At 42.1% G+C, this 85,355-nt stretch carries 72 protein-coding genes, 2 tRNA genes, 2 rRNA genes, 1 pseudogene and 1 riboswitch (1 of these 78 only partly in view); of the genes and pseudogenes, 32 read left to right on the top strand and 45 right to left on the bottom strand.

Annotation, left to right across the window (positions count from 1 at the left end; translation table 11 throughout):
* The 3 genes from rrf (C9J12_RS13950) to rrf (C9J12_RS13940) all read left to right on the top strand — a co-directional run bounded on the left by rrf (C9J12_RS13950) (position 1) and on the right by rrf (C9J12_RS13940) (position 358).
* Positions 1–116: ribosomal RNA gene (gene rrf / locus C9J12_RS13950) — 5S ribosomal RNA — on the top strand.
* Positions 117–159: 43 nt separating this feature from the next.
* Positions 160–235, top strand: a tRNA-Thr gene (locus C9J12_RS13945).
* A 7-nt stretch (positions 236–242) separates the two neighbouring features.
* Positions 243–358: ribosomal RNA gene (gene rrf / locus C9J12_RS13940) — 5S ribosomal RNA — on the top strand.
* Positions 359–615: 257 nt separating this feature from the next.
* Here rrf (C9J12_RS13940) and C9J12_RS13935 read toward each other — a convergent pair.
* Positions 616–1,589, bottom strand: a pseudogene (locus C9J12_RS13935) (IS630 family transposase).
* 169 nt (positions 1,590–1,758) lie between these two features.
* On the opposite strand from C9J12_RS13935, the gene metA reads away from it, so the two are divergent.
* Positions 1,759–2,703 (top strand): homoserine O-acetyltransferase MetA, encoded by a 945-nt coding sequence (metA, locus tag C9J12_RS13930; protein ID WP_107243268.1) that lies wholly within the window; start codon positions 1,759–1,761, stop codon positions 2,701–2,703.
* A gap of 35 nt (positions 2,704–2,738) precedes the next feature.
* Here metA and C9J12_RS13925 read toward each other — a convergent pair whose 3' ends face one another.
* From C9J12_RS13925 to C9J12_RS13895, 7 genes are all read right to left on the bottom strand, one after another.
* The gene (locus C9J12_RS13925; RefSeq protein WP_107243267.1) at positions 2,739–3,605 is read right to left on the bottom strand and encodes a TIGR03899 family protein; all 867 of its coding nucleotides are present in this window, start codon (positions 3,603–3,605) and stop codon (positions 2,739–2,741) included.
* A 261-nt stretch (positions 3,606–3,866) separates the two neighbouring features.
* On the bottom strand, positions 3,867–4,352 hold the full coding sequence (locus C9J12_RS13920) for a DUF3299 domain-containing protein (RefSeq protein ID WP_107243266.1): 486 nt from the start codon (positions 4,350–4,352) through the stop codon (positions 3,867–3,869).
* 11 nt (positions 4,353–4,363) lie between these two features.
* Positions 4,364–5,623: an ABC transporter permease gene (locus tag C9J12_RS13915; RefSeq protein ID WP_107243265.1), complete on the bottom strand. Its 1,260-nt coding sequence runs from the start codon at positions 5,621–5,623 to the stop codon at positions 4,364–4,366.
* Positions 5,620–6,315: an ATP-binding cassette domain-containing protein gene (locus C9J12_RS13910; protein WP_107243264.1), complete on the bottom strand. Its 696-nt coding sequence runs from the start codon at positions 6,313–6,315 to the stop codon at positions 5,620–5,622. The genes C9J12_RS13915 and C9J12_RS13910 overlap by 4 nt, the downstream gene beginning before the upstream one ends.
* Positions 6,316–6,358: 43 nt before the next feature.
* The gene (gene zrgA / locus C9J12_RS13905; RefSeq protein WP_107243263.1) at positions 6,359–7,129 is read right to left on the bottom strand and encodes a zinc uptake protein ZrgA; all 771 of its coding nucleotides are present in this window, start codon (positions 7,127–7,129) and stop codon (positions 6,359–6,361) included.
* 39 nt (positions 7,130–7,168) lie between these two features.
* Entirely contained in the window at positions 7,169–7,459 is a 291-nt protein-coding gene (locus C9J12_RS13900; protein WP_227876363.1) for a hypothetical protein, read from the bottom strand.
* Between the two features lie 95 nt (positions 7,460–7,554).
* The gene (locus tag C9J12_RS13895) at positions 7,555–8,109 is read right to left on the bottom strand and encodes a YtfJ family protein (protein ID WP_107243261.1); all 555 of its coding nucleotides are present in this window, start codon (positions 8,107–8,109) and stop codon (positions 7,555–7,557) included.
* 305 nt (positions 8,110–8,414) lie between these two features.
* Between C9J12_RS13895 and C9J12_RS13890 the strand changes: the two genes are divergently transcribed.
* Entirely contained in the window at positions 8,415–8,627 is a 213-nt protein-coding gene (locus C9J12_RS13890) for a DUF1107 domain-containing protein (protein ID WP_107243260.1), read from the top strand.
* Between the two features lie 43 nt (positions 8,628–8,670).
* Here C9J12_RS13890 and msrA read toward each other — a convergent pair whose 3' ends face one another.
* Entirely contained in the window at positions 8,671–9,306 is a 636-nt protein-coding gene (gene msrA / locus C9J12_RS13885) for a peptide-methionine (S)-S-oxide reductase MsrA (protein WP_107243259.1), read from the bottom strand.
* A 168-nt stretch (positions 9,307–9,474) separates the two neighbouring features.
* Here msrA and tamA point away from each other — a divergent pair, with 168 nt between their 5' ends.
* The 3 genes from tamA to C9J12_RS13870 are packed head-to-tail and all read left to right on the top strand — an operon-like array spanning position 9,475 to position 15,367.
* Positions 9,475–11,211: an autotransporter assembly complex protein TamA gene (gene tamA, locus C9J12_RS13880; RefSeq protein ID WP_107243258.1), complete on the top strand. Its 1,737-nt coding sequence runs from the start codon at positions 9,475–9,477 to the stop codon at positions 11,209–11,211.
* Positions 11,208–14,963, top strand: coding sequence for an autotransporter assembly complex protein TamB (gene tamB, locus C9J12_RS13875; protein WP_107243257.1), 3,756 nt, complete (start codon positions 11,208–11,210; stop codon positions 14,961–14,963). The genes tamA and tamB overlap by 4 nt, the downstream gene beginning before the upstream one ends.
* Before the next feature lie 35 nt (positions 14,964–14,998).
* Entirely contained in the window at positions 14,999–15,367 is a 369-nt protein-coding gene (locus tag C9J12_RS13870; RefSeq protein WP_107243256.1) for a gamma-glutamylcyclotransferase family protein, read from the top strand.
* Between the two features lie 73 nt (positions 15,368–15,440).
* Here the strand turns inward: C9J12_RS13870 and C9J12_RS13865 are convergent, their stop codons facing one another.
* The 3 genes from C9J12_RS13865 to fbp all read right to left on the bottom strand — a co-directional run bounded on the left by C9J12_RS13865 (position 15,441) and on the right by fbp (position 17,677).
* Positions 15,441–15,830, bottom strand: coding sequence for a rhodanese-like domain-containing protein (locus C9J12_RS13865; protein WP_107243255.1), 390 nt, complete (start codon positions 15,828–15,830; stop codon positions 15,441–15,443).
* Positions 15,831–15,910: 80 nt separating this feature from the next.
* Positions 15,911–16,441 (bottom strand): inorganic diphosphatase, encoded by a 531-nt coding sequence (gene ppa / locus C9J12_RS13860; RefSeq protein WP_107243254.1) that lies wholly within the window; start codon positions 16,439–16,441, stop codon positions 15,911–15,913.
* Between the two features lie 219 nt (positions 16,442–16,660).
* Positions 16,661–17,677 carry a class 1 fructose-bisphosphatase gene (fbp, locus tag C9J12_RS13855; RefSeq protein ID WP_107243253.1) on the bottom strand — a complete coding sequence of 339 codons (1,017 nt, stop codon included), beginning with the start codon at positions 17,675–17,677 and terminating at the stop codon, positions 16,661–16,663.
* A gap of 194 nt (positions 17,678–17,871) precedes the next feature.
* Here fbp and mpl point away from each other — a divergent pair, with 194 nt between their 5' ends.
* Together mpl and C9J12_RS13845 are read left to right on the top strand one after the other, a co-directional pair.
* The gene (gene mpl, locus C9J12_RS13850; RefSeq protein ID WP_107243252.1) at positions 17,872–19,230 is read left to right on the top strand and encodes a UDP-N-acetylmuramate:L-alanyl-gamma-D-glutamyl-meso-diaminopimelate ligase; all 1,359 of its coding nucleotides are present in this window, start codon (positions 17,872–17,874) and stop codon (positions 19,228–19,230) included.
* A gap of 21 nt (positions 19,231–19,251) precedes the next feature.
* Entirely contained in the window at positions 19,252–19,872 is a 621-nt protein-coding gene (locus C9J12_RS13845) for a flavin prenyltransferase UbiX (protein ID WP_107243251.1), read from the top strand.
* A 55-nt stretch (positions 19,873–19,927) separates the two neighbouring features.
* Here the strand turns inward: C9J12_RS13845 and C9J12_RS13840 are convergent, their stop codons facing one another.
* The 4 genes from C9J12_RS13840 to argR all read right to left on the bottom strand — a co-directional run bounded on the left by C9J12_RS13840 (position 19,928) and on the right by argR (position 24,868).
* Complete coding sequence (locus C9J12_RS13840) at positions 19,928–20,374, bottom strand: universal stress protein (RefSeq protein ID WP_107243250.1); 447 nt, start codon at positions 20,372–20,374, stop codon at positions 19,928–19,930.
* Positions 20,375–20,449: 75 nt separating this feature from the next.
* A complete protein-coding gene (locus tag C9J12_RS13835) occupies positions 20,450–23,026 on the bottom strand; it encodes a TRAP transporter permease (RefSeq protein WP_107243249.1) in 2,577 nt (858 codons plus the stop codon).
* A gap of 106 nt (positions 23,027–23,132) precedes the next feature.
* A complete protein-coding gene (locus C9J12_RS13830; protein WP_107243248.1) occupies positions 23,133–24,104 on the bottom strand; it encodes a TAXI family TRAP transporter solute-binding subunit in 972 nt (323 codons plus the stop codon).
* A 293-nt stretch (positions 24,105–24,397) separates the two neighbouring features.
* Positions 24,398–24,868 (bottom strand): transcriptional regulator ArgR, encoded by a 471-nt coding sequence (argR, locus tag C9J12_RS13825; RefSeq protein WP_006228397.1) that lies wholly within the window; start codon positions 24,866–24,868, stop codon positions 24,398–24,400.
* A 352-nt stretch (positions 24,869–25,220) separates the two neighbouring features.
* Between argR and mdh the strand changes: the two genes are divergently transcribed.
* Positions 25,221–26,159, top strand: a complete 939-nt coding sequence (gene mdh / locus C9J12_RS13820; protein ID WP_107243247.1) for a malate dehydrogenase — start codon at positions 25,221–25,223, stop codon at positions 26,157–26,159.
* Between the two features lie 97 nt (positions 26,160–26,256).
* On the opposite strand, the gene C9J12_RS13815 is transcribed toward mdh, so the two are convergent.
* Both C9J12_RS13815 and ispB read right to left on the bottom strand, forming a co-directional pair.
* Positions 26,257–26,448, bottom strand: coding sequence for a hypothetical protein (locus tag C9J12_RS13815; protein WP_041393854.1), 192 nt, complete (start codon positions 26,446–26,448; stop codon positions 26,257–26,259).
* Between the two features lie 144 nt (positions 26,449–26,592).
* On the bottom strand, positions 26,593–27,564 hold the full coding sequence (ispB, locus tag C9J12_RS13810; RefSeq protein ID WP_107243246.1) for an octaprenyl diphosphate synthase: 972 nt from the start codon (positions 27,562–27,564) through the stop codon (positions 26,593–26,595).
* Positions 27,565–27,842: 278 nt separating this feature from the next.
* On the opposite strand from ispB, the gene rplU reads away from it, so the two are divergent.
* The 7 genes from rplU (at position 27,843) to folA (ending at position 32,696) form a co-directional block, all read left to right on the top strand.
* Entirely contained in the window at positions 27,843–28,154 is a 312-nt protein-coding gene (gene rplU, locus C9J12_RS13805) for a 50S ribosomal protein L21 (protein ID WP_006228393.1), read from the top strand.
* A 19-nt stretch (positions 28,155–28,173) separates the two neighbouring features.
* The gene (rpmA, locus tag C9J12_RS13800; RefSeq protein ID WP_006228392.1) at positions 28,174–28,431 is read left to right on the top strand and encodes a 50S ribosomal protein L27; all 258 of its coding nucleotides are present in this window, start codon (positions 28,174–28,176) and stop codon (positions 28,429–28,431) included.
* Between the two features lie 64 nt (positions 28,432–28,495).
* A complete protein-coding gene (locus C9J12_RS13795) occupies positions 28,496–29,422 on the top strand; it encodes a DMT family transporter (protein WP_107243245.1) in 927 nt (308 codons plus the stop codon).
* A gap of 104 nt (positions 29,423–29,526) precedes the next feature.
* The gene (gene cgtA, locus C9J12_RS13790; protein WP_107243244.1) at positions 29,527–30,699 is read left to right on the top strand and encodes an Obg family GTPase CgtA; all 1,173 of its coding nucleotides are present in this window, start codon (positions 29,527–29,529) and stop codon (positions 30,697–30,699) included.
* 185 nt (positions 30,700–30,884) lie between these two features.
* The gene (locus tag C9J12_RS13785) at positions 30,885–31,676 is read left to right on the top strand and encodes a threonine/serine exporter family protein (protein WP_107243243.1); all 792 of its coding nucleotides are present in this window, start codon (positions 30,885–30,887) and stop codon (positions 31,674–31,676) included.
* Positions 31,673–32,146, top strand: a complete 474-nt coding sequence (locus C9J12_RS13780) for a threonine/serine exporter family protein (protein WP_193944668.1) — start codon at positions 31,673–31,675, stop codon at positions 32,144–32,146. The genes C9J12_RS13785 and C9J12_RS13780 overlap by 4 nt, the downstream gene beginning before the upstream one ends.
* A 55-nt stretch (positions 32,147–32,201) precedes the next feature.
* Positions 32,202–32,696 carry a type 3 dihydrofolate reductase gene (gene folA / locus C9J12_RS13775; protein ID WP_107243241.1) on the top strand — a complete coding sequence of 165 codons (495 nt, stop codon included), beginning with the start codon at positions 32,202–32,204 and terminating at the stop codon, positions 32,694–32,696.
* A 95-nt stretch (positions 32,697–32,791) separates the two neighbouring features.
* Here the strand turns inward: folA and C9J12_RS13770 are convergent, their stop codons facing one another.
* The 6 genes from C9J12_RS13770 to lptD all read right to left on the bottom strand — a co-directional run bounded on the left by C9J12_RS13770 (position 32,792) and on the right by lptD (position 39,670).
* Positions 32,792–33,613 (bottom strand): symmetrical bis(5'-nucleosyl)-tetraphosphatase, encoded by an 822-nt coding sequence (locus tag C9J12_RS13770; protein WP_107243240.1) that lies wholly within the window; start codon positions 33,611–33,613, stop codon positions 32,792–32,794.
* A gap of 8 nt (positions 33,614–33,621) precedes the next feature.
* Positions 33,622–34,005: a Co2+/Mg2+ efflux protein ApaG gene (gene apaG / locus C9J12_RS13765; RefSeq protein WP_107243239.1), complete on the bottom strand. Its 384-nt coding sequence runs from the start codon at positions 34,003–34,005 to the stop codon at positions 33,622–33,624.
* Positions 34,006–34,155: 150 nt separating this feature from the next.
* Positions 34,156–34,971 (bottom strand): 16S rRNA (adenine(1518)-N(6)/adenine(1519)-N(6))-dimethyltransferase RsmA, encoded by an 816-nt coding sequence (gene rsmA / locus C9J12_RS13760; protein WP_107243238.1) that lies wholly within the window; start codon positions 34,969–34,971, stop codon positions 34,156–34,158.
* Positions 34,968–35,960, bottom strand: coding sequence for a 4-hydroxythreonine-4-phosphate dehydrogenase PdxA (pdxA, locus tag C9J12_RS13755; protein WP_107243237.1), 993 nt, complete (start codon positions 35,958–35,960; stop codon positions 34,968–34,970). The genes rsmA and pdxA overlap by 4 nt, the downstream gene beginning before the upstream one ends.
* Entirely contained in the window at positions 35,947–37,251 is a 1,305-nt protein-coding gene (gene surA / locus C9J12_RS13750) for a peptidylprolyl isomerase SurA (RefSeq protein WP_107243236.1), read from the bottom strand. Before surA ends, pdxA begins: the two co-directional genes overlap by 14 nt.
* Positions 37,252–37,297: 46 nt before the next feature.
* Positions 37,298–39,670, bottom strand: coding sequence for an LPS assembly protein LptD (gene lptD, locus C9J12_RS13745; RefSeq protein ID WP_107243235.1), 2,373 nt, complete (start codon positions 39,668–39,670; stop codon positions 37,298–37,300).
* Between the two features lie 173 nt (positions 39,671–39,843).
* Here lptD and djlA point away from each other — a divergent pair, with 173 nt between their 5' ends.
* Positions 39,844–40,683: a co-chaperone DjlA gene (gene djlA, locus C9J12_RS13740; protein WP_011217195.1), complete on the top strand. Its 840-nt coding sequence runs from the start codon at positions 39,844–39,846 to the stop codon at positions 40,681–40,683.
* 116 nt (positions 40,684–40,799) lie between these two features.
* Here the strand turns inward: djlA and C9J12_RS13735 are convergent, their stop codons facing one another.
* From C9J12_RS13735 to rapA, 3 genes are all read right to left on the bottom strand, one after another.
* Entirely contained in the window at positions 40,800–41,804 is a 1,005-nt protein-coding gene (locus tag C9J12_RS13735; RefSeq protein ID WP_107243234.1) for a D-2-hydroxyacid dehydrogenase, read from the bottom strand.
* An 82-nt stretch (positions 41,805–41,886) separates the two neighbouring features.
* Positions 41,887–42,606 carry a bifunctional tRNA pseudouridine(32) synthase/23S rRNA pseudouridine(746) synthase RluA gene (gene rluA / locus C9J12_RS13730; RefSeq protein WP_107243233.1) on the bottom strand — a complete coding sequence of 240 codons (720 nt, stop codon included), beginning with the start codon at positions 42,604–42,606 and terminating at the stop codon, positions 41,887–41,889.
* 91 nt (positions 42,607–42,697) lie between these two features.
* The gene (rapA, locus tag C9J12_RS13725; protein WP_107243232.1) at positions 42,698–45,616 is read right to left on the bottom strand and encodes an RNA polymerase-associated protein RapA; all 2,919 of its coding nucleotides are present in this window, start codon (positions 45,614–45,616) and stop codon (positions 42,698–42,700) included.
* A gap of 318 nt (positions 45,617–45,934) precedes the next feature.
* Here rapA and C9J12_RS13720 point away from each other — a divergent pair, with 318 nt between their 5' ends.
* Positions 45,935–47,311: a PhoH family protein gene (locus tag C9J12_RS13720; protein ID WP_107243231.1), complete on the top strand. Its 1,377-nt coding sequence runs from the start codon at positions 45,935–45,937 to the stop codon at positions 47,309–47,311.
* A 19-nt stretch (positions 47,312–47,330) separates the two neighbouring features.
* On the opposite strand, the gene thiQ is transcribed toward C9J12_RS13720, so the two are convergent.
* The 8 genes from thiQ to leuA form a co-directional block, all read right to left on the bottom strand.
* Positions 47,331–48,056 (bottom strand): thiamine ABC transporter ATP-binding protein, encoded by a 726-nt coding sequence (thiQ, locus tag C9J12_RS13715; protein WP_193944669.1) that lies wholly within the window; start codon positions 48,054–48,056, stop codon positions 47,331–47,333.
* Positions 48,057–48,068: 12 nt separating this feature from the next.
* Positions 48,069–49,736 carry a thiamine/thiamine pyrophosphate ABC transporter permease ThiP gene (gene thiP / locus C9J12_RS13710; protein ID WP_407675680.1) on the bottom strand — a complete coding sequence of 556 codons (1,668 nt, stop codon included), beginning with the start codon at positions 49,734–49,736 and terminating at the stop codon, positions 48,069–48,071.
* Complete coding sequence (gene thiB, locus C9J12_RS13705) at positions 49,712–50,656, bottom strand: thiamine ABC transporter substrate binding subunit (RefSeq protein ID WP_407675681.1); 945 nt, start codon at positions 50,654–50,656, stop codon at positions 49,712–49,714. The genes thiP and thiB overlap by 25 nt, the downstream gene beginning before the upstream one ends.
* A 197-nt stretch (positions 50,657–50,853) precedes the next feature.
* Positions 50,854–50,983: riboswitch (TPP riboswitch) on the bottom strand.
* A 155-nt stretch (positions 50,984–51,138) separates the two neighbouring features.
* On the bottom strand, positions 51,139–51,921 hold the full coding sequence (locus tag C9J12_RS13700; RefSeq protein WP_107243228.1) for a DUF547 domain-containing protein: 783 nt from the start codon (positions 51,919–51,921) through the stop codon (positions 51,139–51,141).
* Positions 51,922–52,108: 187 nt separating this feature from the next.
* A complete protein-coding gene (leuD, locus tag C9J12_RS13695) occupies positions 52,109–52,711 on the bottom strand; it encodes a 3-isopropylmalate dehydratase small subunit (protein WP_011217205.1) in 603 nt (200 codons plus the stop codon).
* A gap of 17 nt (positions 52,712–52,728) precedes the next feature.
* The gene (gene leuC / locus C9J12_RS13690) at positions 52,729–54,159 is read right to left on the bottom strand and encodes a 3-isopropylmalate dehydratase large subunit (protein WP_107243227.1); all 1,431 of its coding nucleotides are present in this window, start codon (positions 54,157–54,159) and stop codon (positions 52,729–52,731) included.
* A gap of 96 nt (positions 54,160–54,255) precedes the next feature.
* Positions 54,256–55,344: a 3-isopropylmalate dehydrogenase gene (gene leuB / locus C9J12_RS13685; RefSeq protein ID WP_011217207.1), complete on the bottom strand. Its 1,089-nt coding sequence runs from the start codon at positions 55,342–55,344 to the stop codon at positions 54,256–54,258.
* Between the two features lie 2 nt (positions 55,345–55,346).
* Positions 55,347–56,897: a 2-isopropylmalate synthase gene (gene leuA, locus C9J12_RS13680; RefSeq protein WP_107243226.1), complete on the bottom strand. Its 1,551-nt coding sequence runs from the start codon at positions 56,895–56,897 to the stop codon at positions 55,347–55,349.
* Between the two features lie 651 nt (positions 56,898–57,548).
* Here leuA and C9J12_RS13675 point away from each other — a divergent pair.
* From C9J12_RS13675 to ilvN, 7 genes are all read left to right on the top strand, one after another.
* Positions 57,549–58,193: a TetR/AcrR family transcriptional regulator gene (locus C9J12_RS13675; protein ID WP_107243225.1), complete on the top strand. Its 645-nt coding sequence runs from the start codon at positions 57,549–57,551 to the stop codon at positions 58,191–58,193.
* The gene (locus tag C9J12_RS13670; protein WP_107243224.1) at positions 58,190–59,533 is read left to right on the top strand and encodes an efflux RND transporter periplasmic adaptor subunit; all 1,344 of its coding nucleotides are present in this window, start codon (positions 58,190–58,192) and stop codon (positions 59,531–59,533) included. The genes C9J12_RS13675 and C9J12_RS13670 overlap by 4 nt, the downstream gene beginning before the upstream one ends.
* Positions 59,530–62,640 (top strand): efflux RND transporter permease subunit, encoded by a 3,111-nt coding sequence (locus C9J12_RS13665; RefSeq protein WP_107243223.1) that lies wholly within the window; start codon positions 59,530–59,532, stop codon positions 62,638–62,640. The genes C9J12_RS13670 and C9J12_RS13665 overlap by 4 nt, the downstream gene beginning before the upstream one ends.
* 570 nt (positions 62,641–63,210) lie before the next feature.
* On the top strand, positions 63,211–64,167 hold the full coding sequence (leuO, locus tag C9J12_RS13660; protein ID WP_107243222.1) for a transcriptional regulator LeuO: 957 nt from the start codon (positions 63,211–63,213) through the stop codon (positions 64,165–64,167).
* Between the two features lie 352 nt (positions 64,168–64,519).
* Entirely contained in the window at positions 64,520–66,334 is a 1,815-nt protein-coding gene (locus C9J12_RS13655; protein ID WP_107243221.1) for an AMP-dependent synthetase/ligase, read from the top strand.
* A 551-nt stretch (positions 66,335–66,885) separates the two neighbouring features.
* Positions 66,886–68,604, top strand: coding sequence for an acetolactate synthase 3 large subunit (locus C9J12_RS13650; protein ID WP_107243220.1), 1,719 nt, complete (start codon positions 66,886–66,888; stop codon positions 68,602–68,604).
* A complete protein-coding gene (gene ilvN, locus C9J12_RS13645) occupies positions 68,604–69,101 on the top strand; it encodes an acetolactate synthase small subunit (protein ID WP_011217215.1) in 498 nt (165 codons plus the stop codon). The genes C9J12_RS13650 and ilvN overlap by 1 nt, the downstream gene beginning before the upstream one ends.
* A 496-nt stretch (positions 69,102–69,597) precedes the next feature.
* On the opposite strand, the gene C9J12_RS13640 is transcribed toward ilvN, so the two are convergent.
* From C9J12_RS13640 to rpsU, 8 genes are all read right to left on the bottom strand, one after another.
* The gene (locus tag C9J12_RS13640; RefSeq protein WP_081470316.1) at positions 69,598–70,221 is read right to left on the bottom strand and encodes an FCD domain-containing protein; all 624 of its coding nucleotides are present in this window, start codon (positions 70,219–70,221) and stop codon (positions 69,598–69,600) included.
* Between the two features lie 369 nt (positions 70,222–70,590).
* Complete coding sequence (pykF, locus tag C9J12_RS13635; protein WP_107243219.1) at positions 70,591–72,003, bottom strand: pyruvate kinase PykF; 1,413 nt, start codon at positions 72,001–72,003, stop codon at positions 70,591–70,593.
* An 834-nt stretch (positions 72,004–72,837) separates the two neighbouring features.
* On the bottom strand, positions 72,838–73,773 hold the full coding sequence (locus C9J12_RS13630; protein ID WP_107243218.1) for a chemotaxis protein CheV: 936 nt from the start codon (positions 73,771–73,773) through the stop codon (positions 72,838–72,840).
* A gap of 402 nt (positions 73,774–74,175) precedes the next feature.
* Positions 74,176–74,251 (bottom strand) — tRNA-Ile (locus C9J12_RS13625).
* Positions 74,252–74,436: 185 nt separating this feature from the next.
* Positions 74,437–76,275, bottom strand: coding sequence for an RNA polymerase sigma factor RpoD (rpoD, locus tag C9J12_RS13620; protein ID WP_107243217.1), 1,839 nt, complete (start codon positions 76,273–76,275; stop codon positions 74,437–74,439).
* A gap of 92 nt (positions 76,276–76,367) precedes the next feature.
* Positions 76,368–78,119, bottom strand: coding sequence for a DNA primase (dnaG, locus tag C9J12_RS13615; RefSeq protein ID WP_107243216.1), 1,752 nt, complete (start codon positions 78,117–78,119; stop codon positions 76,368–76,370).
* Between the two features lie 130 nt (positions 78,120–78,249).
* Positions 78,250–78,693, bottom strand: coding sequence for a GatB/YqeY domain-containing protein (locus C9J12_RS13610; protein ID WP_107243215.1), 444 nt, complete (start codon positions 78,691–78,693; stop codon positions 78,250–78,252).
* 26 nt (positions 78,694–78,719) lie between these two features.
* Complete coding sequence (gene rpsU / locus C9J12_RS13605; protein WP_005301411.1) at positions 78,720–78,935, bottom strand: 30S ribosomal protein S21; 216 nt, start codon at positions 78,933–78,935, stop codon at positions 78,720–78,722.
* A 248-nt stretch (positions 78,936–79,183) separates the two neighbouring features.
* Here rpsU and tsaD point away from each other — a divergent pair, with 248 nt between their 5' ends.
* Positions 79,184–80,203, top strand: coding sequence for a tRNA (adenosine(37)-N6)-threonylcarbamoyltransferase complex transferase subunit TsaD (tsaD, locus tag C9J12_RS13600; RefSeq protein ID WP_107243214.1), 1,020 nt, complete (start codon positions 79,184–79,186; stop codon positions 80,201–80,203).
* An 80-nt stretch (positions 80,204–80,283) separates the two neighbouring features.
* On the opposite strand, the gene plsY is transcribed toward tsaD, so the two are convergent.
* Positions 80,284–80,895 (bottom strand): glycerol-3-phosphate 1-O-acyltransferase PlsY, encoded by a 612-nt coding sequence (plsY, locus tag C9J12_RS13595; RefSeq protein WP_107243213.1) that lies wholly within the window; start codon positions 80,893–80,895, stop codon positions 80,284–80,286.
* A gap of 234 nt (positions 80,896–81,129) precedes the next feature.
* On the opposite strand from plsY, the gene folB reads away from it, so the two are divergent.
* Genes folB through C9J12_RS13580 form a run of 3 tightly spaced genes read left to right on the top strand, consistent with a single transcriptional unit; the run spans position 81,130 to position 82,789 of the window.
* Entirely contained in the window at positions 81,130–81,483 is a 354-nt protein-coding gene (gene folB / locus C9J12_RS13590) for a dihydroneopterin aldolase (RefSeq protein WP_107243212.1), read from the top strand.
* A complete protein-coding gene (gene folK, locus C9J12_RS13585) occupies positions 81,480–81,968 on the top strand; it encodes a 2-amino-4-hydroxy-6-hydroxymethyldihydropteridine diphosphokinase (protein ID WP_107243211.1) in 489 nt (162 codons plus the stop codon). Before folB ends, folK begins: the two co-directional genes overlap by 4 nt.
* Before the next feature lie 17 nt (positions 81,969–81,985).
* Positions 81,986–82,789 (top strand): undecaprenyl-diphosphate phosphatase, encoded by an 804-nt coding sequence (locus C9J12_RS13580; protein ID WP_107243210.1) that lies wholly within the window; start codon positions 81,986–81,988, stop codon positions 82,787–82,789.
* A 131-nt stretch (positions 82,790–82,920) separates the two neighbouring features.
* Here C9J12_RS13580 and C9J12_RS13575 read toward each other — a convergent pair whose 3' ends face one another.
* Positions 82,921–84,156, bottom strand: a complete 1,236-nt coding sequence (locus C9J12_RS13575; RefSeq protein ID WP_107243209.1) for a multifunctional CCA addition/repair protein — start codon at positions 84,154–84,156, stop codon at positions 82,921–82,923.
* 585 nt (positions 84,157–84,741) lie between these two features.
* On the opposite strand from C9J12_RS13575, the gene C9J12_RS13570 reads away from it, so the two are divergent.
* Positions 84,742–85,355 carry the start of an ExeA family protein gene (locus C9J12_RS13570; RefSeq protein ID WP_107243208.1) on the top strand. It continues 1,054 nt past the right edge of the window, so the window shows 614 of its 1,668 coding nt (coding positions 1–614); the start codon lies at positions 84,742–84,744; the stop codon falls past the right edge of the window.

The following is an 85,355-nucleotide window of genomic DNA, read 5'->3' as shown; positions in this document are numbered from 1 at the left end:
TCTGGCGACCATAGCGCTGTGGCTCCACCTGATCCCATGCCGAACTCAGAAGTGAAACGCAGTTGCGCCGATGGTAGTGTGGGGTCTCCCCATGTGAGAGTAGGGCATCGCCAGGCGCCCAATTTAAAAATTCGTGAATACGAATTTTACCAATGATTTGCTGGTATGGCTCAGTTGGTAGAGCGCACCCTTGGTAAGGGTGAGGTCCCCAGTTCGAATCTGGGTACTAGCACCATTATTTTTTCAGCGACAATAGCACAATGGTACCACCTGATCCCATGCCGAACTCAGTAGTGAAACGTTGTAGCGCCGATGGTAGTGTGGGGTCTCCCCATGTGAGAGTAGGTCATTGCTGAATACCTATTTAAAACCCAGCCTTTGGCTGGTTTTTTCGTTTATAAACCATAAATTTTAAACGGCACTAATTTCGTAAAGTATTGTTCTCTTTATTTTCAATATTCTAAATATATCTTCTTACCTTTCTTCCTTCCTATCAACCACAGTAGACTCTATTCTTATAAAACTCTGCTTCTTAATTTATCGAAAACGTCTGGTTATCATCAGATTGTATAAATTAGCCTGTACGAATCTTGTATGCATTACCATTCTAGCTAATTAACTGGTCAGGCTAATCCAGCTTCTCGTGCACATCTTTGTTACCCTTTTCGTGTTACTGAGAAAGCTGTTCCAAGCACTGCACACCTTATTAACAATCTCATCATAATTTTCAAAAGCTTGATTGGCTAAATGGTGTTGCCTCATCCAGCTCCAAACTTGTTCTATTGAATTGAGCTCTGGTGAATAGGGAGGAAGCTTTACGATACTGATATTATGAAAACTGTGTGCCGTGTCTTCGGTATGCCATCCTGCACCATCCATTATCACAACGGCATGTCTGCCTTTTTCTGTAACATTTGATACTTGCTGAAGATGTAGTTTCATCGCATCTTTATTGCTCCAAGGAACAACGATTGCTTCTCCAATGCCTCGGCTAGGACAAACAGAACCAAAGAGGTATGCATATTCAAACTGCTGCTGTTTGATGACGCGCGGACGCGTTCCTGTCTTTGCCCAAACCCTTGTTGTGGTGTTCTGTTGGCCGAATCGTACTTCATCTTGAAACCAAACATCAACACTCTCAAGCCCTATGTGACCAGGGATCTTAAGGATCGTTTCCATTTTGAATTTTTTAAATCTTCTTGGATTTTATCGCATTGCTTAGGGTGCTTTGAACGAGAGGTTATCCATGAAAAGCCCATTTTTTTGAGCAATATATAGATGTAGTCTGGGTGGTATGCTTTGCCAAATGTCTGCGTGATGTAGTTATGAATATCATGACCTGTGAGTCTGCCACCATCAGGTTTAGCCGCGCTCTCTTCAATGTACTTGGTTAGCTGTTGCTTTTCTTGATGAGAGAGAAAAGAAGGACGGCCGGTACGCGGTTTTTCCTTTAGTCCGTCGAGTCCCTCTTCAAGAAAAACCTGAATCCATTTGCTCACATTGATGCGCCCAATGTTTAGGAGCTTAGCTATCTGAGTACCTTAATGACAAACTTGGCAGTGAGCTAGTGCTAAAAAGTGAATCTTCATCTAGATCGATGTTTGTTTGCTAGGAATTAATTTAAAGTGGATGATAACAATTCAATTCAAACTTATTCACTAGTTTATGCACTCTTAGACTTGCACCTTATCTTTATATTATATATCTTTAATTAGATATCTAGACGTCTAAACATCTTAAAGGTAAGGAACAACCAAGATGCCAATCAAAATTCCTGATCGTTTACCTGCTACAGATATTCTGCGTAGTGAAAATATTTTTGTTATGTCAGAAGCACGTGCTGCGACGCAAGGGATTCGTCCATTAAAAGTATTATTGCTTAATTTGATGCCCAAAAAGATAGAAACTGAAACACAGTTTTTACGCTTGTTATCAAATAGTCCGTTACAGGTTGATGTTGAATTATTACGGATCGACAATCGTCCAACAAAAAATACTCCAACAGAGCATTTAGACACATTTTATCGTCAATTTGAGATGGTCAAAGATCGTAACTTTGATGGTTTAATTGTTACTGGTGCACCTTTAGGATTAGTTCAATTTGAGGATGTTCTTTATTGGGAAGAAATTCAGATAATTATGAATTGGGCAAAAGAGCATGTTACATCGACGATGTTTGTATGCTGGGCTGCTCAGGCAGGTTTAAAGTTACTTTATGATCTGCCAAAGAGAACAAGGAAAGAAAAAATATCTGGGGTTTATGAACATAAAATTCATGATCGCCACCATCCTGTTTTGCGTGGCTTTGATGACTTATTTAAGGCGCCCCATTCTCGTTATGCTGACTTTTCCCCTAGTTATCTTGCGGAACATACTGATTTAGATATTTTAGCTACCTCTGAAGTAGCTGGCGTTTATTTAGCGTCGACAAAAGATAAGCGGAACGTATTTGTGACTGGTCATCCAGAGTATGAAGTTGATACGTTGCATCATGAATACATTCGTGACTGTGAGCAAGGTATAGAGCCTAATATGCCTGTGAATTATTACCCTGATGATAATGCTAGTAATACACCAGTAGCGAGTTGGCGTAGCCATGGACACTTGCTGTTTTCCAATTGGTTAAATTATTGTGTCTACCAACAGACGCCTTATGATCTTGACGACTTCTCTGAAGCCAATTTCACCAAAGATGACGAATGAATATTCTTAGGTAATACGTAACTGATATGTTTTGTTTATTCTTTATTGCTTTGCACTATGAAGTGTTGGCTTAATAAGTTTGAAAGCATATCTTTATATTGTTGATTTATGCTACTTCCAAATAGGTTAGTAAGCTCCTCTCCTACTGGAGAGAGTCGATAGTATGTGAATGTAATCCCTTTTCTTATTGGCTGTAGGGTGTAATCATTACTCTTATAGCCAAAAGGTAGGTCGATATGTTTTGCTATTTCTCCTGACTCTAGTTCGGTTTTCAACAGTAAGCTTAGATCGATTAAAATCAGTAAATTTGAATATGATAATTGATAAGCACCATATTGAATTCTATGGTTTTTGATTTGTTTAAATAAAGATAGCTTCCCTTTGTGTACTTTTATTCCGGTTAACAGTTTCTGGCTTTTATCATTTCCAAAATTACATGTTAGTGAAGTTGCTTGCTGGAAGATTTGAGCCTCACGCTGTGTCATATCTTGTAACGTTTTGAGTGATTTTAAAGAGACTGAGCCTGGGAATAAGATTTCATGCTTTAATATTTTCCCCCACAATATCTGCATTGATGGACTGTAAATTTTTTTTGCCATAGAAAAGAACCGGGCTAACCAATCTGGATCGGGATCTCCTGCCGTTTCATCCCTACACGCCTCATAGGTAACCTTAACAACCCTTTCAAGATTTCGTTGCTCATTTTTCTGTTCGAGTAAAATTCTATTTGAGGTTCGTTGCTGAATATCATGTTCTGTTTGTTTTATTTGGGCACTTATTGCATGTTTTTGTGCGATTTCTTCTGCTTTATTTTGCGCACTTTTTAGTTGGCGCTTCTTATCATTAACTACTGATGTCTTTGTTTCTAAAGTTATTAGTTCTGTTTGCTTTCCTGCTTTCATAGTGAATCCAATTCGAATTTGCCCTGTATAGTTTTACCAGTTAATTGTGGTTTAGATCAAGATGCGTGACATTGGTGTTAATTAATGGTTAAATTTGTTAACTTGGTTGTGTTGAGGTACTTAGGGAGAGGAGATGATGAATAAATTTACTAAACGGATGACTGATGTTTTTCTCATACTTGGCTATGTCTCTATGTTGGCTTACCTTGCTACGCACGTATGATTAGCAAGGTAAGTCATAACTAGTTTAGAATTTTGATACTACATATCATCGTACTCTTCTAATGCAGTCCCTTCTAATAAGTAGCCAACTTCAGCCATATCATGGCTTATATGTTGTGTTTTTAAGCGTCCCACGACATAGATAACATCCCATAATTGTTGAATAGGTGCACCTTTAGCGAACTTAACATAGATGATTTGGTTAGGCGGTGGCGGTGGAACATGTACACAAGCTCCGAAGTAAGGAACAAGTAAAAATTCAGTTACAACCTTATTGTCTCCTTCTAAAGGTATAACAAACCCTGGTATTCTCACTTCACTACCGTTTAATTCTTCTCTTACTGCGCCGATCATTGTTTGTTTTGCTGCCTCTCCATCATGATTTAATAAAGGCATCATATTTTTTTGATCTAACAGCTTTCTCTCTTGTTGTGGAACAAGATCAATCCAATCTAATGTTAATACATCTTCGGCGTTACTTAGTGTTGGTAAACAGAAGATAATTGCGATGAGCCATCTTTTCATTATTGAATCCTTTATATTTTAATAGTCATACCATCTGCTAATGAATGCTTATAAGCTCTTACTGCCGGAATAATGCCCACGATGATTCCGGCTGTTTGTACTAAGGCGAGTAAAGTTAGTTCGTAAGTACTCAATAATGTTACCTCTATAAAAAAGCCAAACTGCTGTTGTATCATTGGCTGAAGTGTAAACAACCCTACGTAAAGTAGTATTGTGCCAAGGACTATCCCTGCAGATGTTAAAACAGTCGCTTCACTTATTAATAGAAAGAATATGTGGCTTGGGCGAGCTCCCATTGCTCTTAGAATGGCCATTTCACGACGCCTTTCATTCAGGCTTGTCAGCAAACTGGTTAACATACCAAGTAGCCCTGCAATGACTACAAACCCTGACACAACTAATAGTGCTTGCTCTGCAATCGACATCATCCCCCATAGCTCATGTAATGCTATACCAGGCATAATGGCACTGAGCGGTTCTTTTTTATAAGTATTAATGGATCTCTGTAAAGCAAAGGTCTGTATTTTAGAATTTAACCCCAACATGAAGGCGGTTATTTGCTTAGGTTCGAATTGATGCTCAGCAAGTTGTGCGGCATCGGGTGTTTGCCCAATTCTTGCCCCTGACTCCCAACCCACATGAATAGCTTCTATGGCTCCGAGAGAGACATGCACACTTCTATCTACTGGTGTGCCTGTTGGTTTTAATATTCCAACAACTTTGAAGGGTAAGTTATCGTGACGATTAAATTTTTTGTCACTTATACCGTGGGCAATAACAATTTCATCATTGATCTTATAGTTTAATTTTTTGGCAACTTCAGCACCTACTACAGTTTCAAATAAGGTGTTAAATGGTCGTCCGTCACTAAAAGTTAGGTGTTGCTTTTGTCCATACTGATAGTGCTTGAAGTAACTATCATTAGTACCTATTACACGAAAGCCGCGGTGAGAATCTCCTAGAGATATAGGGATTGCCCATTTTACAGCACGTTGCTGACTTATTTCTTGGTAGCTTTGCCAGTCTATATTGTTGGTCGCGTTGCCTATGCGGAAGACTGAATAAAGTAGTAAGTTAACCTGTCCTGAGCGGGAGCCGACAATTAAATCAGTATTGGATATCGTATTTGCAAAGCTTGCTTTAGCTTGTGTTCTGACTCTCTCTACACCGAGTAATAGAGTGACTGATATTGCTACGGTTAGTAACGTTAACAAGGCAGTGGTTCTTCTATTCACTAGACTTTGCCATGCTAATCTTAAAATAGCCTTCATTGAACACCTGCTTGAGTTGCTAGATTAATATCGTTTAGAGCGATGCTACGACTAAAAAGAGGTTCTAGGGTGGTGTCATGGCTTACAAATAAGAGCGTTATACCCGCATCGTTACATTCATTCATGAGCAATTTAATAAAAGCCTCTCTATTATCATGATCTAATGCTGAAGTTGGTTCATCTGCAATGAGTAACTCAGGCTTGCCAATCAAAGCTCTTGCTGCAGCAACCCGTTGTTGTTGACCAATACTAAGTTCTGATATAGGTCTATGTAAGCAATCATCAGGTAAGTGAAGTTGTTGTAAAAGGCGTTTAGCTTCGTTCTCAAGGTGTCCTTGGATTTTTTGTTTTCTTTGATTCGAGAATCGGCAAGGTAGTAATACATTATCTATAACGGATAGGTAAGGGAGCAGATTGAACATTTGGAATATATACCCAATGTTATCTGCGCGAAATTTGTCGCGTTGCGTCGGTTTCAATTTACTGAATTGTTGTCCTAATAAGTCCACACGGCCTGAAGTCGGTTGTGTGATCCCTGCAAGTAAGCTTAGAAGGCTCGATTTACCGCTTCCACTGGGACCTTTTAAGAAGACCTTTTCACCTTTATTAATTTTTAAATTAGCGATGCTAAGTAAGTCAGTTTGTTGCTCTGGCCAGCGAAACGTCAATTTATTAAGTTCAATAATTACCATCATATCTCCCAAGAATAGGGGGGTATGTTACCCCCTATTATGACTAAAATTTTAAAGTAGCGTTATTTTTACTTAGTTGATTAGCTTGCTGACTTTTATCGGTAATAGCTTGAACTGATATTTTTTCTGTCGATGGGAAGTGATTGAACCAGTTTAGTTTTATTTCATTTAATTGAGCTATATTTTTACAGCTGAAACTGTACTGCGCTGTAAATTCACCATGCTTATTAGCATGATCGCTGTGGTCGTGGTCATCATGATTGCTGTGGTCGTGGTCATCATGATTGCTGTGGTCGTGGTCATCATGATCGCTGTGGTCGTGGTCATCATGATTGCTGTGGTCGTGGTCATCATGATTGCTGTGGTCGTGGTCATCATGATTGCTGTGGTCGTGGTCATCATGATTGCTGTGGTCGTGGTCATCATGATTGCTGTGGTCGTGGTCATCATGATCGCTGTGGTCATGGTCATCATTCTGCTTGGATAGAGACTGATTGACATAGCTATCCGTTAATTCGCAATTTGCATCGGAGTTAATTTCAAAAAGAGACGACGTTTTTTTCAGAGTTAACATTGCTTGCTGTATGGATTGAGTTTGTTCTTGGGTTTGAGGTGCATGCTCGAATCCGACAATATCGGAGCCTGGTGCTGTGATCTCTAAAAGAAGGTCATTACCATCTTGGGCAATATTGAGTTCTACTACACCATGGATATGAGCATCGTGTTGACGAAAGCTATCATCAGCAAAAGCTACAGTTGAAACTAAAGTACTAACGGCGATCGCAAGGGCTGAAATGTTTGATGGAAAAGTCATTATGATTCCTAAGTTTAAAATTAAAGAGGTTCTTTTTGATTAGGAATTCAACGGCGGTGCTCTTGCTTGTTGTACTGTTGGCGTATAGAAGCCTTGCTGAGGAGGCGGGATAAATGGTGAGATAGGAGAGGGATATCTCTCAATTAGGTCATTTGTTTCCGTCGGTGTCGCAATATGCGCGAGGTGACAGATATTACAATCTTGAATCTGATGCTCGGCGCTTAGTGCTTCTAATTTATGTAAAGCCGAAAGCGGTCCAATCACTGAGATTAGAACAATCAATACACTTATTGTAGTACGCAAAAAGCGAAGGTATCGATGTTTAATCACGTATGAAATCGCCATGAACAAAAGTAATGTAATAATATAACATTACTTTCTGTGCTGTTCATGACTTAGTTAAATAAAAGTGGAATCGTATGTAATTATATATTTTCTTTTACTAACGTTATTGCTTGCTTCACTTCAGTTGAAGTTAGCTTTCCTTCCTTAATAAACAAGACATTACCTTGTTTATCTAACACTATAATTGCAGAGCTTTCTTTCTGTAAATCCCAAGCGGACTGCACTGAACCTGAAGCATCTAGCACCATCGATGACCATGAAAAATCTCGCTTGCTGTCTTCAGCTGATGACTTTACAAATCCACCAGTGCCCCACATCGAATCATCTTGATTAATTATTGTGGTTGTTTGATAGTTTTCGTCAGGCAATTGAGCAACCTTTATTGCTTCAATAAATTCTGCGTTCATTTCTTTGGCTGCGCTGCGGCCAGCTATTGCTTGAATTACACGTACCTTTCCGACTAGAGCCGAGTTATCCCATTCTTGATACGCGATTTCATCGTTGCTTAGTACAATCTCACCTTTATCTGCTACCGAGACGCTAGGTGTTTTTTTTCCTAATTGAATGTTATGAGCACTTACCATTGCAGGTAATAAGGCGGCAGCGAATAGCACAATCATTGGCTTCTTATTCATTGTATTAAATCCATTTTTGTTAGATACCTCATTATCTTAGTTAACTTATCGTGATCTGGTTAAACCAGTGCAGAATAATCGACCTTTATCACTAAAAGGTATGAATTCTATTCAAATAACGAAGAGCTGACACATGAAGAACAACGTTTAGCTATTGTATCAATGAGTTTTTGCTTATTGATATGCTCAGCTCGTAGCCGCCCCTAAAATGCAAACTGGCGAAAAAAATGCATAAGTCATTACATTGGTTGAAACAAAAGTGATGATCCAAGGTCTACTATTATGATCATTATAGAGAGGGATTTATGCTTAGAATATTTAAACAATACAGGCCGAATCAAATTGCCCGTTATGTGAAAAGCTACTTCCGAGGACGTTTATTTATTGTCGGCATTGGAGCTTTTGAATTTGATTATGGTCGATTATTACCGTCGAAAAAACACGATTTGAAAGCATTGAGTACACTTTCAGAAGTAAATCGTGAGATTCAGTGCTTGGCGTTAGAAGGCACTATGTAGCCAGAGCTTATAGGGTCTCTGGCTGCAAATATGGTTACTGTGCTTATAGAGGTATGAAGCACACCCCTGTTCCTCCTAATCCACAATAGCCGTTAGGGTTTTTTACTAGATATTGTTGATGATAATCTTCTGCAAAATAGAATGTACCGGCAGGCTCTATTTCCGTTGTAATAGGGCTTTCTAATTGTTGTTGTTCAAGAGATTGTTGATAACATTGCTTGCTGTGCTGAGCATATGTGAGCTGATTAGGTGTTGTTGTATAAATGACTGAGCGATATTGAGTGCCAATATCATTACCTTGTTGCATACCTTGAGTTGGATTATGACTTTCCCAAAATAAAGTTAAAATCTGTTCTAAAGAGGTAATTAAAGGATCATAAATAATTCTGACAACTTCTGAATGCCCTGTTTTACCCGAGCAAACTTCCTCATAGGTAGGGTTAGGAGTGAAACCACCACTATAACCAACAGCTGTACTATAGATGCCTGGTAGATTCCAAAATAAGCGTTCAGCCCCCCAGAAACAGCCCATGCCGATGATGATTTCGCTGTAATTACTAGGCTTTTCATCATTTAATATTGTGCCATTCACCGCATGTGGTAATGATGGGGTAATGGATGTTGCTCGCCCAATTAAAGCTGTTTCTGGTGCGATTAAATTATGTTTGTTTGGTGACATTGTTATATCCTTTTTACACTGTCTTTTAGATAGAAAATAGAGGATTGTTTACCAATAATCAATATTCAATGCTTTTCAGGGATGAGAGATTGGCAGTAGTCTTTTGCTTTGTCACAATAATTTCGGCATCTGATTGAGATGAAACTTTACCAATGAAGCAAAATAATAATGAATGATGTTTTAAAGCGGTTTGGTTTGACCGTTGTTGCGATGGTTTTCGCTACGCCAGTGTTAGCAAATACGTCGCTAACCATAAAGGGATTAAAAGGGAATCTTCAGGATAATGTGGATGCTTATGTTTCTGCGATCCCTAAAGATGATTACAGTACAACGCTGCGTTTTCGAGAGCAATTGGAAGATGAAATTGAAAACGCATTAAAAGCGTTAGGATACTATCAACCAATATTTACCTATGAGATTAAAGACGACGATAAGAAGTCATCCATTGCCGTTACGGTTGAGAAAGGGCCTATTACACATATTGCGAAAAGTCATATTGTACTTTTAGGTATGGCAGAAAGTGATCCTGATTTTATTGGATTGGTGAAAGGTAGCGGCTTAGGATTAGGCGAATCGTTGAATCACGGTAAATATGAATCCCTCAAATCATCACTTTCAAGTTTAGCTTTGCGTAAAGGTTACTTTGATGCCTCTTTAACTAAGAGCGTAATTGAAGTAGCCCCCTCTCGTAATGAAGCTTTCATTACCATCGAATTTTCCAGTGGACGACGATATAACTTTGGTGACACGACGTTTACTGGTAGCCAAATTGATGAAGACCGATTGCAATCGTTGATCCCATTTGAAAAAGATGACCCGTATTTAGCATCTAAATTGGGTGAATTTAATCAGCGTTTATCCACCGTCGGTTGGTTTTCTTCGATATTTGTTGGTGGAGATGTACAGCATTTAGATGATGGAACTGTGCCTATTGCTGTAAATTTAGCTCCTCAAGTTCGTAATCAAATTGAAACGGGTATCGGTTATTCAACAGATGTCGGTACGCGTTTAAAGCTTAACTGGAAGAAGCCTTGGCTAAATAGTGCCGGGCATAGTCTGAGTATTAAAACAGAACTATCAAAGGTGCAGCCTAAAATTGAGGCCGCGTATAAAATTCCACTTGATGATGTTCTGAATGATTATTATCAGGTCATTGGTGGTATTCGTTATGTTGATAATCACGATACGCAAAGTATCGAGTATAACATTGGTCTCGAAAGACACTGGCGGCTCGAATCAGATTGGAAGCGTGTTGCTTCCTTACGTTGGTTATATGAAGACTATAAGCAAGGCGTTGATAAGGAAGGGAATGGCGAGAAAGGCATTCTGAGCATGATCATTCCTGGCATTACTTATAGCAAGACCCGCGCCAGAGGTGGTGCTATGCCAACGTGGGGTGATAAGCAGTTAATATCAATTGAATATGCCGATCCTGCTTTAGGTTCTGATACGCGTTTAGCCCGATTTCGTGGTCGTAGCGCTTGGATTCGCAGTGCTGGTGAAAATCATCGAGGTATCTTACGCCTTGACGGTGGTGCCGTGATAGCCGAGAAAATTGAAGATGTGCCACCGTCTATGCGTTTCTTTGCTGGTGGTGATAACAGTATTCGCGGGTATGGTTATGAGTCTATTGCTCCGCGAAATGATGGTGGTCTGTTAGTCGGTGGGCAATACATGGCAACCTCAACGCTAGAGTATCAATACCGCGTTTATGGGGATTGGTGGGGGGCGGTATTCTACGATTATGGTTCGGCATGGATCAGTAATCCTGAATGGTATAGCGGTACAGGTGTTGGCGTACGTTGGGCATCCCCTGTGGGCCCTATTCGTCTTGATTTTGCTTGGGGGCTTGAGAAAGAAAAAGACAAGTTCCAGCTCCACTTTACTCTGGGACCTGAATTATGATCTGGCTGAAGCGTGTATCATTGGGATTATTAGCTCTTATCCTCTTACTTATCATTGCTATAGCGTCCCTGTTTTATACTCCTGCAGGGGTAAAAATAGCGGTATGGGGGGCAATGAAAGCGTTACCTGCATTATCTGTTGAAAGTAGCAGTGGGGCATTACTTAAGGGTTTCCAGTTAAATAAAATTCAATATAAAGACGACATCGTCGACCTGTCGGCTGATAACATGAATTTGACGTTAGATGATAGTTGCCTACTAATGCCTGAAATCTGTGTGACAGATTTAGGGCTAACAGGTGTACGTTTTTCGATGCCAGAGCTGCCTGCTTCTCAGCCAGACACTGATGTTGAACCAGAAACAGATCCAATTACTGAAATAGTAATGCCATTACCGATCCGTATTGATCGAGTTCGACTCGATGATATTGAGCTAGATATTCTAGGCAATAAAGTTGCTTGGAAGCAATTTTCAACAGCTGCTGAGCTTGAAGGTAGTCATGTCATCTTGAAGCCAACAGACTGGCAAGGGATAGACCTCACATTAGCATCACCACCTGAAGCTGAAGGTAGCGAATCGGCTGAGAGTGTTGCAGATTCCCCCTCTCAACCAATTGTATTGCCGGAAGTCGTACTACCAATGTCTTTTGATATTGAGCGCTTTACAATAAAAGACTTCAAACTCAATGGTGATACCCCACAAACGGTTAATTTATTGGAATTGGTAGCAACCGCAAAAGGCAGTGATATTGATGTAAGTAAGCTTGCGTTAGTGGTGTCTCAAGCAAAGTTAGATGCAACCGCAAATGTCACGTTAACCGGCGATTATCCATTATTGCTTGATGCTGTAACCGATATCGCGTTACAGCCCTTACAAGGGCATAACCTTACTCTAAAAGCATCGGGTTCATTAGCCAAACTGACATTAAATGCCAGCTTAAAAGGCACGCTTGATGCGATTGTTGCTGGCGATTTATCACCATTAGACCCTAAATTACCGTTTGATTTGAAAGTGTCGAGTAAACACATTCAATGGCCCATTGATACGAAAGCTGAATTTGAAGTAGCAAATACCACGCTTAATGCTGAAGGTAGTTTGGATGGCTTTACATTTAATGTGGAAAGTAAAATCAATGGAGATCCAATGCCAGCGGTTGCTGTAAACCTTAAAGGTGACGGTGACTTAAATAAGGTGGCATTGAAAAGCTTGAAGGTCGATACATTAGGTGGCTCTATTACGGGCAGTGCGAATGCAAGCTGGAAAGATGCTGTAAAATGGCAAGGGCAATTAGATTTTAGTCATATTCAGCCAGGTATTGAATGGCCAGATGCTCAGGGGGACTTGAGTGGAACATTTCGCACCTCGGGTGGTTTAACTAAACAAGGTGGTTGGTTTGTTTCACTGCCTGAGTTAGCCATTGATGGTGTCGTTATGGATCAATCTTTTACTTTAAACGGTCAGCTTGATGCCGACGACAGAAGTGGTAAGGGTAATGTTCAATTAGAAACCGATGGGCTGAATTTAAAGCATGGACCAAATGGCTTAATGGCAAAAGGCAAGCTAACCAAAGAGTGGGCGATGTCGGCACAAATAGATGCGCCAGATTTAGCACAATCATTACCAGGGCTTCGTGGTCGAGTGCAAGGTCACGTTAATTTATCTGGAAAAATGGCGGAACCTAAAATTGATTTAGCTTTAAGCGGAAAGACATTAGGTTGGCAAGAACAAGCGGCTTTAGAGTCTTTTGAGTTGGCTGGTGAAGTGACTCCCGTTCCCCAATTAAAAGCGGATATTCGTTTAAATGCCAAAAATGGAACATTTGATACTTTTAAGCTTAATGATTTAAATCTTACATTTCGGGGAACAGAGGATGACCATAAGCTGTTGCTTGATTTAAATGCTGATCCTGTGAGTGCTGATTTAGCATTAATCGGTAAGCTTGATCGTAGTACTGGTTGGCAAGGGCTACTCAATCAAGCCCAAATCGAGACGCCTGTCGGCCCTTGGAAACTGAATAAGCCAACAGCATTGGGGTATAACTTAAAAACAGCATTAGCAAATGTTGCTGCACATTGTTGGCAACAAGATAAATCATCATTGTGCTTAGTTGAAAACCTAGAGGCAGGAGCGTCCGGTCATGCAAAAGTCGCAGTCAATGATTTTGATTTTGATTTAATAAAGCCATTTATACCCGAAGAAACAACGTTAACAGGTAAAGTGGGTGCTAACTTAGAAGCAACATGGGCACCTAAATCATCACCGTATGTAAAGGCTCAAATTAAGCTTCCTTCTGGCTCTGTTTTACAACAAATGGCCCGTGATGAAGATCCTCTTATTGTTGGCTGGGATAGCATTTCATTAAATGCTGAAGTTAAAAATGATGTACTGAATGCGGATTGGTTAGTCGCTGTAAAAAATAACGGTGATTTAAGTGGCAAAGCAACTGTTACACAGCTCACAAGTGATCAACAGTTAAATGCGAACATTAAGATAGATCGTTTTACGCTTGATTTTCTTGAACCTGTAATTAAGGATTATCATAAATTTGGTGGGCAGGTTGATACGAGCTTAACGGTAACCGGTCCCATCAAACACCCCGCAATTAATGGTCTATTCAAGGTGACGAAGGTAGCGGCTACTGGGCTAAAAGTCCCTTTAGATGTTACCAATGCCGATATAACAGCGTCGTTTGCTGGGTATAACGCAACCTTACAAGGTAATGTTGATACGCCTGATGGTAAGTTGCTTATCCGAGGTTCGGGTGATTGGCAAGATATGGCGGCATGGAAAACGCAATTACATGTCAATGGTAAGGAACTTCAAGTGAGTGTTCCCCCCATGGTTGCATTAAAAGTATCGCCAGATTTGACGATTTCAGTATCGCCTCGACGCGCTGAAATTACTGGTAATATAGGTATTCCTTGGGGACGTATTAATGTTAAGCAATTACCGCAGTCAGCTGTTTCAGTGTCTGATGATGAAATCATTCTTGGTGATAACCTTAAACCTGTGAAAGAAGAAGAAAGCATTCCCTTTGATATTAAAACCAATGTTTTAGTTAATATCGGTAATGATGTGAAGTTATCTGCTTTTGGACTTAAAGCGGGCCTTATTGGTAAGCTGAGCGTTAGACAAGAAGGAAAAGGCCCACTGATTTATGGTGAAGTCAATATCACACAAGGGTCGTCTTATCGTTCTTTTGGTCAAGAGTTAGTGATTCGTAAAGGGCAAATACTATTTAATGGTCCTGCTGATCAGCCTTATCTATCTATTGAAGCCATTCGTGACCCCGATAATATTGAAGATGATGTTATTGCTGGTCTTCGAGTAACGGGTCCAGCCGATGCACCGAAAGTTGATATTTTTTCAGACCCAGCAATGCCTCAACAAAATGCACTGTCATATATCCTTCAAGGTAAAGATATCGATAGTGAAGGTGGAGACAATAATAATGCCATGACAACCGCTTTGATTGGCATGGGGTTAGCGCGAAGTGGTCAGCTGGTGGGTGATGTAGGCAAAGCGGTAGGAGTTCAAGATCTGAGTGTCTCGACTGCAGGATCCGGTGATGATTCACAAGTCACTATTGGGGGGTATATTGCCCCTGGTCTTCAAGTGAAATACGGTGTCGGGATCTTTGACTCTATTGGTGAGTTTACCGTTCGTTATCGCTTAATGACTGATTTATATGTTGAGGCAGTATCGGGGTTAGACAGTGCTGTTGATTTACTATATCAGTTTGAATTTGATTAATCGTATTAATTCATGTCGCGAGTGTGGTAACGATAATGTCGTGTAACGTACTGGTTTATGGCACGTTAAGAGCGGGTCAAAGTAATCATCATTGGTTGAAAAAGGCGGGTTTTCTTGGTGCCTGTAAACTGGATAATGGTTACGCCCTTTATGATTTAGGGCTATATCCGGCTTTAATTAAAAATCATGACAGCACCTTACCTTTATATGGCGAGGTGTATAAAGTTGATGGTTTGACGTTACAGGCATTGGACCGTTTAGAGGAATATCCTACTTTATACGATCGCCACCTCGTATCGACGGTATGGGGTAAAGCGTGGGTATATGTGTACCAATTATCTATTCAAGGTTGCCCACAGATTATGACGGGTGATTGGAATGTGTATGTAAAGCATCGTCAGTAAGCTTGTGCAGAATTAACGGATAAATAATCAGTAATGAATAAAGAAAAGGCATGAACATGCGAATTATCGTGTCTTATTTTTTACCGTTACTGATAGATTCAGGCATTGCGACAAGAAGCTTTTGGTAATTTTCGCCATTATAAATATGGTTATACCCCAATTCTTTCAATGTTTGCTCCGCTATCTCGGCTCGTCGACCTGATCTGCAATATAATAAAATTATTTGAGATTTATCATCAGAGAAAGACGTAATTGATTCTATTTTATCGAAGGGGATATTAATAGATTGAGGGAGGTGACCTGCCATAAACTCGTCATTAGAACGGACATCAATCAATATTGGGTTGCCTGTATTGTAATGCTGCCAAAATTCTTCAGCTGTAACAACTTCTGCCTGCACGCTTGTTATCGTGAGGCTGGTTAACAACAATAATGCCGATATAAAAGAGGAATATATTCTCACGGGGAATGCTCTTTCTGTAATGCTAAGGATGAATATAAACGCCTCTAAATAGAAGCGTTTACTTGAAAACGATATGAGTATTATTTTTCTTGAGCACGTTTAAAAGATGTCATTATCTCTTCTTTGGCAGCTGCGGCATCTTCCCATCCGTCGACCTTTACCCATTTACCGACTTCGAGCTCTTTGTAACGTTCAAAGAAGTGGCTGATTTGTGCTTTAAGCAGCTCAGGTAGATCATTTACATCTTGGATATGATCATACTCTTTGCTTAATTTACTGTGTGGAACAGCCACTATTTTTGCATCTTCACCTGATTCATCTGACATTTTTAGCACGCCAACAGGACGGCAACGAATAACAGCGCCTGGCACTAATGGATAAGGTGTTGGCACTAATACATCAACAGGATCACCGTCTAACGATAGCGTGTCATTAACATAACCATAGTTACATGGATAGAACATTGGGGATGACATAAAGCGATCGACAAAAATGGCACCAGTATCTTTATCTACTTCATATTTGATTGGATCAGCATTGGCTGGGATTTCAATAACAACATAAATGTCTTCAGGAATATCCTTTCCTGCTGGTACCTGATTCAGGCTCATGATTAACTTCCTTATATTACGTTAATAAAATGTTGTAGATATAAGGATTATAACCAGTGAATCTGAAAAAAAAAGAAAATTGGTGGTTAACGATTAGCTTTAGAAAGAAACAAGTAAAAAGACTGACCTATCTCTATATTATTCAATGAACAGGCTTTCATTGAACATGTATCTGGATGAAGTACAGCAGGTTGTAATGCACAACCTGCTGTTATTTTATTAGTGTTGCTCTGGGTATTCTTCTATAAATGATTCAACTTGCTTAACCATATTGGTTGAGCCAACGAAGAAGGGAACACGCTGATGCAACTCGGTTGGTATGATGTCCAAGATGCGATTTTTGCCATCTGAAGCAACACCACCGGCTTGTTCCATCAAAAATGCCATAGGGTTACATTCATACAATAAGCGGAGCTTTCCGTTTGGATACATTGCCGTACTTGGGTACATATAAATACCACCCTTTAGCAGATTACGATGAAAATCTGAGACTAAAGAGCCAATATAACGAGAAGTGTAAGGGCGGTTATCTGCTGGTACATCTTCTTGGCAGAACTTGATGTACTTTTTAACCCCTTGTGGGAAACGAATGTAGTTGCCTTCGTTTATTGAGTATATTTGTCCATCTTCAGGGATCTGCATATTTTCATGCGATAAGCAGAACACACCTAATGATGGATCATATGTAAAGCCATGAATGCCATTACCCGTGGTGTAAACCAACATGGTTGATGAACCATAGATCACATAACCTGCAGCAACTTGTTGATTACCTGGCTGTAAGAAATCTTCTTGGGTGGGTGTAGTGCCAATCGGTGAAACACGACGATAAATGGAAAAAATAGTACCGACAGATACATTAACGTCAATATTTGAAGAACCATCAAGTGGGTCCATTAAGATGACATATTTAGCATTGCGATTTAGCTCTTTATTGAACGTAACCGCTTCATCTTCTTCTTCACTCGCCACACCACATACTTGGTCACGAGCTTCCATTGCCGCCTTGAATTTATCGTTGGCATACAGGTCAAGCTTTTGCTGTTCTTCACCCTGAACATTTTCGCTGCCTACGGCACCGGTGATGTCAACTAATCCAGCTTTGTTGATTTCACGGTTGACGATCTTTGCTGCAAGTTTTATCGAGCCTAACAGTGATGATAGATCACCGCTAGCATGGGGGAAGTCATTTTGTTTCTCTACGATGAACTCACCAAGAGTTTTCATATTGGGCATGTACAATCCTTGCATCAAGTTGTCACTGGGGCGTTTATGTCAGGTACAATGTCTCGAATGGACAATTTTGCGTACCTGTTTTATAAAGTGTTACCTGTTTGTATATGACAAATTGTATAGAAAGATCTTTTTTATGGTAACGAAGTAATACAAAAGCGTGAAATGACCTTAATTTAGCCAGTGAGCCAGACGTTATGCACATTCATATTTTAGGTATATGCGGCACATTTATGGGGGGGGCTGCAACCCTAGCCAGACAATTAGGCCATAAAGTGACTGGCAGTGATGCCAATGTTTATCCCCCGATGAGTACGTTACTTGAATCTCAGGGGATTGATATTATTCAGGGGTACGATCCTGCGCAATTAAGCCCTGCGCCTGATTTAGTGGTTATCGGCAATGCAATGAGCCGTGGTAACCCGTGTGTTGAACATGTACTGAATACTAATATGCGTTATACCTCTGGCCCCCAGTGGCTACAAGAGTTTCTATTACATGATCGTTGGGTTCTGGCTGTTGCAGGCACACACGGTAAGACAACAACGGCCAGCATGTTAGCGTGGATCCTTGAAGATTGTGGGTATGAACCGGGCTTCCTTGTCGGGGGAGTACTTGGCAACTTTGGTATTTCTGCCCGTTTAGGTGAAAGCATGTTTTTCGTTGTCGAAGCGGACGAATACGATAGTGCTTTTTTCGACAAACGTTCTAAGTTTGTTCATTATCACCCACGAACGCTTGTTATGAATAATTTGGAGTTCGATCACGCTGATATTTTTGATGATTTGAAAGCCATTCAACGTCAGTTTCATCACTTAGTGAGAACCGTGCCAAGTAATGGACGTATTTTGGCACCCAAAGGTGTAGAGAGTATTCAGCAGACCCTTGATATGGGGTGCTGGAGTGAGCTTGAATTTACCGGAGGCGATGGTCATTGGATTGCGAAAAAGCAAGTGGCTGATGGCAGTGTATTTGATGTATACCTTGATGGTTTAATGACTGGCACAGTAAGTTGGGACTTGGTCGGTGATCATAATGTTAGCAATGCATTAATGGCGATCGCAGCGGCGCGTCATGTTGGTGTTACGCCAGATCTGGGCTGTGAAGCATTAGCAACATTTATTAATACCAAGCGTCGCTTAGAGTTAAAAGGCGAAGTGAAAGGCGTTAAAGTCTATGATGATTTTGCCCATCATCCAACAGCGATTGAGCTAACCTTAGGTGGTTTACGCGCTAAAATCGGCGATGAACAACGTATTCTTGCAGTGCTAGAACCTCGTTCAAATACGATGAAACTTGGGGTGCATAAAGGGGATATTGCCCCTGCATTAAATGCCGCTGATTATGTATTTATCTATCAACCAGACACTATCCCATGGTCAGTTAATGAAATTGCCGATGGCTGTTCTCAGCCTGCTACAACGGACGCTGATCTCGATAAGCTGGTGGATAAAATTGTCACTGAAGCTAAAGATGGCGACACTATTTTAGTGATGAGTAATGGTGGTTTTGGTGGTATTCATGACAAGTTACTTGCTGCTTTAGCGGCTAAATAACGGTGATTAAGGATTTGAATAATGAAAGATAAACGCATCACCTTAGCGTGGACTGGCGCTTCTGGTGCTCCTTATGGCTTGCGTTTATTAGAGTGCTTGCTTGGTGCTGAATATCATGTGTATTTGTTGATCTCATCGGCTGCGAGGGTGGTACTAGCCACTGAGCATGGCTTGAAGTTACCTGCTGGCCCTGATGCTGCAAAAGCGATTTTAGTTGAGCATTTACAGTGCGATGCCAGTCAATTATCAGTGTGTGGTAAAGACGATTGGTTCTCGCCAGTAGCTTCAGGCTCTGCGGCACCGAAGAAAATGGTTATATGCCCTTGCTCTGCTGGCACGCTAGCATCTGTCGCACACGGTATGTCTGACAATCTGTTAGAACGTGCAGCCGATGTTGTTATGAAGGAGCGTGGTCAGTTATTAATGGTGGTACGAGAAACACCATTTTCCACTCTTCATCTTGAGAATATGCTGAAGCTATCAAAAATGGGCGTGACAATAATGCCCGCGGCTCCGGGGTTTTATCATCAGCCTGAATCCATCGATGATCTTGTTGATTTTATGGTCGCAAGAATGCTGGATCATTTAGGCGTTGAGCAAGGTCTTGTTCCTCGCTGGGGGTATGATCAGCGAAAAAAATAGCGCTTATTATTGAAAAAAGCCCAGGTTGTGGGCTTTTTATTTGTCTTGTTTCCACTTATTTAAGGTGAGCCTGCGGCTTTAATACCAAGACATTAATTGGTGAATTTTCGACGACTTTTGAAGCGACAGAGCCGAGCATTACGCGATCGATTTTCGAGCGTTTATGGCTTGGCATGATGATGAGGTCGGCACCAATTTTCTCTGAATACTCAAGAATCGTTGTCCAGGTTTTGCCTTCACAAACATGCTGATGATGTAATACTTCAGCAGGGATATATTGTTCTGCAAATACTTTGAGTTGATTTTGAGTATCTTGCATCATTTTACGAGCAGCATCTTTGGGGAAGTAGCTCGATACCAACGACATGTGAATACCGGGTAATACATTCAATAAATGAATCGTCGCGTTAGATTGTTTTGCATGCCAAACCGCCAACTCAACCGCCTTGTCTGCAAAACCTTTTTCATTTAGATCAACAGGAACCAAAATTTGCTTATACATATTATTCTCTATAATTGTATGGGCTCTAAAGGAAATGGATACTCCCTTTAGAGCTTAGACTGTTATGCTGAGTCGTTATTTTGTCAATTCAGCTTTTGCTCGTCGGCGTTGGTTCCATCCTAAAGCACCTAAGAGAAGTAAAGTGGGAACAAAAACCCATTCTTTCATTGGTCTGACTGCTGGAAGGCTCACTTTTGTGATTTCCCAATCAAAGTCGATACCTGCAGCTTCTGCAGGGCTACCAAATTCGATCATATCAACAATCATTTTTTCACCGTCTTGACGCAGCATCAGCCCAGTTGATGCAATGCGATCATTGGGATCAATAGCATCTTCATCAAATGGTAGCAGTACATGCTTAGTAATATATTTACCTTCTAGGTTCTCACCACTGACTTGTAATTCAAGGGGCTGGCCAACCGCTAACTTATCTGCAGCGTCTACGATCAATGTACCTGGCATTTCATGCTTGGCATCGTAGACCATATCCCACCAATAACCAGGGCGGAATAATGAGAAGGTAATTAAGAGGAGTAATGCGACTTCCCACCATTTTGTTTTGGTAAACCACCAACCTTGTGTCGCAGCTGAGAAGGTTAACATTGCTATAACGGCTGATACGATAGTAAGGGTTAAGTGCCACCAGGAATCAATGTCGATCAACAATAATTGCGTGTTGAAGATAAACATAAAGGGCAAAATTGCCGTTCGAATATCGTAGGTAAAGCCTTGAATACCCGTTCTTATGGGGTCAGATTTTGCAATTGCTGCTGCAGCAAAGGCGGCAAGACCTACAGGTGGCGTATCGTCGGCAAGAATACCAAAATAGAATACGAATAGGTGCACTGCAATTAACGGGATAATGAGCCCGCTTTGTGCCCCAAGCGTCACAATAACGGGTGCCATTAGCGTTGATACCACAATGTAGTTCGCGGTTGTTGGCAGTCCCATCCCTAATATTAAGCTAATAATTGCCGTAAATAGCAGCATTAGCATGATGTTTCCGCCTGAAATGAACTCGACAAAATCAGTCATTACCAAGCCGATACCCGTTAGTGTTACTACGCCTACCACGACACCAGCAGCTGCTGTTGCGACACCGATACCGATCATGTTTCTACCACCAGAAACAAGGCTTTCGATGAGATCATTAGCCCCTTCGCGTGCGGCATCGGTGAGTGTTTTCTCTTTATTAAACAGTGCCAATAATGGGCGCTGTGTTAATAAAATGAAAACCATAAAGATGGTTGCCCAAAATGCCGAAAGACCAGGAGAAAAGCGTTCAACGGTTAAGCACCAAACCAGTACCACGATAGGCAATAAGAAATACAAACCAGACTTGATGGTGGGACCTGGTTCCGGTACCTCTGTCAGTTCTTCATCTGGGTTTTCCATCGTATGATCTTGATAGCTAGCAGAGACTTTTATCAAAGCAATATAGGCAACTAAAATAGCCACAGCAATCATTGGGGTTGCAGCCGCACCGAACACATCTTTTGTCCAGCCGATACCGTAATAAACTGCCCCGCTGATCACAATCAGACCCAGTATCGTGACCACAAAGGATAGTAAGCTTTGCGCCATGGTTGGCTTATAACGACGTGGTAGCCCTGTCATACCTGCTTTACAGGCTTCAAGGTGAACAATGTATAGCAAAGCAATATACGAAATTAATGCAGGTAAAATTGCAGCTTTAATAACTTCTACATAAGAAATACCGACATACTCAACCATTAAGAATGCCGCTGCACCCATGATTGGTGGAGTAAGCTGACCATTAGTCGACGCTGCTACTTCAACGGCACCGGCTTTTTCGCCAGAGAATCCGACGCGCTTCATCAATGGGATTGTAAAGGTACCGGTGGTAACAACGTTCGCGATCGATGAGCCTGATACTAATCCTGATAAACCTGATGCAACAACGGCGGCTTTTGCTGGGCCACCACGCATATGGCCTAATAAAGAAAACGCGACTTTAATGAAATAAGCGCCAGCCCCTGCTCGCTCTAGCATTGCACCAAATAATACAAATAAGAAAACGAAAGAGGTTGATACGCCAAGTGCAACACCAAATACCCCTTCTGTAGTTAGCCACAAATGAGACATTGCCTTATTTAGACTAGCCCCTTTATGTGCAATAACATCTGGCATATGTGGACCACCAAAGGTGTACAGCAAGAAGACTGCTGCGACAACCATCAGAGGTGGGCCTAGCGCACGGCGAGTAGCTTCAAGTAACAGGATCATACCCATTACTGCAACCACAATATCTATTTGAGTAGGAGCGCCTGAACGTTCAGCGAGGCTGGTATAGAAAATGTAGATATAACCAGCGGCAAAACTGCCCGCTAACGCCAGGATCCAATCAACGACTGGAATATGATCGCGTGGCGAGTTTTTTAGAGCAGGGTAAGCAGTAAACGCAAGAAAAATAGCAAAAGAGAGGTGTACTGAACGCGCTTCGGTATCGTTAAGGATGCCAAAGTTAAAAATAAATGGGAGCGGTGATGCGTACCATAATTGGAATAGTGACCAACACAGTGGAACTAACCATAAAATACGCCCAGCAATACCAGCGGGGTTTCGTGCACCAGTATCTGCTTGTGCCACCATGTCTTGAACATCTGGTGACGTGTCTGTTGTTTTCGTCATGCAGCATCCTGTTTTTTATGATTTTTTATGGGCATGTTAAATAACATGCGCCGCAATCGCGGCGCATGGGGGCAACGAAGTGCCTCTTAAATGTAGTCAATCTTGATTATTTTGTAAGAAGACCAGCTTCTTTGTAGTAGCGGATTGCACCAGGATGAAGAGGGATAGATAGACCATTTTTGATCATGTCTTCTTTCTTCAAGTTAGCAAATGCTGGGTGTAGACGTTTGAAGGTGCTGAAATTTTCAAATACGGCTTTTACTACTTCGTAAACGATTTCATCAGAAACATCTGTTGTAGAAACCATAGTAGCTGCCACACCGAAGCTGTTTACATCTTCGTTTGAGCCTTTATACATGCCACCAGGTACTGTTGTTGCTGTGTAGTACGGGTTATCAGCAACAATTTTTTCAATTTTGGCGCCAGTTGCAGGTATTAGCTTCGCATCACAAGATGTTGTTGCTTCTTTGATTGAACCGTTTGGGTGACCAACAACATAGACGAAGGCGTCAATTTTATTGTCACAAAGTGCTTGTGAGCGTTCAGAACCTTTTAATTCTGACGTGAGTTTAAAGTCAGCGTTAGTCCAACCTAGAGCGTCCATTACAACCCCCATTGTTGCACGGTCACCTGAACCTGGATTACCAATATTTACGCGTTTACCTTTCAAATCTTCAACGCTATTAATACTGGCATCAGTACGAGCGATGATGTTAAAAGGTTCTGTATGTAATGAGAATACAGCACGTAACTTTTTGTACGGACCTTGCTTTTCAAATTTACTTGTACCGTTATAGCCGTGGTACTGCCAATCTGATTGAACAATACCAAAATCTAATTCGCCAGCACGCATAGTATTGACGTTATAGATAGAACCACCAGTTGATTCTACAGAACAACGAACATTGTGCTCTTTGCTGCTTTTATTGACGAGTTTACAAATCGCACCGCCTGTTGGGTAATAAACACCCGTAACAGAACCAGTACCAATGGTTACAAATTCTTGAGCGTTCGCCATGCCTGCTGTCATTACAACGCCTGCTAGTGCACTCATTTGTAGTAATTTTTTAAATGCCATGCTTGTCCCTTATTGATTGTAGTTATCTCCATTTAGGAAATGTTTTCCATCGATGGAAAGGCATCCTTGCGGAAGTAAATCAACCAGATAATAGCAAAATTGATGGAAGTATTTAAAACTGTGTTAACAAAGATGTACCAAATGTTTGATAAAAAGGTGAGGGATAGTTGACTGTTTATTGTTATTTGTCTTTTTTATCAATTGGTTGGTGAGGTTTTTAGCTAGGGGGGATAAGTTTTCTTGATTGTGAGCTTTATCTCATTTAATGGGGGCCGAAAGCCCCCAATTTTTGATTAGATGCTGTAATCGAAAAGGTCACACACAGAATTAAAGAGCTCTTCTGTTGTTGTTGTGTTGGTTGGGGTAATGAAAATTGTATCATCACCAGCAACAACACCAAGGATACCTTCTGCTTTACCTAATGAATCCAGTAAGCGAGCGATAACTTGTGCGGCACCAGGACCGGTATGAATGACAACTAGGGCGCTATTATGACCCACTTCCATTACGAGTTCCTTTAAAGGACTTGTAGTAGTCGGCACACCTAGTTCAATTGGTAAACAATAGACCATCTCCATTTTTGCATTACGAGTACGGACAGCACCGAACTTGGTCAGCATGCGGGAGACCTTGGATTGGTTGATGTTGTCGAACCCCTGAGCTTTCAAGGCATCAACAATTTCACCTTGGGAGCTGAACTTTTCTTCTTTTAGAATAGATTTGAATGCTTTAATTAAGCGTTCTTGTTTATCTGAATTTCGCATAAGTAAATTTTATGTACAGGGACGAGGTGACGTATTTTTGCATAACCTATTGGTTAGTAGCAAACAGTGTTCATTGAAACTGACGTTTCAATCACTGTTATAGGCTCGGTCAATGTCTTTTCATACAACTTATTTGATCTGTTATGCAGTATTGTTGTTTGTTGCGATGAATCAATTTTGTGGTGTAAGTGCCATCCATTCATTCTTTTCCTTGTCGCACGCAGTAAGCTCACTTTATGATGAGGATGCGTCACTTCGCAAAGCTGATTGTGTTCGATTGTATTTAACAATTGCTTGCTATAACGTCTTTAGCAGGTCTGAAATTATACTTCTATCGTAAAGGAGAACGAAAATGAAAGTTGCTGTAATTGGTGCTGCAGGTGGTATTGGCCAGGCATTGGCTTTACTGTTGAAAAACGGCTTACCTGCAGGTTCTGATCTTGCGCTATATGATATTGCTCCAGTAACTCCTGGTGTTGCGGCTGATCTTAGCCATATCCCAACTCCTGTTTCTATTAAGGGTTATGGTGGTGTCGATCCAACGCCTGCACTGGAAGGTGCTGATGTTGTATTAATCTCTGCTGGTGTTGCACGTAAACCTGGAATGGATCGCTCTGATCTTTTCAATGTAAACGCTGGTATCATTAAATCTTTAGCTGAAAAAATTGCTGTTGTATGCCCTAAAGCATGCGTAGGTATTATTACGAACCCTGTAAATACGACGGTGGCGATTGCTGCTGATGTATTGAAAAAAGCAGGTGTATACGACAAGCGTCGTTTATTTGGTATCACAACACTTGATATTATTCGTTCAGAAACATTTGTTGCTGAATTAAAAGGCAAAACCCCAAGTGACATTCAAGTGCCAGTCATCGGTGGTCACTCAGGTGTGACTATTCTACCTTTATTGTCTCAAGTTGAAGGTGTTGAGTTTTCTGACGAAGAAATTAAAGCATTAACGCCACGCATTCAAAATGCAGGTACTGAAGTAGTAGAAGCTAAAGCGGGTGGTGGTTCTGCAACACTGTCTATGGGTCAAGCGGCTTATCGCTTTGGTCTTTCACTTGTTCGCGCCCTACAAGGCGAGCAAGGTATTGTTGAGTGTGCTTATGTTGAAGGTGACGGTAAGCATGCACGTTTCTTTGCACAGCCAGTTATTTTAGGCAAAGAAGGTATAGAAGAAGTGATGGATTACGGCAAGTTAAGTACTTTTGAACAAGAAGCACTAAATAACATGCTAGATACCCTGACTTCAGATATTACACTAGGTGAAGAGTTTGCTGCTAAATAGTAGCGACATATAACGTTCATCAAAAAGCGGCATTATGTATGCCGCTTTTTTTATGCATTAAGATTTGTAATGTACATTTATTTAATGACTAGCTTCATTAATAGTAACTGTCACAACCAGTATGAAGTTGCGGTTGATCGGTAATGTCATCGCATTTTATGGTATTGCGAGTATGATCGTCTCTGTTTTCAATGATCACTGAGTTATGCGCTTGATCAATTGAAATGATTTCAGCCACCCCCTGCTGGCATTCGATCCACATTCCCTGCTTTAGATCTTTAATTTGCATAACGCCTCCTGTTACTTTGCATGCTAAAGCGGCCTTCGTTCATTCAAGTATAGGTACGATCCGCTGTAGGCATATAGATCACGGTAAAGATCATCGAGACATAAAAAAGCCTGCACGAGGCAGGCTTTTATCTAAATATCTATTTTACTTTGTACGTTTAACCGCTAAATGAGCAAGTTGGATCAACGCTTCTTTGTAATCAGACTCAGCAATGGGGACTAGTGCTGCGATTGCTTTTTCTGCTTCTTCTTCCGCGCGTTGCTGAGTGTAGTCCAAAGAGCCAGCTTCGCGCATGGCGGCCAGAATATCGTTTAGTTTGTCCATACCGTTGGATTTTTCAATCGCTTCACGAATCATGGCTGACTGCGCTTCATTACCATTATGCATAGCATGTAGCAGTGGAAGTGTCGGTTTACCTTCGGAAAGGTCATCACCCACGTTTTTACCCATTTCCTTGCCATCTGCGACATAATCCAACACATCATCAATGAGCTGAAAAGCAGTGCCGAGGTAACGGCCATAGTCTTGTAGCGCAACTTCAACTTCAGTCGAGGATTCTGTGATAATCGCAGAAATCTGAGTTGCAGCTTCAAAAAGGCGAGCCGTTTTAGAGTAGATAACCTGCATATAGTTATCTTCAGTCGTATTAGGATCATTGCAGTTCATTAGCTGCTGAACTTCGCCTTCAGCGATCACATTTGTTGCTTCACTCATGACGTCGAGGATCTTTAATGATCTTAGGCTCGTCATCATCTGAAATGAACGGGTATAAATGTAATCCCCGACAAGAACACTAGCTGCATTGCCAAATGCAGCATTGGCTGTATCTTTACCACGGCGCATGTCAGATTCATCAACAACGTCGTCATGTAACAATGTTGCAGTATGAATAAATTCTACAAATGCAGCAGCCGTTATGTGTTTGTCTCCCTGGTAGCCCAAAGCACGAGCGGCAAGAACGACAAGCATCGGACGTAAGCGTTTGCCACCACCGCTTACAATGTAAAAGCCTAGTTGATTAATAAGAGCTACATCTGAGTTCAGTTGTGCTTGTATCTTCGCGTCAACTCCCGCCATATCGTTGGCGGTGAGCGCTTGGATAGCTTTAAAATCCATTATACATCCAGCAAAATTGTTGGCCGCTTAAGGCGGAGAATTATTCAAAACAGTTATGGAATCTTACACTAAATTATATCTTTATTCATAACCCCGATTAATCAGAATGAGACTGCTTAAATTATTGAACACCTTTCCACCAATTTTCTTTCTTTAATGGGTTGCCAGAAGCGTCATTTTCACGTAACATTCGCGCCCTATTGATGACAAGATTAAGCGCATACCCATTGCCCAAAATTTACGTGGCAAATGGCCTATGCGGAGAAGCGGAGTAAGACATGTACGCTGTTTTCCAAAGTGGTGGTAAGCAACACCGAGTAAGCGAAGGTCAAACCTTGCGCTTGGAAAAACTAGAAGCTGAAACTGGCGCAAACGTTGAGTTTGATTGCGTTCTTTTAGTTGCTAACGGTGAAGAAGTAACAGTTGGTGCACCATTCGTAACTGGTGGTAAAGTAACTGCTGAAGTTGTAACGCACGGTCGTGGCGATAAGATTAAAGTCGTTAAGTTCCGTCGTCGTAAGCATTCTCGTAAGCAAATGGGCCACCGTCAGTGGTTCACTGAAGTCAAAATCACTGGCATCAGCGCTTAATAACTAGGAGAATTTAAAGATGGCACACAAAAAAGCTGGCGGTTCTACTAATAACGGCCGCGATTCAGAAAGTAAACGTCTAGGTGTTAAGCGCTTCGGTGGTGAATCTGTTCTTGCAGGTAACATCATCGTTCGTCAACGTGGTACTAAGTTCCACGCAGGCACTAACGTTGGTTTGGGTAAAGACCACACACTATTCGCACTTACTGACGGTAAAGTTAAGTTCGAAGTTAAAGGTCCTAAAAACCGCAAATTCGTAACTATCGAAGCTGCTTAATTTAGCCTCGTAACGAATCTTAAAGCCCTGCCTACTGGCGGGGCTTTTTATTTATGGAGGGTTTATGTCTACTCATAACCCTGCAGCTGGTATGGCTTTAGCACTGACAACGGCTGTTTTTTGGGGGGCTTTGCCCATCGCCATGAAACAAGCTGTAGAAGTGATGGATCCTTTTACCATCGTTTGGTATCGCTTTGTAACTGCTTCTATTGGTTTAGGTGCTTGGTTATTTTGGCGAAAGCAATTACCTCAAGTTAAATCTGCTAGGCTTCCAGACATAGGTCTGTTATTGCTGGGTAGTATTGGTCTTGCTGGTAACTTTGTACTGTATAACAGTGCATTAAAATTCCTAGACCCTTCAGTGGTTCAGGTCATTATTCAGTTGGCTCCCGTCATTTTGTTATTGTCGAGTGTATGGCTGTTTAAAGAAAAGTTAGGCCTACACCAAATAATTGGTGTGTCATGCCTGGTGTTCGGTTTGCTCCTGTTTTTTAATGAGAAGCTAGTTGATTTATTAACGAGTTTTACAGGATATACGCTTGGCGTATTATTAGCTGTCGTCGCCGCTTTAGTTTGGGTTGTTTATGCGCTGGCACAAAAGTGCTTGCTTAAGCAGTTCAGTTCACCTCAGATCTTACTAATGATCTATGTGATCTGCGCATTAATGCTTACGCCGATGGCTCAACCAGAGCAGCTTTTATTAATGGATTCGAGACAGTTGGGCATGTTGATGTTCTGCTGTATTAATACGCTTGTAGGATACGGTGCATTTGCTGAAGCAATGGCACGTTGGCAAGCCTCACAAGTGAGCGCGGTTATTACCCTTGCTCCCTTGTTTACGATATTATTTGTAGACCTTGCTAGTTTGATTTGGCCACAATTTTTTGTCGCGGCAGACCTTAATACTTTAGGGTATCTCGGTGCAATGGTTGTGGTGAGCAGTGCCATGTTTTGTGCAATTGGCCATAAAATTATTCGCCAGCACAAATAGCCAAGGTCCATTACAATGATTAATACAATCTGATTAATTTAATGTGCGTAAAGCATGTAAATAAGTCAGACTCGTATGTTAAACGCCACAGTGCGGAGAAAAAGATGAAGTTTGTAGATGAAGCGGTAATTCGAGCTGATGCTGGCGACGGTGGTAACGGTACCGTTAGTTTCCGTACTGAAAAGTATGTGCCTCGAGGCGGTCCTGACGGCGGTGATGGCGGTGATGGTGGTGACGTTTACCTACTCGCAGATGAAAACGTTAATACATTGATTGATTTCCGTTTTGAGCGATTCCATGCTGCTGAACGTGGCGAAAATGGTCGTGGTGGTAATTGTACGGGTCATCGTGGTGAAGATAAGATCTTGACTGTTCCTGTTGGTACTCGCGCGATCGATGAAGAGACAGGTGAAGTCATTGCTGACTTAACGGATCACGGCGTTAAAGTGATGGTTTCTAAAGGCGGTTTCCACGGTCTTGGTAACACACGTTTTAAGTCATCAGTGAACCGTGCTCCTCGTCAAAAATCAATGGGCAGTAAAGGTGAAATTCGTCATTTACGTCTTGAACTACTGTTACTTGCTGATGTAGGAATGCTTGGTTTACCTAATGCTGGTAAATCTACCTTCATTCGCTCTGTATCTGCCGCTAAGCCGAAAGTTGCTGATTATCCATTCACCACCTTGATTCCTAGCTTAGGTGTTGTACGTGTTGATGCTGAGCGTAGTTTCGTTATTGCAGATATTCCTGGTTTGATTGAAGGTGCTGCTGATGGCGCAGGTCTAGGTATTCGTTTCCTTAAGCACCTAGAGCGTTGTCGTGTACTGCTGCACATGATTGATTTGCTACCTGCTGATGGTTCAGACCCAGTTGAGAATGCATTTACAATTATTAACGAGCTGGACAAATACAGTGATAAGTTAACAAATAAACCGCGTTGGCTTATCTTCAACAAAGTTGATTTGTTGTCAGAAGAAGATAAACAAGCGAAAATTAGCGAAGTCTTAGAAGCGTTAGCGTGGGAAGGAGATTACTACTGTATCTCTGCACTTACTCGTGACGGTACTAAAGAGCTAACTTACGACCTAATGACCACTATCGAATCACTTCCTCAGAATAAGTATGATGAAGTTGAAGAGAAAGTTGAGAAGGTTGAATTCAAGTGGGACGATTATCACGCTGAGCAAATTAAAAAAGCTGAAGAAGATGATGACGATGACGATTGGGATGACTGGAATGAAGATGATTACGACGTAGAGATCATCTACAAGCCGTAATCATTCGCTATCAAAATAGCTTATACTGATTATCGTAATGAAAGCCGCTCTTATGAGCGGTTTTTTTGTGTCTAATCAACAAGGCAATAATCGATTTGTCTGATAATTATTCTTAATGGTACTTTAAGTAGAATGTGATTGATGAGTCACTATAGCTGCTGTAATGAATGAACTAAGGGAATAGCATGACAACGGGATTGAGACGGTTATCAGAGCCTGAACAAAGAGAAGTATCACGGTTGGCTGTGGCTGCAGGACAGAAGCTGCTCCAGCACGGTGCTGAAAGCACGCTAGTCACTGATGTAACCTGTCGCTTAGGTGTCGCCTTAGGCGTTGAGAGTGTTGAGGTGTCGCTGTCTGCAAGCTCTATGGTCATCACGACCTTGAATCACGGACGTTGTATTACAACGACACGTCGCTGCCAAGATCGTGGGATAAATATGCAAGTCGTGACTGATATTCAGCGAGTTTGCATTATGGCTGAACGGGGATTGTTAGATATATACAGCGTGCATCATCGTTTAGAGAAGATCAAACCTCTGCGGTACAACCGTTTCCTCGTTATTGTAATGATCGGCTTGTCTTGTGCTGCGTTTAGTCGATTAGCGGGTGGTGATTGGCCAGTATTTCTTCTGACGTTTATTGCTTCTTCTGTGGGCATGTTTGTGCGACAAGAGATTGCCCATTGTCACTTCAATCCGCTCGTTAATTTTGGTGTTACAGCCTTTGTTACGACATTGATTTCGGGCTTAGGTCAAGTATACCAAATTGGTGAAACACCCTTTTTAGCTATGGCGTCATCAGTATTAATGCTCGTTCCTGGGTTCCCTTTAATTAATGCCATTTCTGATATGGTGAAGGGATATTTGAATATGGGGATTGCTCGTTGGACCATGGCGACCTTGTTAACATTATCGACCAGTATGGGGATTGTTGCTGCGATGAATGTGCTTGGTGTATGGGGGTGGTTGTCATGATCTATCTTGATTTTTTTATGGCATTACTCAACGATATGTTTTTCTCTATGATCCCAGCCGTTGGTTTTGCGTTGGTATTTAATGTTCCTCAAAAAGCTTTAAAGTATTGTGCGATTGGTGGGGCGTTAGGCCATGGCTGTCGCTTTGTATTATTGCACTGGGGTGTACCGATTGAATGGGCAACCTTAGGTGCCGCAACGTTAGTCGGTATGATTGGTGTACATTGGTCACATCGTTTTCTTGCCCACCCTAAAGTCTTTACTGTTGCAGCTATGATTCCGATGGTACCCGGTGTGTTTGCGTTTAAAGCGATGATTGCATTGGTTGAAATTAATCATAGTGGTTATAGCGTCGAATTATGGGGCTTGATGATAGAAAATGTTCTGAAGGCTGTATTTATTGTGGCAGCTTTGGCTATTGGACTGGCAATGCCAGGGCTATTGTTTTATCGTCGCCGGTCAGTGGTGTAAATGATCTATACCCAAGTTACCTTGGGTATATGGGTATTACTTAAGGAGATATGAAGTGAAGATCAGTATGATCGCAGCTATGGCTAAAGATCGCGTTATTGGTAAAGATAATGCGATGCCATGGCATTTACCTGCAGATTTTGCATGGTTTAAGAAATCTACCTTGGGTAAGCCAATTGTGATGGGGCGTAAAACGTTTGAATCAATTGGTCGCCCTTTACCTGGTCGACTTAATATTGTGATTAGTCGCAATCCAGCATTTAGCGTCGAAGGTGTTACGGTTGTTGCCGATATAGAAGCGGCAAAGCATGCAGCTGGGGATATTGAAGAGTTAATGGTCATTGGTGGTGGCAGTATTTATGAGGCGTGCTTACCAAGCGCTGATCGTCTTTATTTAACGTTTATCGATCTTGATGTTGATGGGGATACCTGCTTCCCTGATTGGGGAGAAGGTTGGATTAAAAGTTATACTGAGCACTATTCTGCTGATGAAAAGAACGCGCATGATATGCAATTTGTGATTTTAGATCGTAACGTCGATCTTACTTAAGGTTTTATACTAATCCAGGATGGTATTTGCTGTCAGTGTTATTTATATGAAACTGACAGCTAGTTATCTCATGGGCTATATCTTTATTTCATGAATTAACCCGCATGGGCTGGGCACGCTTTTTCAAAGCGAGCATTATCTTCCCAACGTAACAATGTCATGCTATTTCCCCAGACACACCCCGTATCGAGCCCAATGACTTTCTCATCTTCATGGCCACATAGTGCAGCCCAATGACCAAAGATTATTTTTTTAGCTAATACTTGGTGACGTGGAAGATCAAACCAAGGCACCAGTTCGCCCACGTCAGGATCGTTAGGGGATAACTTACATGCCATATCTAATCGCCCATCAGGGTAGCAAAAACGCATCCGAGTAAGGGCATTAATCGTAAAACGGTATCGTTCAATACCAATGAGTTCGTTGGACCAAAAATCTGGACCACTGCCATACATTTTTTTTAGAAGCCATAGGTAGTCATCTGACTGTAAGCAAACTTCGACTTCACGGGCGTATTGTTGCGTTTGCAATAAGTTCCATTGAGGTGGAATACCTGCGTGTGACATGGCAAAAGGTAATGTTGGGTGGTTAGCAAAAAGGGGTTGTTTACGCAGCCACTCTAGCAACTCTTCTGAGTCTGGCGCGTCTAAAATGGCTTGAATTTTATCTTTCTTTTTAGGTTTGGTAATACCGTTAGCTGTCGCTAATAAATGCAGATCATGATTGCCTAAAACAATGGTAGCGGAGCGACCTAAACCTTTCACAAAACGTAATGTTTCGAGTGACTTTGGTCCTCTCGCGACGAGGTCTCCAGCCAACCACAGTTCATCATGTTTAGGGTTAAATTTAGCTTGTTCAAGAAGATAAAGAAGATCGTCTAAACAACCTTGGATATCACCGACAAGGTAGGTTGCCATACAATTCCTTAATGGAGAATATTGGGTATTGCTAACCTAAACGGAGATACTTCTGCTTTAAAGGTTTCACCATCTTCAATGCCCATGACGTAGTGACCTTGCATTACACCAAGTGGTGTTTCAATGATCGTACCGCTGGTATAAGTATATTCTTCGTTCATCTTTATTTCTGGTTGTTCGCCAACCACACCTTCACCTTCAATCACGAGCCGTTTCCCATTTGCATCGGTTATTAGCCAATAACGACTTAGTAATTTGGCAGAACCTTTTCCTAGGTTTCTAATCGTAATGGTATATGAGAAAACATAACGCTGACTATCAGGTTCAGACTGTTCCTCAATATAATGAGTAACGACGTTGCATTTAATTGTTGGGGGGGAATTCGCGCTCAAGATAATGCTTCCTTTCTTCTGGCGGAGGTGACGATTTATCTCATAGCTACTTAGATCAGTATCTGTAAAGACAGAAAACTGAGCTAAATAGCGTAGAGTTGAGGAATCGTAAAATGTATCGTTGAGTGCATGATACTTTCCCTCGTTGTTTTATGCGTTTTGGTGGTTCGCATCTAACCAGTTTGCCATCTTAACAAACTGTTGAAGAGTAATATTCTCTGGACGTAGTCCAGGGTTTACGCCTAAGTGCTCTAACTGTTCAACGGTTAATAGTGCTTTGTAGCAGTTACGAATCGTTTTACGACGCTGATTAAAGCCTTCACGACAAACACGGTCTAGCCACTTAAGGTTAGTACATGGATGTGGTAATACTTCATATGGCGTTAAACGAACAACGGCAGAATCCACTTTTGGTGCTGGTGTAAATGATTCTGGCGGCACTTCTAATACAGGTGTTACTCGGCTGTAGTACTGTGCCATTACCGTTAAGCGTCCATAGGCTTTACAGCCTGGGCCCGCAGCCAGACGGTTCACCACTTCTTTTTGCAACATAAAGTGCATATCTTCCACATGTTCGTGGAAAGTGAAAAGGTGGAACATCAACGGTGTTGAGATGTTGTAAGGTAAATTACCAAAAATACGCAATTTATTATTTGGTTTAATAAGTTGCGTGAAGTCGAAGCGCATTGCATCGCCTTCATAAATCGTTAACTTATCAGCCAAGTCTGGATGATGACGTAAACGCTTAGCAAGGTCGCGATCGAGCTCAATAACTGAGAACTTATCTACAAGCTTACCAACAGGTTCAGTAAGAGCACCAAGGCCTGGGCCAATTTCTACCAGGTTTTGACCTGGTAGCGGGTTGATCGACGATACAATACCGTCAATGATGTATGGGTCATTCAAAAAATTCTGGCCAAAGCGCTTACGGGCGCGGTGACCTAGGTGGACTTGATCGCTGCTCATGCTTGTTTTTCTACCAATTCGAGGGCGTGCGATAGCGCTGTCCAAAGGCTACCGATATCCGCCTGTCCAGTACCTGCGAGTTCCAGTGCGGTACCATGATCTACTGACGTTCTGATGAAGGGCAGACCTAGCGTAATGTTGACCGCTTTACCAAAGCCTTTATATTTCAGCACTGGTAGCCCTTGATCGTGATACATAGCTAATACAGCATCTGCATCGGCTAAATATTTTTCATTGAAGATTGTATCTGCAGGCAATGGACCTACTAGATTCATGCCTTCTTGTTGACGAAGTTTATCGAGAGCCGGAGTTATCACTTCGATTTCTTCCCGCCCTAAACATCCATCTTCACCCGCATGTGGATTTAAGCCACAAACATAAATTTTTGGATTCTCGATCCCAAACTTACTGACTAAATCGGCATGCAATATTCGGATTACTTGTTGTAAACGGTCTTCAGTTACCGCTTGAGATACATACGCCAAAGGAATATGTGTTGTCACTAATGCGACGCGTAATCCTTCTGTTGCCAACATCATAACAACTTGCGCAGTATTCGCTTGTTGAGCGAAAAATTCAGTGTGACCACTAAAAGATACGCCAGCGCGGTTAATTACACCTTTATGAACAGGCCCTGTTACTAGTGCTGCAAATTCACCACTTAAACAACCTTGTGCGGCATGCTCTAATGTTTGCAGTACGTAGTGACCATTTTGTTCATTTAACTCACCAGTAATAACGGGTGCGTTTAATTCGTGATTAGCTACAACCAAAGTACCAGCCTGATGTGGCTGCGCTGGAAGTGTGGCATCGTAATGCTTCACTTCTAACGGTAATCCCAATTGGGCTGCACGTTCTACCATAAGCTGAGCGTTAGCACAAATAACAAGCTCGTGTGACCAAGCATGTTGGGCTAATGCGATGATTAAATCTGGACCAATTCCAGCAGGTTCGCCAGGGGTAATAACAATGCGTTTAACCTTGGTCATCATTCGTTCCTAGTTGTTCGATGTAAGCACCCGCACGTAATTCTTGTAACCATGCTTGCGCTTCTTCATTAAATTTACGGCTAAAGAGAATGCGATAAGCGCGGTTTTTCATTGCAGCATCGGTGCGATCGACATTACGGCGATCAAGTACTTCCACGATGTGCCAACCATGAACCGTTTTGAATGGTTCGCTTATAGTACCTTTTGGTAGTGTTTCAATTTTATCTTTAAACTCAGGTACGTATAGGTCCGGTGTTTGCCAACCTAGTTCGCCACCATTCGCGGCAGAGCCTGGGTCGGAACTTAATTTCTGTGCTTCGTCAGCGAAAGTTTGTCGACCCGCTAAGATGTCTTGGCGGGCTTTTTCTAACTGACGTTTTGCCCCGTCATCACTTAAAATCACCGACGTTTTGATTAGGATATGACGAGCATTAACTTCAGTCACAGAAACCGTTTCTAATCCTTTCACATCATTCACTTTAATAATGTGATAACCAACACCGCTGCGGAATGGACCAATAATCGCGCCTTTGCCATTTGATTTTATTTGGTCAGCAAAAATGGTTGGCATTTCTTCCTGACGCATCCAGCCCCATTCACCACCTTGTAGTGCTTTAGGACCCTTAGAATAACTGTAAGCGAGGTTGGCGAAGTCGGCGCCATTTTTCAATTCATCAACAATTTGTTGGGCTTGTTGTTGAGTTTCTTCACGTTGCTCTTTTGTTGCCCCTTCTTCAACTCGTAATTGGATATGACTAATATTGAATTGAACGGTTTGTAATGTTTGCTTGTTGAGTTGTTCAGCGAGCATTTCAACTTCTTGCGGTAAAATATTGATACGACGGCGCACTTGAATAGTACGTGCTTCACTTGCGGTCATATCACGACGCATTTGCTCGCGAAAGATAGAGTAAGATATTCCACTTTTCTCTAGCTCTTGCTGAAGTTGAGGAATAGTAAGTTTACGTTCTTTGGCAATTTCAGCGACAGCTTGATCAAGCCGAGTATCGTCAATACGAATACCAAATTGCTCTGCTTGCTGCAGTTGCAGTGTTTCAATGATCAGCTTTTCCATGACCTGCTCAGTCAATAAAGCATTATCGGGTAGCGGTTGATTCTGCTCTGCTGCATTGATGCGCACCGTTTGCAGCATCGCATTGACATCACTTTGTAAGATCACACTGTCATTGACTAGTGTCACGACTTTATCAAGCTCCTTGGGTGCAGCTATACTGCTTGCAGCTAAGCTCCAGATTGCTATACCTAGCAAAGATGTTTTCCACTTTTTCATCTACGTTCCATCTATTTTTGCAATTACGAATCAGTTCGTAATTGAATTAATTATTTAAAGAGAATGAATTACCGTACGTCATCGCATTACCCGTATCACTTGATGCCCCAAATGGTTTCGCACCTTGTAAACCAAGCAGGCTGAAGGTGAGTGATACGTTATTTTCGTATTCGGTATTACTCGAACCTAATGAGCTAGAGGCATACTTGTTATACGTTAAACCGATTAACCAACAAGCAGAACGATAAGTGAGGCCAACCTGACCTTCGACCATTTTGTTTACATTCAAATCATGGAAGTAATCAGCACGTACACTGATCCCGCCATGTAATGGGAACCCGGTCGAAAGCCCCAACTGAGATATGCCATCTTTATCGCCATCATCATTCACTGAGTTGGGGTTAGTAACGTATTTATCCAAATAGCTACTCGAGACATAACGGTAGTTGGGTTGGATGTACACCCCATTTTCTCGGTACTCAATCGCCCCGTTGGCTATTTGCACTTCTTTATCACTGGCATCATATTGCATCGAGCCTTTCAAGAAGAGCCAGTCGGCATAATTAAACTCAGTTTCAAGGGCGGTAGCTGAATAGCTTTCTACTTCGTCATCCACTGTTGGTTTATCGATATAGAATATCTGACCTAAGGAAAGGGTAAATCGTTCCTTAAAGTTATTATCAAAATAGCGCGTTGATGCACCAAGAGTGAATTGATTCGCAGGGGCAACATAATCGACGCTGCTATAGGTTTTATCACTAAATAGACCATAGTAATCTTGTTGTAAGCGGGTACTATCGTAGCCTCCACCGTCATCATTAACAGGATTGTAAATGCCACTTTGGTCTTTATCTTGTACATAAAGGTATTGAATTTGAGGCTCTAAGCTTTGGGTGTAATCCTGCCCCCAAATCGATGTGTCACGCTCTAGGTATAAACCGCTGTGAATGCGCGCCGTAGGAATAGTACGTGATACCGTTTCTTCTATTCCGTCACGAGAGTAGCTTTTAAGATCTTGATTATAATAAGTATAAAGTAACTTTGCTTCTGAGGTTAACGACCACCAAGGTGTTGCAAATGGCAGGGTTAATGTCGGTTCAAGGTGAACACGGGTCGCGTCTGGTTTATTCGAAGCATCGTTGGCAAAACTACTGATGCTGCTGGCCATCGAGAAATCTAACTCGTAAGGCAGGTTGGGGCGATAATAGTTAAATTCTAGCTGCGGCATTAAACGGTATTGTGAGCCTTGGCCTGTTTCGGTCAGTGGCTGGAAGTCACGCACCCGTAAGGTTGAATCCCAATATTGTTCGCGGTAAGACACTTCAGCGGTTTGTAACAAGTTATTGTCTTCACGGTTACCGATACTAGAATCAATATCAGTAAAATAGCTGAAATCACTGGTTTTACTGTAATCAACCTCAAACAACCAGTTGCTTTTGTATGTACCATTGTGCGAATAGTTAAATGCCCATCGAGAGCCATCATTACCTGCATCTGCGGCTTTATCGCTGGCGAGGTACTCGCCTTTTAATGCACCTTGGCCAAATTCGGTTAGATAACGGAAATCAGAGTTTAGCTGCAGTCCACGATTACTCATGTACTTTGGCGTTAAGGTTAAATCGTAATTTGGTGCGATATTCCAATAGAATGGGGTTTCAAACTCGAAACCATCACGCGAACCATAACTGACTGACGGGTATAAGAACCCTGTTAAACGCTCTTTACCGACCGGTACTCGAAGGTACGGTAAATAGAAAACGGGTACATCAAGCACTTCAAAACGGGCATTGTAAAGATTAGCAAAAGGTGAATCGCCTTCTCGCTCCAATGTGGTCGCAGAGAAGCGCCAACTTTTATCTTCAGCAGGGCAAGTGGTATAAGTACCATCTTTCATGCGATAAAACTGTGTGCCTTGAGCGTGTGTTTTGGTGATTCTTCGTGCTTCGCCGCGTCCAGGTTCACAGGTTAGGTTATACACCGCGTGATCCATTTCGGAATCTTCGGTATCGAGATCGCTTTGTAAGCGTTCAGAGTCGACTTCTATCGTACCGTCATGAAAATAGACGTTGCCTTCAGCGACTACAATATTTTCAGGCTGGCGAAGAGATGCCTGATCGGCCGCGATGGTACGATTTCCTTGCTGTACAACGACATCACCCGTGTAGGTGACTTTTGTTTTGTCGAGAGCTTCAGCGTGATCAGCGGTGACTTTTATGGGGTCATTGTTGGGATCTGTCGAGCGATCTTGAGGCGCAATACAAACACCACGCACTAACTCGATCTCATCCACGTTGTCACTGGTTAGAGCAAGCTCATCATTGACATCTTCGCTTAATTTATTATTTTCATTTGCCATAGCCGGACCATACAGCGCGAGGCTGATCATGGTGGCTAGTAAGCTGCGGGAGATTAATGACATCTGGTTAACATTCCTGTCTCAGTTTATGGCGCATAGCTATTTGGTTGCGCTTTTTACAAGCATTCCCGATAAATGACAGCTATCATAATGCAAATTTATCTCGACGGCATCTTTTCAAGCCACAGTGTCGAGTAAACCTTGAATAAATTTAATAAATTACCAGAGAGTATAGAATGCAGGTGTGGGGCAAAATTCTAGGCGCATTTTTTGGTTTCCTTCTTGGTGGTCCATTTGGATTGCTATTAGGTCTGTTTTTAGGGCATAAGTTCGATAAGGCACGAAGAAATGTTTATCGTGGCGGCGGCTTTGGTGGTTTTGGCACCAACCGAGCGAACAGTGAGGAACGTCAAGCCGAATTCTTTTATGCTGGCTTTGCTGTGATGGGTCATATGGCAAAAGCCAAAGGACACGTAACAGAAGAAGAAATTCGTGTTGCAAGTGCCATTATGGATCGGATGAATTTGCATGGAGAAGCTCGTCGTCAGGCGCAAAATGCATTTCGTGAAGGCAAAGAAGATGGATTCCCTCTAGAGGAAACTTTAGCAAAGGTCCGTCAAAATTGTGCAGGGCGAGCCGATTTACTGCAGTTCTTCTTAGAGTTGCAAATTCAAGCGGCATTTGCTGATGGCTCGTTGCACCAGAATGAACGCCAGCTATTACATGTTATTGCGCGTAGTTTAGGTTTCTCTGAGCGTCAGTTAGAGCAACGTTTACATATGCAAGAAGCGGCATTTCGTTTTCAGCAAGGTGGGTTTAATCAGCAGCATGGTGGTGGGTTTAACCAAGCACCAACCCGTGATCAACTCGCTGATGCCTATGAAGTTCTGGGTGTAACGGAAAGTGCAACGTCGCAAGAAGTAAAACGTGCCTACCGTAAACAAATGAATGAACATCATCCTGATAAGCTTGCAGCAAAAGGGTTACCACCAGAAATGATGGAAATCGCTAATCAAAAAGCGCAAGAGCTTCAAGCGGCTTACGATATGATCCGTAAAGAAAAAGGCTTTAAGTAATACGCAGTAATCAACGGCGTAGCGAATCAATAGTATGGTTACTATCGAATGTAACCTAAAAAATGAGAGCCTTGGCTCTCGTTTTTTTTCGACCATCGAACCTTTAAGTATAAAGGTTAGACAAGGTTTTGAGGCTTGCCTGCGACATAGGCATTCATGTTGTCAATTAATTGATTGGCCAGTGTTTGAATGGCTGAGTCCGATCCCCAAGCGACATGCGGGGTTAGAATAAGATTGGGTAAATCAGCGTTGGCAATTAAAGGGTTGCTCATATCTGCAGGCTCTTGTGTAAATACATCGACTCCAGCCCCCGCAATATCACCATTCTTTAATGCATCCACTAATGCATCTTCATCGACTAATCCACCACGACCCGCGTTAATCAAAATACTATTGGTTTTCATACGATTGAACTCATTGCTGCCTATCAGGTTTTGGGTGTGTGCACTTAATGGGCAATGCAAGGTCACAACATCTGCACAAGCTATTACTTCATCAAAAGGCCTGTAACCGTCTCTACAGGTTTCTTTTCCTTTATGCTCCGCATAGAGCACCTCCATACCTAACGCTTTAGCTAGCTTTGCTACAGCTTGCCCTAAGCTACCATTACCAATAATACCTAGAGTAGATCCCGAAATATCAGAAATAGGGTGGGAAAAAAAACAAAACTGCTTCTTCTGTTGCCAAACACCAGCTTGGATGTCTTGGTGATACCCCATCAGGTTTCTTTTTAAGGCAAACATCATGGCGATCACATGCTCTGGCACTGAATCTGTTGCGTACCCTCGAATGTTTGCCACCGTAATCTTGTGCTGGTGGCAGTATGCTAAATCGACATTGTTTGTGCCTGTTGCCGAGATCGCGATCATTTTCAGTTGGGGTAATTGGCTTAACACGTCTGCATCAAGAATGACTTTATTAGCGATCGCGATAGTCGCATGTTGCAAACGTTTGATGACTTGCTCGGGTTTTGTCGTTGCATATTCTTGCCACTCATGAGGAAAATTAGGCGATGGTAGTTGAATATGCTTGGGGATGGTCGCGCGATCGAGAAAGACTATTTTTTGAGTGAGGGGTGTTTCAGTAATTGACGGTTGTTCAATGGAAGAATGGTTTTTCATGGGAGCAAATCCGATTTGATCGTAATGAATAGTGAATCATTCATATTAAGACCAAATCTGGATGAACTCTCAAGGCTTGATATTATTTTTCTTGATTTGCTGAGGGGAATTCGATGGTTTTCATCGGCACATCAGGAAATAACTCACAGGGTGCAAAAAAGTGGATGGGCTCTTTGGTACCTGGATGCGTAAAAGCAATTTCGGCGGCATGCAAATGAAGACGGTCAGCAATCGCATTTGCTTCGTCATTGGCATAAAACTCATCACCAATTATAGGATGACCTAAAGCTTGCATATGAACTCGAAGCTGGTGTGAGCGACCTGTGATAGGGTGCAAACGAACCAATGTGGTCTGTGCTTCACGAGCAACCACTTCATAATGCGTTACTGATGGTTTCCCGTCTTCGTAACATACTTTTTGTTTGGGTCTATTCGGCCAGTCACAAATCAAGGGTAAATCAACCGTCCCCGTGTCTTGGTCTGGATGTCCCCATATGCGGGCATAATAGACTTTTTGGGTTGCGCGTTCGCGAAACTGTGCATGCAAATGACGCTCAGCATCTTTGTTTACCGCTAACATAATCAAACCAGAGGTCGACATATCAAGGCGATGAACAATGTGTGCTTCTGGGTAGTCACGTAACACTCGGCTATACACACTATCGTAATGTTCTGGGTTCCGACCAGGATTAGATAGCAAGCCAGACGGTTTATTTAACATGATAATGTCTTCATCATGATGAAGAATATCTAACCAAGGGTCAGTGGGTGGGTGGTAGTCTAAATGCGGTAACGGTTTCATTATTTACTCTGAAAATAGAGGTAATTAAAGACAAAAGCCGCGTCAGAATAGACTGGTACACGGCTTTTGAACCTAGATTAAAAGGGTTGAATTAGTTATGGCTAACAACAATGAGACGTAATGAATCCAGTTGTATTTGTGCTTTACCAATGTAACCCGTGAGATCTTGAATTTGGCTTTCAATTAGCTCTAATTCATCATCTCGAATATTAGGGTTCACCGCTTTTAATGCCTGAAGACGGGTTAATTCAGCTTGTAGGCTGTTTTCCATTTCAGTCTGTGCAGATTCGCGAACGGTCACTAATTCTTTAGCGACTTCTTGTTCTGCTTGAGCAATTAAAACGTGAATCTCTTTCTGTACTGAATTAACTAGCTTGCTTGCAAGGTGACGATTTACTGGGCTTAACTGGCGGTTGAAACCTTCAAATGCGACTTTGTTTGAGAGGTTGCTACCTTTCGCATCCAGCAAAATTCGGATCGGTGTTTTTGGTAAGAATCGACCAATACCGGATGATTTCGGTGCTTGTGCATCAACCACGTAAACCATTTCGAGCAATAGTGTACCAGCAGGCAATGCTTTGTTTTTCAATAATGAAACGGCTGTAGCACCAACGCCTTCAGATAGTAGTAAATCAATACCACCTTGAATCATTGGGTGTTCCCAGCTAATAAAGTGCAAGTCTTCACGTGATAGTGCCGTTTCACGATCAAAGGTGATAGTACAACCGTCGTAAGGTAAACCAGGGTAGCTTGCCACCATCATGTGCTCGGAAGGGGTCACGACAATGGCGTTTTCACCTTTATCATCTTGATTCAAACCAATGGTATCAAATAAGCCCAGAGAGAAAGCGATAAGATTGGTATCGCCATCCTTTGATGAAATCTGAGTAACGAGATCATTGGCTGCATTACCACCGTTTGAGTGGATTTCTAACAGACGGTCACGGCCTTGATCCAATTTCGCTTTCAACTCGTGGTGCATTGCTGTACTTTTTTCAATCAAGTTTTCTAGGGCTTCCGGCTCATGTTTTTCACATGCTAATAGCGCTATTAGATCGTCACTAACGGCTTCATAGACAGCACGGCCAGTAGGACAAGTTTCTTCAAAAGAGTTTAAGCCTTCGTTGTACCAGTGCGCTAGCAAGGCTTGAGACGTACCTTCTAGGTGCGGTACATGAATTTCAATATCACGCTGCTGACCAATACGATCAAGGCGACCAATACGCTGCTCAAGTAAGTCAGGGTTATTCGGTAAATCGAACATCACTAACTGATTTGCGAATTGGAAGTTACGCCCTTCAGAGCCGATCTCTGAACATAACAATACCTGAGCACCGTCATCTTCTTGTGCGAAGTAAGCTGCTGCTTTATCACGCTCGATAATCGACATGCCTTCATGGAACACCGTCGCACGAATACCTTCACGCTCACGTAATGCTTGCTCTAGGGTTAAGGCTGTTTGTGCGCGAGAACAAATAACCAATACTTTCTCGTTACGGTTTGCTTTTAGCATATCCAGCAACCAGTTTACACGCGGGTCAAAGTTCCACCATGTTGCTGACTCACCTTCGAATTCTTGATAAATATCTTCAGGGTAAAGCAGTTTAATGGCTTTTTGTTCAGCCGATATAGAGCCAGACATCATGCTGGAAACACGCATCGCTGTTTTATACTGCGAAGGCAATTCTAGCGGGTACATGTTGAGATGACGTTCAGGGAACCCTTTAATCGCAGCACGTGTATTTCGGAACAATACGCGACCCGTACCATGACGATCCATCAAACTATCAATTAATTCATGACGCACGGTTTGCGCGTGTTCATCATCAACGTCGCTAGATTCGATAAGACGAAGTTTGGGTTCAATATCCTGTTCTGACAGTAAATCGACTAACGTTTTTCTAGCGTCATCATCGATTATCTCTCCAGAAAGCAAGCGAGTAACGGCTTCTGCCACAGGGGCGTATTGGCGCTCTTCTTCCACAAAGGTTTCGTAATCATAAAAACGGTCAGGATCGAGCAAACGTAGACGAGCAAAGTGACTTTCACGACCGAGTTGTTCTGGTGTTGCCGTTAGCAGTAAGACGCCGGGTGTTGCTTCCGCTAAGGCTTCAACCACTTGGTACTGGCGACTTGGCTTATCTTCACTCCACTCTAAGTGGTGTGCTTCATCGACAACCAATAAATCCCAATCGGCATCTTGTGCTTGTTCGAAACGACGGCGACTTTTACGCAAGAAATCTAACGAACATAATACGTATTGAGCAGTCTCAAATGGGTTAGTTGCATCTGCAAGTGATTCGACGCAACGTTCTTCATCAAAAATCGAGAAGTGTAAGTTGAAACGACGCATCATTTCGACAAGCCATTGATGTTGAAGCGTTTCAGGCACAACAATCAGAATACGTTCAGCACGACCTGCAAGCACTTGCTGGTGGATGATCATACCGGCTTCAATCGTTTTACCTAAACCGACTTCATCTGCGAGTAATACACGGGGTGCGTAACGTCGACCCACTTCATGCGCGATGAATAACTGGTGAGGAATTAAACCTGCACGCATACCACACAGACCACGTAATGGGCTCTTATGTTGTTCATATTGATTGGTAAGAGCGCGGTAGCGTAAGGCAAAACGATCCATACGATCGATTTGACCCGCAAATAATTTATCTTGTGGTTTGTTAAAGCGAATTTGGTGACTTAGGAAGATTTCACGTAACTTTACGTTTTCTTCTTCAGTGTCCGTACGTGTACCAATATAAGTAAAAATACCGCCATTTTCTTCGACGATTTTTACCTCTAGTGACCAGCCGTCATGGCTTTCAACTACATCACCAACATTAAACATTACACGGGTAACTGGAGCATCACTTCGTGCATACAGGCGGCTCTCTTCACAGGCGGAGAACATTATGGAAACTGTTCGCTTATCTTCAGCAACAACGGTACCTAAACCTAAATCACTTTCAGTATCACTGATCCAACGTTGGCCCAAAGTAAATGGCATAGTAGTAAAAGCCTTCTAATTATTTGATATATCGGAGAATGTGTAACCCGGCACGAATTTTTTTTTGGTCTACACTGGTATTAAGTGTAAGCCAGAATTCGCCACGGTTAAAAGGGAAGTAATGGTACTGCATGATGTGATTAAGGTCACGGTGAAAGTGATCAATCCGCCTTACAGTTTTTATTGTCACATTTATTTAAAATCTCCGGTCTTTAATAGTAACTACAAAATTTAGATTATTAACAATAGTCATTTTGGCTTACGCTTTAAGAGTGATAGTAATTTGATTGCTGTCAGACTGTTACCAAGGAGGTGCTTATGGACGATTATGAACGGAAAATCTTTGTACTAGATACGAATATTCTACTTCACGAACCTCTCGCTATTTATTCATTTCAAGAACACGATGTTGTCATTCCAATGACAGTGCTGGAAGAGTTAGATCGCATCAAAGATAGTAAGCGAGATGTCTCTCGTGACGCTCGTGTTGCCATTAGGGCGTTAGAAGATATATTCCACGACGCAACCCCAGAACAAATATCGGCCGGTATTCCATTCACTAACCAAGTAGGCAAAAAAGGCACGGTTGCGATATTTGCTGATTATGAAATAAAACAAACGGTTCAGGCTTTTTCTGATAAAGCGGGCGATAACCGTATTCTTAATGGTGTTTTATATTTACAAGAGCAGCATGCCCCTCGTGATGTTGTGCTGGTAACGAAAGACATTAATATGCGCTTACGTGCCAAAGGCGCGGGTGTGTGTCATGTGGATGATTATCGTTCTGATCAGCTAATTGATGATATTAAGTTACTGACGAAAGGTTTTCATTGTTTTGAAGGGCGTTTTTGGGAAGGTGTTGCGGAGTGCCATTCTGAAAACAGGGGACGTTCAACGGTACATACATTACCGAGAAATCTATTTGAAACGCCGTTTATTAATCAATACTTATTAGATGACGGTGGTGATTTTACTGGTCGAATCCAAAGTATTGATGATGATAGCGTTACCGTTAAAGATATTGGTCATGATCGGTTGATGCACCGTCAAGCATGGGGTCTTCACCCTAAAAATGTGTATCAAGGTATGGCGCTTGATGCGATGTTAGATCCCGATATTGATTTAGTGATCCTTACTGGTCCTGCGGGCTGTGGTAAAACCATATTGGCGATGGCGGCCGCGCTTGAGCAGGTCATTGAAAAAGGTATGTATGACAAGATAATTGTTACACGTAATACGCCGGAAATCGCCGAGTCGATTGGTTTCTTGCCCGGAACAGAAGAAGAAAAAATGATGCCATGGTTAGCGGCGGTAACCGATACTATGGAAGCATTGCATAAAAACGATGTATGTACTGATGGCTCAATGAAATATATCTTTGATAAAGCCAATATTCAGTTCAAATCGATAAACTTCATGCGTGGTCGTTCTATTCAGAATGCGTTTGTATTACTGGATGAATGCCAGAATTTAACTGCCTCTCAAATTAAAACCATCATCACTCGATGTGGTGAAGGCACCAAGCTGGTCTGCTCGGGGAACTTAGCGCAGATCGATTCCAGTTATCTCTCACCCGTTACCTCGGGCCTTACCTATATTGTTGAACGCTTTAAGAATTTTGAAGGTAGTGCCAATATCTACCTTAATGGGGTCGTCCGCAGTCGTCTTGCTGAATTTGCGGAAGAAAATCTTTAATGTTCTCAACGTTTCTTATTTAAAATCCTAAGTATTGTATTAAAGCTTCATCTTTTGGCTCACCCAGCACTTGCTGGGTTGGGCCAAACACGCGTATTTTTCCATTATGAATAAAAGCACATTTATTGGATATTTTTAGCGCATCGTCTGGGCTATGAGTGATCATTAAGACGGTGATTTTTTGCTCTCGTGCAATATGTTTGACTAACTCCAGCATTTCTTTTCTCAACGCGGGATCCAACGCCGAAAAAGGTTCATCCAGTAACAACAACGGGCGCTGGCGAATTAAACAACGCGCTAATGCGACGCGTTGCTTTTGACCGCCAGAAAGTTGTTCTGGTAGGCGTTCAAGGTACTTACTTACCCCGACTCTTGAGGCTGCCACCACAATATCTTCTTTCTCTTGGCGTGATAGCTTTAATCCCGGATGAATACCTAAACCGATATTTTCAAATACTGTTAAGTGTGGGAATAGATTATGTTCTTGAAATAACATCGATAACGGACGTTCGGCAGGTGCTTGTGTGGTGATGAGACCGCCATTGAGATGCAGTTCACCGCTATCTGGTTTAAGAAAACCTGCAATCATGGCAAGCAATGAACTTTTACCAGCGCCACTTGGGCCGATTAACGCAATGATATCGCCTTTATTGGCGATAAGATCGAAAGACATCAATAATGATTCATTGTGGGAGGCATTCCCCTGATGGGTATAGCAATGGTTTAGTTGATCGAGCTGTATCATGATTGTATTCACTTATCGACGTCCTGCTTTACTGCTTTTAAACGGATTGCGGTGAGAGTTCTGTGTTTTAGGGCGGCTTATCAATGCGTATTCGACTAGGCTAAATAACCCTAAGCTCAGCAGTAGTAATAGCAAGGCAGCCACAGCTGCAGCGTCCATCTGATAACTGCCCAGCAGCTGGAATAAATACAGGGGCAACGTTTGGAAATCTTGGCTGCCAAACAAAGCGATTGCCCCTAAATCACCTAATGATAAAACAAAACCAATGGCTAATGCCTGTGCGATGGGTTTGCGTAAGGCTCGCCACTCTACCAACTTCAGGCGTGACAGGCCGCTCATCCCTAGGCTGTGGCATAAAGGATTATATTGTTGAGCAACGTGTAACATGGGTTGGCTTAAGGTTTTAATCACATAAGGTAGTGCCATCAACGCATTCACTGTAACTACCACCCAGAATGCTGTCGCAAAGACATCGGTATATTGGCGCAGCAAAAGAAATATTCCCGTGCTCAACACCAGACTAGGTGTGACTAAAATCATAGTGCCGAGCAACTCTATACCATCAGCTTTAAATTTCTGTTGCTGGATCCGCCAATGTCGGCTGGCTAATAAAATAGCGATACCCGCAGAGGTTGCAAAAAAACACGCCAACATGGCAATTTTTAATGAATTAGTGACAGCTTGCCACAATGCTGGTTGGCTTAATTGTTGAAATAGTTGGCTGTTTAAGCCAGCCCCAACAACGGCCAAAAGTGGTGGGATCACCAACAATAAAACACAGCTAATCCAGAAGCCATCCCAGATTTTTTCATATTTGCTATCGGTGTAATTCTGTGGCGATTGTTCTATTGAGCCTGACAAAGTTGAAAGGGGTTTAGTAAAGCGTTGAGTAAACAAAACTAAGCTACAGCAAATCAACATTTGCCAGATGGCAAGAATAGCGCCGGCTGCTAAATCAAAGTCGTAGCGTAATGCTTGATAAATGGCGAGCTCAATGGTGGTGGCTTTGGGCCCACCACCCAACGACATAATAACGGCGAAGCTGGTAAAGCACAGCATGAACACTAAGCCTATTACATGGGGCATTTGCTGACGTAAACGCGGCCAAGCAATGAAACGGAATTTATTCCAACCGGTTAAGCCTAAATGGGCGGCAAGCTTATGTTGTTCGGCTGGAATACCTTCAAGGCTTTGTAATAATAAACGGGTTGCTAGCGGTAAATTTAAGAAAACGTGCGCGAGTAAAATACCATTTAAGCCATAAATACTAAAAGGAAGTGGTTGGTCGATTAAACCAAAAAGTTCAGCCAATAAGCCACTTTTCCCGTAAATGGCGAGCAAGCCAAAGACTGCTACCAACACGGGAAGAACTAAGGTCATCGCAAATAAACGGAGCAACAAGTTACGCCCAACAAATTGGCGACGTGATAAGGCATAAGCAATGGGTATGGCTGGGATCAGGCTTAATACTGTAGAGAGAAATGCTTGAGTAAAACTGAATACAGTGACGTGACGAAGATAAGGATCCTGCCAAATAAGAAAAGGGTTCAACTCGGATGCTTGGCTGATCAATGCTGTAATCGCACTGATCACCAATAAGAGAATCAACCCAGCGCTGAATACGCCGGGAAGTGTGGTGCTAAAACGGTTATTCATCATTGAGTTAATGCTTGCTGCCATTCACGGATCCAAGTGCGGCGTTGTGCTGCAACATCATCTGCATTGAACTCTAGTGCTTGTGCTGGCACGGTTAATTGATCGAAACCGTCTGGTAATGTTTGTTTTGTTACGGGGTACATCCAGTTACCCGTTGGCATGGCAGATTGGAAATCATCACTCAAAATGAACGCCATAAATTGATCGGCAAGTTTCGGGTTTTTGGCCGCTTTTAGCTTTGCTGCGACTTCTACTTGCATGTAATGACCTTCGCTAAAATTAGCCGCTTTATATTTCGCGTCTTTTTCTGCAATGATGTGGTATGCCGGTGAGGTGGTGTAAGACAGCACCATGTCAGATTCACCCTTAAGGAACATATTATAGGCTTCAGACCAACCTTTGGTGACTGTTACGGTATTTTTTGCCAGCTGTTGCCATGCAGCTGGGGCTTTATCACCGTATACTGATTTCATCCATAACATCAAACCTTGGCCGGGTGTCGAGGTGCGAGGATCTTGGTAAATCACACTAATATCATCCCGTTTTACTAATTCAGCTAAGCTTTTGGGTGGGTTAGTCAGCTTTTCTGAATCGTAGACAAATGCAAAGTAGCCATAGTCATAAGGTACAAATGTTTTGTCTGTCCAGCCATTAGGCAGAATCACTTTGTTGGTATTAATCTTATGTTCCGCTAATAACCCTGTCTTTTTAGCTTCGGTCATTAAGTTGTTATCTAAGCCTAATAACACATCAGCCTTGGTATTTTTACCTTCCAGACGTACGCGATTTAATATCGAAACACCATCATCCAGTGCGACAAAATCGATAGTACAGTCGCATTGGGCTTCAAATGCTTTTTTGATCGTAGGGCCGGGGCCCCAATCTGATGCAAATGAGCTGTAGGTATATACCGTTAGGGTGTTGTCATTTGCTAACGCTGGCATTGCGATTAATGCTAGAGATAATAGTGGAAGTGATTTTTTCAAGATACGCTCCTGATGCCCTTGCATCCTGCGAGGGGTAATATTTCAAATGCGCGTAGGTTGAGAAGGTATGAGCATCATGCTCTTATATATGATTATTTTAGTGTGTATTTTATGCTTAATACTAGTAACCATCAGACACGCACTAAAAAGTGAAGCGACCTTCTTTTCTCAATTCCTACGCCAGTATGACCTGGTTCAGGTTCTGTGGGTTCTGCGGTGCAATCTCAGCCTGTACTCTAGTTGCTACGTGCATCTGTATAAATACGGGCTCCCCAATGAGAACGGTTGTTATTGTAATCGTGCAAGTAAGCAGTTGCTAGTAGATTGCATCAGAATGATGAGCTCGCACATTCTACATGAGTGTGAAAGTGCGATAGATGGATGTTTAATCGTACGATTTTGCTGGATTACTTTGCTAGGTTATATCGTTATTTTCTTGGTTATTTCGCTTGGTTTAGTGACCAATCATAACCATAACTTACCGAATTTAATTGGATATTGTGTCCTTTTCGATACTGGTTTAAATGCATTTGTAGCTCAGATTGATTACCAAAATCACTGCTGAACCAATCATATATTGATGAAAGGCGTACTTGGTTTCCTGTAATACTCACGCCTTTGCTGCTATTGATGAAATCAGTCGCGGCTTGTTCGAGTAAGGTATTTTTATTTTGCCCATTAAACGCGGTATCCAATAAATTTGGGCAACCAAAGCTGGCACAATTCACCGCGTAATGAACGCGAGGATCACGCCAGATCGGACGTAAAATTCGATGTTCAATGTCATTGAGGGTTAATTGCTGATCCGCAATGGTGATTAACGTGTCATCCCACGGACCAAAGCTAAAGAATCCACCGAGTTTAGTGATGGATTTTATCGGATAGTTATCGAGGATCAGTTGTACAGTAAGGGCGTTGTATAAATTTACCCAATAGGCAAATTGTTCATTTTTACTGTATTGGCGAGGATCGATTCTGGCAAGATCGCGAAGGTATCGGTCAAGGTTGTCTTTGTCGTTTGTGGTAACCGCACTGTAGCGAAACAGAGTTTGTTTAGACTCAGTAATTAAGAACTTATCTAATATCTGTTGCCAACGGGCATGAGAGATTTGAGCTGAACTGGCGTTATTACTGGGTTGCCAATATGCCCATAATTCAGCTTTTGGTGCTGCAAAAGTTAGGGTTGAAAACAGCAGTAAGGCGATAGAAATAAGTGAGCGCATTGTCGTTCTCTTTCTAAGTTCAGATAATAAGTGCAATTTCGCAGAGTGGTTATTGATAAGACCTTGTATAAGAAGATTATATTGCATAAAAATATGAAGTATAAAAAAGCACTTCGATTAAGAAGTGCTTTTCTTGTTATTCATTTTTCATTATAGAAATTAGCTTAGTGTATTTCGAGAAAAACGGTTAAACCAAAAATGCAGGTATTTTCGCTTCATACTCTGCAATTTTATCGGCATGTTGCAGTGTTAAACCAATGTTATCTAACCCATTTAATAGGCAGTGACGACGGAATTCATCGATCTCAAATGAATACGTTTTACCATTTGCCGTGACTTGCATCGTTTCAAGATCAACGGTGATCTCGGCACCTTCATTCGTTTCGACATATTGGAAAAGCTCATCAACTTCTTGATCAGTTAGACGAACTGGTACCATTTGGTTATTGATTGAGTTGCCGTAGAAAATGTCCGCAAAGCTTGGTGCAATCATCACCTGAATGCCGTAATCAGCCAGTGCCCACGGTGCGTGTTCACGCGATGAGCCACAACCGAAGTTTTCACGTGCCAGCAAAATACTCGCGCCTTGGTAGCGGGGTGCATTCATAATGAAGTCTGGATTTTCTTGTTGTCCAGCATCATCAAGGAAGCGCCAGTCATTGAAAAGATGCTGACCAAAACCTGTACGAGTCACTTTCTGCAGAAACTGCTTAGGAATGATGGCATCAGTATCAATATTGGCAGTATCAAGTGGAACCACTAATCCTGTGTGTTGTTTAAAGCCTGTCATTGTTCGTTCCTTATTGATTAAGCCGTTGCGTTATCTAAGTCGCGGATATCAACAAAGTGACCAGCACATGCTGCTGCTGCTGCCATCGCTGGGCTGACTAAATGAGTACGACCATCACGGCCTTGACGACCTTCGAAGTTACGGTTACTTGTTGAAGCACAGCGCTCTTTAGGCCCTAAGCGGTCATTATTCATTGCCAAACACATTGAACAACCAGGTAGGCGCCATTCAAAACCAGCTTCAATGAAGATCTTATCTAATCCTTCTTTTTCAGCTTGTGCTTTTACTTGCTCTGAGCCCGGAACAACCAATGCCTGAACATTTGCTGCGACTTTACGCCCCTTGGCAATCGCTGCTGCTGCACGCATGTCTTCGATACGAGAGTTGGTACAAGAACCGATAAAGACTTTATCAATATCAAAATCAGATAATTTCTTGCCTGCTTCTAATCCCATGTAGGCCAGTGCTTTTGCAGCTGATGTTTTATCAACTTGCTCGCTGAAGTTGTCAGGACCAGGAATTAACTCATCAATAGCAATAACTTGACCTGGGTTTGTGCCCCAAGTGACTTGCGGTTTGATATTTTTAGCGTCTAGCGTAACAACGGCATCAAACGTGGCACCATCATCTGTTTTTAAGGTCTTCCAGTACTCGACGGCAGCATCAAAGTTTGCATCTGTCGGTGAAAATTTACGATCTTTAATGTAGTCGTAAGTGGTTTGGTCTGGGGCAATAAGGCCGGCTTTAGCACCTAATTCGATTGCCATGTTACAGACGGTCATACGACCTTCCATTGTTAGATCGGTAATAGCTTCACCGCAGAATTCAACCACATAACCTGTACCGCCAGCTGCCGTTGTTTTACCAATGATTGCCAGTACGATATCTTTAGCGGTAATGCCTTTTGCGACTTTACCAACCACTTCGATTTTCATGGTTTTAGCACGTGCTTGCTTCAATGTTTGCGTTGCAAGTACATGTTCGACTTCTGAGGTACCAATACCGAATGCTAATGAGCCAAATGCACCATGAGTGGCAGTGTGTGAGTCACCACAAACAATGGTCATACCCGGTAAAGTGATGCCAAGTTCTGGTCCCATGACATGCACAATGCCCTGATACTTATGGTTTAGGTCATATAGGGTGACACCAAACTCTTCACAGTTTTTTGCTAGGGTTTCCATTTGGATACGTGCCATTTCACCCGACGCATTAATATCTTTTGTTTGGGTTGAAACGTTATGATCCATGGTTGCGAAGGTCTTACCGATTTGGCGAACCTTGCGACCTTTTTCACGCAAACCATCAAAGGCTTGCGGTGATGTCACTTCGTGTACCAAGTGGCGGTCAATATACAGTATTGGGTTTTCACCTTCTGCAGCTACCGCGACGTGGGCATCGTAGACTTTTTCATACAGTGTTTTTGATGTTCCGGTTTTTGCTGACATTGTTCGATGTTCCTTGTCATTAATACCTGTCGTTTCACTTTTTATATGCGTGTTTAACGACAGGTACAATTGATATCGAGTACTTAGCGATGAATCTTAAGCTTGACGAATATAAGCTGCGATTTTATCGCCCATTTCGCTAGTGCTTAGTGCTGCACCTTTACCAGCTAGATCGGCCGTTAGTTCGCCTGCTTCTAGCGCTTGAGATACGGCTTGCTCTATCGCACGTGCGGCTTTTTCTTCATCAAGGCTGTAACGTAGCATTAACGCTGCAGATAGAATTTGTGCCACAGGATTAGCAATGTTTTTGCCTGCAATGTCAGGTGCTGAACCACCAGCGGGTTCATACATACCAAATTTTTCTTGGTTAAGGCTCGCTGAAGGTAGCATGCCCATAGAACCAGTGATCATTGCACATTCATCAGAGATGATGTCACCAAAGATGTTAGAACACAGCATCACATCAAACTGAGAGGGATCTTTGATTAGCTGCATGGTCGCGTTATCAATGTACATGTGGTTTAGCGTCACTTCTGGGTAGTCTTTCGCGACTTCTTCAACCACTTCGCGCCATAAAATTGAGCTTTGTAGAACGTTGGCTTTATCAATCGAATACACGTTTTTTTCACGTAGCATCGCAGATTCAAAGGCAATACGTGCAATACGTTCGATTTCGTAACGGTGGTAAATTTCGGTATCGTACGCTTTCTCTTGTGGACCTTCGCCTTCACGTCCTTTAGGTTGGCCAAAGTAAATGCCACCTGTTAGTTCGCGCACAACCACGATATCGAAACCACGCTCAGAAATGTCGGCACGTAGCGGTGAGAAGCCCTCTAAGCCACTGTGAATTTGCGCAGGGCGTAGGTTACAAAATAGTTGGAAGTGCTTACGTAATGGCAATAGCGCACCACGTTCTGGTTGATCGTTAGGTGCTAGGTGTTCCCACTTAGGGCCACCGACTGAACCAAATAGGATTGCATCCGATTCTTCACAACCTTTCATTGTTGATTCGGGTAATGGACAACCATGGTTATCAATCGCAATACCGCCGACATCATGCTCAGAACGTTCTAGGGTAAAACCGAACTTTTCTTCAACCGCATCCAATACTTTATGCGCTTGTAGCATGACTTCTGGACCAATACCGTCACCCGGTAAAACGGCAATTTTATATGTACCTGCCATGGTTATACTGTCTCCATTTTTGATTTCTGTTTAATTTCTGCAATTTGTTCTGCACGGTAAATGCTATTGATCACGTGAAGCAGCGCTTGGCCTGATGCTTCAACGATATCTGTTGCTAAACCAGTACCGTGGTACTTGCGACCTTTGTAGTTCGCAATAATGTCTGCTTGGCCTAAGCCGTCTTCGCCTTCACCTTTTGCGGTAAGGTCGAATTTATCTAGCGCAATCTCATAACCGGTTAGGCGGTAGATACATTGGTATAACGCGTCGACAGGACCATTGCCAACAGCGGCTTCACATTTCTCTTCGTCACCACACTGTAATTTAATGCTGGTGGTCGCCATGATGCTACCCGACTGAACACTTAGGTAGTTCAACTTAAAGAAGTCATCTTCATCACGAAGATTAGCGAAGTACATTAGTGCTTCTAAGTCGTAATCGAAAACCTGACCTTTACGATCGGCAAGCTTCAAGAAATCGGCGTACAAGGTATCTAGATTATAGTCACCGTCGATATAGCCCAGAGTGTCCATGTGGTTCTTTACTGCTGCACGACCAGAGCGGCTGGTTAGATTCAGCGCTTGATTTTTAAGACCAATCGACTCGGGGGTCATGATCTCGTAGGTGTTCTTATTTTTAATCATGCCATCTTGGTGAATGCCAGATGAGTGGCTAAAGGCATTCGCGCCGACAATTGCTTTGTTGGCTTGAATTGGCATGTTACACAGCTGGCTTACCATTTTGCTGGTACGGTGAATTTCATTGTGCTTGATGTTAGTTTCGACGCCCAAGAAATCAGAACGCGTCTTAATGATCATCGCAATTTCTTCTAGTGAACAGTTACCTGCACGTTCACCCAAACCATTGATCGTGCCTTCTACCTGACGTGCGCCCGCTTGTACCGCTGCCATTGAGTTGGCAACAGACATACCTAGGTCGTCATGACAGTGTACCGAGATAATGGCTTTGTCGATGTTAGGAACGCGGTTGAACAGCTGTGCCACGATGCCACCAAATTCGTTCGGTAGGGTGTAGCCAACCGTGTCTGGAATATTAATGGTACGAGCACCCGCATTGATTGCCGCTTCAACCATACGACACAGATTATCGATAGGTGTACGGCCTGCATCTTCACAAGAAAATTCAACGTCATCGGTATAGTTACGTGCACGTTTAACAGCAGCAATAGCCATCTCGATAACATCGTCATAGCTGCGGCGTAGTTTGTCTTGTACGTGGATAGTAGAGGTAGAAATGAAAGTATGGATACGGAAAGCTTCCGCCACTTTTAGCGATTCAGCGGCAACATCAATATCTTTCGCAACCGCACGAGACAGCGCACATACGCGGCTGTTTTTGATGTGCTTGGCAATGGTTTGCACCGATTCGAAATCACCTGGCGATGAGATAGGGAAGCCGGCTTCGATTACATCAACCCCTAAACGCTCTAGCGCATAGGCAATTTGTAGTTTCTCTTTTACCGTTAAGCTAGCGGATAGAGCCTGTTCACCGTCGCGTAGAGTGGTATCGAAAATAATGACCTGATCTTTCATTGCTACTTCCTTTTTATTGGCCTGCCTGTGTAAGGCTTAGTCTGCATCCGCTTGCGCTGGTTCTGTAATATGCAAAAACCCGCGCAGACTGCGCGGGTTTTTAGATTCTTATGTGGTGTTTCTCACCTATAAGCTACCCGCGCGAATTATTCACGATAAGGAGGAGGCTTAAGAGTAAAGAGAAACGATTTTTCATTTTTTAAATGACTTCCACAAAATTGATTAACAAATGAATACCAAATAGACAGGACGATCGTCAACCATTAATTGACTATTTATTTGCATATAATGACTAATTGTATGATTTTAATCTGTTTTTAATTTGGGTTTGACCCGGCAGTTATTTTGACATGGTATTACTTTAATGAATCGGAATCCGTGTTTGATACGTATACCTTATTTTATTGTTTCCATTCATGTAACAGTTGAGTGATGAAAGTGGCGAGGAATCTTCAGAGTGCAAAGAGAGTCACTGTCATTAATTAATCATTTGATTAAATTAGAGTGAATAAATTAAGTGACCGAAATAGCGGTTGATCGAGTAAATTATTAATCAGGTGATTAATAATTTCAGGGACATCATTTTATGGTGTGATATCGACATCATGAACGGCTGGTGCATTTGAATATCAAAAAGGTAGATAAAAGATTATGGCAGGAAAGGCTGGGCGTCCAACGGGAGAATCTGATGCAAGACAGCGCTTGATTCATCAAGCGAGGTTACTGTTTGTTGCACTGCCATACAGTAAAGTGTCTACGCGTATGATAGCAACCCGTGCTGATGTTAATGTGGCACTCATCCGTTATTACTTCGGTAACAAAGCGGGGTTGTTTGAAACCATGCTACGTGAAACTGTTGAGCCTATTCAAAGTCAATTTGCAAAGGTGTTAAACAAGGGAGACATAGAAAGTATTGGTGAATTAATGCGAACTTATTACCGCATTATGGCACCAAATCCAGACCTGCCTAAATTAATCTCTCGCGCCATGATGATGGAGCCTGGTGCATTGCAGCGGCAAACGATTGAAAATATGTTCAGTAATATTGCAGATTCGGCAACTGAATTAATGTTTAAACCAATGAAGTTGAAAGGTCAATTGCGAGAAGGCATTAACCCTGACAAAGCCAGAATGACGTTTATTAGCATGATGGTCTTTCCATTTGTAGCGCCTCCCGCCATGCTTGAATTACAAGGTATTAAATTAGATGAAGCGTACTTAATGGAATTAGCAGACCATAATGTAAGAGTATTAACGCAAGGGATCTTAGCTGAAACAGAGGACAGTTCAGCATGAAATTAAACAGGAAGTTACTGCTAGTACCCGCCATTTTATTCGGCATCATGGTTTTAGTGGTGGCAATAAAGTGGCGCCCATCCCCTTCTGTAAAAGCAGCGGCTAGTCGAGAGCGTGCTGTCGATGTTATTCAATTACAACAACAGTCAATAGCGCCTTTAGTCAGTGGTTTTGGGCGAATAAAGCCTAAAGTTGAATGGCAAGCCATTGCTGAAGTCACCGGAAAAGTAATTTATCGCCACCCTAATCTAGAAAAAGGCCGTGTGATGGATGCGGGAACGGTAATTATAAAAATTGATCCCCTTGATTATGAATTGACGTTAGCACAAGCAGAGGCCGACTTACGTTCTAGTCAGGCGCAATTAGCTAAGTTGGTGCAAGAGGAAGAGAATTTAAAATCCACTCTTAAAATTGAAAAAAATCGTTTAGTGATCAGTAAAAAAGAAGTGACTCGTAAAGAAGAATTACGCCGTAAAGGGCTTACCTCACAATCTGAACTCGATTTAGAAAAGCAGTCTTGGTTATCTAATCAAAAAACAGTTCAAGACATTGAAAACCAGTTATTTATTTTACCTAATGAACGTAATGTTACGTTAGCTCAGCTATATGTAAATGAGTCACGTGTTGCTGAGGCAAAACGATCATTAGAAAAAACAGTGATCACTTTACCCATTGATGTACGTATATCAAATGTTGATATTGAACAAAATCAGGTGGTTAATCTTCAGCAATCAATGTTAGTCGCATACGGCATTGAGAAAGTCGAAGTGGATGCGCAAGTCGCTCTGCACGATATGCAAGTCTTGGCATCAAGCTTAACCCAATATACAGCCCATGCCGATGGACGCCCGCGGGCAGATCAGCTGGCGCTCACCGCCAGTATTCAATTATCCAGCGGTAGTTTTCAGCAGTTGTGGCCAGCAACGGTGACCCGCATTAGTGATACCGTGAGTGTTACTCAAGCCACGGTTGGGGTGATTATTGAAGTAGAACAAGACTATAGCGCATTAGTTCCCGAGTCTGCGCCACCCTTAGTCAATGGCATGTTTGTTGAGGCGAAAATTGAAGGGCAAGCTAACCTTCATTGGGTTATTCCGGAGCGTGCGCTTCATGGCGATAAAATTTATACCGTTGATAATAACGCGCTAAAAATTCAAACGGTGACCGTTTTATTCCGTCGTGATGGCATGGTGGTTGTTGGGGGTGATCTTGTTGATCAGCAGTTGTTGATACTCAATGATTTATTACCTGCAGTGTCGGGTATGGCTGTGAAAGTCGTGACACGTAACGGTAAAAAGATCGCCCCAAATAACGAAGCATTAGGAGATACAGCCCAATGATTCGTTATTTTTCGCGCCACCCTACCGCGGCTAATTTATTAATGCTAGCGCTGTTGCTGCTGGGTTTAGTGGCACTACCGCAAATTAAACGTGAGACATTTCCTGAGTTTTCCCCCGCTTATATTATTGCATCTGTTATTTACCCTGGCGCTTCGCCCCAAGAAGTCGAAGAAAGCATTTGTATGCGAATGGAAGATGCTGTTGATGGGTTATCCAATATCGTGGAAACGCGCTGTGAAGCTGTTGAAGGATCTGCATCCCTAGTATTGAAACTAACGAATAGTGATGTGGTGTCGCGAATGTTAGTGGATGTACAAACTCAAATTAATGGCATTAATGATTTTCCGAATGAAATTGAATCTCCCATCGTACGTGAATTAGATTGGAATGAACCCGTTGTGGATGTGGCGATCAGTGCTGATACCAGCTGGCCACAACTTAAAGCCTACGCCGAAGATCTGAAGCGCAAACTGAAATTGGATTATGGTGTGTCGTTAGTTGCGGTGGGCGGCTTTTCAGATCATCAGATCCGGATTGAACTAAAAGAAGCGGCAATTCGTCAACTCGGATTAAGTGTGGGTGATATTGCCGATCGTTTAGCACGACAAAACATCAAGTTACCCAGTGGAAACATTGAGTTAGGCGATAAGAATTTATTGATCCGCTTTGATGAGCAAAAGATCACACCGACCGCTTTGGCAAATACGGTTATTGGTGCTGATAGTGAGGGCGGGGTATTACGTTTGGGTGATATTGCCACCCTGACAGATCGTTTCGAGCTTGATGAACAAAAGATCTTATTTGATGGCAAGCCATCTGCGATTTTGAAAATCAGTAAAAATAAAGCAGATGATGCATTGCGCATTAAAGACCGTGTGCAGCAATTTGTTGACGACGAAAGAAAAATAGCACCCACTGGGGTTACCCTGAGTATGACCAATGACTTGTCATCAGTGCTGTGGGATCGTCTTACCATGATGGTACGCAATGGTTGGCAAGGGGTTGTGCTGGTTTTCGCCACTATGTGGTTGTTCTTCACTTTCCGATATTCGTTCTGGGTTGCGGCTGGTTTACCTGTTGCTTTTCTTGGTAGCTTATTTCTGATGGCAGGGCTTGGCTTATCCATCAACATCATGTCTTTAGTCGCTCTACTGATGGCAATTGGTATCATGATGGATGATGCCATCGTGATCGCTGAATCTATCGCTGCGCATCTTGAGCGGGGGCAATCTATCACCAATGCGGTGACAAATGGGGTGAAAAAAGTTTTTCCTGGTGTTTTATCGTCGTATTTAACCACTGTGTGTATTTTCGGTAGCTTATTGTTTCTTGAAGGGGAAATGGGGGCAGTATTGAAAGTGGTGCCTCAGGTGCTCATTTTGGTGCTCACATTGAGCCTAGTGGAAGCTTTTTTAATTTTACCGCATCACCTAAGTCATTCGTTACAAAAGCAAAAAGAGCATGAAAAACCAGATATTGCTTTTAAAGTGTGGTTTTTGAATAAGTTTGATTCCTTTCGTAATAATCAGTTAGTTTCTGCGGTTGAAGCTGTGGTGCGTTGGCGTTATTTATTCCTAGGCAGTGTGATTGCGATGCTGTTTATTTCGCTGTCATTACTGGCTGGTGGGGCGCTAAAGTTTGTCGGCTTTCCAGAGCTTGATGGTGATATAGCAGAAGCGAGGGTGATATTGCCACCCGGTTCGTCATTGGCTCAAACTGAAAAGGTTGTACAGACAATTGTTATCGCCGCTGAAAAACTCAATATGGAATGGAGCGACAAACAAGAGGATGGCAATACGCTTGTCGAGCATATTACCGAGCAATATAATTTTAACCCAGATGCCGATGAGAGCGGCCCACATGTTGCCACCGTACGGTTAGATTTGCGTGGTGCAGAAGCTCGAAATACGGTGATCGATGAGTTCGTTGCAGCGTGGCGAAATGAAATAGGCACAATTGCCGATCCTGTTTCTTTAGTGTTTAAGCAACCCGTGATGGGGCCTGGTGGGCGAGCGGTTGAAATTCAGATGCAAAACGATGATCTCACCGAATTGAAAGCTGCCTCTATTGAGATTCAGCAATACCTCAGTCAATTTGATGGCGTGTTTGGTATTCTTGATGACATGCGAATGGGTAAGCAAGAGGTGCTGGTGAAGCTACGTCCGGGGGCTGAAAGCTTTGGGGTTGATGGACAGATGATTGCGACCCAGTTGCGTGCTGCATATTTTGGTCAAACAGCAGATGAAATCCAAATCGGTCCTGAAAATATTGAGGTTGAAGTACGGTTTGATAAGCAAGAAGCGGCGAATTTACAAACTCTAGCCAGCTTTCCAATAATGTTAAGTGATGGAAGCCAAATTCCATTAGCCTCTATATCGATATTAGAATATCAACGAAATTATGTTCGAATTCAACGGGTAAATGGTTTACGAACCTTGAGTGTCTTTGCTGATTTAGAAAGTAGCAAAGTGAGTTCTACTGAAATATTAAAAGCGTTTCGTAACGGTTTAATGCCTCAGTTAAAACTGAAGTACCCAAATTTACGTTTCAATTTTGAAGGCGAGGCAAAAGATACTGCAGAAACCGGACAATCGATGGGGGTTGGTTTTGCTATGGGGATCTTTGGTGTATTTGTCATACTGAGCTTTCAGTTCCGAAGTTACCTTGAACCTTTCATTGTGTTGCTAGCCATTCCATTAGCTTTGATAGGGGTGTTGTGGGGGCATTGGTTGTTAGGTCATGCGTTAAGTATGCCGAGTATTATGGGGTTCGTATCATTAGCTGGGGTTGTGGTAAACGATTCAATTTTGCTGGTGCAATACATTCGACATCATGTTGATGATGGTGATTCTGTGCATGATGCAGTTGTAAAAGCCAGCCGTGAACGTTTCAGAGCGGTCTTTTTAACATCGTTGACGACGGCTGCCGGCTTATTACCTCTACTGTTAGAAACGAGCTTACAGGCACAGGTGATACAGCCTTTGGTTATTTCCATTGTGTTTGGTATTTTCACCTCGACCTTGTTGGTACTGTTCATGATACCTGCGGCTTACGCCATTTTAGCTGATTTTGGCTTAGTGAAAAAGCATCAAACATTAGCGGCTTAAGCCTCAATAAAAACAAGCTTAAGCCGAGAAGGTTTTCATCCCCATTTACATCAATGCGCAAGGGGGGGATTGATGTAAATGGGGGAGTAATATCACTGTGATGAATTATGGAAACACCTCTGGAGGCAAGTGATTTTTCCTGATGTAGTCAGTGAAAACATGACAGAAAACTACCCGCTAACTTGGAATTCTCATTGCTCATTATTAATAACTGACACTTATTAATGAGTGTGGCAGTGATGAAAAAGGTGCTTTTAATTGTTGTTAAATTCGTTAAAAAGAAAGAGAAAATCACTTATAAGCATATATTTATATTAATTATAGTTATTTTTGATCTTTTTAGAACACACTTATCATCATGAATTATATTGGTTTGTATTCTGAATTTAGATTCTTATTCATCGATGGTTACATTTGCATGAGATTGGGTATTGGTTTCATCAATCTATTTGAATAATACTGTGGGCATCCCTACTGAGGGGAACATATTTGAGAGTAAGTTATTGGCTCTTAAAATTCAGGCAATGGCATTCCTAATGCGCCCCAGTATATTTATTTTAGAGGCAAGACATGACGCGTAGAAGCTCTTCTATTCACCCTACTGATAATTACACGATGGAATCAAATTTAAGAAGTGTTGACCTTAATTTGTTGACTGTTTTTGATGCTGTTATGCAAGAGCAGAATATTACTAGAGCAGCTCATAATTTAGGAATGTCTCAACCTGCAGTCAGTAATGCGGTTGCGCGTCTTAAAGTCATGTTTAACGATGAACTCTTTATTCGTCATGGACGTGGTATTCAGCCAACACAACGTGCAAAGCAATTATTTGGTCCAATTCGCCAAGCACTGCAATTGGTGAAGAATGAATTACCATCGTCAATTTTTTCGCCAGAAACATCAACGCGTACTTTTAAGCTGGCGCTATGTAGCCCATCAGATATGCGTTTTGCGCCACGTATTTTCCGTGATGTAACAGAGCAAGCACCGAGCATTCGTATGCAGCTTGAAGCGGAACTCGACGCAGAATTAACACAGAAAATGCGTTACCAAGAAATCGATTTTGTTATTGATTACGTGCGCTTCGATGAACCTGGCTTTTGTAGTACAGAATTATTTAGCGATGAACTTGTTGTGATTGCTGCAGGCAACCACCCACGTATTGGCGACAGTATTTCTGAAGCAGAATTTACATCAGAAATGCATGCGGTATTAAAGTCGATGCCAGGTGTAAAGATGTTTGCAGATCATATCTATAATAAGCTGGTTTCTTGTCAGCAAGCTTACCAAGGCGCTAGCCTAAGCAACATTATGTATGTGGTTGGTCAGTCTGAATTAGTGGCTGTAGCCCCTCGTTGGTTAGCTGAATCAGTTGCAGAAAACCTACAACTTAAAGTGTTGCCGCTACCATTTGAGTCTGCAACAGTAAGTGGTTACTTAAGCTGGCATGAGTCTTCACAAAAAGATAAAGGCCATATCTGGATGCGTGATCAGTTATTAAGTATTTGTGGCGATACGACTGCTTAATATTGTTCTCTTCCGAATCACATAAAGCCGGCGAAAGTCGGTTTTTTTATTTTACCCTTAACAGTCCGTAGTCATTTCTTTTTCATCTTATATTCCCGCTAAACTTAAATGAATAATGAATCTTATGCTGTGTTTTAACATCGGCTTATATTCTTAGTTTGTTGCACTTTCTTACACTTGTTTAATTTCTATTAAAAACTCGTATAAAGCCTGTACTGACAAGGGTTACTACTGAGATCAAAACTACATAAAAAATAAAATATATCCCTTTATGGTTGCCTTTTTTTACACCAACTGTAGACTTCAAAACTCAAGTGAGCTTACAAGTGTAAGCTAGAATGGATAGGTAGTTATGGCTGAACACGACTTTCATATAGTAAACCGAATTCGTACCCAAGTTGCTCGTTTAGGCGATAAGGTTGCTTTGCGTCATCAGGCACAGGAACAATGGCAAGATATAACTTGGAATGAGTTTGGTGAGCAGATCCAGCAACTAGCAATTGCAATGCTGGCTCATGGTATGAATGTCCAAGATAAAGTCGCCATTTTCTCTAACAACATGCCCCGTTGGACGGTGACTGACTTTGCCGCGCTTTATAACCGCTGTGTTATTGTTCCTATCTATCCGACGAATACACCTCAGCAAGCAGCGTATGTGCTTAATGATGCCGATGTCCGTATCTTATTTGTTGGTGAACAAGCGCAACTTGATGCCGCGATTGGTATTGCCGAAGGGTGTCCGAAATTAGAGCGTATTGTCACTTTATCTGATGATTTGGTGCTACCTGATAATTCTCTAGTATGCAGCTTTAATGATTTCCTTCGTACTGCTACTCCAGAGCTGGAGGCTGAACTTCAGCAGCGTCTTAATGACACCGCGATGGATGACTTGCTGACGCTGATTTATACCTCAGGCACAACAGGTACGCCAAAAGGTGTCATGCTTGATTACGCTAACATTGCAGCTCAGTTAGTCGGGCATGATCAGAACCTGTCGTTAGATGAAGGCGATACGTCTTTATGTTTTCTGCCTTTATCGCATGTCTTTGAACGAGCATGGACGTTTTATGTTCTGCATCGTGGTGCGATAAACCATTATTTAACTGATACTAATCAGCTGAAAGAAGCATTAGCAGAAGTTAAACCCAATGTGATGGCTGCTGTTCCACGCGTATATGAGAAAATTTACTCGACAGTGCATGACAAAGTATCTCGTGCACCCTTTCACCGTAAATTGGTCTTTACTTGGGCGGTGAATATGGGGGCACGTATGGCAGTATGTCATCAAGAACACCGTCAGCCGTCGAAATTACTCACCATGAGTCATAATCTTGCCAATAAGCTCGTGTTGGCAAAATTACGCGATATTCTGGGTGGGAACATCAAATTCATGCCATGTGGTGGTGCTAAACTTGATGAAAGCATTGGGCGCTTTTTCCATGCTATCGGGATTAACGTGAAACTTGGTTACGGTATGACCGAGACAACGGCAACAGTATCGTGCTGGGATGATCAGTGTTTTAATCCTGATTCAATTGGCATGGCTATGCCTGGTGCTGAAATTAAGATCGGCGAAAATAACGAAATACTCGTGCGTGGCCCAATGGTGATGCGCGGCTATTATAATATGCCAGAAGAAACGGCGAAGAACTTCACTGAAGATGGCTTTCTTAAAACCGGTGATGCGGGTCATTTTGATGAGCAAGGTAACTTATTTATTACCGACCGCATTAAAGAGTTGATGAAAACGTCTGGTGGTAAATATATTGCACCACAAGTGATTGAAGGTGCCATCGGCAAAGATCATTTCATTGAGCAAATCGCTGTTATTGCAGATACCCGAAAATTTGTATCTGCCTTGATTGTCCCTTGTTTTGATACGCTGGAAGAGCACGCTCGAGAGCTGAATATTAAGTATAAAGACCGTCTTGAATTGGTTAAAAATAGCCAAATTGTTGAGCTAATTGAAAAACGTGTTGTAGAGCTACAAAAAGATTTAGCACGATTTGAGCAAGTGAAAAAAATCACCTTGCTACCTAAGGCTTTCTCAATGGATAAAGGTGAACTTACACCAACGCAAAAATTGCGTCGTAAAGTGATTCATGATCGCTACCATCAAGAAATTGAGCGTATGTACGAAGAGAGCCATCGAAAAGCCAACAAGTAAACGCCATTATTTATTCACATAAAGGAGCCGAAAGGCTCCTTTGTTGTATCTGCGTTATGGTAACTGAATAAACAGCCCCTCTGCGATACGACTAATTTTTCAATATCTTATTCCCCGAAACAACTTTCCTAAAAGCGTTATTCACTAAATTTATAATCTATTACAGTTTATAAGGTCTGTTTTTAGATCGTTAATTGAAATGAATACAGTGAAATTAACTAACTTATAGAGCAATGATGTGAAGTCACTTTCACCGATAGACTTAATTGCTAAAAAAGCGTTACAGTTGTTGCGGGTAACGATAACTTGTTATTGATAGTGGTCGTTCGCATAGAATGAAAAAATGATGATTTCAATTTAGGCTAAAAATAAGCCCTAACTATGTTATATCACCCCGTATAGCTCATTATTTACACCATAAACAGGCTTTACAGTGCGATTACCGTTACAACGTTTCTAATAGGATGTCGTAGTCGTTGACGTAAATAGCAAAAGAGTGTGTTGAAAGTAATTAGCTATACGGGAGGGTGTAATCAACCTGGAGACAGAATATGGAAATGTTGTCTGGCGCAGACATGATCGTTCGTTCAATGATCGATCAAGGCGTAAAGCATATCTTCGGATACCCTGGTGGCTCAGTACTGGATATTTACGATGCTCTGCATGAGAAGAGTGATATCGAACACGTACTCGTCCGCCACGAGCAAGCTGCTGTACACATGGCAGATGGTTATGCTCGTGCTACAGGTGATGTGGGTGTAGTGCTTGTTACATCAGGCCCTGGTGCGACGAATGCAATCACTGGTATTGCGACGGCCTACATGGATTCTATCCCTATGGTTGTTTTTTCTGGTCAGGTTATGAGTAACTTGATTGGTAATGATGCCTTCCAAGAGTGTGACATGGTAGGTATTTCTCGACCTGTTGTGAAGCACAGCTTCTTAGTTAAAAAAGCTGAAGATATCCCTGAGATTATCAAAAAAGCTTTTTATATAGCCTCTAGCGGCCGCCCTGGTCCTGTTGTTATCGATATCCCTAAAGATATGCTGAACCCAGCTGAAACTTACCCTTATCAATATCCAGAATCGATTGCGATGCGTTCGTATAACCCAACAACGCAAGGGCACAAAGGTCAGATTAAGCGTGGTCTAAAAGCACTATTATCTGCGAAGAAGCCTGTTCTGTATGTTGGTGGCGGTGCTGTTATTTCTGAATGTGATCAGCAAATCTTAAAATTAGCAGAATCGCTGAATCTTCCTGTCGTTAATACACTGATGGGGTTAGGTGCATTCCCAGGTACGCATAAAAACTGTCTTGGCATGTTAGGCATGCACGGTACATACGAAGCTAATATGGCGATGCATAATGCGGATTTGATCTTTGGTATTGGTGTTCGTTTTGATGATCGAACAACGAACAATGTTGATAAATATTGTCCAAATGCCACGATCATGCACATCGATATCGATCCATCTTCTATCTCAAAAACCATCGCGGTGGATATTCCGATTGTAGGCTCTGCAGAAACGGTTCTAGATTGCATGCTTAAAATGCTCGATGAGCAAGAGAGCAGTAATGACCAAGAGGCGATAGCGAGTTGGTGGGCAGATCTTGAGTCATGGCGTTCACGTAAGTGTTTAAGTTATGAAAGTAATAACGAGCGTATTAAGCCTCAGCAGGTTATTGAATCGCTTTATAAGTTAACCAATGGCGATGCATATGTTGCCTCTGATGTTGGCCAGCACCAGATGTTTGCAGCATTGTATTATCCATTTGATAAACCACGTCGTTGGATTAATTCGGGTGGCCTTGGCACCATGGGCTTTGGTCTTCCTGCTGCCATGGGGGTGAAATTTGCCTTACCTGATGCAGAAGTTGTTTGTGTGACTGGTGACGGTAGTATTCAGATGAATATTCAAGAGTTATCAACGGCGCTTCAGTACGATATCCCTGTTAAAATCATCAACTTAAATAACCGTTTTCTTGGTATGGTAAAACAGTGGCAAGATATGATTTATCAAGGTCGTCACTCACATTCGTATATGGATTCAGTGCCTGATTTTGCTGCAATCGCAGAAGCTTACGGACATGTTGGGGTGCGTATTTCAGATCCCGCGAAACTGGATAGCGAGTTGGAAAAAGCGCTAGCCATGAAAGATAAGTTGGTGTTCGTTGATATTAGTATTGATGAAACCGAGCATGTATATCCAATGTTGATCCGTGGCGGTTCAATGAGCGAAATGTGGTTAAGCAAAACGGAGAGAACATAATGCGCAGAATTATATCGGTATTACTAGAAAATGAACCCGGCGCACTTTCTCGAGTTGTCGGTCTGTTCTCTCAGCGTGGCTATAACATTGAAACACTGACTGTTGCACCGACAGACGATTCAACATTATCACGTTTAAACATTACGACTCATGTTGAAGATGATGCTGTTTATGAACAAATTGAGAAGCAATTACATAAGCTCATTGATATTTTGAAAGTGAGTAATGTAACCGAAGCTGAACATTTAGAGCGAGAGCTAATGTTAGTTAAGGTGAAAGCGAGTGGCTTTGCCCGTGCTGAAGTGAAACGTACGGCAGATATTTTCCGCGGTCAAATTGTTGATGTTACAAGCCAGATTTACACTATTCAGCTAGCAGGCACGAGTGAAAAGTTAGATGCATTCATTGCTGCAGTTAGCGAGGCTACAGATATTGTTGAAGTAGCACGGAGTGGTGTTGTCGGTATTGCTCGTGGAGAGCGCGCACTAAAAGCATAATATTAAATTAGACGTACTAAATAAGCTTGATGTAGGTAAACCCTATATCGGGCTTATTTTTTGCCTGTCATTAGGGCATGTTGACGTTTCAAGATTCAGCCGTTGAAAAAGTAGTGATATTGATACAAACAGTGCTCAAAGTACGTCTATTAGACTAAAGTCTAATAGTGACTCTGTATTGATTAAATCTTGGTACATGGAATGCAGAGAGGTTAGTGCGAAAGGATTCTTGCTTATAGAGGAGGATTGATAATGGTAAACAAATTTCTAGTGCGATTTATGAGCCTGTGTTTATTGATACTTGGTTTTAAGGTGAGTGCGATTTATTTTCTACTCGCAGTACTTCTATTGAATACGCATCATAAGGAAATTTTTGGCTGGTAGCTGCCTATTTGATGAATGTATGTAACGGTGATGAAGTTCGGTTGCAGAAAGCTCGATCATGGAGATCGAGCTTTATCTATCGGTGTCCGTTAAATGGCAATCGATATAAGAATTAGATGTATGCTTTAATGATTTCGACAGCTCGCTTAAAGTGATTATTAAGTAAATCGAGTGCCCGTTGTGTATCTCGCCCTAGCACAGCTTTCATCATCGCGTCATGTTCACCATTATCATGATAACGCTCTTCATAGTGGCGATTGCGGCTTACCCAGACGTGACGGTAACGTTCAATTTGCTCATAAACTTCACGATATAGTTCCAGCATTACCGGTGATTGGCTGCCCGCAAGTAAAGCGAGGTGGAATTCACTGTGCCGATCTTCCCATTCTGTAAAATCAACGTCTGATGCCGCAGGATTTATTTTGCTTAACTTGTGATAGGTAGTGAGAATATTGAGTTCCCATGCCTCGTCACCATTGATGATTGCTCGTTCTAATAATACGCGAGATAAAATCAGATTAGTCTCAAACAGATCTTCAAGTTCATCTACCGAAATGGGGGCAACCCAGCAGCCTTTTTGAGGGGCGAATTTGACGTATTTTTTCCATGACAATTGAACCAGCGCTTCGCGAATGGGTGAGGCTCCGACGTTATAGCGTGCTTTTAAGTCGGCAACGACAAGCTTTTGGCCCGGAGAAAGCTCTCCAAGCAGAATATCTTGTCGTATAACTTCCATAATTTTATTAGTCAAAGTAGGGCTAGACACTAAATTCCTCTCATTTTTATTGTTATTCCCTAATGCTAAGTATGAGTTTTCATTTGCATAGGATATTTCGATGAATATTAGTCAGCAAGAAAGTATTACTTATTAGGCTAGTCGCTCTGGTGGAAATTGTAATACCAGCGAGTGACGATTTATACCTTAGAAGTATCTGCTTATTATGAAGTATACGATTTATGAGGTTAGGGTGCGATATAGAAAAGATGAATTTGTGAGTAAATGCGGATAGGGAGGATATAGAAAAGTGTGAGTATTCGATGCTTTATCAGACGCCAGATACAAAAATGGGAGCCGAAGCTCCCATTTTAAAACTCAGTATACGACTTAAAGTACGTGTACAGAAGCTGTGTTAGTTGTACCAGAAGGAACTAGTGCGCCAGATACCATAACAACGATATCGCCTTTAGCGCCAAGACCAGTTTCTAGCGCGATCTCTTTACCGCGACTGTAGAATGCATCAGTGCTGTCGATAGCATCAACAACGATAGGTGTAACACCTTTCGTTAGACAAAGCTGAGCAGCTGTTTTCTGGTTTGTAGTTACAGCAATAATTTTCGCTGTTGGGAAGTACTTACGGATAGAGCGTGCAGATTTACCCGCTTCAGTAGCAACAATAATTAGAGGAGCATTTAGCTTCTCTGAAGTGTCTACTGCGCCTTTACATACAGCTTCAGTAATACGTAGACGAGAGCTGTCTAGACGAGAACCTAATTCTGCTTTTAACACTGAATCTGTACGCTTACAGATTTGAGCCATGATAGTTACAGCTTCAATTGGGTATTTACCCTTAGCTGATTCACCAGAAAGCATTACTGCATCTGTACCATCCATGATTGCGTTCGCAACGTCACCCGCTTCTGCGCGAGTTGGACGTGGGTTCTTAATCATAGAATCAAGCATTTGAGTTGCAGTGATAACAACTTTACGTGCGCGATTACATTTCTCGATCATCATCTTCTGAGCAAAGATAACTTCTTCTACTGGGATTTCAACACCAAGGTCGCCACGAGCTACCATGATACCGTCAGAAGCTTCTAGGATAGAGTCAAAGTTATCAACGCCTTCCTGGTTTTCGATTTTAGAGATGATTTGAATCTTCTCGCCACCGTTAGCAGTAAGTAGAGCACGGATTTCTTTAACATCATCTTCTTTACGAATGAAAGATGCAGCAACGAAATCAACGCCTTGCTCACAACCGAATACTAGGTCTGCTTTATCTTTTTCAGAAAGAGCAGGAAGCTTTACAGAAACGCCAGGTAGGTTAACACCTTTGTTTTCACCAAGGTCACCGTTGTTAAGTACTTTACACTTAACTTCAGTTTCAGTTGTTTCTAGTACTTCCATTTCGATAAGACCATCATCAACAAGGATGATGTTACCTTTAGTAAGGTCTTTAGCGAAACCTGGGTAAGTTACTGCAACGCAGTCTTGGTTGCCAACAACTGTAATATCAGTTGTGAATGTGAATTCTTGACCAGCAACTAGAGCGAAATCTTCGCCATTTTCTAGTTTGATAGTACGAATTTCAGGACCTTTAGTATCTAGCAAGATAGCTAGAGGCTGAGCAGATGCAGCCATTACTTCACGTAGGTTTACGATACGTTGACCGTGTTCTTCGAAGTTACCGTGAGAGAAGTTTAAACGCATTACGTTCATACCAGCGTTAGCTAGTTTAGTCAGCATTTCTACAGATTCAGTTTTTGGTCCAATCGTACATACGATCTTGGTCTTTTTCATTGAGGACAGTCTCCAGACAATCTTTACCCAAGGGAAATTTAATCACAGTGTTATACCTGAAAGCGAGGCACCAATAATGTTGAATAACGACCTCAAGTTGAGAGGCTAATCACAAAACTGTAACTTGCTGGCTTTCGACTGCGATGATAATACAAAATTTTTACAAAAATATTGCCTTATGAAAGTAAGTTATTCACTTTCATAAGGCATCTCTGTTGATCATAAATTGTCATTTTCTCTCTCTATTGCTCTCACTAATTGACCTTATTTTCATAAAATCAAGTGATAAACAAGCAACTAGTATAGCAGATTTCCTATCCGTTATCACCTTGTGATAGCTGTCATGTTTTTTGTGCGGATATTCAAAGCAATGTAGGACAATTATGTATGTTATCAGGAATAAAGTTTTGTCATTCGTCAATTGTTGAGTGGTTTTTCGCTATTTTTTACAAACAACCTTCCTTATTTCGTTATCACAGTGCGTTATTTCGTCATTAAGATTGTTACTAAGGCATCAGGGTAGCGAAATTTTGTTACATTTTAATGAGTAGTCTGCTGTAAGGGAATACCGTTTTATCTGTTACGACGCGTTGACGGCGTCGGCGGTAATGAATCTAGAGTTCACATTGCGGTTCATTCCACGCTTGTTGGGTTTTTGCTTTATCATGATACGAGGTAGTAAGTTTGAATTTGACGTGGTCTTGTAGGGCATCAGGTAATGGGTAGAGTTAATATGTCTTTGATTTAATTGGTGATGCTGTGGGTATAGATAGAAGCCAATAAACGTACATTTATTGGCTTTAATCGAAAAATTGCATGGTGTCGATGTAAGACTTATCCGTTAGGGAATAGCAGCTCATCAAGCAATGGAATTAATCTATGAATTTCAGGTTTGGTTAACGTTTCTGTAGCGCCAACTTCGAATGCCTTCAGTTTATTTTCTTTTGTCATCGTCGACGAGAAAATTAACACTGGTGGATGATTTGGCTGGCTTGTTATAGTTTTGCATAAATATAAGCCATCTACTTTTGGCATCTCTACATCAGAGACAATAACGCTAATATTTTGTTTATTCGATTCATAAGATTTAAGTGCCTGCTCACCATCGGTAGCTGTTTCAATCAGATAACCAGACTCAGAAACAACATTACTTAATTGCTCCAATATAAACTTAGAGTCATCCGCGATTAGGATTGTATGTTGTGCTCTTCTTCTTTTTTTCTCTGGTGATAAGTCAACATTGTTGTCTGTACTGAGGTTATATTGACTCATATTAATATCTGAATTCATCTCTGCAATAATCAGTTCAAAATCTAGAATAAACACTAGTCGATCATCTAAATTAACTGAAGCCACAATGCAATTATCTTCTCCTGCTAAAGATATCTCGCTAGCCGCTTCTAAATCAGACCATGAAACTCGGTGAATACGGCTAATGGAGTCAATTAAAAAGCCGTTTGTCACGCCATTAAAGTCGGTGACGATAACAAATTGGTTGGATGATGGTTGTTTTTCGGATAACCCTAACCATTTAGCTAAATGGATTAGAGGGGTAACCTTATCTCTTGACTTAAAAACCCCGACTATATGCTTATTGCCTTTCGGGTAATCCGTCATTTCGGGATAACGAATAACTTCCCGCACTTTAGCTACATTAATGCCATAGCTGTTTACTTTCGTTCCGCCATCGGGCAATTCTTTAATGATTTGAAATTCGGCAATTTCTAGTTCATTAGTTCCAGATTCAACTAAAATATTGGAGTTTGACATACTTATATTTCCACCTAAAGAAAGCCTGTTTTTTATGCGTGTGAAGTTACACAACGAAGCAAGCACAAGTTTCTCGCATCATAAGCATCTAATCAAACAATAACATTGATTATTTGAACATAACGTAAACTACCATGCATAATTTATATATAAACAGATCTATTTCTTTGTTTTTGTTAGTAACCGCTCATTGGTTTTTTGCCAGTTACGAATGGGCTAGAGAGTGGTATGCCGTTGGTTAGTTGTGTGGATACATGAAAGAGTATGGCTTGTGATATGTACTATTGGATTGCAGGTAGAAGTGTTGATTGGTGGAAACTTGCTGATAGATTTCTGCGGGGTAGATGGAAAGGCCAGAAGCAGAAAAGGCTTATAGATTTCTCTATAAGCCTTTTCAGAATTTGGTGGCCCCTGTCTGACTTGAACAGACGACCAAGCGATTATGAGTCGCCTGCTCTAACCACTGAGCTAAGGGGCCAGTGTGCGAGAGATTATAGGGGATGCTTTCGATCTTGTCTAGTGAATAAAGCAGATGTTCTGTTTGCTTTTTAGGCAGTTAACACTTTATTTATAAAGGCTTATAAATAAAGCGTTTCTAATTCACTGCCATAAAAAAAGCGAGCTTATTAGCTCGCTTTTTATTAACTACCAATGACTCGTGGGTTACTCGTCAAGGAAGCTACGTAGCACGTCTGAACGGCTTGGGTGACGAAGTTTACGTAATGCTTTGGCTTCGATTTGACGAATACGCTCACGCGTTACGTCGAACTGCTTGCCCACTTCTTCTAGAGTGTGGTCAGTGTTCATATCGATACCAAAACGCATACGAAGTACTTTCGCTTCACGTGGCGTAAGACCCGCTAGAACATCGTTAGTTGCCGCACGCAAGTTAGTTGCTGTTGCTGCATCCATTGGAAGCTGTAGCGTATTATCTTCAATGAAGTCGCCTAGGTGTGAATCTTCATCATCACCAATTGGTGTTTCCATTGAGATTGGTTCTTTCGCAATCTTAAGCACTTTACGGATTTTGTCTTCAGGCATTTGCATGCGCTCAGCCAACTCTTCCGGAATAGGCTCACGACCCATTTCCTGTAGCATTTGACGAGAAATACGATTCAATTTATTGATCGTCTCAATCATGTGCACTGGGATACGGATAGTACGTGCTTGGTCAGCAATCGAGCGAGTGATCGCCTGACGAATCCACCACGTTGCATAAGTCGAGAACTTATAACCACGACGGTATTCAAATTTATCAACAGCTTTCATCAGACCGATGTTACCTTCCTGGATTAGATCCAAGAATTGTAGACCACGGTTGGTGTACTTTTTCGCAATCGAAATAACCAAACGTAAGTTTGCTTCAACCATCTCTTTCTTCGCTCGGCGCGCTTTTGCTTCACCGATAGACATACGACGGCTGATGTCTTTTATACGCTCAATTGATAAGCCTGTTTCTTTTTCAAGAATACGCAATTTAAGCGATGAACGACGAAGATCTTCTTCATAGATCTTTAGACGCTCTGCGTATGGCTTGCCAGAGTTTAGTGCTTCATCAATCCAGTCTGGAGATGACTCATTACCAGCGAAGAATTTAATGAATGTCTTCTTTGGCATTTTGCTGTTATCAACACACATACGCATGATAAGACGCTCGTTCGTGCGTACTTTATCCATTGAATCGCGTAGTGAGCGAACAAGTTTATCAAACTGTTTTGGAATTAAACGGAATTGCTTAAAAATTTCAGAAAGCTCACCTACAGCGACTTCAGTCGTTGCATTGTGACGACCATGCGTATTGATGGCTAATGCCATTTTTTCGTACGAGTGGCGTAGCTCAAGGAACTTTTCACGAGCAAGTTCTGGATCAATACCAGTGTCTTCCTCTTCCTCGTCATCTTCGTCTGTTTCTAGATTTTTGTCTTCGTCTGCAAGATCTTTTTCACTTAGCTCTGAACCGATGTGAGTTGCTGTTGGTGCAGCAGTTTGCTCTTCATTCGGATCAATAAAGCCAGAGATGATGTCGGTAAGACGAAGCTCATCGGCTTCAACTTTATCAAACTGTTCAAGTAAGTAAGCGATGGCTGAAGGGTATTCTGCTACAGAACACTGAACTTGGTTGATGCCATCTTCAATGCGTTTGGCGATATCAATTTCGCCTTCACGAGTCAGTAGTTCTACTGTACCCATTTCACGCATATACATACGAACAGGATCAGTCGTACGACCGATCTCGCTTTCTACGCTAGATAATGCCTGAGCCGCCGCTTCAATAGCGTCTTCATCTGTATTATCTTCTGTCATCATGATTTCATCGGCATCAGGTGCAGTTTCTACAACCTTGATGCCCATGTCATTGATCATTTGGATAATGTCTTCAACCTGATCGGAGTCTACGATATCTTCCGGTAGGTGATCATTTACTTCGGCGTAGGTCAGATAGCCTTGCTCTTTGCCTTTTGCGACAAGTAACTTTAGCTGAGACTGCGGATTTTGCTCCATAGACGGTATCCAACTTCGGGTCTGAGTGAGAATTTAGTATGCTGAAATGCAAACCATTAATTATAACAAATTTCTTAATTGTTGACTACATACTAGCCAGGACGGTTCAGTATAAGTAACTGTAACTCCTGCTTCTCTTCGACTGATAAGCCGACAGTGTTCGATTTAGCCTGCAACTTTTCTATTTGTTGTTTGACACATTGACCAATAATTCGGTCCATTGCGTCTAAAAATACATTTAGAGTCTGATCCTCGTCATCTGACAGAGGCAGTTCCCAAGCGGCCAAACGGGCCATCATGGCTTCTTGCTTATTACCACGCCAGTGCTCTAGTAACTGACCAGTAGTGATATTGGGGTTAGTACGACATTTATCAACTATTGATAGCAATAAATTTAACCCCGGGACATCAATCCCTTCGAAATCCGTCATCTCAAACTCAAGACTATTGACGAAGTTCGGTTTTTGAATCAGTAAAGCGATGGCTTCACGCATAGGGGTGCGTTTAATTTCTGGCGTTGCAATTTTTTTAGTTTCAATACCTTGTTTAGATATTAGCTGCTGAAGTTGTGCTTCGTCAGGTAACCCTAATTTTTTACCTAGCAGTTCACGTAAGTATAGTCGGAGTGTTCCGCCTGGTACTTTATCAATAAGAGGTACCGCCAAAATACTCAATTTGGCCATACCTTCTTTGCTGCTTGTATCAACCTGTAGCATCAAGGTGTTAAAGAGAAATTCTGTTAGTGGCATTGCCTGAGTCGTACGTTCTTCAAAGGCATCTTTACCTTCAGCACGTATGCATGAGTCAGGGTCTTCTCCATCGGGTAAGAACATGAATTTCAATTGGCGACCATCGGTTAGGAAGGGCAAGGCTTGTTCCATTGCTCGCCAAGCCGCTTCACGACCTGCACGGTCACCATCATAACAACATACGACTGTACTGGTTTGACGGAATAAGGTTTGAAGGTGATCACTGGTTGTTGCCGTACCTAGTGAAGCAACGGCGTAATCAACACCAAACTGTGCAAGTGCAACAACATCCATATAACCTTCGACAACCAACAGTTTTGCTGGCTCTCGATGCGCTTGTAACACTTCATAGAGGCCGTATAACTCACGACCTTTATGGAAAATTGGGGTTTCCGGTGAGTTGAGGTATTTAGGTGTACCATCACCTAATACTCGCCCACCAAAACCAATGACACGCCCACGGCGATCATGAATCGGAAACATCACTCGTCCACGGAATCGGTCGTAGCGTCTGCCACTGTCGTTTTCGATTAGCATTCCAGTGGTAACAAGTGCTTTTTGCGATTCAGGATCTCGGCCAAAACGGCTGCGAACCATATCCCATTGATCGGGGATATAACCTATCCCAAATTTTTGTACAACTTCACCAGATAATCCTCGATTTTTTAAATAATCGATCGCGGTTTTTCCATCAGGTGTACGTAATTGAGATTGATAAAATTGTGAAATTAGCCCCATTTGGTCATACAGGCTTCTTTTTTCTGCTGTTCGTGGGCCAGAAGGCTTACCGCCGTCTTCTCGCGGAACTTCAAGACCTAGCTGTGAAGAAAGCTCTTCAATGGCTTCGACGAATTCAAGTCGATCAAATTCCATGACGAAGTCGAGAACATTACCGTGCACACCACAACCAAAACAATGATAGAACTGTTTTTCTTGGCTGACAGAAAAAGATGGGGTTTTCTCATTATGGAAAGGACAACAAGCACCGAAGTTTTTACCTTGTTTTTTTAGCTTCACCCGCGCATCAACTACATCAACGATGTCATGTCGTGTGATGAGATCATCGATAAATGAACGAGGAATTTTTCCTGACATACAGTGAGAGATACCTGAAAGTAATTGAAGGAATAGGGTGTTTATTAGATTGAAAATGGTGAAGAAAAAATACAAACAAGCCGTGCGTTCCTAATGGATTGCACGGCTTGCTGGTAGAACTGGGTTAGTTTTAACCTAATTTAGCTTTCACTAATTGGCTAACTTTTCCCATGTCGGCACGACCCTGAATAAGCGGTTTCAATACACCCATGAGCTTACCCATGTCTTGCATGCTGACAGCACCAGTTGAAGCAACTGCTTCATCCAATAAAGCGACAACTTCGTCATCACTCAGTGGTTGAGGCATAAATTCATCAAGTACTGCAATTTCAGCAAGTTCAACATCAGCAAGATCTTGTCGATTTGCAGCTTCATATTGAGCTACAGAATCACGGCGTTGCTTAACCATTTTAACTAATACTGCTAGCACGTCTTCATCAGAAAGCGTAATTCTTTCATCAACTTCACGTTGCTTTATGGCAGCAAGAACTAAACGGATGGCACCAAGGCGAGGTTTATTTCTCGCTTTCATTGCCGCTTTTTGTTCGTCTTTAAGACGTTCAGTCAGAGTCATTACGCGGTCCTTTCGTTATCTGTGGATTAGTACAGACGAACGCGACGCGCGTTTTCGCGAGCCAATTTCTTCAGGTGACGCTTAACTGCCGCTGCTTTAGCACGCTTACGTACAGTAGTTGGCTTTTCGAAGTGCTCGCGACGACGAACTTCAGAAAGGATACCTGCTTTTTCACAAGAGCGCTTAAAGCGACGTAGTGCTACGTCGAACGGTTCGTTTTCACGTACTTTGATTACTGGCATGTAATACTCACCTCAGAGTGATTCGGTTATACGCTGACGATCAATGTCAGCTGAATTTAAAAATGGTGCGAAATTCTAATCTGATCTTGGGGTGTTTGTAAAGCATTCACCACCATGAACTGGTTAATTTCTGTCAAGGGCGGTAACATAAGCTCCAATTACTCCCCTTAATCCCAGTTTGAAGCGTTGTTTGCTCCAAAAGATAGCGTAATTTATCAGATTGGTACCCTAATAGTATAGAGGTTGTTATGCGTATATTGGGCATCGAAACGTCTTGTGATGAAACTGGCGTTGCGATTTTCGATGATGAGCAAGGTTTGCTGTCACATGAGCTTTACAGTCAAGTGAAATTGCATGCTGATTATGGTGGTGTTGTACCCGAATTAGCTTCTCGTGATCATGTTAAAAAAACCATTCCGTTAATCAAAGAAGCATTGAAAAAAGCGGGATTAACACCTGCAGACCTTGATGGTGTTGCTTATACCGCAGGACCTGGTTTGGTTGGGGCGTTATTAGTGGGCGCAACCATTGGTCGTAGTCTTGCATATTCGTGGGGTTTACCCGCTGTGGCTGTACACCATATGGAAGGGCATTTACTGGCTCCAATGCTAGAAGATAACGCCCCTGATTTCCCATTTGTGGCACTGCTGGTTTCTGGTGGTCATACCATGATGGTTGAAGTTCAAGGTATTGGTGAATATCAAATTTTAGGTGAGTCTGTTGATGATGCGGCAGGTGAAGCTTTTGATAAAACAGCCAAGCTTATGGGTTTAGATTACCCTGGTGGTCCGTTGCTATCAAAGTTGGCTGAAAAGGGTACCAAAGGGCGTTTTAAATTCCCTCGTCCTATGACAGATCGACCTGGTTTAGACTTCAGTTTTTCAGGCCTAAAAACGTTTGCAGCGAATACAATTCGAGCCAACGACGATGACGAACAAACGCGTGCTGATATTGCATTTGCTTTCCAAGAAGCGGTGGTTGATACATTGGCAATTAAGTGTAAACGCGCACTTAAACAAACGGGTTTGAAACGCTTGGTTATCGCTGGCGGGGTAAGTGCTAATTCTTACTTACGTCAAGAGTTAGGTTCATTGATGACAAAACTGAATGGTGAGGTTTTTTATCCTCGCACAGAGTTTTGTACGGATAACGGTGCAATGATCGCGTATGCAGGAATGCAGCGATTGAAAAATAAAGAATTGATGGATTTGAGTGTAAAAGCGTACCCACGCTGGCCGATCGATCAGTTGAAACCGTTAAAAAAATAAATATCAAACTGGTTGTTAATTAAACACTATTTGATGTTTAACTACGCTAGTTTAATAACAGATGGGCCGTATAAATCACGCTATTTAAGTTTGGTTTTACGGCTTATTTTTTGCCATATTTTTGTTTCTTTACCTTCTAATAATCGACGTACATTGTCATGGTGACGTAATACGATAAGGCAAGAAAGCATCGAGACTGCCATTGTATATTCAGGTTTAACGAGCCATGTCAGCATTGGGGCTGCAAGTGCCGTAATCAGTGAACCTAGCGATGAATAGCCAGTAATACATACAGTTAGCAGCCAAGTGCCAATGAGCATCCCACTCAGATCCCAGCCGATAGGGGCCAGTGCACCAAGTGCTGTAGCAACACCTTTCCCACCTCTAAAATGGAAAAAGATCGGATATATATGCCCAAGGCAGGCTGCAATGCCAATAATGCCCAATAAAAAGGGATTAATATTGAGGAAGTAACTTAGCCAAACGGGCAACATACCTTTTAGAACATCACATACCAGTACCATGCCCGCTGCACTTTTACCGCCTAAGCGTAAAACATTGGTGGCACCAGGATTACCTGAACCTGAATCTCGGGGATCGGGCAAGCGATAAAGCCGGCTAATTAAAACCGCACTTGATATAGAGCCTAATAAGTAGGCCCCTATGATGATCAAAAGAACTAATGGTGTCATGTGAAATTCCAGCTCGGTCGCGATAATGTCACTGTTGTATCATTCCGGCTTATCTGATGATAATCACCTGGTTTCATTCCAGAAATTCATGCGTGTGGTATAATGCCGCTTCAGGTTGCCATGCAATATGATGACCTGATGAATGAATGTCATGATTTTTGACGATTACGACCTGATAATACGCGCTTTTGCTCAAATTAGGTATCCGACCTCTAACAAAATTAGCGATTGAAAATGGATTTAGTATTTATCGAACATCTTGAGGTTATCGCCACAATAGGGGCGTATGACTGGGAACAAGAAATTAAGCAAAAACTCGTGATCGATTTGGAAATGGCTCACGATAATCGACCAGCTGCAAGCAGTGATGATGTGATACATGCTCTTGATTATGCGACTGTGAGTAATGCTGTGACTTCGCATGTACAAAACAATGATTTTTTATTGGTTGAACGTGTGGCTGAAGAAGTCGCTTCATTGATCATGGAGCAATTCTCTGTACCTTGGTTGAAGGTACGTGTAACTAAGCCTGGTGCTGTGGTTAATGCTCGAGGTGTTGGGGTTCAGATTGAAAGAGGCTCGAAGTGAGCACCGTTTATATCAGCCTAGGATCTAACATTCAGCGTGAATATCATATTCACGCTGCAATTGCTGAGCTTAAAAAAATCAGTTCAACATGTCAGGTATCGCGTTTGTTTGAAGCTGAACCTGTCGGGTTTAGTGGTCCTAATTTTTTTAATTGTGTTGTTGAAATAGAAACGTCGCTTTCGTTTGATACGCTGCAACAAACGTTGAAAGAACTGGAATTGCAATATGGACGATCGCCCAATGCGCAAAAAAATCAGAGCCGTACGTTGGATCTAGATATTTTGTTATTTGGTGATGTGTGCCGAGATTCTGCGCCTATTTTACCTCGTTCTGATATTTATAAATTTGCTTTTGTATTGTGGCCACTAACAGAACTTTGTCCTGATCGTGTTATCCCTGGTGATGACCGTACAGTAGCCCAACTATGGCAATCATTTGAGCATTCACAGGCATTATGGCCTGTTGAAATAGCCGTAACCGTTTAAAAAGGATATTGAACTCCATGAGTCACTTTGAAGCCTTTATGTTAGCGCTTATTCAAGGGTTAACAGAATTCCTTCCTGTCTCGAGCTCTGCACACTTAATTCTACCGTCGGAAATTCTAGGTTGGCCTGATCAAGGGCTTGCTTTTGATGTCGCAGTACACGTTGGTACGCTAGCTGCGGTTATTCTTTATTTCCGTAAAGAAGTGGTGACATTACTTTCAGCCTGGATTGCCTCTATTTTTAAAGGCAAGCATACAGCGGAATCTAAACTGACATGGATGATTGCATTAGCCACAATACCTGCCTGTATTTTTGGCTTGTTCATGAAAGACTTTATTGAACTGTATTTGCGTTCAGCATGGGTAATTGCTGCAACCACTATTATCTTTGCATTTTTGTTATGGTGGGTAGATAAGCATTCAGAGCATAAGTTTGATGAGTATCAAACGGGTTGGAAACGTGCGTTATTTATTGGTTTAGCACAGGCTGCGGCTATTATTCCGGGCACATCTCGTTCGGGTGCGACAATGACTGCGGCGTTGTATTTAGGTTTTACCCGTGAAGCGGCTGCGCGTTTTTCATTTTTAATGTCGATACCGATTATTGTGTTAGCGGGCAGTTACCTTGGTTTGAAACTGGTGACAAGCGGTGAACCAATTGATTTCAGCGCATTAAGTATCGGGATTGCAGTGTCATTCATTAGTGCTTATGCGTGTATTCATGCATTTCTAAAGCTGGTAACACGCGTAGGTATGATGCCTTTCGTAATTTATCGCTTAGTGCTGGGTTTCGGTCTTATTGCTTTTTTACTTAGTAAATAAAGAGTACTTAGTAAGTAAATAGTACGTCGCACCTAGCATTTGAGTACGGATATAAAAAAGCCCTGTAACCGTGTCTATTATAAATAGGTTCGGTTACAGGGCTTTATTTTTATTTAAAAATGTCTCATTGCTTAAGCTTTAGATTGTAAAGGCTTTATGGCTAATTCCACTGCTGCAGTGCGATGAATCGCTAATTGTTCTTTGATGTCTTTTCCTTTAAAGCCCGCCGCAACAATAGGTTTTACGTCAACTTGCTGAGCGGCATCAAATGCGGCGAGTAAAATGTCAGCTTGTAAATAGGCATCATTTTCATGTCCTGTACGGCCGCGAGCATCTGCGCGACAGCAAAGTGCAAGCTGAATAACGCGCTCGGGTTTTCGCCAGCTATCAATTTGATCCAAAATATTTACAAATGTAGCAGATCGCATTTCATTGGCGTGATGAATTTTGGTGTGTTGAGCACATACCATTAAGGCTGTATCACGGTAATCATTGGGTACGCGTAAACGTTGGCATAAGGCTTTAATAGGTTTTAGCCCGTCTTTACAATGCATTTTGTGGCTAGGTAGATCTGCTTTCGGTGAAAGGGCTTTACCGAGATCATGTACTTGAGCAGCAAAACGGATCACTTTATCTGATGATAACTCTGCGGCTTGTTTCGCCACCATCAAAGTATGGATACCGCAATCAATCTCAGGATGCCATTGCGCTGGCTGTGGAACACCAAATAATGCATCGATTTCTGGCATTACCACCTTTAACGCGCCACATTGGCGTAATACGGTAAGAAAGACCTCTGGGTTTTCTGTCGATAATGACTTCTCCCACTCTTTCCATACGCGCTCAGGGGTTAATGCTTCGAGTTCGCCTGCAACAACCATTTCTTGCATGAGGGCGATAGTTTCAGGCGCAATCGTGAAGCCTAAATGCGCAAAGCGAGCAGAGAAACGTGCCACACGAAGCACGCGTAATGGGTCTTCAACAAAAGCCGGAGAAACATGGCGTAATATCTTGTTATTAAGATCCTGCTGACCGTTATAGGGGTCAATTAAACGACCATCATTTTCTTGTGCAATCGCATTAATGGTGAGATCGCGGCGCATTAGATCTTGCTCTAAGGTCACGTTAGGTGCGGAATAACAAATGAAGCCAGTATAGCCTTTGCCTGATTTACGCTCGGTGCGTGCTAGGGCATATTCTTGTTTCGTTTTTGGGTGTAAGAATACCGGAAAGTCGCTACCCACTTGCTCATAACCTTGAGCAAGCATTTGTTCTGGTGTTGCCCCTACGACCATCCAGTCTTTATCGACGACTTTCAACCCTAACAGTGCGTCACGTACTGCACCACCGACAAGATATGTCTGCAAAATTTGCTCCTATATTCCCGCTGTTTATTTAGCAAAGATGTATCATATACCCATGTTACCTCAAGGTGCTTTGTCAGGCACAAGCTCGGAGACCAGAACAAGGCGCAACATGAGGTAATGGTATTCCCTTGTTGATTGTTGCAACGCTGAGCTGGTTTTCTAGCTTGCGCCCCGTAGGGTAAGGCAACTCGCACCAATCTGCGTTGTTATAAAATCTCTATGTAGCATAACTATACCTCAATTTTATGCCTAGCATCTTGGCTCGATTTGCCTTGCTGACTTTGCACCTTGAAGTATCATGGGTATAGGTCTAATTATTGCTTGAAGTTCAGACCTTTTGCTTCCTTGGTAGTGTCATTGAATCCTGAAGGTATACAATGGTACCTATCAAAGGGTCTTTTGCTTTATTAGAACACAGCAATAACTATTTGAATATTAACGATCCATACACGTTCTACACATTGATGTAACGCATCTACAAAAGGCATTATTAGAATCAACTCCTTTCTAGCGGCGTTATCGAACTTATAAAAGAGAACTGTGTCGGATTATGAATTAAGTCTATTTAGGTGCAGAGTATAAATCATGTACAAGGATTTTTTCGGGATAACTGAAACGCCATTTTCGATTGTTCCAAGTGCTCGCTTTCTTTATTTAAGCGAGCGACACAGGGAAGCTCTCACTCACATGTTGGCAGGGCTGTCTGATGGTGGCGGTTTTGCGCTATTAACGGGCGAAGTGGGAACAGGGAAAACGACGGTATTACGCGCATTAATCTCTCGCTTAACCCAAGAAACACAAGTGGCGGTTATTCTTAACCCTGCTTTGTCGGCTCATGACTTGTTAGCTGCTATTTGTGATGAGCTCGGGTTGGGTTATGTGGACAATGCGAGCTTTAAAGTCTTAACAGACACTATCTATCAACATTTATTGAAGAATCACAGTGAAGGAAAGCAAACTTTACTGTTAGTCGATGAAGCGCAGCATTTAATGTCTGATGTGCTGGAACAACTACGGTTATTGACTAATCTAGAAACGGATAGCCGTAAGTTGCTGAAAGTAGTGTTGATCGGGCAGCCTGAATTGCAATATTTGTTGCAACAAGACAACCTTCGTCAATTGGCTCAACGTATAACCTCTCGCTATCACTTACTGCCATTAACACCAGATGAAGTCGGTGAATATGTGAATTACCGTTT

This window comes from Photobacterium frigidiphilum (genome assembly GCF_003025615.1).
GTDB lineage: Bacteria > Pseudomonadota > Gammaproteobacteria > Enterobacterales > Vibrionaceae > Photobacterium > Photobacterium frigidiphilum.
Note: the sequence above shows the minus strand (reverse complement) of the source record. Positions and strands in the feature narration are given on the sequence as shown.

What these genes read in the sequence shown, in the direction of transcription:
- metA (WP_107243268.1), top strand. Translation starts at nt 1,759, where the DNA reads ATGCCAATCAAAATTCCTGATCGTTTACCTGCTACAGATATTCTGCGT.
- C9J12_RS13925 (WP_107243267.1), bottom strand. Translation starts at nt 3,605, where the DNA reads ATGAAAGCAGGAAAGCAAACAGAACTAATAACTTTAGAAACAAAGACA.
- C9J12_RS13920 (WP_107243266.1), bottom strand. Translation starts at nt 4,352, where the DNA reads ATGAAAAGATGGCTCATCGCAATTATCTTCTGTTTACCAACACTAAGT.
- C9J12_RS13915 (WP_107243265.1), bottom strand. Translation starts at nt 5,623, where the DNA reads ATGAAGGCTATTTTAAGATTAGCATGGCAAAGTCTAGTGAATAGAAGA.
- C9J12_RS13910 (WP_107243264.1), bottom strand. Translation starts at nt 6,315, where the DNA reads ATGGTAATTATTGAACTTAATAAATTGACGTTTCGCTGGCCAGAGCAA.
- zrgA (WP_107243263.1), bottom strand. Translation starts at nt 7,129, where the DNA reads ATGACTTTTCCATCAAACATTTCAGCCCTTGCGATCGCCGTTAGTACT.
- C9J12_RS13895 (WP_107243261.1), bottom strand. Translation starts at nt 8,109, where the DNA reads ATGAATAAGAAGCCAATGATTGTGCTATTCGCTGCCGCCTTATTACCT.
- C9J12_RS13890 (WP_107243260.1), top strand. Translation starts at nt 8,415, where the DNA reads ATGCTTAGAATATTTAAACAATACAGGCCGAATCAAATTGCCCGTTAT.
- msrA (WP_107243259.1), bottom strand. Translation starts at nt 9,306, where the DNA reads ATGTCACCAAACAAACATAATTTAATCGCACCAGAAACAGCTTTAATT.
- tamA (WP_107243258.1), top strand. Translation starts at nt 9,475, where the DNA reads ATGAATGATGTTTTAAAGCGGTTTGGTTTGACCGTTGTTGCGATGGTT.
- tamB (WP_107243257.1), top strand. Translation starts at nt 11,208, where the DNA reads ATGATCTGGCTGAAGCGTGTATCATTGGGATTATTAGCTCTTATCCTC.
- C9J12_RS13870 (WP_107243256.1), top strand. Translation starts at nt 14,999, where the DNA reads ATGTCGTGTAACGTACTGGTTTATGGCACGTTAAGAGCGGGTCAAAGT.
- ppa (WP_107243254.1), bottom strand. Translation starts at nt 16,441, where the DNA reads ATGAGCCTGAATCAGGTACCAGCAGGAAAGGATATTCCTGAAGACATT.
- fbp (WP_107243253.1), bottom strand. Translation starts at nt 17,677, where the DNA reads ATGCCCAATATGAAAACTCTTGGTGAGTTCATCGTAGAGAAACAAAAT.
- mpl (WP_107243252.1), top strand. Translation starts at nt 17,872, where the DNA reads ATGCACATTCATATTTTAGGTATATGCGGCACATTTATGGGGGGGGCT.
- C9J12_RS13845 (WP_107243251.1), top strand. Translation starts at nt 19,252, where the DNA reads ATGAAAGATAAACGCATCACCTTAGCGTGGACTGGCGCTTCTGGTGCT.
- C9J12_RS13840 (WP_107243250.1), bottom strand. Translation starts at nt 20,374, where the DNA reads ATGTATAAGCAAATTTTGGTTCCTGTTGATCTAAATGAAAAAGGTTTT.
- C9J12_RS13835 (WP_107243249.1), bottom strand. Translation starts at nt 23,026, where the DNA reads ATGACGAAAACAACAGACACGTCACCAGATGTTCAAGACATGGTGGCA.
- C9J12_RS13830 (WP_107243248.1), bottom strand. Translation starts at nt 24,104, where the DNA reads ATGGCATTTAAAAAATTACTACAAATGAGTGCACTAGCAGGCGTTGTA.
- argR (WP_006228397.1), bottom strand. Translation starts at nt 24,868, where the DNA reads ATGCGAAATTCAGATAAACAAGAACGCTTAATTAAAGCATTCAAATCT.
- mdh (WP_107243247.1), top strand. Translation starts at nt 25,221, where the DNA reads ATGAAAGTTGCTGTAATTGGTGCTGCAGGTGGTATTGGCCAGGCATTG.
- C9J12_RS13815 (WP_041393854.1), bottom strand. Translation starts at nt 26,448, where the DNA reads ATGCAAATTAAAGATCTAAAGCAGGGAATGTGGATCGAATGCCAGCAG.
- ispB (WP_107243246.1), bottom strand. Translation starts at nt 27,564, where the DNA reads ATGGATTTTAAAGCTATCCAAGCGCTCACCGCCAACGATATGGCGGGA.
- rplU (WP_006228393.1), top strand. Translation starts at nt 27,843, where the DNA reads ATGTACGCTGTTTTCCAAAGTGGTGGTAAGCAACACCGAGTAAGCGAA.
- rpmA (WP_006228392.1), top strand. Translation starts at nt 28,174, where the DNA reads ATGGCACACAAAAAAGCTGGCGGTTCTACTAATAACGGCCGCGATTCA.
- C9J12_RS13795 (WP_107243245.1), top strand. Translation starts at nt 28,496, where the DNA reads ATGTCTACTCATAACCCTGCAGCTGGTATGGCTTTAGCACTGACAACG.
- cgtA (WP_107243244.1), top strand. Translation starts at nt 29,527, where the DNA reads ATGAAGTTTGTAGATGAAGCGGTAATTCGAGCTGATGCTGGCGACGGT.
- C9J12_RS13785 (WP_107243243.1), top strand. Translation starts at nt 30,885, where the DNA reads ATGACAACGGGATTGAGACGGTTATCAGAGCCTGAACAAAGAGAAGTA.
- C9J12_RS13780 (WP_193944668.1), top strand. Translation starts at nt 31,673, where the DNA reads ATGATCTATCTTGATTTTTTTATGGCATTACTCAACGATATGTTTTTC.
- C9J12_RS13770 (WP_107243240.1), bottom strand. Translation starts at nt 33,613, where the DNA reads ATGGCAACCTACCTTGTCGGTGATATCCAAGGTTGTTTAGACGATCTT.
- rsmA (WP_107243238.1), bottom strand. Translation starts at nt 34,971, where the DNA reads ATGAGCAGCGATCAAGTCCACCTAGGTCACCGCGCCCGTAAGCGCTTT.
- pdxA (WP_107243237.1), bottom strand. Translation starts at nt 35,960, where the DNA reads ATGACCAAGGTTAAACGCATTGTTATTACCCCTGGCGAACCTGCTGGA.
- surA (WP_107243236.1), bottom strand. Translation starts at nt 37,251, where the DNA reads ATGAAAAAGTGGAAAACATCTTTGCTAGGTATAGCAATCTGGAGCTTA.
- lptD (WP_107243235.1), bottom strand. Translation starts at nt 39,670, where the DNA reads ATGTCATTAATCTCCCGCAGCTTACTAGCCACCATGATCAGCCTCGCG.
- djlA (WP_011217195.1), top strand. Translation starts at nt 39,844, where the DNA reads ATGCAGGTGTGGGGCAAAATTCTAGGCGCATTTTTTGGTTTCCTTCTT.
- C9J12_RS13735 (WP_107243234.1), bottom strand. Translation starts at nt 41,804, where the DNA reads ATGAAAAACCATTCTTCCATTGAACAACCGTCAATTACTGAAACACCC.
- rluA (WP_107243233.1), bottom strand. Translation starts at nt 42,606, where the DNA reads ATGAAACCGTTACCGCATTTAGACTACCACCCACCCACTGACCCTTGG.
- rapA (WP_107243232.1), bottom strand. Translation starts at nt 45,616, where the DNA reads ATGCCATTTACTTTGGGCCAACGTTGGATCAGTGATACTGAAAGTGAT.
- C9J12_RS13720 (WP_107243231.1), top strand. Translation starts at nt 45,935, where the DNA reads ATGGACGATTATGAACGGAAAATCTTTGTACTAGATACGAATATTCTA.
- thiQ (WP_193944669.1), bottom strand. Translation starts at nt 48,056, where the DNA reads ATGATACAGCTCGATCAACTAAACCATTGCTATACCCATCAGGGGAAT.
- thiP (WP_407675680.1), bottom strand. Translation starts at nt 49,736, where the DNA reads ATGGCAGCAAGCATTAACTCAATGATGAATAACCGTTTTAGCACCACA.
- thiB (WP_407675681.1), bottom strand. Translation starts at nt 50,656, where the DNA reads ATGCCAGCGTTAGCAAATGACAACACCCTAACGGTATATACCTACAGC.
- C9J12_RS13700 (WP_107243228.1), bottom strand. Translation starts at nt 51,921, where the DNA reads ATGCGCTCACTTATTTCTATCGCCTTACTGCTGTTTTCAACCCTAACT.
- leuD (WP_011217205.1), bottom strand. Translation starts at nt 52,711, where the DNA reads ATGACAGGCTTTAAACAACACACAGGATTAGTGGTTCCACTTGATACT.
- leuC (WP_107243227.1), bottom strand. Translation starts at nt 54,159, where the DNA reads ATGTCAGCAAAAACCGGAACATCAAAAACACTGTATGAAAAAGTCTAC.
- leuB (WP_011217207.1), bottom strand. Translation starts at nt 55,344, where the DNA reads ATGGCAGGTACATATAAAATTGCCGTTTTACCGGGTGACGGTATTGGT.
- leuA (WP_107243226.1), bottom strand. Translation starts at nt 56,897, where the DNA reads ATGAAAGATCAGGTCATTATTTTCGATACCACTCTACGCGACGGTGAA.
- C9J12_RS13675 (WP_107243225.1), top strand. Translation starts at nt 57,549, where the DNA reads ATGGCAGGAAAGGCTGGGCGTCCAACGGGAGAATCTGATGCAAGACAG.
- C9J12_RS13670 (WP_107243224.1), top strand. Translation starts at nt 58,190, where the DNA reads ATGAAATTAAACAGGAAGTTACTGCTAGTACCCGCCATTTTATTCGGC.
- C9J12_RS13665 (WP_107243223.1), top strand. Translation starts at nt 59,530, where the DNA reads ATGATTCGTTATTTTTCGCGCCACCCTACCGCGGCTAATTTATTAATG.
- leuO (WP_107243222.1), top strand. Translation starts at nt 63,211, where the DNA reads ATGACGCGTAGAAGCTCTTCTATTCACCCTACTGATAATTACACGATG.
- C9J12_RS13655 (WP_107243221.1), top strand. Translation starts at nt 64,520, where the DNA reads ATGGCTGAACACGACTTTCATATAGTAAACCGAATTCGTACCCAAGTT.
- C9J12_RS13650 (WP_107243220.1), top strand. Translation starts at nt 66,886, where the DNA reads ATGGAAATGTTGTCTGGCGCAGACATGATCGTTCGTTCAATGATCGAT.
- ilvN (WP_011217215.1), top strand. Translation starts at nt 68,604, where the DNA reads ATGCGCAGAATTATATCGGTATTACTAGAAAATGAACCCGGCGCACTT.
- C9J12_RS13640 (WP_081470316.1), bottom strand. Translation starts at nt 70,221, where the DNA reads ATGGAAGTTATACGACAAGATATTCTGCTTGGAGAGCTTTCTCCGGGC.
- pykF (WP_107243219.1), bottom strand. Translation starts at nt 72,003, where the DNA reads ATGAAAAAGACCAAGATCGTATGTACGATTGGACCAAAAACTGAATCT.
- C9J12_RS13630 (WP_107243218.1), bottom strand. Translation starts at nt 73,773, where the DNA reads ATGTCAAACTCCAATATTTTAGTTGAATCTGGAACTAATGAACTAGAA.
- rpoD (WP_107243217.1), bottom strand. Translation starts at nt 76,275, where the DNA reads ATGGAGCAAAATCCGCAGTCTCAGCTAAAGTTACTTGTCGCAAAAGGC.
- dnaG (WP_107243216.1), bottom strand. Translation starts at nt 78,119, where the DNA reads ATGTCAGGAAAAATTCCTCGTTCATTTATCGATGATCTCATCACACGA.
- C9J12_RS13610 (WP_107243215.1), bottom strand. Translation starts at nt 78,693, where the DNA reads ATGACTCTGACTGAACGTCTTAAAGACGAACAAAAAGCGGCAATGAAA.
- rpsU (WP_005301411.1), bottom strand. Translation starts at nt 78,935, where the DNA reads ATGCCAGTAATCAAAGTACGTGAAAACGAACCGTTCGACGTAGCACTA.
- tsaD (WP_107243214.1), top strand. Translation starts at nt 79,184, where the DNA reads ATGCGTATATTGGGCATCGAAACGTCTTGTGATGAAACTGGCGTTGCG.
- plsY (WP_107243213.1), bottom strand. Translation starts at nt 80,895, where the DNA reads ATGACACCATTAGTTCTTTTGATCATCATAGGGGCCTACTTATTAGGC.
- folB (WP_107243212.1), top strand. Translation starts at nt 81,130, where the DNA reads ATGGATTTAGTATTTATCGAACATCTTGAGGTTATCGCCACAATAGGG.
- C9J12_RS13580 (WP_107243210.1), top strand. Translation starts at nt 81,986, where the DNA reads ATGAGTCACTTTGAAGCCTTTATGTTAGCGCTTATTCAAGGGTTAACA.